Origin of the sequence: Phytoactinopolyspora halophila, from assembly GCF_003287285.1 — a bacterium.
GTDB classification, from domain to species: Bacteria; Actinomycetota; Actinomycetes; order Jiangellales; family Jiangellaceae; genus Phytoactinopolyspora_A; species Phytoactinopolyspora_A halophila.
Genome location: NZ_QMIG01000014.1, coordinates 1 through 115,343 on the forward strand (window position 1 = coordinate 1; position 115,343 = coordinate 115,343).

97 protein-coding genes and 1 pseudogene (1 of these 98 running past the window's edge) are annotated in these 115,343 nt (G+C 66.5%); 39 read left to right on the plus strand and 59 right to left on the minus strand.

All coding sequences use genetic code 11. The features are described 5' to 3' along the window. Positions 1–303: 303 nt before the first annotated feature. The 7 genes from DPM12_RS13255 (at position 304) to DPM12_RS13285 (ending at position 7,344) form a co-directional block, all read left to right on the plus strand. A complete protein-coding gene (locus tag DPM12_RS13255) occupies positions 304–1,467 on the plus strand; it encodes an inositol-3-phosphate synthase (RefSeq protein WP_112258814.1) in 1,164 nt (387 codons plus the stop codon). Continuing rightward, on the plus strand, positions 1,464–2,324 hold the full coding sequence (locus DPM12_RS13260; protein ID WP_112258815.1) for an SCO3242 family prenyltransferase: 861 nt from the start codon (positions 1,464–1,466) through the stop codon (positions 2,322–2,324). The genes DPM12_RS13255 and DPM12_RS13260 overlap by 4 nt, the downstream gene beginning before the upstream one ends. Then, a complete protein-coding gene (locus DPM12_RS13265; protein WP_112258816.1) occupies positions 2,321–3,193 on the plus strand; it encodes a sugar phosphate isomerase/epimerase family protein in 873 nt (290 codons plus the stop codon). The genes DPM12_RS13260 and DPM12_RS13265 overlap by 4 nt, the downstream gene beginning before the upstream one ends. After that, positions 3,190–3,846 (plus strand): EboA domain-containing protein, encoded by a 657-nt coding sequence (locus tag DPM12_RS13270; protein ID WP_112258817.1) that lies wholly within the window; start codon positions 3,190–3,192, stop codon positions 3,844–3,846. The genes DPM12_RS13265 and DPM12_RS13270 overlap by 4 nt, the downstream gene beginning before the upstream one ends. Positions 3,847–3,917: 71 nt before the next feature. Further along, positions 3,918–4,790: a TatD family hydrolase gene (locus tag DPM12_RS13275; RefSeq protein WP_112258818.1), complete on the plus strand. Its 873-nt coding sequence runs from the start codon at positions 3,918–3,920 to the stop codon at positions 4,788–4,790. A gap of 2 nt (positions 4,791–4,792) precedes the next feature. Beyond that, positions 4,793–5,968 (plus strand): metabolite traffic protein EboE, encoded by a 1,176-nt coding sequence (gene eboE, locus DPM12_RS13280; RefSeq protein ID WP_112258819.1) that lies wholly within the window; start codon positions 4,793–4,795, stop codon positions 5,966–5,968. Next, complete coding sequence (locus DPM12_RS13285; RefSeq protein ID WP_112258820.1) at positions 5,965–7,344, plus strand: alkaline phosphatase family protein; 1,380 nt, start codon at positions 5,965–5,967, stop codon at positions 7,342–7,344. Before eboE ends, DPM12_RS13285 begins: the two co-directional genes overlap by 4 nt. Before the next feature lie 47 nt (positions 7,345–7,391). Here DPM12_RS13285 and DPM12_RS13290 read toward each other — a convergent pair whose 3' ends face one another. Then, positions 7,392–10,289, minus strand: a complete 2,898-nt coding sequence (locus DPM12_RS13290; protein WP_112258821.1) for an AfsR/SARP family transcriptional regulator — start codon at positions 10,287–10,289, stop codon at positions 7,392–7,394. 156 nt (positions 10,290–10,445) lie between these two features. Between DPM12_RS13290 and DPM12_RS23925 the strand changes: the two genes are divergently transcribed. Next, positions 10,446–12,518, plus strand: coding sequence for a hypothetical protein (locus tag DPM12_RS23925; RefSeq protein ID WP_245951271.1), 2,073 nt, complete (start codon positions 10,446–10,448; stop codon positions 12,516–12,518). Positions 12,519–12,634: 116 nt separating this feature from the next. Here the strand turns inward: DPM12_RS23925 and DPM12_RS13300 are convergent, their stop codons facing one another. The 3 genes from DPM12_RS13300 to DPM12_RS13310 form a co-directional block, all read right to left on the minus strand. Further along, entirely contained in the window at positions 12,635–13,303 is a 669-nt protein-coding gene (locus DPM12_RS13300; RefSeq protein ID WP_158542885.1) for a methyltransferase domain-containing protein, read from the minus strand. Positions 13,304–13,500: 197 nt separating this feature from the next. Then, entirely contained in the window at positions 13,501–14,535 is a 1,035-nt protein-coding gene (locus DPM12_RS13305; RefSeq protein ID WP_112258823.1) for a methyltransferase, read from the minus strand. A 230-nt stretch (positions 14,536–14,765) separates the two neighbouring features. Then, positions 14,766–18,497 (minus strand): hydantoinase B/oxoprolinase family protein, encoded by a 3,732-nt coding sequence (locus DPM12_RS13310; protein WP_170313702.1) that lies wholly within the window; start codon positions 18,495–18,497, stop codon positions 14,766–14,768. A 111-nt stretch (positions 18,498–18,608) separates the two neighbouring features. Here DPM12_RS13310 and rarD point away from each other — a divergent pair, with 111 nt between their 5' ends. Next, a complete protein-coding gene (gene rarD / locus DPM12_RS13315; protein ID WP_112258824.1) occupies positions 18,609–19,523 on the plus strand; it encodes an EamA family transporter RarD in 915 nt (304 codons plus the stop codon). 11 nt (positions 19,524–19,534) lie between these two features. Here rarD and DPM12_RS13320 read toward each other — a convergent pair whose 3' ends face one another. The 16 genes from DPM12_RS13320 to DPM12_RS13395 all read right to left on the minus strand — a co-directional run bounded on the left by DPM12_RS13320 (position 19,535) and on the right by DPM12_RS13395 (position 37,896). Further along, the gene (locus DPM12_RS13320) at positions 19,535–20,533 is read right to left on the minus strand and encodes a polyprenyl synthetase family protein (protein ID WP_425467595.1); all 999 of its coding nucleotides are present in this window, start codon (positions 20,531–20,533) and stop codon (positions 19,535–19,537) included. A 128-nt stretch (positions 20,534–20,661) separates the two neighbouring features. Continuing rightward, entirely contained in the window at positions 20,662–22,149 is a 1,488-nt protein-coding gene (gene nuoN / locus DPM12_RS13325) for an NADH-quinone oxidoreductase subunit NuoN (RefSeq protein WP_112258912.1), read from the minus strand. Between the two features lie 35 nt (positions 22,150–22,184). After that, positions 22,185–23,726, minus strand: coding sequence for an NADH-quinone oxidoreductase subunit M (locus DPM12_RS13330; RefSeq protein ID WP_112258825.1), 1,542 nt, complete (start codon positions 23,724–23,726; stop codon positions 22,185–22,187). Further along, complete coding sequence (nuoL, locus tag DPM12_RS13335; protein WP_112258913.1) at positions 23,723–25,594, minus strand: NADH-quinone oxidoreductase subunit L; 1,872 nt, start codon at positions 25,592–25,594, stop codon at positions 23,723–23,725. The genes DPM12_RS13330 and nuoL overlap by 4 nt, the downstream gene beginning before the upstream one ends. A gap of 91 nt (positions 25,595–25,685) precedes the next feature. Then, positions 25,686–25,985: an NADH-quinone oxidoreductase subunit NuoK gene (gene nuoK, locus DPM12_RS13340; protein WP_112258826.1), complete on the minus strand. Its 300-nt coding sequence runs from the start codon at positions 25,983–25,985 to the stop codon at positions 25,686–25,688. After that, on the minus strand, positions 25,982–26,911 hold the full coding sequence (locus tag DPM12_RS13345) for an NADH-quinone oxidoreductase subunit J (RefSeq protein ID WP_112258914.1): 930 nt from the start codon (positions 26,909–26,911) through the stop codon (positions 25,982–25,984). Before DPM12_RS13345 ends, nuoK begins: the two co-directional genes overlap by 4 nt. Positions 26,912–26,916: 5 nt before the next feature. Continuing rightward, positions 26,917–27,513 (minus strand): NADH-quinone oxidoreductase subunit NuoI, encoded by a 597-nt coding sequence (gene nuoI / locus DPM12_RS13350; RefSeq protein WP_112258915.1) that lies wholly within the window; start codon positions 27,511–27,513, stop codon positions 26,917–26,919. Continuing rightward, positions 27,470–28,843, minus strand: a complete 1,374-nt coding sequence (gene nuoH, locus DPM12_RS13355; protein ID WP_112258827.1) for an NADH-quinone oxidoreductase subunit NuoH — start codon at positions 28,841–28,843, stop codon at positions 27,470–27,472. Before nuoH ends, nuoI begins: the two co-directional genes overlap by 44 nt. Further along, on the minus strand, positions 28,840–31,356 hold the full coding sequence (locus DPM12_RS13360; RefSeq protein ID WP_112258828.1) for an NADH-quinone oxidoreductase subunit G: 2,517 nt from the start codon (positions 31,354–31,356) through the stop codon (positions 28,840–28,842). Before DPM12_RS13360 ends, nuoH begins: the two co-directional genes overlap by 4 nt. After that, positions 31,353–32,720 carry an NADH-quinone oxidoreductase subunit NuoF gene (gene nuoF, locus DPM12_RS13365; RefSeq protein ID WP_112258829.1) on the minus strand — a complete coding sequence of 456 codons (1,368 nt, stop codon included), beginning with the start codon at positions 32,718–32,720 and terminating at the stop codon, positions 31,353–31,355. Before nuoF ends, DPM12_RS13360 begins: the two co-directional genes overlap by 4 nt. Beyond that, a complete protein-coding gene (nuoE, locus tag DPM12_RS13370) occupies positions 32,717–33,463 on the minus strand; it encodes an NADH-quinone oxidoreductase subunit NuoE (protein WP_112258916.1) in 747 nt (248 codons plus the stop codon). Before nuoE ends, nuoF begins: the two co-directional genes overlap by 4 nt. A 20-nt stretch (positions 33,464–33,483) precedes the next feature. Continuing rightward, the gene (locus DPM12_RS13375) at positions 33,484–34,839 is read right to left on the minus strand and encodes an NADH-quinone oxidoreductase subunit D (RefSeq protein WP_112258830.1); all 1,356 of its coding nucleotides are present in this window, start codon (positions 34,837–34,839) and stop codon (positions 33,484–33,486) included. Positions 34,840–34,855: 16 nt separating this feature from the next. Further along, positions 34,856–35,551: an NADH-quinone oxidoreductase subunit C gene (locus DPM12_RS13380; protein ID WP_342778792.1), complete on the minus strand. Its 696-nt coding sequence runs from the start codon at positions 35,549–35,551 to the stop codon at positions 34,856–34,858. Between the two features lie 41 nt (positions 35,552–35,592). Next, the gene (locus DPM12_RS13385) at positions 35,593–36,147 is read right to left on the minus strand and encodes a NuoB/complex I 20 kDa subunit family protein (protein ID WP_112258831.1); all 555 of its coding nucleotides are present in this window, start codon (positions 36,145–36,147) and stop codon (positions 35,593–35,595) included. Between the two features lie 16 nt (positions 36,148–36,163). After that, on the minus strand, positions 36,164–36,523 hold the full coding sequence (locus DPM12_RS13390) for an NADH-quinone oxidoreductase subunit A (protein WP_112258832.1): 360 nt from the start codon (positions 36,521–36,523) through the stop codon (positions 36,164–36,166). An 80-nt stretch (positions 36,524–36,603) separates the two neighbouring features. Further along, positions 36,604–37,896 carry a geranylgeranyl reductase family protein gene (locus tag DPM12_RS13395; protein WP_112258833.1) on the minus strand — a complete coding sequence of 431 codons (1,293 nt, stop codon included), beginning with the start codon at positions 37,894–37,896 and terminating at the stop codon, positions 36,604–36,606. Between the two features lie 528 nt (positions 37,897–38,424). Here DPM12_RS13395 and DPM12_RS13400 point away from each other — a divergent pair. Continuing rightward, the gene (locus tag DPM12_RS13400; protein WP_112258834.1) at positions 38,425–39,402 is read left to right on the plus strand and encodes a sugar phosphate isomerase/epimerase family protein; all 978 of its coding nucleotides are present in this window, start codon (positions 38,425–38,427) and stop codon (positions 39,400–39,402) included. A gap of 12 nt (positions 39,403–39,414) precedes the next feature. Here DPM12_RS13400 and DPM12_RS13405 read toward each other — a convergent pair whose 3' ends face one another. Together DPM12_RS13405 and DPM12_RS13410 are read right to left on the minus strand one after the other, a co-directional pair. Then, positions 39,415–40,245, minus strand: coding sequence for a phosphosulfolactate synthase (locus tag DPM12_RS13405; RefSeq protein WP_112258835.1), 831 nt, complete (start codon positions 40,243–40,245; stop codon positions 39,415–39,417). Between the two features lie 67 nt (positions 40,246–40,312). Continuing rightward, positions 40,313–41,014 (minus strand): demethylmenaquinone methyltransferase, encoded by a 702-nt coding sequence (locus DPM12_RS13410; RefSeq protein ID WP_112258918.1) that lies wholly within the window; start codon positions 41,012–41,014, stop codon positions 40,313–40,315. 74 nt (positions 41,015–41,088) lie between these two features. Here DPM12_RS13410 and DPM12_RS13415 point away from each other — a divergent pair, with 74 nt between their 5' ends. Then, positions 41,089–42,399 carry an isochorismate synthase gene (locus tag DPM12_RS13415; protein ID WP_112258836.1) on the plus strand — a complete coding sequence of 437 codons (1,311 nt, stop codon included), beginning with the start codon at positions 41,089–41,091 and terminating at the stop codon, positions 42,397–42,399. A 42-nt stretch (positions 42,400–42,441) separates the two neighbouring features. Here DPM12_RS13415 and menD read toward each other — a convergent pair whose 3' ends face one another. The 4 genes from menD to DPM12_RS13430 all read right to left on the minus strand — a co-directional run bounded on the left by menD (position 42,442) and on the right by DPM12_RS13430 (position 47,352). Next, complete coding sequence (gene menD, locus DPM12_RS13420) at positions 42,442–44,205, minus strand: 2-succinyl-5-enolpyruvyl-6-hydroxy-3-cyclohexene-1-carboxylic-acid synthase (RefSeq protein WP_211658954.1); 1,764 nt, start codon at positions 44,203–44,205, stop codon at positions 42,442–42,444. Between the two features lie 34 nt (positions 44,206–44,239). Next, the gene (locus DPM12_RS23625) at positions 44,240–45,382 is read right to left on the minus strand and encodes a hypothetical protein (protein ID WP_211658955.1); all 1,143 of its coding nucleotides are present in this window, start codon (positions 45,380–45,382) and stop codon (positions 44,240–44,242) included. Positions 45,383–45,548: 166 nt separating this feature from the next. Then, positions 45,549–46,505, minus strand: a complete 957-nt coding sequence (locus DPM12_RS13425) for an o-succinylbenzoate synthase (RefSeq protein ID WP_112258838.1) — start codon at positions 46,503–46,505, stop codon at positions 45,549–45,551. A gap of 124 nt (positions 46,506–46,629) precedes the next feature. Next, the gene (locus DPM12_RS13430) at positions 46,630–47,352 is read right to left on the minus strand and encodes a hypothetical protein (RefSeq protein WP_112258839.1); all 723 of its coding nucleotides are present in this window, start codon (positions 47,350–47,352) and stop codon (positions 46,630–46,632) included. Between the two features lie 105 nt (positions 47,353–47,457). On the opposite strand from DPM12_RS13430, the gene DPM12_RS13435 reads away from it, so the two are divergent. From DPM12_RS13435 to DPM12_RS13445, 3 genes are read left to right on the plus strand one after another with little or no spacing between them, the layout of a single operon-like run. Next, positions 47,458–48,423, plus strand: a complete 966-nt coding sequence (locus DPM12_RS13435) for a 1,4-dihydroxy-2-naphthoyl-CoA synthase (protein ID WP_112258840.1) — start codon at positions 47,458–47,460, stop codon at positions 48,421–48,423. Between the two features lie 21 nt (positions 48,424–48,444). Further along, positions 48,445–49,686: an o-succinylbenzoate--CoA ligase gene (gene menE / locus DPM12_RS13440; protein ID WP_112258841.1), complete on the plus strand. Its 1,242-nt coding sequence runs from the start codon at positions 48,445–48,447 to the stop codon at positions 49,684–49,686. A gap of 40 nt (positions 49,687–49,726) precedes the next feature. Further along, positions 49,727–50,602 (plus strand): 1,4-dihydroxy-2-naphthoate polyprenyltransferase, encoded by an 876-nt coding sequence (locus DPM12_RS13445; protein WP_112258842.1) that lies wholly within the window; start codon positions 49,727–49,729, stop codon positions 50,600–50,602. A gap of 111 nt (positions 50,603–50,713) precedes the next feature. On the opposite strand, the pseudogene DPM12_RS23930 reads toward DPM12_RS13445, so the two are convergent. Next, positions 50,714–50,887, minus strand: a pseudogene (locus DPM12_RS23930) (DUF4229 domain-containing protein); the annotation flags it as partial. An 89-nt stretch (positions 50,888–50,976) separates the two neighbouring features. Here DPM12_RS23930 and DPM12_RS13455 point away from each other — a divergent pair. Both DPM12_RS13455 and DPM12_RS13460 read left to right on the plus strand, forming a co-directional pair. Beyond that, positions 50,977–52,002, plus strand: coding sequence for a TIGR03560 family F420-dependent LLM class oxidoreductase (locus DPM12_RS13455; RefSeq protein WP_112258844.1), 1,026 nt, complete (start codon positions 50,977–50,979; stop codon positions 52,000–52,002). Between the two features lie 213 nt (positions 52,003–52,215). Next, a complete protein-coding gene (locus DPM12_RS13460) occupies positions 52,216–52,659 on the plus strand; it encodes a PLD nuclease N-terminal domain-containing protein (RefSeq protein WP_112258845.1) in 444 nt (147 codons plus the stop codon). Positions 52,660–52,850: 191 nt separating this feature from the next. On the opposite strand, the gene ccsB is transcribed toward DPM12_RS13460, so the two are convergent. From ccsB to hemL, 6 genes are read right to left on the minus strand one after another with little or no spacing between them, the layout of a single operon-like run. Beyond that, on the minus strand, positions 52,851–53,867 hold the full coding sequence (ccsB, locus tag DPM12_RS13465; protein WP_112258846.1) for a c-type cytochrome biogenesis protein CcsB: 1,017 nt from the start codon (positions 53,865–53,867) through the stop codon (positions 52,851–52,853). After that, positions 53,867–55,537, minus strand: a complete 1,671-nt coding sequence (gene resB, locus DPM12_RS13470; RefSeq protein ID WP_112258847.1) for a cytochrome c biogenesis protein ResB — start codon at positions 55,535–55,537, stop codon at positions 53,867–53,869. Before resB ends, ccsB begins: the two co-directional genes overlap by 1 nt. Positions 55,538–55,545: 8 nt before the next feature. After that, positions 55,546–56,292, minus strand: coding sequence for a cytochrome c biogenesis CcdA family protein (locus DPM12_RS13475; protein ID WP_112258848.1), 747 nt, complete (start codon positions 56,290–56,292; stop codon positions 55,546–55,548). Between the two features lie 3 nt (positions 56,293–56,295). Continuing rightward, on the minus strand, positions 56,296–56,916 hold the full coding sequence (locus tag DPM12_RS13480; protein ID WP_112258849.1) for a TlpA family protein disulfide reductase: 621 nt from the start codon (positions 56,914–56,916) through the stop codon (positions 56,296–56,298). Continuing rightward, positions 56,916–57,614, minus strand: coding sequence for a histidine phosphatase family protein (locus DPM12_RS13485; RefSeq protein ID WP_245951276.1), 699 nt, complete (start codon positions 57,612–57,614; stop codon positions 56,916–56,918). The genes DPM12_RS13480 and DPM12_RS13485 overlap by 1 nt, the downstream gene beginning before the upstream one ends. Before the next feature lie 40 nt (positions 57,615–57,654). Next, complete coding sequence (gene hemL, locus DPM12_RS13490; protein WP_211658958.1) at positions 57,655–58,977, minus strand: glutamate-1-semialdehyde 2,1-aminomutase; 1,323 nt, start codon at positions 58,975–58,977, stop codon at positions 57,655–57,657. A 164-nt stretch (positions 58,978–59,141) separates the two neighbouring features. On the opposite strand from hemL, the gene DPM12_RS13495 reads away from it, so the two are divergent. Then, entirely contained in the window at positions 59,142–61,481 is a 2,340-nt protein-coding gene (locus DPM12_RS13495; protein ID WP_112258852.1) for a lipase family protein, read from the plus strand. An 82-nt stretch (positions 61,482–61,563) separates the two neighbouring features. Here DPM12_RS13495 and hemB read toward each other — a convergent pair whose 3' ends face one another. The 14 genes from hemB to DPM12_RS13565 all read right to left on the minus strand — a co-directional run bounded on the left by hemB (position 61,564) and on the right by DPM12_RS13565 (position 74,279). After that, positions 61,564–62,544, minus strand: a complete 981-nt coding sequence (gene hemB / locus DPM12_RS13500) for a porphobilinogen synthase (RefSeq protein ID WP_112258919.1) — start codon at positions 62,542–62,544, stop codon at positions 61,564–61,566. Positions 62,545–62,639: 95 nt separating this feature from the next. Continuing rightward, positions 62,640–64,250, minus strand: a complete 1,611-nt coding sequence (locus DPM12_RS13505) for a bifunctional uroporphyrinogen-III C-methyltransferase/uroporphyrinogen-III synthase (protein ID WP_112258853.1) — start codon at positions 64,248–64,250, stop codon at positions 62,640–62,642. After that, positions 64,247–65,206 carry a hydroxymethylbilane synthase gene (gene hemC / locus DPM12_RS13510; protein WP_211658960.1) on the minus strand — a complete coding sequence of 320 codons (960 nt, stop codon included), beginning with the start codon at positions 65,204–65,206 and terminating at the stop codon, positions 64,247–64,249. The genes DPM12_RS13505 and hemC overlap by 4 nt, the downstream gene beginning before the upstream one ends. Further along, positions 65,203–66,579 carry a glutamyl-tRNA reductase gene (locus DPM12_RS13515; protein ID WP_112258854.1) on the minus strand — a complete coding sequence of 459 codons (1,377 nt, stop codon included), beginning with the start codon at positions 66,577–66,579 and terminating at the stop codon, positions 65,203–65,205. The genes hemC and DPM12_RS13515 overlap by 4 nt, the downstream gene beginning before the upstream one ends. Further along, on the minus strand, positions 66,576–67,283 hold the full coding sequence (locus tag DPM12_RS13520) for a redox-sensing transcriptional repressor Rex (protein WP_112258921.1): 708 nt from the start codon (positions 67,281–67,283) through the stop codon (positions 66,576–66,578). Before DPM12_RS13520 ends, DPM12_RS13515 begins: the two co-directional genes overlap by 4 nt. Positions 67,284–67,444: 161 nt before the next feature. Further along, a complete protein-coding gene (locus tag DPM12_RS13525) occupies positions 67,445–67,690 on the minus strand; it encodes a glutaredoxin family protein (protein WP_112258855.1) in 246 nt (81 codons plus the stop codon). Between the two features lie 107 nt (positions 67,691–67,797). Next, on the minus strand, positions 67,798–68,865 hold the full coding sequence (locus DPM12_RS13530) for a lysophospholipid acyltransferase family protein (protein ID WP_112258856.1): 1,068 nt from the start codon (positions 68,863–68,865) through the stop codon (positions 67,798–67,800). Then, complete coding sequence (locus tag DPM12_RS13535; RefSeq protein ID WP_112258857.1) at positions 68,772–69,827, minus strand: NAD-dependent epimerase/dehydratase family protein; 1,056 nt, start codon at positions 69,825–69,827, stop codon at positions 68,772–68,774. The genes DPM12_RS13530 and DPM12_RS13535 overlap by 94 nt, the downstream gene beginning before the upstream one ends. Positions 69,828–69,896: 69 nt before the next feature. Beyond that, positions 69,897–69,998: a 30S ribosomal protein bS22 gene (locus DPM12_RS13540; RefSeq protein WP_112258858.1), complete on the minus strand. Its 102-nt coding sequence runs from the start codon at positions 69,996–69,998 to the stop codon at positions 69,897–69,899. Between the two features lie 182 nt (positions 69,999–70,180). Continuing rightward, positions 70,181–70,411 (minus strand): helix-turn-helix domain-containing protein, encoded by a 231-nt coding sequence (locus DPM12_RS13545; RefSeq protein WP_112258859.1) that lies wholly within the window; start codon positions 70,409–70,411, stop codon positions 70,181–70,183. A gap of 168 nt (positions 70,412–70,579) precedes the next feature. Next, complete coding sequence (locus DPM12_RS13550; protein ID WP_170313703.1) at positions 70,580–71,776, minus strand: acetoin utilization protein AcuC; 1,197 nt, start codon at positions 71,774–71,776, stop codon at positions 70,580–70,582. Between the two features lie 91 nt (positions 71,777–71,867). Beyond that, on the minus strand, positions 71,868–72,671 hold the full coding sequence (gene proC, locus DPM12_RS13555; RefSeq protein WP_112258861.1) for a pyrroline-5-carboxylate reductase: 804 nt from the start codon (positions 72,669–72,671) through the stop codon (positions 71,868–71,870). Further along, a complete protein-coding gene (locus DPM12_RS13560) occupies positions 72,668–73,597 on the minus strand; it encodes a proline dehydrogenase family protein (RefSeq protein WP_112258862.1) in 930 nt (309 codons plus the stop codon). Before DPM12_RS13560 ends, proC begins: the two co-directional genes overlap by 4 nt. A gap of 112 nt (positions 73,598–73,709) precedes the next feature. Then, the gene (locus DPM12_RS13565; RefSeq protein ID WP_112258863.1) at positions 73,710–74,279 is read right to left on the minus strand and encodes a TetR/AcrR family transcriptional regulator; all 570 of its coding nucleotides are present in this window, start codon (positions 74,277–74,279) and stop codon (positions 73,710–73,712) included. 141 nt (positions 74,280–74,420) lie between these two features. Between DPM12_RS13565 and DPM12_RS13570 the strand changes: the two genes are divergently transcribed. The 8 genes from DPM12_RS13570 to disA all read left to right on the plus strand — a co-directional run bounded on the left by DPM12_RS13570 (position 74,421) and on the right by disA (position 82,679). Further along, on the plus strand, positions 74,421–75,323 hold the full coding sequence (locus DPM12_RS13570) for a phosphatase PAP2 family protein (RefSeq protein ID WP_112258864.1): 903 nt from the start codon (positions 74,421–74,423) through the stop codon (positions 75,321–75,323). 91 nt (positions 75,324–75,414) lie between these two features. Further along, positions 75,415–76,365, plus strand: coding sequence for a Ppx/GppA family phosphatase (locus DPM12_RS13575; RefSeq protein ID WP_112258922.1), 951 nt, complete (start codon positions 75,415–75,417; stop codon positions 76,363–76,365). Positions 76,366–76,641: 276 nt separating this feature from the next. Beyond that, positions 76,642–77,421, plus strand: a complete 780-nt coding sequence (locus tag DPM12_RS13580) for a M15 family metallopeptidase (RefSeq protein ID WP_158542886.1) — start codon at positions 76,642–76,644, stop codon at positions 77,419–77,421. A gap of 76 nt (positions 77,422–77,497) precedes the next feature. Continuing rightward, positions 77,498–78,358: a sugar phosphate isomerase/epimerase family protein gene (locus DPM12_RS13585; RefSeq protein ID WP_112258923.1), complete on the plus strand. Its 861-nt coding sequence runs from the start codon at positions 77,498–77,500 to the stop codon at positions 78,356–78,358. A 79-nt stretch (positions 78,359–78,437) separates the two neighbouring features. Beyond that, positions 78,438–79,202 carry a DUF3109 family protein gene (locus DPM12_RS13590; RefSeq protein WP_112258866.1) on the plus strand — a complete coding sequence of 255 codons (765 nt, stop codon included), beginning with the start codon at positions 78,438–78,440 and terminating at the stop codon, positions 79,200–79,202. 4 nt (positions 79,203–79,206) lie between these two features. After that, the gene (locus DPM12_RS13595; protein WP_211658965.1) at positions 79,207–79,914 is read left to right on the plus strand and encodes a class I SAM-dependent methyltransferase; all 708 of its coding nucleotides are present in this window, start codon (positions 79,207–79,209) and stop codon (positions 79,912–79,914) included. Between the two features lie 93 nt (positions 79,915–80,007). Next, positions 80,008–81,390, plus strand: a complete 1,383-nt coding sequence (radA, locus tag DPM12_RS13600; RefSeq protein WP_112258867.1) for a DNA repair protein RadA — start codon at positions 80,008–80,010, stop codon at positions 81,388–81,390. Between the two features lie 197 nt (positions 81,391–81,587). Further along, a complete protein-coding gene (gene disA, locus DPM12_RS13605) occupies positions 81,588–82,679 on the plus strand; it encodes a DNA integrity scanning diadenylate cyclase DisA (protein ID WP_112258868.1) in 1,092 nt (363 codons plus the stop codon). A 265-nt stretch (positions 82,680–82,944) separates the two neighbouring features. Here the strand turns inward: disA and DPM12_RS13610 are convergent, their stop codons facing one another. Further along, positions 82,945–84,096: a hypothetical protein gene (locus DPM12_RS13610; protein WP_123788591.1), complete on the minus strand. Its 1,152-nt coding sequence runs from the start codon at positions 84,094–84,096 to the stop codon at positions 82,945–82,947. 665 nt (positions 84,097–84,761) lie between these two features. On the opposite strand from DPM12_RS13610, the gene DPM12_RS13615 reads away from it, so the two are divergent. Next, positions 84,762–86,432 (plus strand): beta-N-acetylhexosaminidase, encoded by a 1,671-nt coding sequence (locus tag DPM12_RS13615; protein WP_112258870.1) that lies wholly within the window; start codon positions 84,762–84,764, stop codon positions 86,430–86,432. On the opposite strand, the gene rsmI is transcribed toward DPM12_RS13615, so the two are convergent. After that, on the minus strand, positions 86,433–87,308 hold the full coding sequence (gene rsmI / locus DPM12_RS13620) for a 16S rRNA (cytidine(1402)-2'-O)-methyltransferase (RefSeq protein ID WP_211658966.1): 876 nt from the start codon (positions 87,306–87,308) through the stop codon (positions 86,433–86,435). A gap of 73 nt (positions 87,309–87,381) precedes the next feature. On the opposite strand from rsmI, the gene DPM12_RS13625 reads away from it, so the two are divergent. Then, on the plus strand, positions 87,382–88,971 hold the full coding sequence (locus tag DPM12_RS13625) for a dolichyl-phosphate-mannose--protein mannosyltransferase (protein ID WP_211658967.1): 1,590 nt from the start codon (positions 87,382–87,384) through the stop codon (positions 88,969–88,971). 21 nt (positions 88,972–88,992) lie between these two features. Here the strand turns inward: DPM12_RS13625 and DPM12_RS13630 are convergent, their stop codons facing one another. The 5 genes from DPM12_RS13630 to DPM12_RS13650 all read right to left on the minus strand — a co-directional run bounded on the left by DPM12_RS13630 (position 88,993) and on the right by DPM12_RS13650 (position 94,355). Further along, positions 88,993–89,589 carry a TMEM165/GDT1 family protein gene (locus tag DPM12_RS13630; RefSeq protein WP_112258873.1) on the minus strand — a complete coding sequence of 199 codons (597 nt, stop codon included), beginning with the start codon at positions 89,587–89,589 and terminating at the stop codon, positions 88,993–88,995. Positions 89,590–89,854: 265 nt separating this feature from the next. Next, positions 89,855–90,988: an ABC transporter permease gene (locus tag DPM12_RS13635; protein WP_112258874.1), complete on the minus strand. Its 1,134-nt coding sequence runs from the start codon at positions 90,986–90,988 to the stop codon at positions 89,855–89,857. Continuing rightward, complete coding sequence (locus DPM12_RS13640; RefSeq protein ID WP_112258875.1) at positions 90,985–91,911, minus strand: ABC transporter ATP-binding protein; 927 nt, start codon at positions 91,909–91,911, stop codon at positions 90,985–90,987. The genes DPM12_RS13635 and DPM12_RS13640 overlap by 4 nt, the downstream gene beginning before the upstream one ends. 174 nt (positions 91,912–92,085) lie before the next feature. Continuing rightward, the gene (locus DPM12_RS13645; RefSeq protein ID WP_112258876.1) at positions 92,086–92,847 is read right to left on the minus strand and encodes a response regulator; all 762 of its coding nucleotides are present in this window, start codon (positions 92,845–92,847) and stop codon (positions 92,086–92,088) included. Continuing rightward, complete coding sequence (locus tag DPM12_RS13650) at positions 92,847–94,355, minus strand: sensor histidine kinase (protein WP_112258877.1); 1,509 nt, start codon at positions 94,353–94,355, stop codon at positions 92,847–92,849. Before DPM12_RS13650 ends, DPM12_RS13645 begins: the two co-directional genes overlap by 1 nt. 80 nt (positions 94,356–94,435) lie before the next feature. On the opposite strand from DPM12_RS13650, the gene DPM12_RS13655 reads away from it, so the two are divergent. Both DPM12_RS13655 and DPM12_RS13660 read left to right on the plus strand, forming a co-directional pair. Next, positions 94,436–95,488 (plus strand): glutathione S-transferase family protein, encoded by a 1,053-nt coding sequence (locus tag DPM12_RS13655; protein WP_112258878.1) that lies wholly within the window; start codon positions 94,436–94,438, stop codon positions 95,486–95,488. Between the two features lie 98 nt (positions 95,489–95,586). Further along, positions 95,587–96,876: a TrpB-like pyridoxal phosphate-dependent enzyme gene (locus tag DPM12_RS13660; RefSeq protein ID WP_112258879.1), complete on the plus strand. Its 1,290-nt coding sequence runs from the start codon at positions 95,587–95,589 to the stop codon at positions 96,874–96,876. A 53-nt stretch (positions 96,877–96,929) separates the two neighbouring features. On the opposite strand, the gene DPM12_RS13665 is transcribed toward DPM12_RS13660, so the two are convergent. Beyond that, positions 96,930–98,270 carry a hypothetical protein gene (locus DPM12_RS13665; RefSeq protein ID WP_123788592.1) on the minus strand — a complete coding sequence of 447 codons (1,341 nt, stop codon included), beginning with the start codon at positions 98,268–98,270 and terminating at the stop codon, positions 96,930–96,932. 382 nt (positions 98,271–98,652) lie between these two features. Here DPM12_RS13665 and DPM12_RS13670 point away from each other — a divergent pair, with 382 nt between their 5' ends. From DPM12_RS13670 to DPM12_RS13680, 3 genes are all read left to right on the plus strand, one after another. Continuing rightward, the gene (locus tag DPM12_RS13670; protein ID WP_112258881.1) at positions 98,653–99,699 is read left to right on the plus strand and encodes a radical SAM protein; all 1,047 of its coding nucleotides are present in this window, start codon (positions 98,653–98,655) and stop codon (positions 99,697–99,699) included. 94 nt (positions 99,700–99,793) lie between these two features. Beyond that, a complete protein-coding gene (locus DPM12_RS13675; protein WP_112258882.1) occupies positions 99,794–100,762 on the plus strand; it encodes a quinone oxidoreductase family protein in 969 nt (322 codons plus the stop codon). A gap of 121 nt (positions 100,763–100,883) precedes the next feature. Further along, positions 100,884–101,690 (plus strand): isocitrate lyase/PEP mutase family protein, encoded by an 807-nt coding sequence (locus tag DPM12_RS13680; RefSeq protein ID WP_112258883.1) that lies wholly within the window; start codon positions 100,884–100,886, stop codon positions 101,688–101,690. A gap of 15 nt (positions 101,691–101,705) precedes the next feature. Here DPM12_RS13680 and DPM12_RS13685 read toward each other — a convergent pair whose 3' ends face one another. After that, on the minus strand, positions 101,706–102,746 hold the full coding sequence (locus DPM12_RS13685; protein ID WP_112258884.1) for an alpha/beta fold hydrolase: 1,041 nt from the start codon (positions 102,744–102,746) through the stop codon (positions 101,706–101,708). Between the two features lie 340 nt (positions 102,747–103,086). On the opposite strand from DPM12_RS13685, the gene DPM12_RS13690 reads away from it, so the two are divergent. The 4 genes from DPM12_RS13690 to DPM12_RS13705 are packed head-to-tail and all read left to right on the plus strand — an operon-like array spanning position 103,087 to position 107,348. Beyond that, positions 103,087–104,475 (plus strand): ABC transporter substrate-binding protein, encoded by a 1,389-nt coding sequence (locus DPM12_RS13690; protein WP_112258885.1) that lies wholly within the window; start codon positions 103,087–103,089, stop codon positions 104,473–104,475. An 11-nt stretch (positions 104,476–104,486) separates the two neighbouring features. After that, the gene (locus DPM12_RS13695) at positions 104,487–105,476 is read left to right on the plus strand and encodes a carbohydrate ABC transporter permease (protein ID WP_112258886.1); all 990 of its coding nucleotides are present in this window, start codon (positions 104,487–104,489) and stop codon (positions 105,474–105,476) included. A 10-nt stretch (positions 105,477–105,486) separates the two neighbouring features. After that, on the plus strand, positions 105,487–106,305 hold the full coding sequence (locus tag DPM12_RS13700; RefSeq protein WP_123788593.1) for a carbohydrate ABC transporter permease: 819 nt from the start codon (positions 105,487–105,489) through the stop codon (positions 106,303–106,305). 2 nt (positions 106,306–106,307) lie between these two features. Beyond that, positions 106,308–107,348, plus strand: a complete 1,041-nt coding sequence (locus DPM12_RS13705) for a glycerophosphodiester phosphodiesterase (RefSeq protein ID WP_112258888.1) — start codon at positions 106,308–106,310, stop codon at positions 107,346–107,348. Between the two features lie 66 nt (positions 107,349–107,414). Here DPM12_RS13705 and DPM12_RS13710 read toward each other — a convergent pair whose 3' ends face one another. After that, positions 107,415–108,248, minus strand: a complete 834-nt coding sequence (locus DPM12_RS13710; RefSeq protein WP_112258925.1) for an alpha/beta fold hydrolase — start codon at positions 108,246–108,248, stop codon at positions 107,415–107,417. Positions 108,249–108,360: 112 nt separating this feature from the next. Here DPM12_RS13710 and DPM12_RS13715 point away from each other — a divergent pair, with 112 nt between their 5' ends. The 3 genes from DPM12_RS13715 to DPM12_RS13725 all read left to right on the plus strand — a co-directional run bounded on the left by DPM12_RS13715 (position 108,361) and on the right by DPM12_RS13725 (position 111,311). Further along, on the plus strand, positions 108,361–109,377 hold the full coding sequence (locus DPM12_RS13715; protein WP_112258926.1) for a sigma-70 family RNA polymerase sigma factor: 1,017 nt from the start codon (positions 108,361–108,363) through the stop codon (positions 109,375–109,377). Between the two features lie 186 nt (positions 109,378–109,563). Continuing rightward, positions 109,564–110,526, plus strand: a complete 963-nt coding sequence (locus DPM12_RS13720; protein WP_112258889.1) for an ATP-binding cassette domain-containing protein — start codon at positions 109,564–109,566, stop codon at positions 110,524–110,526. Continuing rightward, entirely contained in the window at positions 110,523–111,311 is a 789-nt protein-coding gene (locus DPM12_RS13725; protein ID WP_112258890.1) for an ABC transporter permease, read from the plus strand. Before DPM12_RS13720 ends, DPM12_RS13725 begins: the two co-directional genes overlap by 4 nt. Here the strand turns inward: DPM12_RS13725 and DPM12_RS13730 are convergent, their stop codons facing one another. Both DPM12_RS13730 and DPM12_RS13735 read right to left on the minus strand, forming a co-directional pair. Next, positions 111,312–114,488 carry an ATP-binding protein gene (locus DPM12_RS13730; protein WP_112258891.1) on the minus strand — a complete coding sequence of 1,059 codons (3,177 nt, stop codon included), beginning with the start codon at positions 114,486–114,488 and terminating at the stop codon, positions 111,312–111,314. Positions 114,489–114,497: 9 nt separating this feature from the next. Beyond that, a protein-coding gene (locus DPM12_RS13735; protein WP_112258892.1) for a YndJ family protein crosses the window boundary here: on the minus strand, positions 114,498–115,343 show its 3' portion. 3 nt of this gene lie beyond the right edge of the window; 846 of the gene's 849 nt are visible here — the last part of the coding sequence; its start codon lies beyond the right edge, outside the window — the gene reads right to left on this strand; it ends in the stop codon at positions 114,498–114,500.

Sequence of the window (115,343 nt, forward strand, 5' to 3'; positions counted from 1 at the left end):
GAAACCTCGACATCTGATCAGTCTCGCAGGACGAGCGCTCCATATTTGTCAGACATGCCCTAGCGGGTTCCGTGACGGTTCGAGGTGACCGTTGCGGGTGATCATTGACGATCACCTCCACGGACATGTGCACTATCGTCAACGATCATCAAGCTGTCTCTTGTGTTAACGCTAACAATCTATCGGTGGGACAAAAGTCTGGACACTTCTGCCTCTGACACTACAAATGGCTGAAGTTGCCATGCGACTATTGACTTCGCTTGCTACATACCGCGAACATGAGCGGCAACCCAGGAGGCATGTGTGAGCGAACGTATCGGCGTCTGGTTCGTTGGAGCGCGTGGTTCTGTGGCGACCACCACGACGGTCGGCGCGCTGGCCCTTCGAGCCGGCCTGGCTCCACCCGTCGGCTGCGTCTCCGAGCTCGCGCCTGTCGCGCGTGCGGGCTTGCCGGGCCTGGACCAGCTGGTCATCGGTGGACACGACATCGTCGGTGGATCCCTCATCAAACGGGCAGAGGAACTGGCCACGGGCGGTGTAATGCCGTCGGCGCTCCTATCAGCGCTGACCGAGGAACTCGGTGTGGTCGATGGACGTATCCGGGCAGGCATCCGGAGTGCCGACGGGGATCAGCGCGCGGCGGCACAGCGGATCGAAGCCGACCTTCGCGCCTTCCGTGACGATCACGACCTCTCACGAGTGGTCGTCGTAGACGTCTCCAGCACCGAGGCACCAGCCACCGAGTCGCCCGAACTCCACGACCTGAACCGCTTGGAATCGGCCCTGGACACTGGCCAGTCCCCCTTGCCAGCCAGCTCGCTCTACGCCTACGCGGCCTTTCGCGCCGGCTGCCCCGTCATCGCCTTCACAGCCAGCCCGGGACCGCGGCTGCCCGCACTCGAGACGGTCGCCGGCCAGGCCGGCGTGCCATGGGCGGGCTCGGACGGCAAGACCGGTGAGACGCTGATGAAGACGGTGCTGGCGCCGATGTTCGCGATGCGCGCGCTGAAGGTCCGCTCGTGGGCGTCGTACAACCTGCTCGGCGGCGGCGACGGGCGCACGCTCGCGGATCCGACCCACGCCGCCAGCAAAACGGCCACGAAGGCACAGGGCCTGGAGGCGATTCTCGGTCATCCGGTCGATGGGCCCCTGCACATCGACTACGTGCCGGACCACGGAGACTGGAAGACGGCGTGGGACATGGTGTCCTTCGAAGGCTTCCTCGGGACCCGGATGTCGTTGCAATTCACCTGGTCCGGTTGCGATTCCGCGCTGGCCGCTCCGCTCGTCCTCGACCTGGTCCGGCTCATCAGCCGCGCGCACGAGCTCGGCGAGAGCGGCCCGCAGCCAGCCCTGGGATTCTTCTTCAAGAATCCCGTAGGCACCGACGCGCACAGCCTGTCAGAGCAATGGAACGCGCTGGTGCAGTGGTGTGATCGGCTGTCCGCGGCGGGGCAGCACCCATGAAACCGCGCGATCTGGCCGAGCTGATCCGGCTGCCTGCCGCGCTGACCGTTCCCGGAGATTCGCTCGCCGGTGCGGCCGCAGCGGACTGGCCACTCGGCCGCCGCACGTGGGCCCTTCCGCTCGCATCGGCCTGCCTCTACTGGGCGGGCATGGCACTGAACGACTACGCCGATCGCGACCTCGACCGGCACGAGCGGCCCGAACGGCCCATTCCGTCGGGGCGGGTGCGTCCCGACGAGGCGTTGGCCATCGCTACCGGGCTCACGGGAGCCGGCCTGGCCATCGCCGGGGCCGCCGGAGGGAAACGCGCGTTACGCGTCGCAGCACCGCTCGCGGCCACAGTGTGGGCATACGATCTGCTGGCCAAACCGACCGCCGCGGGACCACCCTGCATGGCGGCCGCACGCGGGCTCGACGTGTTGCTCGGCGCCGGTGAGCGCTGGCGCGACGCAGCCGGCCCAGCTGCCGCCGTCGCCACGCACACCGTCGCCGTCACGGGGCTGAGCCGGGGCGAGGTACACGGCAGCTCCCCCGCTGTGGGCAAGCTGGCCGTGGCCGGGACCGCAGCGGCTGCGACGGCCGCGGCGGCATCGAGGAGCGGCCGCAAGCCCCTCTCCAGAGTGGCCGCGGGCATCCTGTCCGCGACATACGCCACCGTCGTGGGCCGCCACCAGCTCGACGCGAGCCGCACGCCGGATGCGCCCACGGTGCGTCGCGCCACGGGCACGGGCGTGCGCGGCGTGATTCTCTTGCAGTCCGCCCTGGCAGCTCGATCCGGCGCGCTGGGGACCGCAGCCGCGATTCTGGCGGCCGGTCCGGCCGCCCGGATCGCCGCGAAGGTGGTGTCGCCAACGTGAGCGTGCGGTTCGGCTATGGCACCAACGGCTTCGGCAATCACCGGTTGCCCGACGCCCTCGGCGTCATCGCGGGTCTCGGCTACGACGGCGTGGCCTTGACCCTCGATCACCCCCATCTCGACCCGTTCGCCACCGACGTCGCCACTCAGGTCAAAGCCGTGAACCGGCGGCTCGACGAAGACGGACTCGCCGTGGTGATCGAGACGGGTGCACGCTACGTTCTGGACGCCTGGCACAAGCACGAACCGACACTGGTGTCAGCAAGCGGCCGCGAGCGCAGGGTCGATCTTCTGTGCCGGGCGATACGCATCGGTGCGGAACTGGGCGCGGAAGCGGTCTCGTTCTGGTCAGGCACCCTTCCGGCGGGAACCAGCGCCGACGAGGGATGGCGCCGGCTGCTCACCTCCATCGAGCCGGTGCTCGAGGAGGCGGCACGGCTCGGTGTGGTATGCGCGTTCGAGCCCGAGCCAGGAATGTTCGTCGACACCGTGGACGGCGTGCTCGAATTGCGCCACAGGCTCGGATCGCCAGACCAGCTACGTGTCACCGTCGACATCGGACATTGCGTCTGCAACGAAAGTCGCTCGCTGGCGGCATGTCTTCACGCGGCCGGTTCCTTACTCGCCAATGTGCAGCTCGACGACATGCTGCCGGGCGTGCACGAGCACCTCGAGTTCGGCGCGGGACACGTCGATCTGACCGAAGCTCTCCGGGCCCTGCTCGATCTCAGTTACGGCGGCCTGGCGGCGGTCGAGTTGCCCCGGCACGGTCACGCCGCACCGGCGGTGGCGGAGCGGTCATTGAACGCCTTGCGTGCGGCCCTGCGATCGGTCAACCAGGAGAAGGAGACCGAGGAGGCAAGAGCATGAGCACAGTGACCGAGCGGTTCGCGCCCGACCTCGACGCGGCGGCCCGGGAGCGACTCGACGAACTGGTGCGCGAGGTGCGTGCCGCCCCGTCGATCATCTCGACGCGGTTTCCCGCTGCGGCACGTCAGGTGGCGCGTGGAGTCGCGGATCCCGCCGACCCCGACGGCGTGTGCGGGCCGCGGCTCGAAGACCAGGTCCGGATCGTGTTGCTGGCCGCCGCCGCGGAGGCGTCGACCGATCCCGATCTCCTCCGTCAGGAAATCGGTGCGCTGTACCGGTTCGGTGACGCCGACGAGAAGCGAGCGGTATTGCGTGCGCTCTCCGTCCTCGACACCGGGCCCGAGCTGTTGCCGCTCGTGGACGATGCCTTGCGGACGAACGACATACGGCTGATCGCGGCCGCACTAGACGGCTATGGAGCGCGGCATCTGCCCGCCGACGCGTGGCGACAGGGCGTGCTCAAGTGTCTGTTCGTCGGGGTCCCGCTCGCAGCCGTGTCCATGCTCGACGAGCGCGCCGATGCCGAGCTCGCCCGCATGGTCGCCGACTTTTGCCATGAACGCTCCGTCGCCGGACGGACACCACCACCAGACGCCTGGAAGGTTCTCGACCGGTTCCCCGACATCGCGGCGGCCACGCCGTCGCGTGGATGACCCGATACGCGACAGCGAACGGTGAGGCAGCCGATCACCTGCCAAGCTCGTCCAGCCGTCTAGGAGGCACGATGCGTATCTTCGACCCGCACATCCACATGACGTCGCGCACCACGGACGACTACGAGGCCATGTACGCGGCCGGCGTCCGCGCTCTCACCGAACCGGCCTTCTGGCTCGGCCAACCCCGCACCAGCGTTGGCTCGTTCTGCGACTACTTCGACGGCCTGCTCGGATGGGAACGGTTCCGGGCCGGCCAGTTCGGCATCCGCCATCACTGCACCATCGCGCTCAACCCCAAAGAGGCGAACGATCCCCGCTGTGTCGAGGTGCTGGACATCCTTCCGCGTTACCTCGCCAAGGACGGCGTGGTCGCCGTCGGGGAGGTCGGATTCGACGCGATGACGGCGGATGAGGAGAAGGTGTTCATCCGCCAGCTCGAACTCGCCGGCGAACACGATCTGCCCGTCCTCGTGCACACACCACATCGGGACAAGGTGGCCGGCACCCGCCGTACCCTCGAACTGGTGAAGTCGTCGGGCCTGCCACCCGAACGCGTGCTCGTCGACCACCTCAACGAACCGACCGTCGCGATGGTAGCCGATTCCGGCTGCTGGATGGGCTTCTCGATCTATCCGGACACCAAGATGGACGAGCACCGGATGGTGACGATCCTGACCGAGTACGGGCTCGATCGTATGATCGTCAACTCTGCGGCCGATTGGGGACGCAGCGATCCGCTGAAGACCGCCAAGACGGGCCGGGCCATGCTCGAACGCGGGTTCACCGACGCCGACGTCGATCGCGTGCTGTGGCAGAATCCCGTGGCCTTCTACGGGCAGAGTGGGCGCCTTCTCCTCGACGAGATCCGTCCCGACGAAAGCGCCACGTTCCAGGGCAACTCCGTCCTTCGTGGCCAGCGCCCCGCCGCAACGGAGGAGTGAGCATGCGCTTTCGCCACCGCGACGGCACCGTCGTCCATCTGGCGTACTGCACCAACGTTCATCCCACCGAGAACCTGGACGGCCTCGTCGACCAGGTCCAGCGTTTCGGAGGTGGGGTACGCCGGCACCTGGGCGTGGAGCGCCTCGGGCTCGGCTTGTGGCTACCCGCTCCCGTCGCATCGCGGCTGGCACACCACGGCGATCTCGACCGCCTGCGGACCACCCTCGCCCGCAACGGCCTTGAAGTGGTCACTCTCAATGCCTTTCCCTACGCCGGTTTCCACGACGCCGAGGTGAAGAAGGCTGTCTACCGGCCGGACTGGAGCGAACCGCAACGGCTCGCGTACACGCTCGATTGCGCGTCCGTCCTCGCCCGGCTGATGCCCGACGACGCGGCTCGCGGCAGTATCTCCACGCTCCCGCTCGGCTGGCGAGCGTGGTGGTCCGACGATCACCAGCGGCGCGCGAGCGAACACCTTGACCGCCTGGCTGACGGGCTGGCGAAGGTCGAGGCCGATACCGGCCGCGAGATTCGGGTGGGTCTCGAACCCGAACCCGGCTGCGCGATCGAGACGGCATCCGACGCCGTCGATCACCTGGACGGGCTCGGCGCCGACCGGCTCGAACGGATCGGGATCTGCCTGGACGCCTGCCACCTCGCGTCCGAGTTCGACGATCCTTGCGACGCCGTGGCGCGGCTCGCCGGTGCCGGGCTGCCCGTCGTCAAGACCCAGGCCTCGGCCGCGCTCCATGCCGGCGAGCCGGGCGACACGCGGACTCGCGAGGCGCTGCTCGCATACGCCGAGGACCGATTCTTGCACCAGACGCGCGAGATCGTGGACGGCCATGTGACCAGGCGCGACGATCTTCCGGAGGCATTGGACGGCGACCGGCGGCTACCCGGCCGGGGACCATGGCGGGTCCACTTCCACGTTCCCCTGCACGAACACCCGGCAGCTCCCCTGGAAGGCACGCAGGATGAGCTGCACGAAACGCTGGTAACGCTACTTGGCGGCGCATCCGCGATCACCGATCACGTCGAGGTGGAAACCTATACGTGGTCCGTCCTTCCCCCGGGCCGGCGGCCGGACGGCGAGGCCGGCCTGATCACGGGCCTGGCGGGCGAGCTGCGCTGGGTAGCGGATCGGTTGGAGCAACTCGGGATGGAGGCACTGTGAACAAGCTGCTGGTTCTCAACGTCGTCGGCCTCACTCCCCGGCTGTTGGAGCACGCACCGTCGTTACGACGCGTGGCCGGGCACGGATGGCAGGCCGAACTCGAGACCGTCCTGCCCGCCGTCACTTGCCCGGTGCAATCGACGTTTCTCACGGGCCAGTTGCCTCGTGAACACGGCATCGTCGGCAACGGGTGGTACTTCCGTGATCTCGGCGAGGTCTACCTCTGGCGGCAGCACAACCGGCTGGTCCAGGGGGAGAAGGTGTGGGAGACCGCGCGCCGCCACCAGCCGGGGTTCTCCGTGGCAAACGTGTGCTGGTGGTACGCGATGGGCGCCAGCACAGACTGGACGGTGACCCCGCGCCCGGTGTATCACGCCGACGGCCGCAAGTCGCCCGACTGCTACACGCGTCCACCCGAGCTGCACGAGGAGCTCACCGAGCAGCTGGGAGCCTTTCCCCTCTTCAACTACTGGGGCCCCACCGCGTCGATACGGTCGACCGAATGGATCGTGGCGGCAACCCGGCGGTTGTTGCCCCGCGCCGACATGACCGTGGCCTACGTGCCACATCTGGACTACGATCTGCAACGCTTCGGGCCCGACAGCCCGGAAGCGACCGTCGCCGCCCGCGACGTTGACCGGGCCGTGGCGCCGCTGCTGGAGGACGCGATGTCGCACGACGTCCAGGTGATGGTGGTCAGCGAGTACGGCATCACCGGCGCCAACCAGCCAATCAGCATCAACCGGAGCCTGCGCGAGGCCGGCCTGCTCGAGGTGTACACCCAGCACGGCATGGAATACCTGGATCCCTGGACGTCACGGGCGTTCGCCGTCGCCGATCACCAAGCCGCCCACGTCTACGTCACCGACCCGGCCGACATCCCGCATGTCGCCAAACTGTGCGCCGACGTTCCAGGAGTCGACCTCGTCCTGGATCGCGAAGCGCAGGCCGAGTACGGGATTGACCACGAGCGCGCGGGTGAGCTGGTACTCGTCGCCACGCCCGGAGCGTGGTTCACGTACTACTACTGGCTGAACGACGAGCGCGCGCCGGACTTCGCCCGGGGTGTGGACATCCACCGCAAGCCGGGCTTCGACCCCGCCGAGCTCTTCTTCGACCCGGCCGATCGGTTCGCACGAGCCCGGGCGGGACTCAACCTGGCTCGCAAGAAAGCAGGGCTGCGCTACACCATGAACATCGTCCCGCTCGACGGGCGGTGGGTGGCTGGCACGCACGGGCGGCTCCCCGACGATCCGGCCGACGGTCCAGTGCTGCTGTGCAGCGATCCGTCGACGGCGCGAGACCGGGTGCACGCCACTGACGTCCGCGATCTCATGCTGGAGCTCGCCGGCATTCCGGCCGACGCCACCGCGTAGCTCGCAGATGGCTGACATGGCTTCGCGCGGGCAGTGGACGTCGCGGATCACGCGTCCGCCAAGAGCTTGCGCACGTCGGTGACATTGGCGGCACCCAACGAGTCGAAGATCCGCAGCGCCTCACGCCAGTACGAGGCAGCGATGGCCCGGTTGCCGAGCAGGGCCGCGGCATGTCCCAGCTCCACGAGGGCCTCCGCCTCCACGTGCGGATGGTGACTCGTCCGTGCGATCTGCACGGCCCGAGCCGCCGGGTCACTGCCGTCGTCAGCGAAGTGGTTGAGCGTCGCAGCCTTGCTGACCAGTGCATATGCGTGCATGTAAGGAGAGTCCAGGGCCGCCCCGACGTCAGCGGCGCGCTCGTATGCCGCGAGCGCCGCCTCCCGATTGCCGGCTGCCCGATGCAGCTGGCCCCACCTGAGCGCCAGGTAATGGGCAAGGCGGGACGTCGAATCGAGCGGAGCAAGCGAGTGCGCCCGTGTCAGGCACCGCTCGGCGTCATCGAGGCGTCCCAGATTGACGTACACGCTGGCCAGATTCTGCAAACATGCTGTCCGGCTACGGGCCGACAGCGCATCCGCGGACTCGATGCACGTCGTGAGCAACTGCGCGGCCGTGTCGTAGCGCCCGGACAGCAGGTGCCAGATCGCCATGTTGTTGAGCACGGCCATCTCGCGTCCACGATCGCCGAGCTCGCGCCAGATCGCACGGGCCCGCTCGGCAGCATCGAATGCTTCCTCGAACCGGTTCTGCTTGCCCAGCGAACCGGCGAGGTTCTGCCATGCGACACCAACAGCGGGAAGGCCGGACGGCAGCGGCACGTCAGCCGCCAGGACGGCACGCGGGGCCTCCCCGAACGTGCCGTTCAGACAGCACTCTTCGGCCACGATGTCAGCCAGCATCATGACGGCGGCCGCCTCGTCGACCGGCATCTCGTGACGTCCGGCCAGACCGTGTGCGGCCAGCAGGGTGATCGTCTCGAATCGCGGGTGCAGCCATTCGTGCACGGCCCGTTGATCCGTGAACTCCCGGATCGTCACTGATTCACCGGAATCGACGATCGCTTCCAGCACGTCCCGCTCCGAACGCAAGCATCTCTTGGCGCTCAGCAGGTTCGCACCGACGTGCCGCAGCAGCCGCGTCGCCGGAGGAACCAGCTCACCGGGCCCGGCATTGTCGTGCATGTACTGACCAACGAGATCGTGCCACCGATACGTCTCCGGATCGATGGATTCCAGCAGCCGGAGGTCACACAGCCGTTCGAGGCTATCTCGCGCCGCCGGAGCCGGAACGTTCCACACGGCTGCCGCCATGTCCGCATCCAGCGTGGTCCCGGGAACGGCGGCCAGGAGGCGAAACCGCCCAGCGATCTCGGGCTCCATGCTGCGGTACGTGACGTCGAGCACGCCCCGCACGCTCATGTCGTCAAGGGTGAGCACGTCCAAGACGTTGCGAGTATCGAGCTGGCGGGCAAGCTCGGCAACCGGCCATCTCGGCCGGCTGACGAGCCGGCCGCCGGCAATACGCAGGGCAAGGGGCGAACCGCCACACGCTCGGAGCACGGTCTCCGTTGCCCCTGGCTCCGGCTCCAGCCGGCTCTCACCCACGATCGCATCCAGCAGCTCGCGCGCTTCGGGATCCGGAAGCTCGGCGAGGTCCACTCGCAGACTCGCCGCGGTACCCAGGAGTCGTGGCCTGCTGGTCACGATGACGCCACAGCCCGCACCAGCCGGGAACAGGGGCGCCACCTGTGCCGAAGATTGGGCGTTGTCTAGCACGAGCAGCAGACGGCGGGTGGCACACATCGACCGGAACAGGTTTGAGCGTTCGTCTTGGGAGGAGGGGATAGCCGGGTCGCTGAGCCCGAGCGCCCGCAGAAAGCCCGCCAGCACGTCATGCGGGGTGGCCGGGTCGCTGACGCCACGCAGATCCGCGAACAGCTGACCGTCCGGATAGCTTTCCCGCACGCGGTGCGCCGCCCGCAGCGCCAGGGCGGTCTTCCCGGTACCACCGGCTCCCGAAACGATCACGCGGTGGCACGCGACGTCGGTTCCGGCCAGCAGTGCCGTCATCTCTTCCAACACGGCCGTCCGGTCGACGAAATCCGGCGTGTCGGGAGGAAGCTGCGCCGGACGTGGAACGCCGGGTCCCGATCCCTCGCCAGAAGCGGCGGTTGGGTGCAGACTCGGGTCCGCGGTCAACATTCGCTGGTGTAGCTCGGTCAACTCCGCGCCGGGATCGATCCCCAGGTCCGTACGTAACACGCCGACGAGTTCGTGGAACGTGGCCAGCGCCTCGCCTTGCCGCCCCTGGGCGTAAAGGGCACGCATCAGCTGCCCCCAGAGCCGCTCGCGCCACGGATGGTCGGCGATCAGGCGCTTCACCGAGCTCACGAACTCCTCGTCCGCCCGATCCAGCTCCAGACACAGCTCGTTGGCACGTTCGGATGCACCGAGCAGCTCTTCCAGCAACGCTGGACCGTGGTCCTCTGACAAGGCGTCAGGGGACAGTCCACTCAGGGGAGGACCGTGCCAGAGAAGGAGGGCCGAGCGAAGCCGCTCGAGCCGCTGATCCGGTTCGACGGCTTCCCCGGATGCCGAATCCACGATCGAACGGAACCGGCACAGATCTATCGCCTCCGGCGACAGATCCAGAATCAGACCGTCACCCGACGTGTGGACCACATCGCTGCCCAAGGCCGACCGTAACCGTGCCGCATACGTCTGGATGGTTCGGCGCGGACTCGCGGGCGGCGCCACCGGCCACAAGTAGCGCCGCAAGCCGGACTGGGTGACGACAACCCCTGGATTCAGCGCCAGAGTCGCCAGCAGGACGAGAGGGCGCCCGGTGGGCACCGCGACCCGTTCACCGTGACGCCACACCCCGACCGGGCCCAGGAGCCGGATCTCCGGCCCGGAGTTGCCGTCACCGCTGCTTGCTGAACACATCTATCGCAGGATAACCGGTGCCGGAGACCGCTGACGTGCCGCCGTGTCCTCGTGAAGCACATGTGAAACACCCCCGCTGATAGCGTCGCGGTGGCCATACAAGCTCACGTCGATCAGCGATACGCTGCTCGACCTCCTGTCCCGAGGAAACTCGCCGTGACATATACCCGTACATTGACCAAGCTCGGCCTGGTGGCGGCGATGTCCGCCGGCGGCACGCTGCTCGCCGTGCCCGCGCAAGCCGAGGACACGACCTATTACATCGACAATCGACCCGAATCGAACTGCTCGAACGACGGCCCCGGCACTTCGCAAGACGAACCGTGGTGTGATTTCACGCTGGCGAACGATCACGACTTCGAGCCGGGCGATTCCATCCTGCTCGCCCGCGGAGCCGAATGGGACCAGGAACTCTATCTCAACGAGGCGGGAGAGCCGGGCGCGCCGATCACGATCAGCGCGTACGGTGACGGGGCCCGCCCCAAGATCATACGGAACGGGGAACCTGCGGAACGTGGCGTGGTGCTGCGCAATCCGTCGCACGTTCGCGTCTCGCACCTGGAAATCGGTGACGCTGTCGTTGGTGTCCTGAACTACTTCGACAGCCTCGATCACGAAGGGCTGGTCTTCGACAACCTCTACATTCACGGCATCACGGGAGTGAAGTGGCCTGGCAGTGACGAGGAGCCCGACGTCGGGGCATTCTGCGAGGCGAACTACGGCATGAGCGCCTCTGCGGCGATCTCCTTCACCGCCCCACCCACGCATTTCACCGCCGACGACACGATGGCAAGGGACATCGTGCTACGTAACCTCGACCTGCACGAGAGTGAGGACGGCGTCAGCTTCGACTTCTGTAACGGTCAGGCCGGCGAAGGGACCGACGGGAACAACCTCGTCAAGGGCGTCACCATCCAGGACGTCAACGCCGTCGACATCTTCGACGAGGCGTTCCGGCTGGTCAATCTTCGGCATGCCACCGTCATGAACAGCCACGTCGTGCGAGCGGGCAACGAGCCCGTGGCCACCGGCAAGGCAGCCGTGTTCGTCGGCCGCACGCGCGACGTGACCATTGTCAACTCGATCGTCCGCGACGTCCCGGACACCAACTCGCCCGACCAGACAGCGATCGACTACGAGGTCGCGAACGACCAGGTAGACGTCAAGAATTCGTTCCTTACCGGCAACGCCGGCCCCGGAATCGAGCTGCTGGCCCTGGCGGGGAGGTCCTGGGATCACAGTGAGGACCACGAGATCAGCGGAAACATGTTCCTGAACAACTCCGTGGCCCGCAAGGACCCGTACCTCGGAGGCATCAACCAGCACGGCAACGGCGGCCCTGACTACGAAGTCGTGCCCTCGGGTGTCATCCGTGACAACCTCCACCTCGAGCCCACCGGGTTCCTCAGGACCGCAGAAGGCGGCTCGTTCGACAGGTTCACGGTGGAGAACAACCGGGAGTTCGACAGCTCCGATCACGCCTTTTATGCCAGCGCGGACTTCGGCGCCGAGCCGGCGCGCGGTTGGTCCTACGAGGCCAGCTCGAACGGCGACGACTGGGCCGCGCTGGAGTGGCAGGAGAGCACTCGGCGCTACACCGACGGGGAGAACGAGGTCGACAAGTTCTGGCAGAGTCCGGCTGGCGCCGCCACGGTCGCTCGCACGTGGACGGTGCCGGAGACCTCGTTCGTGACGATTCGCAGCCGGGCGCTCCCGCAATCGACCGGAAACGGGGACGCGACCATCCGGATCACCCGGAATGGTCATACCGTCTGGGGCCCGGAGACCGTTCCGACGGACGGTTTCGAGGGCGTCGTGGCCAACCTGGACGACCTTCACGTCGGTGAAGGCGACCAGTTGCGGTTCGAGGTGGACGGTGCCGGCGACGAGGGTGCAGCCACGAGCTGGACCCCGGCGATCACGTACACGCCGACCGACCAACCACCGCCTCCGGTGCCGACCGAGACTCCGGAACCCACCGAGACTCCAGAGCCCACGGAAACCCCGGAACCCACGGAAACCCCGGAACCCACCGAGACGCCCGAGCCGACCGAGACGCCGGACCCGACTGACGAACCAGACGAGGACGACGAGGGCAGCGGCGAGGATGACGACGAGGACCTGCCCGACACCGGTGTGCCCGCAGCACTCCTGGCCGCTGGTGCGATCGCGGCCCTGGGCGGCGGCGGCGTTGTCAGCGCGATCTCCCGGCGACGCACCGAGGGCTGACCCGCCCGCACGGTGAGTGACCACGAGAGACCGACGGTGCCGAGGGATCCCTCGGCACCGTCGGTCTTTTCTGACTCAACGCCGCACGGTCTATCGGCAGCTCTCGGCGGCATTGGCTACGGGCCGGTGCCAGCCTCGCCGGGCTCCGATGGTTTGCGGCCCCAAGCTTGCATCAGCAGCGGGTGAATGACGAACGTATCCGGATGGTCGAGGTGCTCTGCCAGCTCTTCCGTCAACCGATCCAGCCGCTCGGCGGTGATCATACCGAGTGACATGAGGTGCTCCCGGACGATGCCCACCAAGTCGATCAGCAGGGTCTGATAGGGATGCGTGTGGTCCCACACATAGGCGTGCGCGTCGCACCCCACCTCCTCCAAGCCCGCCTGGCGCAGCAGGGCCGGCAGCTTGCGGCCGACCAGGAGGTCGATGCTGGTGATCCGGGACAGCAACGACACCAGCTCGGACCAGGCCGGATGCTCGGGTTCGCACAGCCACGACATGCAGTCGACGTCCTGTACGCACACCGATCCTCCAGGACGGGCCAGGCGCACCATCTCCGCCACGATGTCGGCCGGTTGCGAGGTATGCACAAGCACCAGGCGCCCGTGCACCACGTCGAAATTGCTGGACGGTAGCCCAGTGGCCTGACCCGTGCCTTCCACCAACCGCACGTGCGCGAGGCCACGGGCGTTCAAGCTCGCTCGCGCCCATTCCAGCATCGTCGGCTCGCGGTCGAGGCCGACGACCGTACCGGACGGCCCGACCCGCTGATCGAGGATGTCCAATACGCCAACGGTCCGCAACCGATGTCGATCGCCTCGAAACCGGGCTTGATGCCCACCCGGTCCAGCAGCGCCTCCGCGGCGTCTCGGTGCAGCTCGGACTGCTTCAGCAGACGCCGGTGTTCCTGATCGCTGGCACCGAGCAGATATTCCTCCATATCAGTTCCTCCTCCCCTCCCATGGAGAGTCCGACCCCGACATCAGCGCCGCACCGTCTGGATCAGTCGGAGCTCGAGCGGTAACGTTCGCTGGCCGACGATCGTGAAGCCGGCCGATGCCAGCAGTTCGCGATACTGTTCCCACGTGCGCTCCCGCGCCCCCGGATTGCAGAGCAGCATGTGAAGGTCCCAGTACGAGGCCATGGTCAAGGACCCGTCTGACGGCAGCAGGCGCTCGATCACGAGCAGTGTCTGGCCTCGTTCCATGACCGCAGCGCAGTTGCCAAGGAGGCGCGCGCAGGCAGCATCGTTCCAGTCGTGCAGGACGCGGCACAGCACGTACGTGTCACCGGCGGAGGGGATCTGCTCGAACATGTCACCTCCGGCCAGCTCGCACCGATGCTCCTGCCCGGCCGCGACAAGCCGGCGCGCGGCCGCGGGCAAGACGGCCGGACGCTCGTACAGGATCCCGTAGGCGTGCGGAACGGAACGCAGAATCCGTTCGAGCAGCACACCGGAACCACCGCCGATGTCGACAACGATGCTGGAGGACGTGAAGTCATACATCCGGGGAACGGCATCGAGGAAATGGCTTCCAGCTTCCATGGCACGCTCGAAAGTCCGGCTCAGTTCCGGGTGTTCGTCGAGGTACTCGAAGAACGGGCTTCCGAAGATCGCGGTGAACTGTTCGTCACCGGTGCGTACCGCGTCGGACAAGCGACCCCAAACGTCGTAGAAAGCTCCCCCGTAGATCAACGCCAGATCTCGCATCGAGCCCGGGACGTCGCTCCGGAGGAGCTCGCTCAGCGCGGTGTTCCGATAGCCCGACTCCTCGTCTCCGGCGAGGATCCCGACACCGACCAGGAACCGGAGCAGCCGATGCAGCGCCGCAGGGTCGGCACCGATATCCGTGGCCAGGACGCGGCTGTCCGCCGGTCCCGTCGACAGCCGATCGGGCAGGGCGAACTCCACGCATGTCGAGATCGCTTGGGTGACCCACGCACCGGTGAGGAAATCCAGCATGGTCCGCGCCGCGTGATCGTCGGGTCCGGGCGACGGCGGCCCTACGGATGCCATGACCCACTCTTCCTTTCGCCATCGGCGCGCACTCCTTCCGCAAGAGCACACGCCCGCGAGTAGCTCCGCCCCACATTCATGATCAAACAACACGTCAGCAGTGCTGTAAAGATCATTTGGCTATCTAATGTGACCTGTGGCTACGAAGAGTCACGACACCCCATGGTGCAGCTCGAGCAGGTCCTCGGCTAGGGTCTCACTTTCGTCGGACGGCCAGGCCGTCTCAAGGATCACGCCCGTGGCGGTGGCGTTCCATAGCCACCTCCTCCAGGAGTCTCGACGACGAGGACGTCTCCGGGACCGACGTCGGCCGAATCACTACCGGCCAGGGCCGTCACCGTGCCGTCGGCGTGCTCGACGTGGTTGCGACCGAGGGCTCCCGGCTCGCCTCCCGCCATCGCGTAAGGGGGCACGCGGCGGTGACCGCTCAGGGTACTCACGGTCATCGCTTCCCGGAATCGCAGCCGCCGCACGGCGCCGTCCCCACCTCGCCATCTACCGTCACCGCCGCTGCCGTCCCGGATGGCGAAGCTGTCAACGAAGACCGGAAAGCGCGACTCGAGCACCTCGGGATCGGTCAGCCGGGAGTTGGTCATGTGGGTCTGCACCACTGGCACGCCATCGAAGCCCTCTCCGGCGCCCGACCCGGAGCCGACGGTCTCGTAGTACTGGTAGCGGTCATTGCCGAAGGTGACGTTGTTCATGGTGCCCGCCCCTTCGGCTTGCACGCCGAGGGCCGCATACAGCGCTCCGGTCACCGCCTGCGACGTCTCCACGTTGCCCGCCACGACGGCGGCCGGGTAGACGGGTGCGAGCATCGATCGTTCCGGTACGACGATTCGCAGCGGGCGCAGGCACCCATCGTTGAGCGGAATGTCGTCGGCGACGAGCGTGCGGAACACGTAGAGCACCGCCGCGGTGGCCACCGATGTGGGTGCGTTGAAGTTCGAGTCCAGCTGCGCCGACGTGCCGGTGAAGTCGATCGTCGCCGATCGACGATCGCGATCCACGGTGACCGAGACGTCGATACGAGCTCCGTTGTCCATCTCGTAGACGTACGCGCCGTCGGTGAGGGCGTCGATCACCCGGCGCACCGCCTCTTCGGCGTTGTCCTGGACGTGACGCATGTACGCCTGCACCACGTCCAGGCCGAAATGCTCGATCATGCGTCGCACTTCGGCCACGCCCTTCTCGTTGGCGGCGATCTGCGCCCGCAGGTCCGCCAGATTCGTCGCCGGGCTGCGGGAAGGATACGCGGCCTCGGTCAGCAACCGTATCGTCTCTGGTTCGCGGAACTGTCCAGCCTCGACGAGCAACCAGTTGTCGAACAGTACACCCTCCTCGTGAATGTCGCGGCTGAAGGCCGGCATGGATCCGGGAGTGAGACCACCGATCTCCGCGTGGTGTCCCCGCGAGGCGACGTAGAACAGGACGTGCTGACCGGCGTCGTCGAAGACCGGAGTGATCACCGTGACATCGGGAAGGTGCGTGCCGCCGTGGTAGGGGTCGTTGACCGCATAGACGTCACCGGCCTTCATCGCCTCCGGCGTCCCGGGCGCGCGGCGCCGGATCACCTCCTGCACGCTCGAACCCATCGAACCCAGGTGGACCGGCATGTGGGGCGCATTCGCGATGAGATTGCCGTCGGGATCGAACAGGGCGCACGAGAAGTCGAGCCGCTCCTTGATGTTCACCGATTGTGCCGTGGATTCCAAACGCGCGCCCATCTGCTCGGCGATGGACATGAAGAGGTTGTTGAATATTTCCAGCATGACCGGCTCGGCGCCCGTGCCGACGCGCGCGGTGCCGAGCCGGTCATGCACCCGCTCCACCAGAAGATGGCCGTGCGTGGTGGCACGCGCCCGCCAGCCGTCGTCGACGACGGTGGTGGCGTTGGCTTCGGCGACGATGGCCGGCCCATCGACGACATGGCCCGGCGCGAGCCGCTCGCGCCGGTACAGCGGCACTTCCTGCCATTCGCCGGCGGTGTACAGCCGCACCACCTCGTCACGCGGTTCCGGCGATCCGGCACCGGCTGCGGGGCGTGGCGACTCCGGGGCGCGAGCAGCCGGCGCTTCCCCATCGTCCGGGCCGTCGCGCCCGTCCACGACCGCGAGCTCGGTGCTAAGGCCGACGGCCTCGACCGACAGTGCCTCGACGACGAGGGGCCGGTCCAGCACGAACGAGTACGTGCGACGGTAGCTCGTCTCGAACTCGGCGATCATGTCGTCGAGTTCACCGAGAGCGACAACGACGGCGGTGTCGGTGCCGTCGTAGCGCAGGTGTACCCGCCGGTGGATGCGGATTCGCCCGGCCGGCACCTCCTCGGCGAGCAGCTCGTCCCGGGCCGAGTTCGCCAGCGAGTCCGCGAGCGTGCCGAGACGTGGCACGAGATCGGGCTCCAGGTGGCGTTCCACCGACTGCTCGCGCATCGCCGTCGTGTCAGCAAGGCCGATACCCAGCGCGGAGAGCACGCCGGCCAGCGGCGGCACGAGGACCGTCCGGATGCCGAGTGAATCAGCGACCGCGCACGCGTGCTGGCCGCCGGCGCCACCGAAAGTCGTCAGGACGTATTCGGTGACGTCATGTCCTTTCTGCACCGAAATCTTCTTCACGGCATTGGCCATGTTCGCCACGGCGATCGCCAGGAAACCCGTAGCCAGGTCTTCCGGCGTGCGCTGAACACCGCTGTGCCGGCTGACCTCCCCGGCCAGCTCGGCAAAACGCTCGCGTACCGTAACCGCGTCCAGGGGCTGGTCATTCCCGGGGCCGAACACCGCGGGAAAGTGGTCCGGCTGGATCCGGCCGAGCATCACATTCGCGTCGGTGACGGTCAACGGGCCACCGTTGCGGTACGACGCCGGCCCGGGATGCGCACCGGCCGAGTCGGGACCGACCCGCAACCGGGACCCGTCGAAATGCAGGATCGATCCGCCACCGGCCGCCACGGTGTTGATATCCAGCATCGGCGCGCGCAGCCGCACCCCGGCGACGTTGGTGTCGAACACGCGCTCGTACTCGCCCGCGTAATGGGACACGTCAGTGGAGGTGCCACCCATGTCGAAGCCGATGGCCTTGTCGAAGCCGGCGAGCTGCGACACGCGAGCCATGCCGACGATGCCGCCTGCCGGCCCGGAAAGGATCGCATCTTTGCCCCGGAACCGGCCGGCTTCGGTCAGGCCGCCGTTGGACTGCATGAACATCAGCCGGACGCCGGGAAGTTCGTCGGCCACCTGCCGCACGTAACGCCCGAGGATGGGCGAAAGGTAAGCATCGATCACGGCGGTATCGCCCCGCGAGACGAGCTTCATCAATGGACTGGCCTCGCTGGACAGTGACACCTGCGAGAACCCGATCTGCTCGGCCAACTGGCCGATGGCCTGTTCGTGTTCCGGATACAGATGGCTGTGCAGGCATACGATGGCAACGGCCCGGATGCCGTCGGCATGGGCCTTACGCAACTCCGGCGCCAGGGTGTCGAGGTCGGGCGCCTGAACGACGCTCCCGTCCGCGGCACGGCGCTCATCGACCTCGACGACGCGCTCGTGAAGCAGCTCCGGCAGCACGATCTGCCGGTCGAAGATCCGCGGGCGGCTCTGATAGCCGATCCGCAGCGCATCGGCGAAGCCGCGAGTGACGACGAGAACGGTGCGTTCGCCCGCGCGCTCGAGCAAGGCGTTGGTCGCCACGGTCGTGCCCATCCGGACGACCTGGATCGCGCCTGCGTCGAGCGGGCCGCCAGGCGTGCGCGCCCGCGCGTCGTCGCCGGCCTGAGCGTGACGGTACACCTCGGGATTCTCGCTGTGGAGCAGGTAACGAATGCCGGCGACAGCCGCATCTCGATATTCGCCCGGGTTCTCTGACAGCAGCTTGTGCGTGACGAGTGAGCCATCCGGGCGGCGGGCAACGATGTCGGTGAACGTGCCGCCACGGTCGATCCAGAACTGCCAACGCCCAGACATGTCTCGAGCCTATCCGCGTAGCGCCGCCACGCTGGCGGCCCCGCGGAACGAAGGGCGACCACATCATGAGCGTCCTGCCTCGTCACTCCTGATGGGCGTTAGTATGCGCAGGTGAACGCATCTCGACGCGGCATCGTCTTCGGCCTCGGCGCGTACGGCCTGTGGGGGCTGTTGCCGCTGTTCTGGGCCCTGCTCGACGACGTCGACGCTTTCGAGGTTCTCGCCCACCGGTTCGTCTGGTCGCTGGTCGTCGTCCTGGCCGTGCTGGCTCTCACCGGGCGCTTGTGGCGGCTCCGTGGATCGGGTGTGCGCACCCTGGGCCTGAGCGCCCTCGCCGGCACGATCATCGCGGTGAACTGGGGAACGTTCATCTGGGGAGTCAACAACGGTCACGTCATTGAGGTATCGCTCGGGTACTTCATCAATCCACTCGTCACCGTGCTGGTCGGCGTGATCGTTCTCCGCGAACGGCTCCGCCCCCTCCAGTGGCTGGCCGTCGCGATCGCCGCGATCGCCGTCGTCGTCCTGACGGTGGACTACGGCCGGCCGCCCTGGATCGGGCTGACCCTCGCCTTCACCTTCAGCTCCTACAGCTTGATCAAGAAGAAGTCCCGCGTCAGCGCCCTGGAGAGCGTCGGCACCGAGACCGCCGCACTGCTCATCCCAGCCCTGGTATTCCTCGGCGTGCTGCACGCCCGGGCCGAAGCGACGTTCACCAACGTCGACCTCACGACGGATCTCCTGCTCGTCGCGACCGGACTGGCGACGGCAACGCCCTTGCTGCTGTTCGCCGGGGCCGCGAGCCGCGCCCCCCTGACGACGCTGGGCTTGCTGCAGTACCTCGCGCCGTCACTCACGTTCATTCTCGGTGTCACCGTCTTCGACGAGGCGGTGCCAGCGGTACGGCTTGCCGGTTTCATCCTGGTGTGGACCGCGTTACTGATCTTCACGGTCGAGGCGATCCAATATCGCCGCCGTGCCGTCCGCCACGTGGAGATCACTGACGGGCTGAAACATGAGGACTGACGTCGATATCGCTATGACGTGCGCGTCACCACGGTGTCACACAACGCTTCGAGAGTACGGCGAGCGGGTACGTCGGGAACCGATATCAAGCTCTCCCGCGCGTCGTCGGCCCATCGGCGCACGTCCCTGCGGGCCGCCTCGACCGCCGGATGCGCCCGAAGCAGTTCCAGCGCCTCGGCGTGCGCGGCGTCGTCGCTGATCGGCCCGGAGATCAGCTGGAGCAACCGCTCGTCTCCCGGCCGGGCAAGCCGCCTGGCGTACAGGACGGGAAGCGTCGCCACCCCCTCACGCAAGTCCGTACCGGGCGTCTTGCCGGAGATCGACGACTCGCCGACGATGTCCAGGAGATCGTCGGCCATCTGAAACGCCATGCCGATCCGTTCGCCGAATCGGCCCAGAACGTCCACCACCTCTGCGGACACGCCGGCATGCATCGCTCCCAGCCGCGCCGAGGCCGCGATGAGCGATCCCGTCTTGTCGGCGAGCACGGACAGGTAATGCTCCACCGGGTCGTCGCCCCCGGCCGGCCCGATCGTCTCCCGCAACTGGCCCTGGACCAGCCGCTGAAACGTCCGGGCTTGCAGCCGAACCGATTCCGGTCCGAGATCCGCGAGGATGTCCGACGCGCACGCGAACAGGAAGTCTCCGGTGAGGATCGCCACCGTGTTGTCCCAACGCGCGTTCGCGCTGGGACTGCCGCGCCGCAGCTGCGCCTCGTCCATCACGTCGTCGTGATAGAGGGTCCCCACGTGCGTGAGCTCCACCACGACCGCCGCGGGCACCACTCCCGGTGCGTCCATGTCACCGAAACTCGCGGCAAGCAGCGTCAACAGGGGGCGGAAACGCTTGCCACCGGCTTCGACCAGATGCTTCGAGGCGGCGGCCAGGACCGCATCATCCGACTTCACGGCTTCGTGAAGCCGTTGCTCCACCTGATCGAGGGCATCACTCACCGACGCCTCGAGCGCAGGGTCCATCGACGGAATGCCCAGACCGTGCACGCTCACCAGTCCTCCCAAACCCGAAATGTCCGGCCGCTACGCCGTGTGAGACAGCTTGACACGACGACCGACATGCTGGCGATGCATCGTCCCAGTGTCTCGCATAGCACACCCGGTGACGGACATCGGGCACGCCCTCAGCGGATGAAGAGTGCCGCTTGCTCCGCGAGATCGAGCAAGGGGCCGGGAAGGACGCCGAGGACGATGGTGGCAACGGCGCCAACGGCGATACCCGCCGTGGTCCACACACTGGGCACCGCCACCGTCGGACCCTCCGGGGCCGGATCGGAGAAGAACATCAAGACGATGACCCGGACGTAGAAGAATGCCGCAACCGCACTCACCAGGACTCCGACGATCACCAGCGGCATCGCACCGCCCTGGAACGCCGCCGTGAAGACGGTCAGCTTGCCGACGAAGCCACTGGTCAATGGGATACCGGCAAGGGCGAGGAGGAACAAGCCGAAGGTCGCGGCAAGAAGCGGCGAACGCCTGCCGAGACCGGCCCACTTGGACAGGTGAGTGGCCTCCCCACCGGCATCGCGAACCAGCGTGACGACGGCGAACGCACCGAGAGTGACGAACCCGTACGCGGCCAGATAGAAGAGGATCGCCGCGATTGCCAGCTCGTCCACCGCAACGAACGCCGTCAGGATGAACCCGCCATGCGCGATCGACGAATACGCCAGCATGCGCTTGATGTCCGTCTGGGAGAGCGCGACGACGATGCCCACGACCATCGTGGCGATGGCAACCGCCCACAGCATGGGCTGCCAGTCGGTGCGGATTCCACCGAGGCCGACGTAGAACAGCCGCATCATCGCGCCGAAGGCCGCCAGCTTGGTGCATGCCGCCATGAACGCCGTGACCTGGGTCGGTGCACCTTGGTAGACGTCCGGGGTCCACGCGTGGAACGGCACCGCGCCGATCTTGAACAGCAAACCGACAGCCATCATGCCCACGCCTGCCAGGAGGAGGCCCTCCTGGCCCACACGTGCGCCGAGGGCGGCGTCGATCTCGGCGAACTCGAGTGAACCCGCGAACCCGTAGACGAAGGACGCACCAAAGATGAAGAAGCCCGAGGCGAACGCACCGAGCAGGAAGTACTTCATCGCTGCTTCCTGCGACAGCAGGCGGCGCCGACGCGCCATCCCGCACAGGATGTACAGCGGAAGCGAGAGCACCTCGAGCGCGACGAACATGGCAAGAAGATCATTCGCCGCGGGAAAGAGCATCATGCCACCGACGGCCAACATGCTCAACGGGTAGATCTCGGTCTGCAGCGCGCGCTGCTGTACGAGCACGCGCTCTTCCTCGCTTCCCGGCAGCGAGGAGGCGGCGGGTGCAAAGGCGTTACCGCCGGCTTCGATTCGCCTCTCGGCGAAGAAGAACATGCTGATGAACGCCAAGACCAGAACCGTGCCTTGCAAGAAGAGTGCCGGCCCGTCAATGGCCACCGAACCGACCGCTCCGATGATCTCGGTGCCGCCGAGCCGCACCACCTGGACGAAGGCGGCCGCGAGCGCGGCGAGAGCGAGGATCACCTGCACGGCATGCCGGAACCGCCGGGGCACGAACGCCTCGACCAACACCCCGACCACGCCCGCGCCGAAGACGATGATCATCGGCAGCAGGGCGGAGTACTCGATGGACGGCGCGATCAATGGTCGTTCCCTTCAACAACTAGATCGGTCACGGACACCACGGGTGGCGGTGACTCCACGTCGACCTCGGCCAGCGTGGGAGCGACGCCGTCGTCGATGACGTCAACGACGGTGCGCGGAAAGACTCCGATAGCAAGAATCAGCGCGAGCAGCGGCGCCACGACCATGGTCTCGCGCCGGCCCAGGTCCCGGGTCCCGGCATTCTCTTCGGGAACCGGCCCGGTCATCGTCCGTTGATACAACCACAGCACGTAGAGCGCCGCGAGCACGATGCCGACCGTCGCGATCACCCCCGCGGCGCGGTACTGCTCGAACGTCGCCGCGATGACCAGGAATTCCGAGAGGAACGTCGCGAGCGGAGGCAACGCCAGCCCGGAAAGCCCCGCGATGAGGAAGGCCCCGGCCAGCTTCGGCGCGGGCTTCTGGATCCCGCCGTAGTCCGCGATCATCCGGGACTGCCGCCGCGCGATCATGAATCCGGCGATGACGAACAGTGCGATGGTCGCCAAGCCGTGGTTGACCATGTAGAACGTGGCTCCGGTGGCGCCCCGGCCGGTGAGCACGAAGATACCGAGCACGATGAACCCGAAGTGGGAAATCGACACGTATCCGATGAGGCGCTTGATGTCCGTCTGCCCGATCGCCAGCAGCGCGCCGTAGACGATACTCACCACGGCCAGTACGACGATCACGGGAGCGAAGTCCTGCGCGGCCACGGGGAAGAGCGGCACGGCCAGCGCGATCATTCCGAAGGTACCGACCTTGTCCGCGACTCCGGACAGGAACGCGGCATTCGACGGCGTCGCCTCGGCGGCGGCATCCGGCAACCAGGTGTGGAACGGCCAGAGCGGTGCCTTGATGGCGAAGGCCAGCATGAAACCGAGGAACAGCCATCGCTGCGCGTTCGCCGAGATATCGAGCGCCATGAGATCCATCAGGAGGAACGACGGCGCGCCGGCGTCGATCGACTGCACGTACACCCCGATGACGGCCGCGAGCATGACGAGCCCACCGAAGATGTTGTACAGCAAGAACTTCAACGCCGCGTACCTGCGCTGCGGCCCGCCGTACATGCCGATCATGAAGTACAGCGGGATCAGCATCGCCTCGAAGACGACGTAGAAGAGCAGCAGATCCTTGGCGAGGAACGCGGTCAGGATCAGCGCTTCGGAGGCGAGAAGGAGCGCGAAGAACGGCTTCGGATCCCGCCGCTCGGCATCGGCCTCGGGCCACATCGCGAGTGCCACGATCGGCGTGGCGACGGCTGCCAACCCCACGAGGGCCGCGCCGATGCCGTCGATCCCGAGGGCCCAGTGGATGCCGAGCGCGTCGATCCACGTGTACTGCTCACCCAGCTGGTACCGGTCACCGCCGATCTCGAACTGGGCGATCACGGCAACCGCCACACCCAAGGTCAGCAACGCGAAGGCGAGCGCGGATTGCTTCGCCAGCCGGCCACGTCCCGCCGGCACCAGGGCCGTCAGCACGGCGCCCAGCGCCGGTACCGCGATCAGGGTGGTCAACCAGGGAAAGGTCACGGCAGCCTCACCAACAACATGGCTATGACGACCAGGCCGGCGCCAGCCAGCATGGTCAGGGCGTACGAGCGGACGAACCCGGTCTGCCAACGCCGCCAGCGAGTGGACAGGCCACCGACGGCCTTCGCCGCGCCGACGATGGTACCGTCCACGCCACGGCTCTCGGCGTAGACGAGGGACCGGGTGAGGTACTGGCCGGGCCGCATGAAGAGGCCCTCATTGACGGCATCCCCATATAGATCCCGGCGTGCGGCCACAGTGAGCGGGTTACCGCGCGGCGCTACCTCGGGAACCGGGCGGCGCCCGTAAAGCAGCCATGCGACCGCCGCTCCGGCGAGCACGGTGATCAGCGTGCTCGTCATGAGCACCGCGAGCGGCACCGGAAGATCGTGGTGTTCCTCCCCGGTCACGGGCTCCAGCCAGTCAACGATACCGCCACCGAGGTATAGCAGCCCGGCGCCGCCGACAACCGAGAGCGCGCCGAGAGCGATGAGCGGCCACGTCATCACCCGCGGGGACTCGTGAGGGTGCGCTTCTTCGGCCCAGCGCTTGCTGCCCAGGAATGTCATCAGCATCACCCGGGTCATGTAGAAGGCAGTGATACCGGCACCGAGAAGGGCACACAGGCCCACCACCAGGCCCTCGGCGAACGCCGCCTCGATGATCTGGTCCTTGGAGAAGAAGCCAGCGAACGGCGGGATACCGATGATCGCCAGGTAGCCGATCGCGAACGTGGCGAACGTCACCGGCATCGCCGCCCGCAGCGCTCCAAACCGGCGCATGTCGACCTCGTCGTTCATGCCGTGCATGACCGAGCCTGCACCGAGGAACAGATTCGCCTTGAAGAAACCGTGCGTGATCAGGTGGAAGATGGCGAACGCGTACCCGGCCGGTCCAAGCCCTGCCGCCAGCATCATGTAGCCGATCTGGCTCATCGTCGAACCGGCCAGTGCCTTCTTGATGTCGTCTTTGGCGCAACCGATGATCGCACCCATCAGCAACGTGACCGCGCCGACGACGACCACGGCGGTGCGCGCCTCGGGAGCAAGATCGAAGATGGCGGCCGACCGGACGATCAGGTAGACACCGGCCGTCACCATCGTCGCAGCGTGAATCAACGCCGAGACGGGTGTGGGGCCCTCCATCGCGTCGAGCAACCACGACTGCAACGGGAACTGCGCCGACTTGCCGCAGGCGGCCAGCAAGAGGAAGAGCCCGATGGCGTTGAGCCAACCCACCGGCGCGTTCTCGGTGCCAGCGAACACGACCGCGTACGACGACGAGCCGAAGACGACGAGCATCGAGGCGACCGCGAGGACCATGCCCATGTCGCCGACCCGGTTCACGACAAACGCCTTCTTCGCCGCCACGGCCGCGGAGGGCTTGTGCTGCCAGAAACCGATCAACAGGTACGAGGCGAGACCGACACCTTCCCAGCCGATGAACAGCACCAGGAAGTCCGAAGCCAGTACGAGCAGCAACATGGCCGCAACGAACAGGTTCAGATAGCCGAAGAACCGGCGCCGGCGTTCGTCGTGCTCCATGTATCCGATGGAATAGACATGGATCAGCGAGCCCACACCGGTGATCAGCAAGACGAATGCCATGGACAGCTGGTCCAGCAGGAGGCTGATCTCGACCTCGTAGCCGCCGGCGTTGAACCACTCCCATAGCGGGATGAGGAACGCGCGCTCACCGCTGCCTTCTCCCAGCATCGCGACGAACAGGACTGCCGCCACCACGAACGAGGCGATCACCGTCGCGCAGCCGACAAGATGACCCGTGCGGTCGAGCCGTCGGCCCCCAAGCAGCAGCAGCGCCGCACCGAGAAGGGGCAACGCGATGAGCAACCACGTCCCCGAGAACAGCCCGCTCGCCTCGCGGACCGCCTGGTGAGTCTCGGTCTGGGCCGCGACGCTCTGGGTCAACAGAGTTGTGTTCACGTCTCCCCCACGCCCGTCACAGCTTCAGCAGGCTGGCGTCATCGACCGACGCGGACCTGCGGGTTCGGAAAATCATCACGATGATGGCCAACCCGATGACGACCTCGGCCGCCGCGATGATCATGACGAAAAACGCCACGATCTGACCATCGAGAGCGCCGTGCATCCGCGCGAACGCCACGAACGCGAGATTGGCCGCGTTGAGCATCAACTCGACGCTCATGAACGCCACCAACGCGTTGCGCCGTAGCAACACGCCACCGCTTCCGAGGGTGAACAGTATGGTGGCCAGCACCAGATACGACGTCGGGTTCATCGGGCCTCACCTCCGTCGGTGGTACCGGCCTCACCGTCGTTCCCTTCGGCGGCACCCGGCGTGGCCTCACCGCTCATGCCACTGGTCGAGTCGTCGCTCGGCTCGGTCGGGGCAGCGTCAGAGCCCTCCTCGTCGCCGAGCTGCCGGAGATCGATCGTGAACTCGTCCGCCGAACGAGCGGCGCCGCGTGCGATGAGCACCGGCGAGATCGATGTCTCCGCCGGAGTTCCGTCCGGTAGCAACGCTGGCGTGTCGACCGCATTGTGCCGCGCGTAGACCCCGGGAGGTGGCTGGCCGGCCGCCTGTTGCGGGTCGGCATCACGGAAACGCTTCTCCGACATCTCGCGCTGGGTGAGCCGGCGACTCGTGCGTTCCCGGTGGGTGAGGACCATGGCGCCGACGGCCGCCGTGATCAACACGGCCGCCACGACCTCGAACACCCAGACATAGCGGCCGAATAGCAAATCTGCGATGGCGTAGACATTGCCATCCGGTGCCGCCTGCGCGGTACCCACCGGATCTGGAAGTGCGGCGCGTCCAGCAACGGTCATGAGCAAGATGATCACGCCGAGCAGTGCGAGTCCCGCCCCGACGCGTTGTCCCCGGATCGTTTCCACCCGCGAGTCCGAAGCGTCGACTCCCACCAGCATGATCACGAAGAGGAACAGCATCATGACCGCGCCGGTGTAGACGACCATCTGCACCACTCCGAGGAACGGAGCCTCGAGCGCGATGTACAGGAACGCCAAGCTGACCATCGTGACCGCGAGGAAAAGCGCACCGTGCACGGCCTTGCGAGCGAACACCAACCCCGCCGCGCCGAGCACGGCCAGCGGAGCGAGGATCCAGAAGAGGATCTCTTCACCCGTAGTAGAGCCAGTCGAGCCAGCTGGCGAGTCACCGGCTTGCGTGGCGACAGCGGCCAGGAGATTCACTGCGTTCCCTCCCCGTGGCCATTCGTGGTGGCTTCGGACGCGCCGGTCCCGCTCTGCAAGCCAGCACCCAGGTAATAGTCGCGCTCGTCATTCCCGAGGCGCATCGGGTGCGGGGGCTCTTCCATGCCCGGCAGCAAGGGAGCGAGCAGATCCTTCTTCTCGTAGATCAGACTCTCCCGCGTGTGGTCGGCGAGCTCGTCTTCGTTCGTCATCGTCAACGCCCGGGTCGGACATGCCTCGATACACAGCCCGCACAGGATACAGCGCAGATAATTGATCTGATACACGCGCCCGTAACGCTCGCCCGGGGAGTAGCGCTCCTCCTCGGTGTTCTGGGCGCCCTCCACGTAGATGGCATCGGCCGGGCACGCCCACGCGCACAGTTCACAGCCGATGCACTTCTCGAGACCGTCCGGATGCCGGTTGAGCTGGTGACGACCGTGGAACCGAGGCGCGACCGGGTGCCGCTCCTCCGGGTACTGTTCTGTGATCTTCTTGCGGAACATGGTCCGGAACGTGACTCCGAACCCCGCGATCGAATCGAGGAAGCTAGGCACGGGTGCCCTCCTCTGAGCTGTCGCTCTCGTCGGTATGGTCTGAGCCCGCCGGTGGTCCGACGGTGGCGGCGACCGGCGTACTGCCCTGCTGGCCGGGTAGGGGCGGCACGGGATGCCCACCGGCGAACGGATCGAACGGCTTCTCCGCCGCGTCCTCGGACTCCTCCTCGTCGTCCCGGACTCGCTCGCCGATCCACGAACTGATGAACGAGATGACCATGAATACGGCCAGCGCGATGCCCACCACGAGGAAGATCTGCTGGCGCGTCACGCCTTCGTTCATGGCAAGCCGCAGCCCGCCCACGAGCACGATCCAGGCCAGCGAGAACGGGATGAGAACCTTCCAGCCGAGCTTCATGAACTGGTCATAGCGGAAGCGCGGCAGGGTGCCACGCAGCCAGATGAAGACGAACAGCAGCACGAGGACCTTGGCGAGGAACCACAGCAGCGGCCACCAGCCCTCGTTGAACATGCCGTCGCCGATCGCGGACAGCGGCCACGGCGCCCTCCAGCCACCGAGGAAGAGCGTCGTGGCCAGCGCCGAGACGTTGATCATATTGATGTACTCGGCGAGGAAGAACATGGCGTACTTGATCGACGAGTACTCGGTGCCGAACCCGGCCACCAGCTCGCCCTCGGCCTCGGGAAGATCGAATGGTGCCCGGTTGGTCTCGCCCACCATCGAGACCATGTACACGACGAACGAGGGCGCCAGGATCAGCGCGTACCAGATCCGTTCCTGGCTCTCGACGATGCCCGACGTGGACATCGTGCCGGCGAATAGGAAGACGGCGACGAACGACAGGCTCATCGCCAGCTCGTACGAGATGACCTGTGCCGACGAGCGTAGACCGCCGAGCAGCGGATAGGGCGAACCGCTGGACCATCCGGCCAGCATCAGTCCGTAGACACCGCTCGACGCGATCGCCAGGATCAACAGCACGGCAACGGGCGTATCCGTGAGCTGTAGCCGTGTCGTCTCGCCGAAGATGGAGACCTCGGGTCCGAGCGGGATGAGACCGAAGACCAGAAACGCCGGAACCGCGGAGATGATCGGCGCCAAGATGTACACGACGCGGTCTGCCGCCTTGGGGACGATGTCCTCCTTGAGCATCAGCTTCACGCCGTCCGCGAGGCTTTGCAGCCATCCCTTCGGCCCGACGCGATTCGGACCGATCCGATGCTGCATCCGCGCGACGACCTTGCGCTCGAACACGATGACGAACAGCGTCATCAGGAGGAGGAGCACGAAGATGCCGAGGCACTTCAGAGCGATGATCCACCAGGGGTCCGCACCGAAACCCTCGACCTGCTCGACGGCCTGGATCTCGGCACGCCCCAGCTGATCCGCCAGCCGGGTGGTCATGCGTCACCTCCCGCGAGGTCATCCGAACTCTCGTCACCTGTTTCGCCGGCGGCTGCGAGCGTCACCACCGCTCCGGCTCCGACACCGAGATCGGCGTGTACGCGCGAGCCCGGGGAATTCTGCGGCACCCACACCACCCGGTCCGGCATCTCGGTGATCGCCAGCGGCAGGGTGACGGCACCGGAGACCGTGCTGACCGTCAGCGGCTCGCCGTCGGCGATGCCGAGCTCGGCCGCCGTCGCAGCCGACAGCCGGGCCCGCGGCGCCGGCGCCGTCTGGGCGAGGTGGGGTTCCCCGTCCTGACCCCGCGCGGCATCGAGCATGGTCCGCCACGTTGCGAGCACGGCCTCGTTGGCGCCCGGTTCGGGGGGCACGTCGCTCCTGATGTCGAGCGGCGTCGGCGCCGCTCGCCACGTTCCGATCTCGTCGAGCTCGGCGCGGATCCCGGCGACGTCCCGGGTTCCGAGATCGATGTCGAGTTCGGACGCCACGGCGTCGAGCGCGCGCGCATCCGACCACGCGGCGCTCTCCTGCATGACCTTGGGGAATGGACGGTGCCGCCCCTCCCAGTTGACGAACGTGCCGGCCTTCTCCACCGGCGGCGCCACGGGGAGAACGATGTCAGCCAGGTCGGTCACGTCGCTCCGGCGCACCTCCAGGCTGAGAACGAAACCGGCCCGCTCCAGCGCCGAGCGGGCGGCCGCCGGATCGGGAAGATCCGTTAGCTCCACGCCCCCGACGACGGCACCGCTCAGCGAGCCTTCCGCGAGCGCCGATACGATCCCGTCCGTATCGCGGCCAGGGAGGGGTGGCAGGCTCGGCACGCCCCAGGCCGCTGTCATGTCGACGCGCGCTTCGGCATCGTCGATCGGACGGCCACCCGGGAGAAGGTGCGGCATCGCGCCGGCTTCTATCGCTCCGCGATCTCCCGCTCGGCGAGGAATCCACGCCAGCCGGGCGCCGGTCGCCTCGGCGAGCCGGGTCGCTGCTGTCAGCCCTCCCGGCACGCTGGCCAGACGCTCACCGACGAGCAGTACCGAGCCTGGCGCGGACAGTTCCCCGTGCACCCCGGACATCGCGCCCGAACCGGCGGCCACCGCGTCCAATGCCTGCGTTTCGGCTCCGGGAACGGTCGGGAGCAGCTGGCCGGAGAGTTTCTGCAATCCCCGGGTGGCGAACGGCGCGATCGAGAAGACTTTCGTCCCGCGGCGCATGGCCTTGCGCAGACGGAGGAAGACCGTTCCCGCTTCTTCCTCGGGTTCGAATCCGGCCAGCATCACGGCCGGGGCGGATTCCAGGCCAGAGAACGTCACCGCATCGTCGTCGCCGGGCCGAGTGGTGGCGATGCGCTGCAGGAACGCGGCCTCCTCGGCCGAGTGCGCCCGTGCCCGGAAGTCAATGTCGTTGGTGCCGAGACCGATCCGGGCGAACTTGGCGTAGGCGTAGGCGTCTTCGAGTGTCACCCGGCCGCCAGTCAGGACACCCACCCCTTTGGCGTCGCGGGCGGCGGCAAGTCCACGCGCGGCCAGGGTCAGCGCCTCACGCCACGAGGCAGCTTCCAACTCGCCGGTTTCTTCGTCCCGCACGAGCGGATGCGTCAGCCGATCATCCAGGGTGAACGAACGGAACGCGAAGCGGTCCTTGTCAGTGATCCACTCTTCGTTCACCTCGGGATCGTCGCCGGACAGCCGGCGCATGACGGTACCCCGCCGGTGATCGACCCGGATCGCGCTGCCACAAGCGTCGTGCTCGGCAACGCTGGGGACGGAGACGAGATCGAACGGCCGGGAGCGGAATCGGTACGCAGCCGACGTGAGCGCACCTACCGGGCAGATCTGGATGGTGTTCCCGGAGAAGTAGCTCTCGAACGGCTCTTTCTCGTAGATACCCACCTGCTGCAGTGCACCCCTTTCGAGCATCTCGATGAAGGGGTCACCGGCGATCTCCTGCGAAAACCGGGTGCACCGCGCGCAGAGCACGCAACGCTCCCGGTCAAGCAGGATCTGCGCGGAGATGTTGATCGGCTTGGGGAACGTCCGCTTCTTACCCTCATAGCGGGAATCGCCACGGCCGTTGCTCATCGCCTGGTTCTGCAGCGGACACTCGCCACCCTTGTCACAGACCGGGCAGTCGAGCGGATGGTTCATCAGCAGGAACTCCATGATGCCCTGCTGCGCCTTGTCCGCCACGCGTGACGTCAACTGGGTCTTGACGACCATGCCGGGCATCACGGTGAGCGTGCACGACGCCTGCGGCTTGGGCATTGCCCGGCCGTTTCCCATGTCGGGAACCTCGACCAGGCACTGCCGACACGCCCCGGCCGGTTCCAGCAGTGGATGGTCACAGAACCGGGGAATCTGGATACCGATCATCTCCGCCGCGCGGATGACCAGAGTCCCCTCCGGGACGCTCACCTCGAAACCATCGATGGTGAGCGTGACCAGGTTCTCCTTCTGCTCGACCGCGCCATCCGATGTGGAGTCGGTCGTGGTGGTCTTGCCAGTGACGGTCATGGAGCGTTGACCCCCGCTTCTTCCTGACGTTCGACGGCGAACAACGCCGATGCCGCTGGATCGAATGGGCAACCACCGTGCTCGAAGTGCGCGATGTACTCGTCGCGGAAGTACTGGATCGACGAATCGATCGGCCCGACCCCGCCATCAGCGAGAGCACAGAACGAGCGCCCCGCGATGTTGTCGGTCAAATCGAGCGTCTTGTCGAGGTCGGCCTCGGTACCCTCGCCTTTTTCCAGCCGCTCAAGGATCTGGACCAGCCACCAGAATCCTTCCCGGCACGGTGTGCACTTGCCACACGACTCGTGCTTGTAGAACTCCGTCCAGCGCAGTGTCGCCCGGACGACGCAGGTGGAGTCGTCGAAGATCTGCAGCGCCCGGGTACCGAGCATGGTTCCCGCGCTGACCATCTCTTCGAAGTCGAGCGGCAGGTCCGCGTGCGCGGCCGTGAGCATGGGTGTGGACGAGCCGCCCGGTGTCCAGAACTTCAGCTCCCTGCCACCCCGGATACCTCCGGCCATGTCGATGAGCTCGTTGAGGGTGATGCCCAGCGGCGCCTCGTACTGGCCGGGACGGCTGACGTGGCCGGACAGGGAAAAGATCCCGTACCCCGGTGACTTCTCGCTTCCCATCAGCCGAAACCAGCTGGAGCCGTTGGCGACGATCGATGGCACGGAGGCGATGGTCTCGACGTTGTTCACGATGGTGGGCGAGGCGTACAGCCCTGCGACAGCGGGGAACGGCGGCTTGAGCCGGGGCTGGCCACGACGCCCTTCGAGGGAATCGAGCAGCGCCGTCTCCTCGCCACAGATGTACGCACCCGCGCCCACGTGCACGACGACATCGATGTCATACCCCGAGCCCAGGATGTCGCGCCCCAGGTATCCGGCCTCGTACGCCTCGGTCACCGCCTGCTGCAACCGGCGGACGACATGCAGCACCTCGCCACGGACGTAGATGAACGCGAAATTGGACCCGATGGCATAGGCGGAGATGATGGTCCCCTCCACCAGGAGGTGCGGGTCGGCCATCATCAGCGGGATGTCCTTGCACGTCCCCGGTTCGGACTCGTCGGCGTTGACCACGAGATACGTCGGTTTCGGGCTGTCCTTGGGAACGAAGCTCCACTTCATACCGGCCGGGAAGCCCGCACCGCCCCGTCCACGCAGGCCGGAATCCTTCACCGCTTCGACGATGGACTCCGGGCTACGCTGCAGTGCCTGGCGCAGCGCCCGGTACCCGCCATCCCGCTCGTAACCACGGAGGGTAAAGGAGTCCTCCTGGTCCCAGCGCGCCGTGAGCACCGGTGTCAGCGTGGCCGAGGCGTGCTCTTGTGTCGAGGAAGCCTCGGATGCAGTGGTCACTTCTTCTCTCCTCCAGTGGTCTCGTCGCCGCCGTCCGTGGCGGCGTTGAGGGCCGTCTGGCCACCTTCGGGCGCGGTCCAGCCTTCCTCGCGAGCCAACCGCAAGCCGGCGAGCGACGCCGATCCGGCCGCAGGGCCCTCGTTCGCCAAACCGTCGGGAAATCCCGCGAGCACGCGCTCGGCCTGTTTCCACGAGCACACCCGTGGCCCTCGCGTCGAGGTGACCTCGCCTCCCGAGCGCAACGTGTCGACGAGCTCGCGCGCCGACTCGGGCGTCTGGTTGTCGACGAATTCCCAGTTCACCATCACCACGGGGGCGTAGTCACAGGCAGCGTTGCACTCGACGCGCTCCAGCGAGATCCGGCCATCCTCGGTGGTCTCGTCGTGGCTGATGCCGAGGTGATCGGCCAGCTCATCCCAGATGATGTCGCCGCCCATGATCGCGCAAAGGGTGTTGGTACAAACACCGACGTGATACTCACCGACCGGGCGGCGCTTGTACATCGTGTAGAAGGTCGCGACCGCCGCTACCTCGGCTTCGGTCAGCCCGAGCACGTCCGCGCACATCTCGATCCCGGCCGGCGTCACGTAGCCCTCGTATGACTGAACCAAATGCAGCATCGGCAGCAACGCCGAGCGCGACTCCGGATAGCGAGCGACGATCTCGAGCATCTCGGCCCGCACGCTCGCGTCGAGCCGGGTGCCAGCGTCCTCGGTCACGTCGGATCCGTCCCTCTCGGTCATCTCACCGCCACCTTCACTGGTCATCGGTCGCACCCGCCCATGACCGGATCGATACTTGCCAGCGCAACGATGACGTCCGCGACCATACCGCCCTCGCACATGGCGGCGACGGCCTGGAGGTTGTTGAACGACGGGTCGCGGAAGTGCACCCGGTACGGACGGGTGCCGCCTTCGGAGACCACGTGCGCGCCCAGCTCACCACGTGGGCTCTCGACCGGCACGTAGACCTCTCCCGGCGGTACCCGGAACCCCTCGGTCACCAGCTTGAAATGATGGATCAACGCCTCCATCGACTCGCCCATGATGTGCCGGATGTGGTCAAGCGAATTGCCCATACCGTCGGACCCGATGGCCAGCTGGGCGGGCCAGGCGATCTTCTTGTCCTCGACCATCACCGGACCCGGTTCCAGACGGTCCAGACACTGTTCGATGATCTTCAGCGATTCCTTGATCTCGTCGACGCGGATCCGGAACCGCCCGTAGGAATCGCACGTATCGCGGGTGGGCACGTCGAACTCATACGTCTCGTAGCCGCAATACGGTTGGGTCTTGCGCAAATCCCACGGCAGGCCCGTCGCTCGCAGGATCGGACCGGTGATCCCCAGGGCCATGCACCCGGCCAGGTCGAGATAGCCGTTCTCCTGGGTACGTCCCTTGAAGATCGGATTCTCGTTACAGAACGCTTCGATCTCGCCGATGTGATCCCACATCCAGCGCAGGTACTCGCGCACGCTCTCCACGGCGCCCGGCGGAAGGTCCTGAGCGACACCCCCGGGCCGGATGTAGGCGCTGTTCATCCGCAAGCCGGTGATGAGCTCGAACAGGTCGAGGGTGCGCTCGCGTTCCCGGAACCCCACGGTCATCACGGTCAGGGCGCCCATCTCCATACCACCGGTGGCGATCGCCACCAGATGCGAAGAGATCCGGTTGAGCTCCATCATCATGACCCGGATGACGTTGGCACGCTCGGGGATATCGTCCGAGATCCCGAGGAGTTTCTCGACCCCGAAGACGTATGCCGCTTCGTTGAAGAACGGCGCCAGGTAGTCCATCCGCGTCACGAACGTGACGCCCTGCGTCCAGTTCCGATACTCCAGGTTCTTCTCGATCCCGGTGTGCAGGTAGCCGAGCCCGACGCGGGCCTCCCGCACGATCTCGCCGTCGAGTTCGAGGATCAGCCGCAGCACCCCGTGGGTCGAGGGATGCTGTGGCCCCATGTTGACCACGATCCGTTCTTCACCGGCCGCGGCTGCCCCGACGACGTCGTCCCAGTCTTGACCCGTGACGGTGTAGACCGGACCCTCCGTCGTCTCACGGACGCCCGCGTATGGATCGTCATCGCGATCGGTCGTCGAGAAGGTGGCATCAGCATTCATAGGTCACACCCGCACATCAGTGATAAGCCCTCCGCTCGTCCGGCGGCGGGATCGTCGCACCCTTGTACTCGACGGGGATCCCGCCGAGCGGATAATCCTTGCGCTGTGGATGGCCGGGCCAATCGTCCGGCATCTCGATCCGGGTCAACGCCGGGTGCCCGTCGAAAATGATGCCGAAGAAGTCGTAGGTCTCCCGCTCGTGCCAGTTGGCCGACGGGTATGTCTCCGTGACCGTCGGCAAGTGCGGGTCCTCGTCCGGACACACCGATTCGAGGGTGACCCGGCGGTTGTGCGTGATCGACAAGAGCTGATAGCACGCGTGCAGTTCGCGCCCTTCCTCGTGGGGGTAGTGGATACCGTTGACCCCGAGACACATCTCGAAGCGCAGTGCGGGATCGTCGCGGAACACGCGCACGGCCTCAGCCAACCGCTCACGCTTGATGAAGAACGTCATCTGCCCGCGGTCGACGATGACTTTCTCGATCACGTCGTCGCCCAGGCCGGCCTGTTCGAGAGCCGTGCCGACCTCGTCACCGAGCTGTTCGAACTCGTCGTCCCACGGGCGGGGCGTCGAGCTCCCCCGGATCGGACTCGTATCGCGTACGACGAGGCGGCCGTATCCGGACGTGTCCCCCGAGTCCTCCGCTCCGAACATGCCACGACGTGTGGGGTGCGGAGGAGGCAGCTCCGGGCCGGTAGGTTCGGCCGGCAGGCTCTCCTCGTCCGTGCCTGGTCTTTCCTCTCGTTCGTCCGTCACTGCAGCAGACCCTTCATCTCGTGGGTCGGTGTCGCGCCGAGGGCGTCCTGCTCGGCTTGAGCTTCCTCCGCCTCCCGGTGAGCGCCGAGCTTGCCGTGCTGGATCTGTTCGTGCAGCTTGATGATCGCGTCCATCAGCATCTCCGGACGCGGCGGGCAGCCCGGCAGGTAGATGTCCACCGGCACCACGTGATCCACGCCCTGAACGATCGCGTAGTTGTTGAACATTCCGCCGGTACTCGCGCAGACGCCCATCGACAGCACCCACTTCGGGTTGGCCATCTGGTCATAGATCTGGCGCAGCACCGGCGCCATCTTCTGGCTCACCCGGCCGGCAACGATCATCAGGTCCGCTTGCCGCGGTGAGGCGCGAAAGACCTCCATACCGAAGCGCGACGAATCGTGCCGCGGCGTGCCGTAGGACATCATCTCGATGGCGCAGCACGCCAGGCCGAACGTGGCTGGCCACATCGAGCCCTTCCGCATCCAACCGGCCAGGTTCTCGACCGTGCTGAGCAGGACTCCCGATGGAAGTTTCTCCTCGATACCCATGGTCACACTCCCTTCGTCAGTCCCATTCCAGCCCGCCACGGCGCCATTCGTAGACGAACGGCACGGTGATGAGGAACAAGAACGTCACCATCGCGACGAAACCGAAGACCCCGAGGTGGTCGAAGCGAACCGCCCATGGATAGAGGAAGATGATCTCGATGTCGAAGATGATGAACGTCATCGCCGTGAGGTAGTACTTGATCGGGATGCGCCCACCGCCCACCGGCTGGGGCGTCGGCTCGATACCGCACTCGTAGGAGTCGAGCCGCGCACGGTTGTACCGCTTCGGCCCGATCACGGTCGAGACCACCACTGAGAACACCGCGAACACGGCGCCCAGGATGATCAATCCGATCATCGGCGCGTACAGATCCACGCGCGCTCAGCTCCCTTCGGTCATCTCTGTCATGCACGCCTTCATTTCCCGGTGATGCGAGTCCACATTCTGCCCGTGCCTCATGCCGCCGGAGCCACTCGGGTCAGGGTGTTGATGACGCGGTCGTGGACGTCACCGTCACGGTGATCGGTGAGGTTGGCGAGCAACTTCAGCGTGAACTGCATCAACCATGGACGTGGTAGTCCGTGATTCGTCGCGATCTTCATGATTCGTGGATCTCCGATCAGGCGGAGAAAGGTACGTCCCAACGTGAAGTAGCCACCGTGCTCGCGCTTGAGCTCGGCCGCATACTGCTGGAGGACGCGCTCACGGATGGCAGGGGTGTCGCGGGCGAGCGCGTCGGCGATCATCGTCGCCGCGAGGCTTGCCGCCTCCATCGCGTAGTCGATGCCCTCGCCATTGAACGGATTGACCATGCCTCCGGAATCGCCCACGAGCAGGACGCCGTGACTGTAGTGCGGCTGCCGGTTGAACCCCATCGGAAGCGCCGCGCTGCGGATTCCACCGACCTGGTTCTCTTCGGTGAACCCCCACTCTCGTGGCGTCTGTGCGACCCACCGGCGGAGCAAATCTCGGTAGTCGACGCGGCCGAATGCCCGGGACGTGTTGGGGATGCCCAGCCCGACGTTGCTCGTGCCGTTGCCGGTGCCGAAGATCCACCCATAGCCCGGCAACAGGTCGCTGCCACCACGCTCGTTCGGTACCGACAGTTGCAGCCACGATTCCATCCACTCGTCGTCGTGGCGGGGGCTCTTGTAATACGTGCGCACGGCGACCCCGAGCGGGCGATCATCGCGCCGGTGAATACCGAGTGCCGTCGCCAGCCGCGACGACGTGCCGTCGGCCGCCACTACTAGCCGGGCGCGGTAGCTCTGCGGTGCACCACTCGCGCGGCCCCGGCTGTCCACCGGCTTGGCGCGCACGCCCACCACGGTTCCGCTGCGCTCGTCGATCAGTGGCGCGGTCACGTTGGTACTTTCGAGCAGCCGCGCCCCGGCCGCTTCGGCGTGCCGGGCAAGCAGGTGATCGAAATCGAGCCGGGTCCGCACCAGCCCGTAGTTCGGGTAGCTGGTGAGCTCGGGCCACGGAAGGTGCAAACGCATCCCACCGCCGATGATCCGCAGACCCTTGTTCCGGATCCACCCCGGACCCGAGGTATCCACGCCCATCCGCACGAGCTGCCGCACCGCGCGTGGCGTCAGCCCGTCGCCACACACCTTGTCGCGCGGGAACGACGCCTTGTCCAGCATCAGAACGTCGAGACCCGAACGAGCCAGGTAATACGCTGCCGTCGATCCGGCCGGGCCGGCACCGACCACGATGACGTCAGCGTCGCCGGCCTGTACGTTCATCGGTCCCTCAGCACCCGTCGCTATCGGTCCATTCTGATCGGAAGTACGGAGCACCGGCGCTCACAGTTCGTGAATATGTTCACGAACTCACTTCCTGACCAAGTGTAGGACCTCCCTTCCGCCGCTTTCGACCGGGGCCGACCCATCTGACCTGCGGACTTTACGCATGATCGACGTTGCGAAATTCCGGCTGGCTCCCACGAGCTCGCCTGCCGGTGCACGCCAGGCTCGATTTCCGGGCTGGCAACCGAAAGCTGTCGACCTCCGACAATCCCGCCGACATGGTCGTCGGCTCGTTCGCGGGCACACCTTCTTCCTACTTCTGTCGATAGTTGATCGAAACATATTGACCTGTCGACAGGTTACTTCTATGTTTCGGGTCTATAACTAACAAAAGTAGTCGCCCCAATGGACGGAGGTGACGGCGCCGCGACTGCTTTCCGAGCACGGCTGTCCTCGATTCCCTTGTCCCATTTCCTTGTCCGGTCCCTGATTCCCGATTCCGGTTCGAGTCACGAGGAGACCCCCATGGCACACACGAAGATCGATCGACGTCGGTTCCTCAGCGCCCTCGCCGGCACCACCGCCGCAGCCGGTACCGCCGCATTCGCCGGGGCCACTACCGCCGGAGCCACCACCGCCGCGCGTCCCTCCGGCTCGCTTCGCCGCCGCCTCATACCCCCGGGGCGGATCGGCATCCAGCTGTGGAGCGTGCGCGATGCCATCGCCGAGCTCGGCTTCCGGGTCGTACTCGAAGAGCTCGCCCGGATGGGATTCGTGCACATCGAGTTCGCCGGCTACTCATCGCCGGCCGAGCCAGACATCACGCCGGCCCAGATCCGCCAGTTGCTCGACGACAACGGGTTGAACGGAATCGGAGGACACCGCGGCATCGCCGACTTCCGCAACAACATGGAGGCCGAGCTCGACATCGCCGAAACGATGGGATTTCCCTACATCGGCACCGCCAACGAGCCGGTGTCCCCCGGCAACCGGACCGTCGACGGATACAAGGCGGCCGCCGACGAATTCAACAGCTTCGGGGAGGCCGCCAGGGCACGCGGCCTCAAGTGGTACCACCACAACCACCACAACGAGTTCCGATTCGCCGCCGACAACCCGGAGGTGCGGCTCTATGACCTGCTGCTATCCGAAACCGATCCGCATTTGGTCTATCTCGAACTAGACATCTACTGGGCCTACGTGGGCCAGCACATCGCACCGGGCTTCGATCCCGTCGACTACGTCAAGGCACATTCCCATCGCTACCCGCTGTTCCACACCAAGGACGGAGCGCGCCGTCCCGACCTGCCACACGGGTACGAGATGACCGAATTCGGCGAGGGCGACATCGACTACGAGAGCTTCTACCGTGCGCTGCCACGACGTGGCTCGTACGTATCGCTGTGGGAGCAGGACAACGCTCCCGCCACCCCGGCGGACGGCGGGGGAAGCCTCGGCGCGGCCGAACGAAGCTGCGCCGCCATGAAAGGTCTGCGCGGCTGAACTCCGGCGCGTTCACGGCGCGTAGCGGACGATGCGGCCCCACGTCCCGGCGGTGCCCCAGATGCCCTGGCGCAAGCATTCCAGCTGGACGATCTGGGAGTGGTCGACGAACAGGTTGACTTCCGGCCCGTAGTTCTGGACGTACCAGGTGAAGACCTGGGGATCGGCCGCTTCGAACATGACCGGTTCGAGGCCGAGTTCGCGCACGATGGCGGTCACCACGTCGGTCCGCCAGGCCGTGACTTCCTCGGTGATTCCCTCCGACTCGATCATGATCGACTCGGCTCCCGCATCACGACAGCGCCGGGCCAGCGAGATCGCCGAATCCACGTCGCGCACGCCTGCCGCCTCGAGCTCCTCGGGCCGCGTCGCACCGCCCGCGCCGAACTGGATACCGACCTCTGGTTTGGCCTTCAGACCGGCGCGCTGGACCCGCTCCACGAGCCGGAGCACGTCGTCAGTGGGAATGGTCACGAAGCCGGTGGAGATCTCGACGACGTCGAACCCGAGCTGCCGGCACGTGTCGATATATCGGTCGACCGCGTCGGGACCCTGGGTGAGCACGTACTCGACGAATCCGCCCGTGGACACGTAGACGCCGCGTTCATGGGCGGTGTCGAGCACGGACCGTAGCGCCGGCTCGGGCACGAGGGTGAACGAGCCGCCGGCGAACTTCAGGCCGTCGACGTATTCGCCCATGGTGTCGAGGACGTCGCGCAAGTACCGCGGGCCCAGGACGGTGTAATACGCGGCCCGGATCTCGGTCACGCCGCGCGTACGGGGCTTCGCCGGGCGAGCATTGGCCCGGATGAAATCGAAGGGGCGCTCCGCTGCTTCTGGCATCCGATACCTCCCGGGGTGACGTGCATTCCATCACCTGCGCGTACCCCGCGAGGCCGGAATTCACGCCTCAGCGGCCACCCGGGCGCACCGCGTGATGCAGGGCGACGATCCCTCCGGTCAGGTTGCGCCATCGGATGCCGGACCAGCCCGCCTGCTGCAGCCGTGCAGCCATACCGGCCTGATCCGGCCAGGCACGGATCGATTCGGCCAGGTACACGTACGCCTCCGGGTTACTCGACACCCGCCTCGCGACGCCCGGCAACGCCCGCATGAGGTACTCGACGTAGACCACACGCAGCGGTTGCCAGACGGGATGGCTGAACTCGCACAGCACGAATCGGCCGCCGGGGCGAGTCACCCGGAGCATCTCCCGCAGCGCCAGGTCAGGATCATGCACGTTACGCAAGCCGAAAGAGATCGTCACGGCGTCGAACGACGCGTCGGCGAAAGGCAAGTTCGTGGCGTCACCGACGACGAACGGGAGATGCGGGCGACGGCGCTTGCCCGCTTGCACCATGCCGAGCGAGAAGTCGCAGGGAACCACGCTCGCGCCGGCCGCACGGAACGGCTCGCTCGACGTTCCGGTACCGGCCGCGAGGTCGAGCACCCGCTCTCCTGGCCGGGCGGCCACGGCGTGCCGGACAGCGCGGCGCCAGTAGCGATCCTGGCCGAGTGAGAGCACATCGTTGGTGAGGTCATAGCGTTCGGCGACGTCGTCGAACATCGCCGCGACCTCGTGCGGCTGCTTGTCGAGGGAAGCCCGGTTCACGGCGCCAGCATAGGCGACACCGCTCCACACCTCGATGCCGAGATGCGCACCACTGTGTTCTCGGGCACATCGGCATGCCCAGCGGCCCCACCGGACATGCTGGCGAACTACGCTTGACGCTCGTGACGAGTGCTCCAGTGACCGCGCCGGTTCCACAACTGGTAGCGCGCTCCGTGGAGATACCTGATCCCGGACCGCTGCTCTCGCTGTTGCCCGACACGTCCCCGTACGCCTGGGTACGGGGAGGTCAGGGCCTCGTCGGCTGGGGCGAGGCCGCCAGGGTCGAGACCTCCGGGGCACACCGGTTCGCCGAGCTCGAAGCGTGGTGGCGGACGCTGATAAACACGGCCGTCGTCCGCGACGAGGTGCAGCTTCCCGGCTCCGGTCCCGTCGCCTTCGGTTCGTTCACCTTCGACGACGAGCCCGGCACCTCCACACTCGTCCTGCCGGAGACCATCGTGGGGCACCGCGACGGCCGCTGGTGGGTCACCACCGTCAGCGTCGCGGGTAACTTGCCACCTCTGCCCACGCTGCCGTCGGCCACGTCCGTGCGCCGGCCAGGAGCGATCTCGTTCGCTGACGGTCAGCTCACCGGCGCCGACTGGGAGATCGTCGTCGCCAGCGCCGTGGACCGCATCAATGCCGGAGAGCTCGAAAAGGTGGTCCTGGCCCGCGACCTGGTCGCCGAATCGCCCCACCCGATCGACACCCGCTGGCCACTGCGCCGGCTCGGCGAGCACTACTCGCGATGCTGGACCTTCAGCGTCGACGGCCTTCTCGGGGCGACACCTGAACTGCTGGTCCGTCGCGAGCGCGGGCTGGTCACCTCACGCGTACTCGCCGGAACCATTCGCCGCACCCACGACGACGTCCACGACCTGGCACTAGCTGCCTCCCTCGCCCGCTCCAGCAAGGACCTGGAAGAGCACGAGTTCGCGGTACGCTCCGTCGCCGACGCTCTCGCGCCGTACTGCTCCAGCATGAACGTGCCCGAGACGCCGTTCGTTCTTCACCTGTCCAACGTCATGCACCTGGCCACCGACGTGACCGGTGTGGCGTCCGGGCAGGCGTCGTCGCTGGCCATGGCCGCGGCCCTGCATCCCTCGGCGGCAGTGGGCGGCACGCCCACGGACCGCGCGATCGAGCTGATCCGCGAGCTCGAAGGGCTCGATCGGGGACGCTACGCTGCCCCGATCGGCTGGATCGACAGTGCCGGCGACGGCGAATGGGGAATCGCGCTGCGCTGCGCCCAGCTCGATCCATCCGACCCCACCCGCATGCGGCTCTTCGCCGGATGCGGGATTGTCGCCGGTTCGAATCCTGCGGAGGAACTCGCCGAGAGCGCCGCCAAGCTCATCCCGATGCGCGACGCGCTCGTTCGCTGACCCCCCGCCGTTGTCGCGCGCTACGCGCGCCCAACCGGAGATTCACCTGGATCCGACGTCGTTTCCCTTCAGCGCGGAGCCGACCGCCGAGCGGATGTCGGCGTGCAGAGCGCGATGCGCGGACCGCTCGACGCGCACCTCGACCATCGAGCGCCCGGGAGGAGGATCGGCCAGCTCGCGGCGGAGTGCCGCGCGATCCGCAACACGGGTGTGCCGCACGCCGTATGCCGCGCACAGTGCCGCCAGGTCGACACCGTGCGGGGTCCCGAAGAGCCGCTCGAAAGCATCGGCATGCTGCGGTTCGCCGGGTTCGAGGAGCGTGAAGATTCCACCACCGTCGTCGTTGACGACGACGATCTGTAGCCGGGGCCGTTCCTCGCCCGGACCGAGCAGAAGACCCCCGGTGTCGTGCAGAAAGGTGAGATCCCCGACGAGAACCCGCGTGTGCCGGCCCGACGCCAACGAGACACCGGCCGCCGTGGACAGCGTGCCGTCGATTCCGGCGAGACCGCGGTTGGCCAGCACCAGCGCATCCTCCCGCGGCTCTGCCACGAGATCGAGGTCGCGGATCGGGTTCGACGAGCCGACGACCAGCGCATCCTCGGTCCGCAACGAATCCCACACGGCACGGGCGATGGCCGGGCCACTCACCGGGCTCGACTCCAGCACGCCGGCGATCGCCTCACGCGCCAGGTTCCCGGCCGCCACCCACTCCTCGAGCCAGCCAGCGTCGCCGTCGGACCGGGCTGGCTCGGCGCCAGCGACGACGTGGGCGGCATTGCGGGCAGCGTCCGGCCAGTCGCCGCCCGGTGCCACCACCACGACCTCGACGTCTCGGCGGCCCAGCAGGGTGTGGACCGGGCGGGAGAGGGTCGGATGCCCGAAGACGACCACGCGCTCGATCCGCTCGGCGAGTTCCGCGCGTTCCAGCAGCAGGCGGTATCCGGTAATCGCGTTCCGCCCGGCCCGCGCTCCCGAGGATGGCTCGGCCAGCAACGGATAGCTGCCCCTCTCCGCGAGGTTCCGTGCGGCCGGGCCGGCACCGTCTCCAGCCACGACGACGGTCCGCGGACCGTCCGACAGCTGGAACGCGGCGTTCGCGGCGGCGTTTCCGGCGGCATTCAGGGCACGTGGATGCACCGGATGTACCCGGGCACCGGCGTGGGCACGATCACCCGCGCCGTCGTTTGCCGGCATGCCGGCATCCCCGGCTTCGGCATCTCCGGCTCCGGCATCTCCGACTCCGGCGTCGCCGGTTTCGGGAACCAGCGGCTCCCGGAACGCCACGTTCAGATGGATCGGCCCGGGCCGGCCGCTACGCACGCCCGCTGACTCGGCGAACGCCCGGCTGACGAGGTGGCGAATGTCGAGCTCTTCGCCCTGGCGGCCGTACGGCGCGGGGATATCGGCGAAGAAGCGCACCGCAGAGCCGAATACGTGCACTTGATCGGTGGTCTGGTTGGCGCCGGTACCGCGCAGTTCATGCGGGCGATCTGCGGTTAGCACGAGCAGCGAGACGCCGGCATGGGCGGCCTCCAGCACCGCCGGGTGCAGGTTCGCCACCGCCGTTCCCGACGTGGTAACCACGGCCGTCGGACCGGCCACGCGGGCAAGTCCCACGGCGGTGAAGGCGGCCGAACGCTCGTCGACCCTCACGTGCAGCTGCAACTCGTTCCGGTTCGCCGCCGCGTCCAGCGCGAACGCCAGCGGCGCGCTGCGCGAACCGGGCGCCAGGACGGCGTGGCGCATGCCGTTTGTCACCAGCTCGGCCACCGCGGCGGTGGCAGCGGCGGTGGAGGGATTCACCACGGCGATGTCGTTCCGCGCGCCGGCACGCGTGTCAATCGAGCTCGCGCAGCCAGGTGAAACCGGTGTTGCTGCCCTGGCAAGTTTGCAAGATGACGTCGCACTCGGCGCCGCACGTCCAGTTCGACGCGGGGCCCAGCGCCGAACCGCGCCCGGGTGCGAACTCCCGTTCCACGACCTCGTACAGGCCGGCATGTTCGCCTTCGAGCTCAACGACGGTACCCATCGGCATCGCGTTCCACCACGCGTTGCCCAGGTAATCGTGCGCCACAACGAACGTCCCGCTGCTCACCGGCGTGAAGTGACACGCCTCGCCGTTTGGCAGGTTGTCTATCTCCGTGCTGGTGCTACAGGTACTGACGGGAATGGTGCGCACCTCTTCGTCCGCGACGACCGCCGCGTCACTCCGGACGGCTTCGAACCGGCTCCCACCGTCGTAGACGAACCGGAACCGCGCTCCCCTATCGGCCTCGACGTCGACCGTCGCCGTACTGTCCGCGTCCGTGGTCACGGTGGTGACGTCGTCCCACTCACCATCCCGGCGCTCTTGTAGCTGCAACTCACCGACGATGGCGACGCCGGCCTCCGTCGTCCAGGTAGCGGTGATCTCAGCGGTGCCGTCGTCGCCCGGCGTGGCGGTAGCGGTGATGCGAGACGGCAGGAGCTCGTCGTCGACGACGACGGTGACGGCGTCCGACACCGTTTCCTCCATGTCGTCCGAGCCGCCGTAGCCGAGGCGGTAGATGCCGGTTTCGGAGACATCGACCTCGACCGAGCCGCCGTCGTCGTCCATCTGGACCTCGTCCACCTGCGTCCACTCGTCGCCGTCGACCTGTTGGAGATCGACGACACCGTGAACCGGCGTACCGTCAGGTCCCGACCACTCCGCGGTGAAGGTCGCCGACTCCCAGTCGCTCACCTCGTCCGGCGGGTGGAGCTGCAACCCAGCCGACGCGTCCTCTCCGGACTCGTCGCTCCCTCCGGGATCGGCATCGAGCGCTTCGACCGGTTCGCTCTCCCGTGATGACGCCGGCACGACGAGCGGCACGCCGCCCGCCTGGGCGCTCACCTTGGCGCGGACGAGCCCATCGTCACTCGAACCACCACCAGCCACCATCATCGCTGCCCCGGCAGCGACCACAACGGCACCCGCACCAGCCAAGAGACGGACCCTCATACGCCTATCTTCCATGATCACCCACGCGTTCGCCACTCGCCCGGTCCCGCGCCGAAATACCGCGGCGTTCAGTAATGAGACGACTCGCGGGCCCGCGCGGTTCCCGGCGAGACCTGACAAGATCGACAGTTCTGGACACCACCGCCCGCCATCGTTCATGCCGTCATCACCCTCGCCCGCGGAGGCGATCGACTCGGCGGTGCCACCAGGCCGACGTCGCGTCGTCCGCTTCCACCGCCGCGAGTAGCTCGACCTGCGGCTCGGGTCGCCGCACCGGAAGCGCTCCGTCGTGCGCAACGAGCGGGTCAGCTACCACGTCGCGCTCCAGCAGGCCCACCGTGGCGAGCCCGCAAGCGTGCTCCAGTCGCGGCAACGCCGCCGCGAGCGCGACCCCGGCCGCAATACCGATCGACGTCTCCAGCGCGCTCGACACCACGACCGGACGGCCGATCTCTTCGGCGATACGCAGGCACGCCCGCACGCCGCCCATCGGCTGCACCTTGAGCACGACGATGTCGGCCGCCTCGTGCCGGGCCACCCGTGCCGGATCCTCCGCCCGACGAATCGATTCGTCCGCCGCGATCGGCACCGACACCCGTCGCCGCACGGACGCGAGCTCCTCGACCGACGCACACGGTTGCTCCGCGTACTCGAGCCCGCCAGCGGCGCGATCGTACTCGGGAAGCAACCGGATCGCCGTGTCGGCTTCCCAGCTTCCGTTCGCGTCGATCCGTATCTTGCCTTCCGGTCCGAGGGCCGCCCGTACCGCCGCCAGCCGGTCCAGATCCTCCGCAGGCGGGTGACCGGGCGCAGCGATCTTCACCTTCGCGGTGGTGCACCCGGAAAACCGGGACAGGATCCCGCCGACTCGTTCAGGCGGGACGGCCGGGATGGTGGCATTGACCGGGATCCGGTCCCGGATCGGCGCTGGCCAGCCGATCTCGGCGGCCTCCTGCGCGGCACTCCACCACGCCCTGGCCTCCGCATCGTCGTACTCCCGGAAGGGTGAGAACTCGGCCCACCCGGCCGAGCCGCGCAACAGGACGCCCTCGCGCACGTCGATGTCGCGGAATCGAGCGCGCATCGGAATCGCGTAGACACGCATGCCCGCGAGCTTACGCATCCGGGCTCGCCCCGCCCGTGCGGCCCGCCAGCCGGTGACGTGTCTCGATGCCTGATCATGCAGCGGGCCGGGCCGGAACTGTCCTGGCCAGTCCCGGCCCGGCCCGCCGTCAGGTCCGTCGCGATCAGCCGACGTCGATCGAGTCGGTGAGTTCGTCGAAGAACTCCTCGCCCTGCTCGCGGTTGCCGGAGTCCGTCGCCACCAGTGGCTGGAGCACGAAGTCGTCGACGACGATCAACTGCAGGAGCGCGAAACCACCCTCAATGGCGATCTCTGCCTCGACACCCTCGTGCCCGTCGACCGTAATGTCCTCCGAGCCGTCAAGTTCGCCGCCGACGGCTTCCACGACACCGTCCAGGCCCGCCTCGAGATCGTACGAGCGACCGTCGAGGCCGAGCACGTTGAAGCCGACTTCGGCCCCGGACTCGACGACGAAGTAGGAGTAGCCGCTCATCGTGCCACCGTCAGCCGTCGGAGACTCGATCTCCTCGGGCTCAGCATCTCGCGGCATGTCGAGACTGATACCGCTGTCCTCGTCGGTGACGGTCATCCATTCCGACGAGTCCGAGGAGTCCGACGACTCGTCCTGCTCGTCCTCGCCGGATGCATCGTCCCCGGTCTCGTCGCCCTCATCGGTACCGCCGCCCTCATCGGTACCGCCGTCATCAGCGGCATCCTCGTTATCGGCGGCGTCCTCGTCGTCAGCGGCGTCGCCTTCGTCGACTTCGGCTTCGTTCGCCTGATCGGTGTCCTCGGATGATTCCGAGTCATCGTCTCCACCGCAGCCCGCGAGGACGAACCCTGCGAGCAGCGCAGCCACGGAGGCCGACAGCGCGTTGAGTCGCATTCGTGAATTACCTTTCCAGAATAATCGGTGAGTCTCGGAGGTGACCTTATCCGATGCGCAACCTACCTGGGTGGGGGACTACGGGATCCACGTAAAGTAATTCCCGTGACCCCCACACCATTCGACCCGGCCACGTGGCGTCCGGTAGAAGGCTTCGACTTCACCGACATCACCTACCACCGGCATGTCACCGACGGGAGAGATCGTGGCACCGTCCGTATCGCCTTCGACCGGCCAGAGGTCCGCAATGCGTTCCGGCCACACACCGTCGACGAGCTCTATCGGGCACTCGACCACGCGCGGATGACTCCCGACGTCGGCTGCGTACTACTGACCGGCAACGGACCCTCTCCAAAGGACGGGGGCTGGGCGTTCTGTTCTGGCGGAGATCAGCGGGTCCGGGCGCGGGACGGCTATCGATACGCGGATGGCGACACGTCGCACCAGAACGCGGATCACTCGGCTGAGCCGGGAGATGGAGAACGAGACGAAAGCGAACGAGGTGACGCCGCTCGTGCCGGTCGGCTGCACATCCTGGAAGTACAACGCCTCATCCGGATCATGCCGAAAGTCGTCGTCGCCGTGGTGCCCGGCTGGGCCGCGGGCGGAGGCCACAGCTTGCACGTGGTGTGTGATCTCACCCTGGCCAGTGCCGAACACGCACGGTTCAAGCAGACCGATGCCGACGTCGGCTCGTTCGACGCCGGTTACGGTTCGGCATACCTGGCTCGTCAGGTCGGGCAGAAGGTCGCCCGCGAGATCTTCTTCCTCGGCATGGAGTACACGGCCGAGGATGCGCATCGCATGGGTATGGTCAATGCCGTCATACCCCACGCCGAACTCGAAGAGACCGCTCTGGTCTGGGCGGAGCGCATCAACAGCAAGAGCCCGACGGCGCAGCGGATGCTGAAGTTCGCCTTCAACGCCGTCGACGACGGCCTGGTCGGTCAGCAGGTGTTTGCCGGTGAAGCCACCCGCCTTGCCTACATGACCGACGAGGCGGTCGAAGGCCGAAACGCATTCCTCGAACGCCGAGAACCGGACTGGTCGAGCTTCCCCTGGTACTTCTGAGAGCTTAAGCTAGAAGACGCGATGCAAAGATCAACTTCGACGACGACGACGTCGGCGAACCGCTCGATCCAGGCGATCGACGTTCCCTTGGCGCCCAGCGTCCTCCCCCGGATCTATCCGGCGGTTGCCAGCGCCCTGCACGACGGGCCAGCCCTGCTCCCTCTCCCGAGCCATCCCGAGCCGGTGCGCTCCAACCTGCTCGCCGCGCTCAAGCCCGAGGAGCCCTTGGAAGACCCGGACGTCTCGCTGGTGGTGCCGACATCGGGCTCGACCGGAGAACCCAAGGGCGTCATGTTGAGTGCATCCGCCATCCGCGCGTCGGCGACGGCCACCCTGAATCGCCTGGGCGGACCCGGCCGGTGGCTGCTGGCGCTCCCAGCCACCCATGTCGCGGGGTTGATGGTTCTGGCTCGCTCCGTCGTATCCGGAACCGAGCCGGTGGCGCTCGACATGTCCGACGGGTTCGACCCGGAGCTGTTCGCCGCCGCGAGCGTCCGGCTGTTCGGTTCGAGCCCGCAGCGGCGCTACACCGCGCTGGTTCCCAGGCAACTGGCAGTACTGCTGGATGGCGGCGAGGCCGCCGTGGCCGCGCTTGCGGGATACGACGCCGTCCTCGTCGGTGGATCTGCGATCGACGACGATCTGCTCGAACGTGCCCGGTCAGCCGGCGTGCACGTCGTCACCACCTACGGGGCGACGGAAACGTGCGGCGGATGTGTCTACGATGGCATCCCCCTGGAGGGAGTCGACGTCGACATCCTCGACGACGGGCGCATCCGGCTGGGCGGCCCCATGCTGGCCAGCGGGTACCGTCTGCTGCCACAACTCTCCCGGGACACGTTCGCCGAGGGGTGGTTCACCACGGCCGACATCGGCCATTTCCAGCCAGACGGCCGGCTGGAAGTCGTCGGGCGCATCGACGACGTCGCGGTATCCGGCGGCGTCAACGTGCCACTCGCTGCCGTCGACCAGCTGATCACCGCACACCCCGCCGTGTACGACGCGCTGGCCGTCGCCCTTCCCGACCCCGAGTGGGGTCAGCGCGTCGTCGCCGCCGTGATTCCCCAGGATCCCGGCAACCCGCCCCGCCTGGAGTCCGTCCGCACCCACGTGACCCGCCAGGCGCCGGCCGCCTACGCACCGCGAGAACTGGCGGTGGTCGATTCGTTGCCGCACCTGTCGAGCGGCAAACCGGACCGCCGCGCGCTCACCGAACTGTTGCGCTCGGAGGGCACTGACGCGGGGGTCGCGGGCGAGGCATAGCCTCTCGACAGATCCCCAGACGAAGGAGTGCCCACCTCGCATGACGACCCTCGGTCAATGGTCGCAAGGGGCACGGCTTCGTACCCTTCCCGCGGCCATCTCGCCCGTGCTCGTCGGGACCGGAGCGGCGGCTGCCACCGACTCCGCACACCCCGGCCGCGCCCTCTTGGCGCTGCTCGTCGCCATCGCCCTGCAGGTCGGAGTCAACTACGCCAACGACTACTCCGACGGTGTCCGGGGTACGGATGACGATCGTGTCGGACCGTTCCGTCTCGTCGGCTCGGGCGCGGCGACCGCGCCTGCGGTCCGCCTCGCCGCATGGGCGAGTTTCGCCACCGGTGCCATCGCCGGGCTGATCCTCGTCGCTCTCACCGGAGACTGGTGGCTCCTGGCCGTCGGTGCGGCCGCGATCGTGGCGGCCTGGTACTACACCGGTGGCTCGCGGCCCTATGGCTACCGTGCTTTGGGCGAGGCGTCGGTGTTCGTGTTCTTCGGCCTCGTCGCGGTACTGGGAACGATGTATGTCCAGGCCGGGCGGATCACGGTGACCGCCGCCCTCGCGGCCGTGGGAGTCGGCAGCCTGGCCTGCGCGTTGTTATTGGTCAACAACGTGCGTGACGCCCCGAAGGACGCCGCAGCCGGAAAGCGCACACTCGCGGTCGCAGTCGGCGAGTCGCACGCTCGGCTCTTCTACGCGGGAACGATGACGCTACCGTTCGTCCTCGTCCTGTTCCTGATCGGACTAGACGGGCCGTGGACGGCTCTCGCCCTGCTGGCCGTCCCGGCTGCTGCCGCCAGCACGCTTCCGGTCGTGCGCGGCGCCAGCGGTGTCGGCCTCATCCCCGCCCTGCGAGCTACCAGCATGACCGGGCTGCTCTTCGCCGCCCTGCTCGCCCTCGGATTCGCGCTCAGCTAGCTGCACCTCGTCGCGCTCGGCTTCGGGCGACTGCCGCGTGGCCTCGTCCCACGCGTCCTCCGCCGCGGCGTGCTCGTCGAGACGTTGTTTGATGGTCGAGACCCGCCGGTCGAGTGCTGCCGACACGGCATCGCGGCTGGATCGCAAGACGAAAATGCTGATCACACCGGAGAAGAAGATGGCCGTCAGCACCAGCCAGAATCCGCGCAGGCCGACGAGCCACAGCAGTGCGCCCACGACCACGAGAATGCCCGCACGCAGCGCGGTGTATCGCAGCACAGCCATAATGCCCAAGCCTACGACGCATGTCACGGCCACTGAGCACGGGCGGGGCTATCGAGTACCCCACGGACCGCTAGGTTGGTGACATGACTATGCGCTTTGGAATGTTCGTTCCGCAAGGATGGCGGCTGGACCTGGTCGACATTCCTCCCTCCGAGCAGTGGTCTGTGATGCGCCGCGTGGCACAGCATGCGGATCAGGGATCGCAGTTCGAATCGATCTGGGTCTACGACCACTTCCACACCACGCCCGTCCCCACCGAGGAGGCCACCCACGAGGCCTGGACGCTCATGGCCGCGCTGGGCGCCGAGACCCAGCGTGTCCGGCTCGGCCAGATGTGTACGTGCATGGCCTATCGGAATCCGGCCTACCTGGGAAAGGTCGCGGCCACGGTCGACATCGTGTCGGGCGGCCGCACCGAGATGGGTATCGGCGGCGGCTGGTACGAGCACGAGTGGCGTGCGTACGGCTACGGTTTCCCCTCCGCCGGAGATCGGCTCGGCATGCTCGACGAGGGCATCCAGATCATGCGGCAGCTGTGGACGCACGGCGCGGCCACCCTCGACGGCAAGCACTACAGCATCGACGGAGCCATCTGCCGTCCGCTTCCACTCCAAGATGGCGGCATTCCGCTGTGGGTCGCCGGCGGTGGTGAAAAGGTCACCCTGCGTATCGCCGCCAAGCACGCGCGTGGCGGCGAGATGGATGCCGAGAGCTACACCGGCTACACCAACTTCGGCGGCAGCAATGTCGACGTCTTCACGCACAAGTCGAAGGTCCTCGCGCAGCACTGTCGCGAGCTCGGCACCGATTTCGACTCCATCACCCGCTCCGCGAACCACAACATCGTGATCGGCGAGACGGAGGCCGAGGTCAAGGACAAGCTCGCACAACTGGAGAGCGTGCTGCGCCGGCACGTGCCGGAGGAGCGCGTTCAGCAGATCATCCAGTCTTTCCGGGACAGCCCGATGACCGGCACCCCCGAACAGCTCGTCGAGCAACTACGGAAGCTCTACGACGCCGGTATGACCTACGCGATCTGCTACTTCCACGACGCCGCGTATGATCTCGGCAGTGTCGAGCTCTTCGAACGCGAGGTCATCCCCGCGCTTCGGTAGCGACACCGGGGTGCGAGAAGGCCGGCCGGCCGCGAGCTCCTCGTGGCCGACCGGGATCTCGGCGTATCGAAAATCGTTCCACGCTCGTGACCAGCATGTCAGAGTCGATGCGCACCATCTGCGCGTCATCGGCATGTTCCCCGTGTGGGCGCCAGGGCTCATCTGGCTTACGCTGGGGGTTAACGAGATTCGTGTTTTGCGAGGAGGTCGGCAGTGACCCGCGTATTGCCGGTAGTGATCGCGCTAGCTCTAGCAGTCTATGCGCTGATCGATTGCCTGCAGACCGACTCGAGCAGCATACGTGTGCTGAACAAGATCGCTTGGGCAGCCATCATCCTCCTGATCCCGGTGATCGGGCCGATACTGTGGCTTGCCACCGCCAAGCGCCCGGCGAACCCGAGACCGCCGCAACCGCAGCCGCGGCCGGTCGCTCCGGATGACGATCCCGAATTCTTGCGCGAGCTCAAGAATCTCGACGAGGAGCACGAGAAGCTTCTCAACGATTGGGAAGACAGCCTCCGGCGCCGCGAAGAGAATCTACGCAAGCGCGAGGACGGCGACGCCGGGACCGAGGGCGATCAGAAGCCGGGAAACGACGACAACTCCGGAGAAGAACTTCGCAAGCGAGGCGACTCGGGGGACGAAGACAACCGCTGACGCCGCGAGCCGTCAAGCTCCGGGTGACTTCGAGCCGTCGAGCTCCGGGTGGTGACTTCTTGGGTCTGCGGAACGTCCAGAGGCCCAGATCCCGCTCTGGACGTTCCGCAGGCCCAACAAGAAGTCGCCATAGCGCGCCCCGGCACCGAGCAGCGGTGCGGGGTGTCGACCGGTGACGACGCGCCGAATCGTCAGAGCCCACCATACGAGTGTTCACTGGTGAAGAAGATGTTCACCCCGAAGTAGCTGAACAGCGCCGTGGCGAAGCCGATCAGCGCGACTACCGACGCCTTGGACCCCTTCCATCCGGCGGTCGCGTGCGCGTGCAAGTAGGCAGCGTAGACCAACCACGTGATCAGGGCCCAGACCTCCTTGGGATCCCAGTTCCAGTAACGACCCCAGGACACCTCGGCCCAGACGGCACCGAGAATCAACGGGCCCGCCGTCCAGATCGGGAACGCCACGGCCGTGAGCCGATATGCCAGCCGGTCCAACAGGGACGAGCGCGGCAACGACGACACGAAGCCACCCTTCCCGGTGCTTCCCCGGCGCTCCGCGCGCTCGGCGATAATCTGCAGCGTGTTCGTCACCGCCGCAACCGCGAACAAACCGAAGGCGGTGACAGCGAGACCCACGTGGATCACCAGCCAGTACGACTGCAACGACGGCACGAGCGGACCCGGCGGCACGTACACGAATGTGACGGCGAGACCAAGCGTGACGAACGCGATCACGGCGACCCACGGCCCCACCACGCGCGCCGTGGCACGCGCGGAATTCGTTCGGGATACGGCGATGTACACGATGGACATCACCAGCGCCGCGGTGATGGAGAACTCGTGCATGTTCGACCACGGCGTGCGGCTGACACCCACACCACGCATCACGACCCCGACGGCCAGTATGGCCGTTGCCACGATAAACGCCGCGTTTCCCAGCCGGTGCCTGGACTCGGCCCGCTCACCGAGATCGCCGAGCAGCTGACGGGAGTCGTCGCCGTCACCGGTTGTCGAGACGCCGGCCCGATCCGGCTCCGCGTCCCCGACGAGCGCGGGTTCGGCCTCCTGTACCTCCAACGCGGTGCGTTCCCGCTGGATGCGGGTACGGATCCCCATCTCCGAGTTGAACGCCAGCCACGACGCCAGGTAGCCGAAGAGCGCGAGGCCGACGACGTATCGGCTCCATTCCGCCAGGCTCACCAGATCCATCAATGCTCCTCGTCCGATCGATGCTCGCCGAGCCTGAAGCGCAGACCGTCGACGACGGACTCCACCTCGTCGTCCAGATTCGCTCCACCTTCCGAACGGTTCAGGCCAGCGACTTCTACCACGGTACGCCCGCCGTCCGTGGCCCGTGCACGCACCCACAGCCGGCGCCGCCGAACGTACAGGGAGCCGAGCAGCCCAGCTACGGCCACGACCGCTCCAGCCAGCGCGATCTCTCTGCCAGAGTCCCGGCTGATCTGCAAGTTCACCCACGTGACGTAGCCGTCGAACGTCACCGTGCTCCCGTCACCGGGCAGCTCCACCGTCTCGTCCACACCCAAGACCTCGGCGAACGGTTCCCCGTCGACGTCGAACTGCTCCAGCTGGTCCTGTTCCAGCCGGTAGATGGACTGCGGTGTCCCGTCGTCCAGGCCGAGATCGCCGTGAAACGCCGTCAGGTACAGCTGGGGCATCCGTGGCTCGGGAAAGATCGACCGGGGCCCCGCGTCGTCGAGATAGCCGGTCGGCAGGAACACCCCTTCGATGCCGAGATCCGGCCCGTCCTCATCCGGCCTCGGCACCTTCACCACGCCCGTCGACGTGAAGCTTTCGTCCTGAGGGAGAAACGGCACCGGCCCTTCGGCCAGGACCTCGCCCTCCGCAGATCGAACGGTGATCTTCGGCGCATATCCCGGGTTGAGGATGTGGATCAGCGTCCCGTCCAGGTTCAGCGGCTCGTTGACCCGGATGTTGTGCCGCTCGGGCTCGGCGCCTGGTTCGGGCACGAACGAGACGGTGGCGTCGTAGTTCGACGGCTGTCCGATGTGCTGGCCGCTGTCGACGAACTCCATCGCGAATTCCTCGACCTCCACGGTGAACGGCGGGAGATCCGCAGGATCGAACAGCGCACCCGAGGTGAGGTTGTCGTACTGCACGACGGTGTTCGCGAAACCCGACCCCTCAGGGACGATCACCGTACCCCGATAGCCGAACAGGCCTCCCACGGCGACGGCGAGGAGCACCACGACCAGCGACAGGTGAAAGACGAGGTTGCCGGTTTCATGCAGGTGCCCGGCCTCGCCGCCAACGGCGTCGTCCTCGGCGGTACCGTTCGTGCGCTCGGCCATCCGAAACCTGCGCGAGCGCAGCTCGTCGTGGGCGGCCTCCGTCACGACGTCGGGATCGGCGTCCACCTCGAACGTGCGGTAGGCAGGCATGCGAGACAATCGCCTCGGTGCCCGGGGCGGGCGCATCCGCATCGCCTTCCAGTGTTGCCGGGAGCGCGGAAGGATGCAGCCCACCAGCGAGACGAGAAGCGCGAGGTAGATCGCGGCGAACCACGGCGCCGAGAAGACGTCGAAGAGCCCGAGCCGGTCGTACCACTCGGACAGTTCCGGATTGCGTTCCCGGAAATCACGCACCGCCACGGGGTCCACATCGGCCTGCGGCACGACCGAGCCCGGTATGGCCGCAACGGCCAGCAGGAACAGCAGGATGAGCGCGACACGCATGGACGTGAACTGGCGCCATGCCCACCGGAGGAACTCTCCGGGACGTAACGCGGGTGGCGGCCCCGGAACCGATGTTTCGGGCCGCTCCTGTCCAGCATCGTCAGCGCGTCCTTCGGGGACCGCCGACGACTCGTCGCGCCCGCTCGTACGATCATCGCTCATACGACGTCTCATACGATGACCTCGAATCCGGTAATCCAGCCCTGCATCTGTCGCATGAGCTCATCCCACAGGCCACTTGCCAGCAAGACACCGAGGACGATCAGCATCACGCCGCCGAACCGGGTGATCGCCAGCTGATGCCGGCGTAGCCAGCTGAACATCCGCATCGACCGCTGATACGCCAGAGCCGCCAGGAGCAGCGGCAGGCCGAGCCCGACGGTGTACATGAACGACAACAGCGCACCACGGCCCGCGTGAGCCTCGTCGAAGGCGAGAAACTGCACCGCCGCGAGCGTCGGCCCCATGCACGGGGTCCACCCAAGCCCGAACACCACCCCCAAGGCGGGCGCACCCGCGAGGCCGACGGCAGGAGTCGCCTGCGGTTTCCACTGACGTGACACGCCGGGCAGCCACCCGGCGAAAGCCATTCCCAGCAGGATGGTGAACACGCCCATGACCCGGACGATGATGTCCGCGTGTTCACGTAACACGATGCCGATGCCGCCGAAGAAGACGCCATACGAGACGAAGACCGCCCCGAAACCGAGGACGAACAGGCTCACGCCGAGTGCCAACCGGGCCCGGCCCGCCTGATCCAACTCGGGACCGGAAAGCCCGGTGACATAGCCCAGATATGCCGGCACCAGCGGGAGAACGCACGGCGAGAGAAAGGACACCAGTCCCGCGATCACCGCCACCGGGATCGCCACGACCAGCGATCCCGACAGGACTGCCTCACCGAACGTACTACCCATGGTTCATGTATCGGCCGCGTCGTCGCCGGAACCCTCGCGCGGCGTCTCACTCGCGATGTCGGCGACCATGTCCTGAAGCGAGTTCTGCCCGATGGGGCCAAGGACCCGTGCGGCTATCCGGCCCTCGCGATCGATGACGAGCGTGCTCGGTATGGCGGCAGGTGGCAACGTGTCCCGGAACGCCAGCAGCCGCTCACCGTGCGGGTCGACGATGCTCGGGTACGTGATGCCGAACTCCTCCTCGAACGCCAGGGCAGCGGTCTCGGATTGCCCGTCCCTCGTGTTGACGCCGAGGAACTGCACCCCCTCGTCGGCCATCTCCTCGTGTACGGCCTGAAGGTCCGGGGCCTCCTTGCGGCACGGCGGGCACCACGACCCCCAGACGTTCACGACGATGACGTCGCCTTCGGCATCGGAGAGGTAGAACTCGTCGTCCTCGCCCAGGATCGGGCCACCGAACTCGGGCGCGGGGTCACGATCTTCCGGCGCGATCATGCTGACCGTGCCGTCACCCTCGATATAGCCAATCTCCTGCCCTTCCGACGCCTCCCGAGTGACCTGACCGTCGGAGCACCCGGCGACGAGCACCACGAGCATTCCGGCCACGATGCCCAGGCGTCGCATCACGCACCTGCCGGGAAGGTCTGCTGTCCCGCATCCGGCGCGAGATCTGCCGCGGGCTCGCTGTAGGCCAGCGATACGACGGCATCGTCGCGGTAGGTGAATGTCGTCAGGCTCGCCAGCGCACATTCCCGCTTGCGCGGATCATGCCAGAGCCGGCGGCCCTCGATCGCCGAACGCAACGTCCAGATCGGTAGCTGGTGCGAGACGAGTAACGCCTCGTGCCCCGCCGCTGCTTGCCGCGCCCGGTCCATCGCCGAGCGCATCCGCGCGGCGATCTCGACATAGGGTTCCCCCCAGGACGGGCGGAAGGGATTGCGCAGGTAGCGCCAATGCCGCGGACGCCGCAGCGATCCGTCACCGACGCCGAAGGGCAGCCCTTCGAAGACGTTCGCTGCCTCGATGAGCTCGTCGTCGACATCGGGCTGCAGGTCCAATGCCTTGGCAATCGGCGCGCCGGTTTCCACGGCACGCTCCAGCGGCGACGTGACCAGGACCGTGATGTCCCGATCTGCCAGGACCTGCGCGAGGCGTTCTGCCATCGCCTGGCCCCGTTCGGACAGGTGGTAGTTCGGTAGACGGCCATACAGGACGCCCCGCGGATTGTCGACCTCGCCGTGCCGCAGCAGGTGAACCTTCGTCGTCGTGCTCCCGGCGGCACTCGTGATGGCCAGCTCCTGGTTCTCTCGGCTCATACTCATCATTGATCATCGCCCCGAACGCGCGGACGAGCGGGACAGATCACCGTGCGCTCCGTTCCGTCGTAGCTTCCGCAGCTGCCCTGGCAGCGGCCGGCAGCGCAGCGGCAATGCGCTCCATCGCGCGGTCGTCGTGCGCGGCACTCACGAACCACGACTCGAAGGCCGACGCAGGCAGGTGAACGCCGCCGTCCAGCATTGCGTGGAAGAACGCCGCGAATTGCCGGGCATCGGACCGGCGGGCGGCCTCGAAGTCCGTGACGGCCACATCTGGATCGACGAAGAAGACAGTGAACAAGTTCCCGGCGTACTGCACGACGTGCGGAACCCCGGCTGCGTCCAGGGCCTCCCCGGCGAGGCGCCCCACCGTCTGGATCGTGGTGTCGAGGTGGCTGTACACGGCATCGTCCAGCAACCTCAGCGTCGTCACTCCTGCCGTGGCCGCCACCGGGTTGCCTGCCAGCGTGCCCGACTGATACACGGATCCGGCCGGTGCGAGATGTTTCATGATCTCTGCACGTCCACCGAACGCCGCAGCCGGAAAGCCGCCACCCATGACCTTGCCGAACGTCGTGAGATCGGGAACGACGCCATCGATTCCGTACCATCCGGAGCGCGACACCCGGAATCCGGTCATCACCTCGTCAAAAACGAGCAAGGCTCCATGAGCGTGCGCCGTGTCCCGGATGAAGGCGTTGAAGCCGTCGAGCGGCGCTATCGCGCCCATGTTTCCCGCAGCGGCTTCCGCGATGATGCAGGCGATCTCCGCACCATGCTGATCGAAGACCGCCTTCACCGCCTCGGTGTCGTTGTACGGCACGACGATGGTCTCGGCCGTCGTGGCGTCGGTGACCCCTGGAGAGCCGGGCAGGCCAAACGTCGCGACGCCGCTGCCAGCAGCGGCGAGTAGCGCGTCGACGTGCCCATGATAGTGACCCGCGAACTTTACGATCTTGCTCCGGCCCGTGTACCCGCGTGCCAGCCGTACCGCGCTCATCGTCGCCTCGGTTCCGCTGGTGACCAGGCGGACCTGCTCGACGCTGGTGCGAGCCACGATCTCTTCGGCGAGCTCGACCTCCGGTTCGGTGGGGGTACCGTAGGACACCCCCCGCGCCGCCTGCGACTGCACGGCGTCGACAACACGCGGATCCGCATGACCCAGAATCACCGGCCCCCACGAACACACCAGGTCGACGTACTCGCGTCCCTCGGCGTCGTAGACATATGGTCCGCGTGCATGCTGGATGAACCGCGGCGTCCCACCCACGGCCTTGAAGGCACGTACCGGTGAGTTCACTCCGCCCGGGATGACGGCCTCGGCACGATCGAAGAGTTCCGCACTGCGTGGGGCGTCGTCGTTACTCACTACGCCATTCTCGCAACCGCCGGGAGGATCTCCCATCCACCCCTCCCCTGGGCTTCGTCGAGGCACGCGGGAATATCGAAACGGCCGGCAGCATAATCGTGCCCTGATTTCCATCCCACATGCCAGCGAGCCCGGAGGGGCAGACCACAGGGGAGGGCAGGCCGATGGCCGACGACGATCGGCTCGACACTCGAACCGACGGCCAGACGGAGCTACGCATTCACGGGGTCAGCGGGACGCGCCCGGAAACCGTTCTGGACCATCCCATCCTGGAGCGCGTTGCCGGAGATCAGAAGGCCGGCTTCTACCGCCGCTCCTATCCCGGTGGCCGGTCCGCAGATCTCGACGCTCCACGCCGCCTGGAAGCCTACAGCTGGGGGCACCTCACCTCCGGCCCGGCAGCCCGCGCCGGATGGCTGATGTTGCTGCCGTTCATGCTGACGAATCTCGCGCACTGGATGCTCCCCGCCGTGCGTGCCGACGCCGGGCGCCTGCGCGCGGCCAGCGGCCGGGCCTCCACGGTGCTCCTACGCCTGTTCGGCCTCACGCTCACTCTCACGCTCGTCCTCACCACCGCACACATCACCATGGATCTGGCAGGCTGGCAATGCGCCAGCAACTGGCGTTGCGGAACGTCGTCGGCACTCACGACACCGTTCGCCAACGGATTGCTCGCCCAGCCCGGTATGCGCACCGTCGCCTTCGCCCTGATACCTCTGGCCGTCGTGCCCGCCATCGGCCTCCTCGGCCGCAAGCCGCTCCGCCGCGGCACGCCGGAGCCGGACGCGCCGATCGTGACCGAAGGGGAACGTCCCATGACGCGGCCACGGTTCTGGCGCGGCAACCCCGGAATGCCAGCGCTGCGTTCCGCACACGTCACCGCGGCGACGGCGCTGCTCGCAGCGATCGTGACCTGGCCATCCACCATCCTGGCCGCATCCGGCCCGGCACGCGCGTTCGGCATCACCCTGTGTGTCCTCGCCCTGGCCGTCCTGGCGAGCTCGATCGGCTTCGTCGCCGCCGAGGGAATCACCGGACGGGCCGGGCACGTACCCCGCGTCCTGCGAACTGCCCGCTATCTTGCCGCTGCCACACTCATCTGCGGCGCGTTCTTCACCATGTGGGACCACGGCACATGGGACGACGCGAGCCAGCTGCCCGGCCTCCGCGCCGCCATCCTGGTGACCTTCGGGCTGGCGGTCGTCCTCCTCATCGCGCTCACCGTCGCCGTTCTCGCACAACGACCGTGGGCGTTCGGCACCGACGGATTCCGGCCAGCTGTGCTCGGACTAGGCGCCCCGGTTGCGGCCGCTCTCGCCTTTCTCGTCGCCGGCGGATTCTCGGCCGGCCTCGCCTACCGTGTCGCCGACCTTCTCGGCCATCCCGTGCTCAGCGACGTCACCGCGGAGAACGAACGAGCCGGTATCGAGCAGATCATCAACGACGATTCGCTGCCGTTCGCGACCCGCCAGGCAGCCTGGGCAACAGATGTCCCCCTGGTACTCCCGCCGACGTTTGCATGGGCAGGCGTCGCCGCCGTCGTGCTCCTCGCGGCGACACTCGTCGCGCTGGGAGCCGTCGCCTTGTCCGTGCTCCGGCGAATCGGCCCGCTCACCAGGCGGATCGCCAACGAGTACGCGAGCGCGTCAGACCAGGACGCGAACAGGTCAGACCAACCCGACCCCGCCAGTGCCGAGGTGCGCAGGGTCGCGTTCTCGACGGCCCTGGCCTCCGGCACGGAAGGTCTCGGGCGGGTCCTCGGGGGTGTCGCGTTCACTGCCGGAGCGCTCCTGGTAACGGGTCTCGGCGTATACGCGGCCGGGACCGCCAACTGGGAACTCATCGAAACACCGCCACTGTCCACCGTTGCCGCGCTCGGCACCTGGCTCATGGGAGCCTTCGCCATCGGTCTCGTCGGCCTGGCATGGCGCGCGGCGCGGCATCCGGGCATGCGCCGAAACGTGAGCATACTCTGGGACGTCGGAAGCTTCTGGCCACGCACGGCGCATCCACTCGCGCCACCGTCCTACGGCGAGCGCGCAGTGCCCGACCTCGTGAAGCGGGTCCAGGAGCTCGCTGCCACACCCGGATCCGAGGTCGTGCTCTCTGGACATTCCCAGGGCTCCGTACTCGCCGCGGCTACGGTGCGCCAGCTACCACCTGATGTCGCGGCCCGGATCCGTCTCGTCACGCTCGGCTCGCCCCTGCGCCGGCTCTACGCTCGCTACTTCCCCGCCTACCTGGACCGGCCGGCAATCGCATCGCTGGCGGAGGCCGCCGAGGGCCACTGGCGCAATCTCTACCGGCACACCGACCCCATCGGCTCGTGGGTGCTCCAACCCGACCCGGCGTTCGCGCAGCCAGCGGCTCCTGCCGATTCCATGGTCGACCGGAGACTTCTCGACCCTCCCACGCTCAACGACGACATCGCTGGCCACAACGGATACTGGGACGACGCGAACTACGCGCCTCACGTGGAAGAACTCGTACAGCGAGACCGATGACGCGCGTTTCCCCTCCGGGCACGGGCGGTGCCGAGCGGACGTCGGCCCCGGGGGCTGCGTCGCGGCTCGGCCGACTGCCGTACTAGGAATTTCGCAGGTACCGAGCAGCTTCGACGGCCCAGTACGTGAGAATGATCTCGGCGCCCGCTCGGCGGATCGCCCCCAGCGATTCCAGCACCGCACGGTCACGATCGATCCAGCCGTTCGCAGCGGCAGCCTCGACCATGGCGTACTCGCCGGATACCTGATAAGCCGCAACGGGAACGTCGACGGCCGACCGGACCCGGGCGACGACGTCGAGATACGACATCGCCGGTTTGACCATCACGATATCCGCGCCCTCCTCCACGTCCAGCCGGACCTCGCGCAGCGCCTCGACAACGTTGGCGGGATCTTGCTGGTAGGTACGGCGATCGCCGCTCAACGTGGATTCGACGGCGTCGCGGAAGGGGCCGTAGAACGCAGACGCGTACTTCGCGGCATAGGCCAAGATCGCGACATCCGAGTGGCCCGCTCCGTCGAGCGCTTCTCGTACGGCAGCAACCTGGCCGTCCATCATCCCGCTCGGGCCCACCACGTGCACACCGGCCTCGGCCTGGGCACGGGCCATCTCCTGATAGGCGTCCAGCGTCGCGTCATTGTCCACCGTGCCGTCAGCCGTCAGGAGGCCACAGTGGCCGTGATCGGTGAACTCGTCGAGGCAGAGATCGGCCATGACCACCGTGGCGTCACCGACCTCGGCGACCACTTCGCGAATGGCCGAGTTCAACGCACCCTCGGGATGGTACGCGCCGGATCCCCGAGCATCTTTGTGCTCGGGAATGGCGAAGAGCATCAACCCGCCGACGCCAGCCTCCACCGCCTCCACCACGGCCTTGCGAAGGCTCTCCATCGAGTGCTGTACGACCCCCGGCATCGAGGGCACCGTCCGGGGCTCGGCGGCGTTCTCCCGGACGAACATCGGCAGCACCAGCTGACGTGGCGCCAGCGAGGTCTCGCTCACCAGCCGGCGCATCGCCGGTGTACGACGTAGCCGCCTCGGACGTTGCGTTGGGTAGGACACCGTGTCACTCCGATCGAGTACCAGGCGAGACATCTCACGTGCGCATCGGCTGACGCGCAGGGGAACACCTCCCGATGTTACTGCGCGCGCTTGTGCTACTGCGCGCTCTTGCGCCGGGACGCGGAGCGACGCCGTTGCGACGGCTTGAGCACCGGCTCGCCCGCCTCCAGCAACGACATCCGGCGGGAGTCTCCGAACTCGGCCAACGTGTCCGCCAGCAATTCGACGGAGGGTTCCGGCGCCATCACATCGACACGCAGGCCGTGCTCCTCGGCCGTCTTCGCCGTTGCGGGCCCGATACACGCGATGACGGTGTTCGCGTGCGGCTTGCCTGCGATGCCGACGAGGTTTCGCACCGTGGAGGACGAGGTGAACACGACCGCGTCGAACTTCCCCGTCTTGATCGCTTCCCGGGTCTTGGCCGGCGGCGGGGCGGCCCGCACGGTGCGGTACGCCGTGACGTCGTCGACCTCCCAGCCCATCTCCATCAGGCCGGCCGCGAGCGTCTCCGTCGCGATGTCCGCACGGGGCAGGAACACCCGATTGATCGGGTCGAGGACCTCGTCATACGGCGGCCAGTCGGCCAGCAAGCCGGCCGCAGACTGCTCGCCCGACGGCACGAGATCGGGTTCGATCCCCCATTCCCGCAGCGCCTGTGCCGTCTTCTCGCCTACCGCGGCCACCTTGAGCCCGGACAGCGCGCGAGCGTCGAGCCCGTAGCCGATGAGCTTCTCCTTGACCGCGCGCAGTGCGTTGAACGATGTGAACGCGATCCACTCGTATCGCCCTTCGACCATGCCCCGCACTGCCTTGTCGATCTGTTGCGGGTTACGTGGGGGCTCCACCGAGATGGTCGGTACGCCCTCGGGTACCGCGCCGTAGCCACGCAGCGAGTCGGTCAACGACCCGGCCTGTTCCTTGGTGCGCGGCACCAGGACACGCCACCCGAACAACGGCTTGGTCTCGAACCACGACAGCGTGTCGCGGTGTTCGACCGCATCACCAACGATCACGACGTACGGGCCGTCGATCTTCGCTGCCTTCACCGCCGACCCGATGTCTGCGAGTGTGCCGAGCACGGATTGCTGCGACACCGTGCTGCCCGCGGTGATCACTGCCACCGGGGTGCTGGGCACCCGACCGGCATCGACGACACTCTGGACGAGCTCGCCGAGTTGCTCCGTGACGCCGGTGAACACGAGAGTGTCCGCGGCGCACGAATGCAGATCGAGCTTCCCGCCGACATCGAACAACTGGGTACTGCGCCGACGCCCGGCCACCAGGGGAACACCCGCGTGCGTGGGCACCGCCGTGCCCGTCGCCACACCGGCAACCGCCTCGAACGGTACGCCTGCCTTCGCACAGGCCAGCGCCTCGTCAGCGCCGGTCGGATGGCTGAACGGGTCGCCTTCGAGAAGCCGCACCACGCGGCGTCCATTCTTCGCCGACTGGACCAGCCGCCGGCCTCGCGCCGCGGCAGTCAGCGCCACGCCAGCGTCGTCGACGCCGACGTCCACCACTTCGACGAGATCCGAGGCATGCTCGAGCATCTGGTGGTGTGCCGGCTCATCGAGCACGACAACATGGGCATCACGCAGAGCTTCGACGGCTCGTACGGTCAGCAGCCCCGGGTCTCCGGGGCCGGCACCGACAAAGACGACGTCACCTTGATCAGTGCGCTTGGGCGCGTTTCGCGGAGTGGTCACGAGACGTTCTCCTTCTTCGGCACCAGCTTCTCGGCACCGACAACTGCCCCAGCTCCGTCTTCGAGCATCTCTCGGGCGAGCTCTCGCCCGAGCCGTTCGGCTTCGGTGACTGAGCCGGTGGCGGACTTGCGGATACTCATCGAGCCATCGCCGGAGATGACGACGCCTCTGATGTAGAGCTCATCTTCTTCTGGAGTTTCTCCCTCTGCTGTCACAGCGTATGCCCCGACGGGAGCGCTGCAGCCCGCTTCGAGCTCGGCCAGCAGCGCGCGTTCGGCCACTACCGCGGGACGCGTCCCGGGATCATCCAGGACAGACATCACGCTGGTGAGCTCACCGTCGGCGGCGCGGCATTCCACCGCCAGAGCACCCTGCCCGGGTGCCGGTACGAGCTGGAGCGGATCGAGGATCTCGGTCACGGCCTCGGTCCGGCCGAGGCGGCCGAGACCCGCGTAGGCGAGCACGACCGCGTCGAGCTGACCATCGGTCACCTTACGCAGCCGGGTGTCGACGTTGCCACGGATCTCCACCACCTCGAGGTCGAGACCGAGAGCGCGCAACTGCGCTGCCCGTCGTGGCGAACCGGTACCAACCGTCGAGCCGGGCGGAAGCTGGGCGAGGCCCAGACCATCACGCGCACACAGCGCATCGCGCGGATCGGCACGCTCGGGCACCGCTGCCAGAACGAGCCCATCGGGCGACGCGGTGGGCAGGTCCTTCAACGAGTGCACGGCGACATCCACCCGTCCGTCCAGCACCGCTTCACGCAGGGCACTCACGAAGACACCGGTACCGCCCATGGTGGCCAGGGGCTCGCTCGACACGTCACCCTTCGTGGTGATCTCCACGAGTTCGACATCTCGACCGGTGGCGGCCGTGAAGGCGTCGGCGACGCTCGTCGCCTGAGCCATGGCAAGCGCGCTGGCGCGCGTACCGAGGCGCAGCGAAGAACTCACGAGTTCTCACCTCGCTTCGCCGATTCGGTTGTGGTATCAGGTTTCGCCACGGCCTCCACCGATCGCGGGTCGAGTGCGAACAGTTCGCGCAGCGCCGACTCGTACGAAGCACCGTCTGGCTGGGACGCGAGTTCCTTGACCCGCACCGTCGGCGAGTGCAAGAGCTTGTCGACCACCCGCCGGACGGTGGCCCGGACCTCGTTTCGCGCGTGATCGTCGAGATCGGGCAGCCGGCCCTCGATCCGGGCGAGCTCGGCCTCCACGACCTCGTCGGCCATCTCCCGCAGCGCCACGACGGTGGGCGCGACCCGGGCCGCACGGCGGGCCGTCGTGAAACCCGACACTTCCTCAACGACGATCGCCCGGACGGCTTCGACGTCGTCGGCCACCGCACCACCGTCGGCATCCTGCTTCTGCGCCAACCGGGAGAGATCCGTGAGTACGACGCCTGGCACGTCCGACACGGAGGCATCGACATCATGCGGCAGTGCGAGATCGAGAATTCCCAGCGGACGGCCCCGGCGATACTCCATGGCGGCCTCGACGAGATCATACGGAATGATCACACCTGCGGCTCCGGTGCACGAGACAAGCAGGTCGACCTCACCGACGTGGTCGGCGACCTCACTCATCGGCACGGCGTGCCCTCCGACCGAGGACGCGATCCGGCTTCCGTGATCGAGCGTTCGGTTCGCGATCACGACCTCGGCGCCAGCCTCGGCCAGGGTGGTGGCAGCCAGCGCTGACATCGAGCCGGCCCCCACTACCAAGGCCCTTAAGCCGCTCACCAGCTCACGCCACGACGTTCCGCTGGACGCCACGGGCTGTGATTCGGACCGCGCGATCGACGGCACGATCGATGCCAGGCCCACCGTCACCAGCGAGCGCCCGGCCGTACCGATATCCGTTTCGGCATGCGCCCGCTTGCCGACGCGCAGTGCCGTCTGGAACAGCTCGGTGAGAACCCGGCCGGTCACGCCGGACGTCTGCGCCAGCCGGAAGGCTTCGCGGACCTGACCCAAGATTTGCGTTTCACCGACCACCATGGAATCGAGCCCACTCGCGACATGGAACAGGTGCGAGACGGCACGTTCCTCGTAATGGACATAGAAATATGGGGTCAACCGTTCCAACGGCACGCCGGTATGCCTCGACAACAGCGCGCCCGCCTCGTCGATACCGCCGTGGAACGTCGCAGCATCGGCATACAGCTCCAGCCGGTTGCACGTGGCGACGATCACGGCTTCCGAGAGGTGGGCGGCACCGTGCACGTCGTCAAGGATCTTGGTTACTGCCTCGCCGTCAAGCGCGACGTCCTCCAAGGCATCGACGGGCGCGCTCCGGTGCGACAAGCCCACTACCAAGACACTCATCCACGCACCGCCTTGGCCAACTCGACTGCCTGCTCGGCGGTCAGTGCCAACGCCGAACCGTTCCTACGTTGCTCGTGGTAAGCGAGAATCTGCAGCTCCGTCGAAAGATCGACCTTGCGAAGCACCACGCCTTCGGGAACCTGCACCACCGCGGGGGCGAAGTTCAGGATGCTGGTGATGCCGACTTCGACCAGCCGATCGCACACCGCCTGAGCAGCATGGGCCGGCGTCGCCACGATCGCGATGGCTATGTTGTGCTCGGTCACGATCCGTTCGAGCTCGTCGACCGGGCGCACGTGCAATCCCGCGACCTCGGTGCCGACACGCTCCGGCTCGGCGTCCAAGAGCGCTGCGATGCGAAAGCCACGAGACGCGAAACCACCGTAGTTGGCCAGCGCGTGACCGAGATTACCGATACCCACGATGGCGACCGACCAATCCTGGGTCAGGCCGATCTCGCGGGAGATCTGATGCTGCAGGAACTCCACTTCGTAGCCGACGCCTCGGGTACCGTACGAGCCCAGATACGAAAGATCCTTGCGCAGCTTCGCCGAATTCACTCCCGAGGTCTCGGCGAGTTCGTCAGACGAAACCGTAGCTACACCGCGTTCGGCCAGCGCCGTCAGCGCCCGCAGGTACAACGGCAGCCGCGCCACCGTTGCCTCGGGCACACCGCGCGGCACAGGCGGTGAGACCAACTTCATCAACGAGCTCTCGGATCCGCTCACGGTACTCCCCGATCGGCCGGATCAGTCACGAGACACCCGGGGTGATGTCGTAACTGAAACCGGCGGAACGTATTATGTCCCCCACCCTAGGGCACTTGTGAACCGCTGCACAAAGTTGCGATCTTGGATGTTCTCGACTATGGAGCGCTCAGCGCGTGTCTCAGACGTGTCTCGTCGACCCACCAGAAGTCATGTTGCTCGCCATCGACGAACGTCACCGGGATCTGCTCGCCATAGCGCTGCGCGAGCTGTGCATCGTCGTCGATGCTGCGCTCCTCCCAATCCACGCCGATCTCGGAGCACACCCGGCTGATGACGACCCGGGCATCATCACAGAGGTGACAGCCCGGCCGGCCGAGCATGACGACCCTGGGCGCAGCCATCTCACAACCTCCACCCGCCATTACAGAATGATCATGTTTGGTACGTTTCCTCGGGCCGTAACACGTCTACAGACATGGTATGGCCCGAGAAAACGTACCAAACATGATCATTCGGAGCGGGAGAATTGGGGGAAGGCGCTGCCGCGTTTCTCGAGAAGGCCGTGCAGTGTCTGCTGAATCACGTCACGGACGTTGTCCGTGAGTTCGAACACCACCATCGGGTCTTCTGCCGCACCCACCTCGTACTGATCCGTTGCCAACGGCTCGCCGAACTCGATCATCCATTTCGACGGCAGCGGCACCAGGCCCAGTGGCCCCAGCCAGGGAAAGGTCGGCGTAATCGGCGCGTACGGCAGCCGTAGCAGGCGCGCGAGAAAGCCGAGATTGCCGACCATCGGATAGGTCTCCTCCGCTCCGACGATCGAACAAGGCACGATCGGCGCTCCGGAACGGATCGCGGCCGACACGAAACCGCCACGCCCGAAGCGCTGCAACTGGTACCGCTCCGCGAATGGCTTGCCGATCCCCTTGAACCCTTCGGGCCAGACACCGACCAACTCGTCTCTGGACAGCAGTTCGGCGACGTCCTCATTGCATGCCAGTGTCGAGCCATTCTTGCGTGCGACATCGGAGACGACCGGTAGTTGGAAGACGAGTGTCGCCGCCAAGGTCCGCAGGTGACGCGCCGCCGGATGCTCGTCGTGGACCGCCACCTGCAGCATGAGCGAATCGAGCGGGAACGTCCCGGCATGATTGGCGACGATCAGGGCCCCGCCGTCGGAGGGCACGTTCTCCATCCCCCGCACCTCGACCCGAAACCAGTGCCGGTACAGCATACGCAGGGCCGGCAACAGGACGCTCTCGGTCAAGTCTTCGTCGAACCCGAACGGATCCACCGTGAAGTCTCCGGACAACCGCCGCGCGAGGAAGGACAGCGCCTGATCCAACCGGGCCTCGTCGAACCCGGTTTCATCCGACCGGGTCTCGCTCAACTGGGCCTCGTCGAACCGGTCGCTCGCCACGTCGGCCATTCCCGCGACGTCTCGTGTGTCCGGATGGCCTTCTCCGGGTTCACCATCGGTCATCCGCCATCTCCCCGGAAGGTACGTACCATGCAACGCGCCGCTCGCTCGGCCGTGGCGAGCCGTCCCCGATCCAGCAGAGCCCGGCCACATTGAGCGGCGGCAAACGAGTCGAACGTCTCCACGGTGCTAAACCGTGGTGTGAATCGCAGCTCGTCACGCATGCGCGTCGTGTCCACGCCACGGCCGTACGTCAAGAAACGCACCTGCACCGCGTCCAGATCCGCGACCCCGGCACGCCGCATGATGCCGCGCACGAACGGCGAGCCCAGGCTGGGCAGCGCCACCGGCATCCGGCCAGCACGCAACAAGGCCTGGCTCAGGCCGAGGAATTCGTCGCCGGCAACGTTAAAGATGCCCGGACGGTCCTCGCCCGTAGCCAGATGGATGGCATCGACGGCGTCGTCTTCATGGACGAGCTGAAACCGCGGGTCCCGGCCGAACACGACCGGCACCGCCGGCAGCGTGAAGTAGTCCGACAACGACGTCCGGATGATCGGGCCGAGGACATTGGCCAGGCGAAGGATGGTCACCGCGACGTCGGGGCGACGACGTGAGAAGCCGCGGATGTATGCTTCGACCTCGCTCGCATCCTTCTCGTAGCCGCGACGGGTCATCGCACCCTGCGCCATGTCTTCGGAGAACAACGCCGGCGATCCGGGGCCCGCACCGTACACGGCGGTCGACGACTTGACGACGAGTTTGCGTACGGTCTCTGACCGCTGACATGCCGCCAGAAGTTGCATGGTGCCGATGACATTGATTTCCTTCTGCGGCGCCCGGCCGCCGGCATCGGATCTGGTGGCCAGAATGTTCATGTGCACCACGACGTCCGGGCCGACCTGGGTGATGACCTCGTGAATCGCCGATGTCGTGATGTCCGCCTCGACGAACTCGACTGCGCTGAGGTCCTCCCCTGGTGGGCCGACGTCTCGCGCTGGCGGGACGACGTCGACGCCGACTACCCGTTCTACCTTCGGGTCCCGGGAGAGCGAGCTGGCGATCCTGGCTCCCAGGTAGCGCGCGACGCCGACGACCATCACCGTGCCGGGCACCGACGCTCACCTCCCTACCGAGGCCACCTGATGAATCGATACGGTCCATGCCTCGCTGTGGTACCTGGCCTACTTACCTCGACGGCGACGCTGGATTCGTGTGCGCCGCAGGAGCTTGCGGTGTTTCTTCTTCGCCATGCGCTTACGCCGCTTCTTGACCACAGACCCCACTGGGCAACCTCACTCGAGTCAGACGGACACCGGACAATCGCGGATCAGAATCCATGCCACCCAACCGAGATTCCGGGATGGTCTTCTGCGCACGATTGAGATGTCAGCCTATCTAGAGCACCTAGAGTGAAGTCCAATCAGGTCGAACGGCTCTGCTCGACAGCCGCGCTCGCCTCCGATGTTCAGCCGGCTTCCATTCCCTGGACGTACGAGTTGTCCAGATACTCATGGACAGCGCTCTCCGGTATACGAAACGAGCGACCCACCTGCACGGCCGGTAACGTGCCCGCATGCACCAGGCGGTACACCGTCATCTTGGAAACCCGCATTGCGGTCGCGACCTCGGCAACCGTCAGGAAGCGCACCTCTCCCAACGGTTGTTCTGGGGGCACACCCGGTCCGCTCGTCGTCATCGTTCCTCCACCACGGCGCCGGTGGCACGTCTCTCGCGCTTCGACATCGGCAGCGTGTATCTCGATGGTAGTGGCTGATGTGACGGATGGGAAAGGGGAGCAGCCCGACTGAATTCGATCAAGATACGGTTTCAACGCAGTTGATACCGTTTCGTGATCTAGAATCGATCACAGGCCCGGATCCAGGCCATGCAACGGGAACACTGCGGAACGCGTGGCCCGGATGGCCTGGTCGACGGCATCGGCCGGATCGAAACCTTGCTCCCACGCGGTGTACGTTCCCTTTGCGCCATCAGTCATCCGCGAAGGGGCCACCACGCCCCCGGCGGCACGTACATATTCCCGCCAGGCGGCCGGCACCGGCGTCTGCGGATCGATCGGCGAGCCCGCCGCGATAGCTAGCAGATGCGTCCACGCCCGTGGTACGACGTCGACCAGGGCGTACCCGCCGCCTCCCGTGGCCAGCCATCGGCCTTCACACAGCTCGTGTGCCAATGCATGCAGCGAGGCATACGAAGCCCGCTGCCCGTCAACGGTCAGCGCCAGATGTGCTAGCGGATCTTCGAGGTGGCTGTCGCACCCGTGCTGCGTCACCAGCATCTGCGGCTGCCACGCCCGGAGAAGCGGCGGGACGACCGCGTGGAATGCACGCAACCAGCCCGCATCGCCAGTACCCGGTGGGATCGCGACGTTGACTGCCGCGCCCTCCGCCGCACGGGAACCGACCTCCGACGGGTGACCCGTACCGGGAAAGAGCGTCTGCGGCGACTCGTGCAGACTGATGGTCAAGACGCGGGGGTCGTCGTAGAAGACGGCCTGCACGCCATCGCCGTGATGTACGTCGACGTCCACATATGCGATCCGCTGGGCACCGGCGTCGAGCAGGGTCTGGATACCCACCGCGACATCGTTGTAGACGCAGAACCCGGAAGCCAAGCCAGGCATCGCGTGATGAAGCCCGCCCGCGATGTTGGCGGCATGGGTGGTCGATCGCTCCCACACGGCCCGGGCCGCCGCAACGGTTCCGCCGACGATTTTCGCACTGACGTCGTGCATACCCTCGAAGCACGGCACGTCACCCGTGCCGAGACCATAGGAGAGATCGAGCCGGCTCGTATCCGCGCTGGCCGCACGGACGGCCGCGACGAAGTCGGGGGTGTGTACCGACGTGAGGACATCGTCCGGCGCCGCTTCCGGAGGCACGACGTGCACGCCGGGAAGGTCGAGGATACCGAGGTCACGTGCGAGCCGGATGGTCAAGGCCAGCCGCACCGGATCCATTGGATGCCCGGGCCCGAAGTTGTAGCTCGTCAGCTCGTCATCCCAGGAAACGTGCACGGTGGTGTCCGGCTCAACCATAGTCATCGACCTTAGAACACCTTCCGGATACCCACACGTGCCCGCGGCGAGCACTCAGACGGCGCATCACGCATGGGCCGACGCTCTGCTCCGGCCGCTAGATCTGGCCGGAGGACAACGCCCGGGAGCGGTCCCGCGCCGCCTCCATGGCCGCGAGAAAGTCCGCGCGTACCTTTCCTTCTTCGAGCAGCCGGATCGCCGCCGCAGTGGTTCCTCCCGGTGATGTCACGCCTTCCCGCAACACCGTCGGATGATCACCCGTTTCACGCAACAGCTTGGCCGAGCCGACCAACGTCTGGACGACGAACTCGGTAGCCGTGGCACGCGGCAGCCCCATGTGCACGCCCGCTTCGATCATCGCTTCGACGACGTAGAACACGTAGGCCGGACCCGAACCGGAAATCGCGGTGACGGCGTCGAGCTGCTTCTCGGGAACCCTGCTCACCCGGCCCGTGGAACTCAACAGCTCCTGGACTTCACGGATGTGCGCGTCGTCGCAATGCGATCCGGGCGCTATCGCGGCCATTCCCTCGTCGACCAGGGCAGGTGTGTTCGGCATGACGCGCACCACGGGGGTCCCCTCCGGCAGCCGCGACTCGATGAACGCCGTGGTGATTCCGGCCGCCAGGCTCACCACGAGGTGCCCGGGCCGCATCGAGCTGGCGATCTCGTCCAGCAGACTGCTCATATCCTGGGGTTTGACAACGATGACCACGGTGTCGGCACGCTTGACGGCCGTCGCGTTCTCCATCGCTTCGACCCCGTACCTCTCGGTGAGCTCCTTAGCCCGATCCGGGCGACGTTCGGTCACCAAGATCTCGTCTACCCGCTTTCCAGCTCGCACCAGTCCAGAGAGCAGGGCCTCGCCCATGGCTCCGACCCCGAGAATCGCTACCGTCATCGTTTACTCGCCACCGATCGCAGGAAGAGAGACAGATTGGCCGGGCGCTCCGCAAGACGCCTGACCAAGTATCCATACCAATCCTCACCGTACGGCACGTATACGCGTACGCGCTCCCCGGCTCGCACCAGCCGCCGCTGCTCTTCCGGACGGACGCCGTAAAGCATCTGATACTCGTAGCTGCCCTGCTCGCGCCGGTACTTCGCCGCAAGTGAACCCACGATCTCCACAAGCCGCGGATCGTGCGTGGCGAGCATGGGGTAACCGTTTCCTGCCAGCAGAATCTTGGCACAGCGCACGTAGGCACGGTCGACTTCGCGGTGGCTGACATACGCCACGCTTCGCGGCTCGTCGTAGGCACCTTTGCACAGCCGAACCCGCGAGCCCGCGTAGGCGAGGTTGCGGCAGTCGTCCTCGGTCCGGCGCAGATAGGCTTGGAGCACCGCGCCCGTCTCCGGAAAGTCCGTACGCAGGCGCCCGAGGATGTCGAGGGTCGAATCGGTCGTGCTGTGATCTTCCATGTCGAGCGTGACCGTGGTTCCGGCCTCGCGCGCAGCCGCGCAGATGCGCCGGGCGTGATCGAGCGCGATCGCCTCGCCACCGGCCGGCAGCGCCTGGCCAACCGCGGACAACTTCACCGACACCTCGACGGAAGCAGCGAGGCCAGCCACATCCAACGCCTCGAGCAACGCCACGTAGGCATCGGCCACTCGCTTTGCTTGTAACTTGTCGTTCGTATCTTCTCCGAGGTGATCGATCGTGACGGTCAGCCCTTGATCGACCAGGTCACTGGCAACCCGGACGGCGTCATGGGTCTCTTCGCCCGCGACATACCGCGCCACCAGTCGACGGGTCGGACCGACTCGTTCGACCGCATCTCGCAAACGTGTACTCCGGGCCGCACGTAACAGCAACGACCGAGACAACGATCCTGGCAATGTGGCTGCCCCTTTCCCTCGACTCCGCACCCTCGCACAACGACGAGGCCAGGGTATGGCACGTCAGCGACGAACCGCCCGCCACCACTGTCCGTTGTTTCTACGACACGACGTCCGGGACGCGCAGGGCATCCCGGGCCGTCTGAAGAACCAGTGGGCGTAGCTCCTCGCTCGGTACTTCTGCAAGGGTCAGCACGGCCATGACCGCGCCGAACGCGGAGAGAGCCCGCACCTGTTCTGCCCGGGGCACGCCTTCCGGCGAGAGCATCTCGATGAGCTGACGATCATATCGCTGCAGGCGCGGCACCATCCGCGAGTTGCTCGCACCTACGATGTCGGTCATCACGTACGTGGCCAGCTCCCGGTGTTCGAGCAAGAGGTCGATGAACCGCACGATGATCTGGTAGCGACCTTCCGGTTTTTCCACCGAGACGTAGTGTGCCGCGTCGATGATCTCTTCCTCGCCGTCCGCCAGCGGCCGGAGTAGGTCGTCGAGGATGCTCACCTTCGTTCGATAGTGGTAATAGACCGCTGCCTTCGAGACACCGAGCCGCTCCGCGATCTGGCGAAGTGACGTCTTCTCGTAGCCCTGCTTGGTGAACAATTCCAGTGCCACGCTTCTAATGCGGGCGCCCATGTCGGACTCGAGTTCTCTCGCGTTGTCATCCATCGGTGCCAACTCCTCAGGACTTTGTGGCCGGAATCACGTGAACTCTCCACACCAATAGGCGGCACTTACCTGCCGGCAAGTATTAGCATCAAATCGTGCTTGCCGGTTGGCAAGCCCACGCACGTTGGAGGTCCGGACGTCATGGAAGACGGGGTACTGACTACGGAACGCGACATATCTGGCCGCAGCCGCGCATGGCGCGGCATACGTGAGGGATTGCTCGTCGCCACGGCTACTCTGCTGTATTCCCTGGTGCGAGGCCTCACGGACGATCGCGTAGATCTCGCCTTCGAGAACGCCGAGAGGGTGATCTCGTTCCAGTCAACGCTCGGCTTCTTCGTCGAGTCCGATATGCAGGCATGGATCGCCGACAACGACGTGGCCATCAATATCGTCAACGCCATCTACATAGGTGGATACTGGCCGGTCCTGATCGGGACGCTCGCCTGGCTGCTGGTCCGTCATCCCGATCATTACACGCTCTACCGGAACGCATTGCTCGCCTCCGGGGCCATCACGCTGGTCATCTTCGCACTGTACCCCCTCGCTCCACCGCGCTTCCTTCCCGAGCAAGGGTTCATCGACACGGTAGCGGAGAACTCCGAGACGTACCGCAACTTCACGGCGTCGCCGTTCGTGAACGAATACGCCGCCATGCCAAGCCTGCACTTCGGGTGGATCCTCCTGCTGAGCATTGCCTGGATCGCCGTCAGCAAGCGCCGTATCGCCACCGCCTTCGGCGTGATCATGCCGATCTCGATGTTCGCCGCGATCGTACTTTCCGGCAACCATTTCATCATCGACGGCATCGTCGGTGGGATCGTCGTTCTCGCCGGACTCGGCATCGCGTACGGGATAGAACGGTGGAAGGAAGCTCGTCGACCAGCCCAGCCGATGTTCGCCGCTGCCCGCGCTCCGAGCCCGCACAGCCAGGGGCGAAGCGGCATCGAGCTATCCGACCCGGCACGCGGCACCACACCGGCACCCACCGCGGGAGTGAATGCCGGACCCAGCCACCGGGAGCGCGCCACGCTGCGCCAGTGATCCCGATGCGCTGGGCCCCAGCGCGCCCTCGTGGAGGCAATGGCCCGTCTTCAAACAGCCGCTCGGTGTCCGGGCCGGTAGCCTCGGAACTATGCGCATCGCGGTCCTTGACGTCGGGTCAAACACCGTACACCTGCTTCTCGTGGACGCCCATCGAGGCGCCAAGCCGTTGCCCGCACACAAGGAGAAGGCCGACCTGCGCCTCGTCGACGTGGTGAGCGGCTCCGACGCCGCGACGAGCGCTGGCGCCGACCGGCTGGTCGAATACTGCCGGTACGCTGCCGGCGTCGCCGAAGACAAAGGGGCGACATCCATGCTGGCCTTCGCAACATCCGCCCTGCGGGAGTCGGCGATCGGTGAGCAGATCATCGAACGAGTCCGGCACGAAGCGGGTGTAGATCTCACCACCCTCTCCGGCGAGGACGAGGCCCGGCTGACCTTTCTTGCCGTCCGGAGGTGGTACGGCTGGTCTGCCGGACGGCTTCTGTCTTTCGACATCGGCGGCGGTTCCCTCGAACTCGCCATGGGAATCGACGAGGACCCCGACGTCGCGCTCTCCCTTCCCCTCGGAGCCGCACGGCTCACCCAGGAGTGGTTCACGACGGATCCGCCATCCGAAGACGAACTGCGGGAGCTGCGACGACACGTTCGCGCCGAGATCGCGGACGTCGTCGGCAAAGTCCACCGGTTCGGACTTCCCGATCATGCAGTGGCTTCCAGCAAGACGTTCCGCTCCCTCGCGCGAATCGCCGGCGCGGCGCCCTCGGCGGACGGGCCGTACGTGCGCCGGACTCTCCGCCACGCCGACGCGCAGGAGATCGTGAGCAGGCTCGCCGAGATGCCGGCGGCGGAGCGCGCGAAGCTGGCCGGTGTACCGCGGGGTCGTTCCGAACAGCTGCTGGCCGGCGCCGTGGTCGCCGACGCCGCGATGGATCTCTTCGACGTGGAGTCCGTCGACATCTGCCCGTGGGCACTGCGCGAGGGCATGATCTTGCGGCGCCTCGATCACCTCGACAGCGTGGAGAACCCGCCAGCGCGCTGACTGCCGGAAACAGGAGCGCAGCACACGAGCCTGCCGCCATGAGTGCCGCACGGTTCGAGATACCGGAACGACAAAGGCGACAACACGAACATGTTACGCTTCCCGAGCGTTACTATTTCGTGATCTTCAAAGGGAGTCCGAGGGAGCATGCCTGTGCGATCCGGTCGCCATGCGCGCACGCGACACCGCAGAACCGCCAGACATCCCGTCAGCCGGCACAGACGGCCCGGAAACCTCCGGTGGGCCCTCTCCATCCTGGTGCTCACCGGCGCCGCTGTGGCATCTCTCCAATCTGCCGAGGTCTCGGGACCTCCCACGGCCGGAGAGCAACATGGACGCGAGGCATCCCAAGACCTCCAGGCGCTCTCGGAACTGCGGGACGAAGCGGCCGGCGACACGTCCCGCAACTCGCAGCGCTCGCCCGATCCGCCCGACGGGCGGCGGGCAGCGGACTCGGAGGAACCCGGCCAAGCCGAAGCCACGGTCACACCTCCCACGCCCACTCCGAGCGGCGAGGACGACGGCAGTGACGAGGAGGCCGACAACCCGGAGGATGCGGCAGGACCAGCCGCAACGGGCGCGGAGAGTGACCTCTCGGGCGGATTCCCGCCACCATCAGACTGCGACGCCACCGTCCCCGCCGAAGGTGACGTGGCGAACGGGCGCCTGACCTCCGAGCACCTGTGTGACGTCGGGGAAGGCCACGAACTTCGTCCCGACGCCGCTGCCGCGTTCGCCGCTCTGGCCGAGGCCTATGCCGACGCCACGGGCGAATCCTTGCTCGCCTGCGTCGGCAACGCCTACCGCTCGTATGACCAGCAGGTCGACCTGTATGCGGAGAAACCGAATCTTGCCGCACGTCCGGGCACCAGCCAGCATGGCTGGGGACTGGCCGTGGACTTCGAATGCGGAGCAAATTCGTATTCCAGCGCCTTCTACGACTGGCTGGCCACGGCGGGAGGCGAATACGGATGGCACAACCCCTCCTGGGCGCAACCGGAAGGGTCCAGGCCCGAACCGTGGCATTGGGAGTTCGATCCCTCGTTGATCGGTTGATGCCCACGTCCGGACGTCGCGGCCCGTCCGGTCTAATCTTGGAGACGTGTCGGAGCTGCGCCAGAGCGCGTTGGGAATGTTGCGGGTGCCCGATGCACCCGTAGGCCTCTCGACGACATCGGTCTATCCACAAGGCACCGCCACCGCGTTCCGCATGGCTGCGGCGCTGGGCTACGACGGCGTCGAGCTCATGGTCTGGACCGATCCGGTCAGCCAGGACATCGACGAGGTGGAGCGCCTCTCCGCACGCTACGACGTTCCCGTCCTCTCGGTGCATGCCCCATGCTTGTTGATCACGCAGCGCGTATGGTCGCCTGATCCGTGGATACGCCTGACTCGTTCGGTCGAAGCGGCGCAACGCCTCGGGGCCAGAACCGTCGTCGTCCATCCACCCTTTCGCTGGCAGCGCGACTACGCGAAGGAATTTCCGGAGCGCATCGCCGAGCTCGAAACCGACACCGGGATCGTGGTCGCCGTGGAGAACATGTACCCGTGGCGCGCGGCTGGCCGCGAGATCGCCGCCTACACGCCGCACTGGGATCCAGCTCCCGGCCCGTACGAGCACCTCACGCTCGACGTCTCGCATGCCGCCGTGGCCGGCGACGACGCCCTCGACATGGCCGAGACGATCGGCGACCGGCTCACCCACCTCCACCTCACCGACGGCACCAACTCGGCCCGCGACGAGCACCTGGTTCCCGGGCGCGGCAGCCAGCCCTGCGCAGCACTGCTCGAGCGGCTTGCCCAGCGCGAATGGTCCGGAGCGGTCATCTTGGAAGTGACGACCAGACGTGCGCGCAGCACGGCCGAACGAGAAGCCGATCTCGACGAGGCACTGGCATTCACGCGGCTGCATCTTGCCGCAGCCGTCGACACCGCGTTCGCGGTGACGGCCGATGGCACGGCAGAGCAAGTGGCCCGGAGGAGCGAACCGTGACCACTAAGGAAGCCGGCCGACGTACGAACTGACCGGCACCCGGGACGAATCCGTGGTGGGCGGTCTACGCTGGTCCCACATGGGGACCGATGAGCACCGGACACCACCGGACACGGCCCGGGCCTGGATCGAGTTCGTGGACCCGGACGATTCAGACCAGATCCTGCGCTGCGACCTGACGTGGCTCACTTCGACGTGGACGTGCATCTTCGGTCAGGGCTGTCCCGGCATCTACGCGTCCCGGCCCAACGACGGCTGCTGCACTCATGGCGCGCACTTCTCCGATGACGACGACGAACAACGGGTGCGCGAATACGCCGGCGAACTCGGTCCCGACGTGTGGCAACTTCGCGACGAAGGATTACGCAACGGCGTGGTCGAGACGGACGACGACGGCGAGCGCAAGACGCGCGTCGTCGACGGTGCGTGTATTTTCCACAACCGGCCCGGATTCCACGGCGGCACCGGCTGTGCGCTACACATGTACGCATTGCACAACGAGCTGCACCCGCTGCAGACCAAGCCGGACGTGTGCTGGCAGCTGCCGCTGCGACGAACCTATCGCGACGTCACGCGGCCGGACGGCAGCACCTATCTGGAGATCACCATCGCTGAATATCGGCAACGCGACTGGGGCGCGGGTGGCCATGACATGGACTGGTATTGCACCAACGCCCCCTCGGCACACGTGGGCAAGGAGCCGCTGTTCCGCTCGAACGAACCCGAACTCCGGGAACTCATTGGAGACGCCGCATACGAGGAGCTGGCCCGGCACTGCGAGCAGTTCCTCGCGGCCCGGCTTCCGCTGCTGACCCATCCGGCGAGTGCGCGAGATCGCGGGTGAACCGGTGTCGAGCGACGTCATACCCAGTCCGAACATCTGGCACAACCCGAGAACCTACGAAGCGGAGAACCGCGGCGTCGACCCGGATCGTGTGATCGAGACCGCGATGCGGCGTATCCACGACTGGAGCAAGCAAACCGTCGTCGACATCGGGTGCGGCTCGGGCTATCACCTCCCGCTGTTCGCGCACGACGCTCATCGGGTTATCGGTGTCGAGCCACATCCGCCGTTGGTCCGGTTGGCCCGGCGACGTATCGCACACCTCGACTCCCCTCTCGACTCCCGTCGGGCCGTCGCCATCGGAGGTACTGCCCAGGCGCTGCCGCTGCCGCCGTCGTCGGTGGACGTGGCGCACGCTCGATGGGCCTACTTCTTCGGCCCGGGTTGCGAACGCGGACTCCGGGAGCTGGCCCGCGTGATGCGCCGTGGGGGAACGGCCTTCGTCATCGACAACGACGCGCGCCGGTCGACGTTCGGCCACTGGTTCCGTCGCGCCTTCCCCACCTACGATCCGATCGCAGTTGAACGATTCTGGGCTCGTGCCGGGTGGCACCGCGAGCCACTGGACATCCGATGGCAGCATCCCGACCGTTCATCGTTCGAAGCGGTCGTGCGGATCGAACTCCCGCGCGACGTCGCCGATGCCGTACTCCGGGAACATCCGGGCACCGGTGTCGACTACGCGGTCAACCTGTACTGGCGCCAGTACTAGCTTCGCTGGGTAGCGCCGACTTCGACTTTCTGGCGAAGGCGACGACCGTCGACTCAACGCCGGTGTCGGTGGCGGCGGTTACCGTGTGGAGCCATGGCCAAGGCAGCACAGATCTACCGTTGCAGCGAATGTGGATGGACGAGCCCGAAGTGGGTCGGCCGGTGCGGCGAGTGCCAGGCGTGGGGAACCGTCGATGACGCCGCGGCTCAACGTCCGGGCAACACCGCAGCGGGCCCAGTCACCCAGGCTGCACGGCCGATCAACGCCGTCGGCCTGGAATCGGCCCGGTCCAGACCGACCGGGGTCGAAGAATTCGATCGCGCCCTGGGCGGCGGTCTGGTCCAAGGTGCCGTGACGCTCCTCGCCGGAGAACCGGGTGTGGGCAAGTCGACGCTCTTGCTCGATGTCACGGCCAAATGGGCCCTCGACGCCGGCCGCGCCCTCTACGTCACCGGAGAGGAATCGGCCGCGCAGGTACGCCTGCGAGCGGAACGCACCGGGGCGATAGCCGATCACCTGTTCCTCGCCGCCGAAACCGACCTGTCCGCAGTCTTGACACACATCGACGAGGTCAAGCCTTCCCTCGTCATCCTCGACTCGGTCCAGACCGTCGCGAGCCCGACACTCGACAACCCGGTGGGTGGCGTCAACCAGGTCCGCGAGGTCGCGTCGACCCTCATTCGGATCGCCAAGGAACGGGGCATCGCCACGGTTCTCGTCGGCCATGTCACGAAAGACGGTTCGATCGCGGGTCCCCGGGTCCTCGAACACCTCGTGGATGTCGTGCTGCAGTTCGAGGGTGACCGGCATTCCAGGCTGCGCATGGTACGCACGGTGAAGAACCGCTACGGTCCCGCCGACGAGGTGGGGTGCTTCGACCTGTCCGACGCCGGAATCACCTCACTGGCCGATCCCACCGGCCTCTTTCTGTCCCGGCACGCTGCACCCGTTCCGGGCACCTGCATCAGCGTCACCGTGGAAGGGCGACGACCACTGCTCGGCGAGGTCCAGGCATTGGTGGCACCGTCCGCGTTGAACACACCTCGCCGCGCCAACAGCGGTCTCGATTCCGCCCGCGTGTCCATGGTCCTGGCCGTCCTCGAACGCCGGGGCCGAATCCAGCTGAGCACCAAGGACGTCTTCACCTCCACCGTCGGAGGGGCGCGGCTCGCCGAGCCCGCTACCGACCTCGCGGTACTCATCGCCGTCGCCAGCGCATCCGCGCAGCAAGCGACGCCGATGGGCATGATCGCCCTGGGTGAGGTCGGGCTGGCTGGCGAGATCCGGAGGGTCACCGGAATGCAACGACGGCTTGCCGAAGCTGAGCGCATGGGGTTCAGCACGGCACTCGTACCACCCGATCCCGGCCCGATTCCCGCGGGAATCCGCGCCGTCGAGGTCGAGCACATCGGCTCGGCCCTGGCCATCGTCGCCGATCCGGCCACCGCGTTTCCGGTGGACGAGTCGCACCGGTGACCACATGAATGGAACGATGCGCGGGAGAGGACGGTGCGGGTGGGCCATGTCACGGTGGTTGCTCCGGGCTGTCTGAGCGCTTGACATGACATGCCCTTAGACTGTTGCCCGGAAGTGTCAGTGTCGACCTCGCGCTTTACACTTCTCAGCTCTAGACTGGCAGCCAACCATCACCAACGAGTCATGACGGGGGTCATGTGCCCGGCAGCGACAGGAGCGGCGCAGAGGCGAAGCTGCGTCAGGCGCTTGCAGCGGTCGCGCCCGGAACCGAACTGCGGGAGGGGCTGGAGCGAATCCTGCGGGGACGTACCGGCGCCGTCGTAGTCCTCGGCTACGACACGACGGTCGAGTCCCTCAGCAGTGGCGGCTTCACGCTCGACGTCGAGTTCAACGCCACCGGTCTTCGCGAGCTGGCCAAGATGGACGGCGCCATCGTCGTCGACCGGGATTGCACCCGCATCTTGCGGGCGGCCACGCAGCTCGTTCCCGATCCTTCGATCGAGACCACCGAATCCGGTACCCGGCATCGCACGGCGGAACGCGTGGCCAAGCAGACCGGCTTTCCCGTCATCTCGGTGAGCCAGTCCATGCGCATCGTCGCGATCTACGTCGACAACATCCGGCACGTCCTTGAGGACGCCGGGCAGATCCTTTCACGCGCCAACCAGGCGCTGGCCACGCTCGAGCGGTACAAGCTGCGGCTCGACGAGGTTTCCGGGACGCTGTCCGCACTGGAGATCGAAGACCTCGTCACCGTTCGTGACGTCGTCACCGTGGCGCAGCGTCTCGAGATGGTGCGCCGGATCTCCACCGAAATCGACGGCTACGTCGTCGAGCTCGGCACCGACGGCCGATTGCTCAGCCTCCAGCTCGACGAACTCGTTGCCGGTGTGGACGTCGACCGCGAACTCATCGTCCGCGACTACCTGCCCAAGTCCGCCAGTCATGCAGGCAACACGGTCGAGGACGCGATGTCACGCCTCGGTGAGCTCTCCGCTACCGAACTGCTCGATCTGGGCGAGGTGGCGAGCGCCTTGGGCTTCAGCGGAGGCGACCAACTAGAGACATCCGTCAGCCCGCGCGGGTATCGGCTGCTCGCCCGGGTGCCACGGTTGCCCTCGCCGGTGGTGGAACGGCTGGTCGACCACTTTGGCGGGCTTCAGAAACTCCTGGCTGCCAGCGTCGATGATCTTCAGGCGGTCGAGGGAGTCGGTGAACACCGGGCGCGTAACGTCCGCGAGGGACTCTCCCGGCTGGCCGAGTCCAGCATCCTCGAACGCTACGTCTAGGCGCGCGGCGCCCGCCAGAGCGTCCAGTGCAGGCGCCCCCGTACGCTCCATTCGCCCCGAGCCACGGCATTTCGCGAGCTGCATCGTGGATACGAGAAGGCCCGTGGGTCGCACACCAACCTGTGGACCCACGGGCCTTCTCAGCCGGCGCCCGGAGTCATGGACCCCGTAGCACCCCCCGCTGACCGGGAGATTGAACGACGAACGATGTGGCGTCGCCGTGGGGAGACAACTCCCTGTCGCGGGTGCCCCCGTGATACGAGCCTCAGTTCGTCACACCGAGAACCTCGTGATCGTCATCGTCCTCATCGTCACCGCCGTCGGCGTACAGCCCGCCCTGCGGAACCTCGACGCTCGCCTCCGGGAAGCTCAGGATGCCCATTTCGGCATGGCCAAGCTCGATGTCGCCCGCAACAGGAACGGGAAGCGAGAAGATGAGACGAGCCGACAGTCCGCCACCGGAGGCGGCGACATACGTTCCGTCGTCAGCCACCTCGATGTCGTCGTCACGGTAGTCGGCAAAGTTGATGTTCACACTCACGCCCGGAAGCACCTCGAACGTTTCGTCGAAACCGGGCTCGATCTCCACGCCCTCTTGGCCACCGACCTGTAGCTCCAGGGCCGGCAGCTCGTAGTCAAAGCTGGCGCCACCGGGCTCACCGGTCGCCTCCAGGCGTCCCCAGGCGTTGGGCTCCTCCGTGTCGGACGCTGCGGCAAGACCGACCGTGATGCCCCCGTTCTCGGCGCCACCCAGCAGGTTCAGGTCCGAGAACCGGCCGCTCACCTCGAGGTACGCGCCCTGGCTGCCGTCCTCCTTGCCGAAGACGCCGCTCTCCTGCAGCAGCTGACCTTCACCCATGCTGAACAGGGGGCCGTCACCCACCGGCAGGTCGACGGGAGCCATGCTGCTCAGGATTCCGCTCAGCTGACCGACCTCTCCGGCGTCGACGAGGTCGAGCTGGCCGACACCGGAGTAGAGCTCGGTGAGCACACCACCCTGCGAGCCGTGGCCGAGGACATCGTCGTTCCAGTTGGCCTTGACCTCGGACGAGATTCCGCGCAGGTTGCCGATGCCGGGTACCCCGAGATCGTGCACACCCACGGTGTCCGGGTCCGCTTTCTCTGGCAGCGCCACCTGTTCCGCCGCGTAGAAGTGTGTCGGAATCTCGGTGTCCATGGCGCTCGCGTCGATGAGGCTACCGATGGAGCGGGAGTAGACGTCCCCGTCTTGGCCCTCGATCCCTTCCGAGTTGACCTCATTCTGCACCATGCCGACGGTCGCGTTGCCCTCGAGGTCGGGAACACTTCCGGCGATGGGCACATCGCCGCCGAAGTCGAACCGGAAGGTGCCGTAGTATCCATCGGCCTTGATCTCGAAGTTGCCCGGATTCTCGGGCGCGGCAGCGTGGGCCGGCACTCCAAACGCGCTAACCGCCAGAGTCGCGGCGGCTCCGCACGCGACGGTCGCGACGGCGGACCGACGAATCCGCCGTGCACCAGTCATGGAATGAGTCATGAGTTTTTCCCCTTTGGGAGGTTGCTTGAGGCCCGGCATAGTGTCCAGGACCAGCCGAGCGCCTTGCAATGATGCGTTCCTGGACGAACCTGACCGGACGTTATCCATCGATAAAGTTACATGTCAAGTATCCTCAGTGCGCGCCTTCCAGGCATGAAGTGGAAATAGTAATCTGATTGTGTCTTTGGCCAAAAGGTCCATGCACACCCCGCCAATCGGTCCATGCCCAGGGCATACGCGAAGAATTCGGACAAAAGAGCGTCTAGAGTTTTCTTGACGAGAATCCGAGAAAGCAGCGTAGCGGAAATACCTCATGCGTACGTGAGCGGATCGTGGCCATTGCCGCAATATGGACAAACTGTCCAACATGTCGTATCGCCGAATTTCTGGCAAGAATGCCTTTACTTTATGACTGACTATGATCGACATGTGCGTGGCCTCGTCAGGAGAGTGCTCGACGCACCCGGAATCACATCGATATACACGTTTCTGACATCCTGGGCACCCGGATTCTCCCGTGGCATGGCCTATGCCAAAGGTCCAGGGAGGGTTGATACGGTCAGGTCGTGCCTGTCGATCTGGTTCCCCACCCGTTGTCCGTGACCGAGCTCCCCGGCACGTTCCTGCTCTCCGACGATGTTGTGATCGTCGCCCGCGGATCGGCCACCGACCCTGCCTGGCTCCTTCACGACGCGCTGCGCGCCGGCACCGGCTTGAACATCCCGGTCACCGCCAAGCATCGAAACGACTCGTCACCGAGCATCACGTTCACGCAGACCGGTGAGGAACCCCCCGACGCGTTCCCCTCCACGGCCATCGAACGCTATCGCCTCGACATCCGCACCGACGGCGTCACGATCGAGTCCTCCCACCCCGCAGGATTCGTCCGGGCGGTACAAACACTGCGGCAGCTCCTGCCGCCGAGCACGCTCCGCACCGCGCCCGTGGCCCCGGGACCTGTCGAGGTGCCCTGTGTCTCGATCGACGACGAACCACGGTTCGGCTGGCGCGGTGTCATGCTCGATGTTGCCCGGCATTTCCAGCCCAAGGAGTTCGTCCTCCGCCTGATCGACCTTGCGGCACTTCACCAGCTCAACGTCATCCACCTGCATCTCACCGACGATCAAGGCTGGCGGTTGGAGGTGCCGGGCTGGCCGAAGCTCACCGAGATCGGCTCGTGGCGATCCGAAACCGTGCGCGGGCACGGGCGGGCTGCCAACGGATTCGACGGCACTCCCCACGGCGGCTACTACAGCACGGACGACCTTCGCGAGATCGTTGCCTATGCGGCCCGGCGACACATCACCGTCGTACCCGAGATCGACATGCCCGGGCACGTGCGTGCGGTACTGGCCGCGCATCCGGAACTCGGCAACACCGGACAGCAGAAGCCGGTAGCGACCACGTTCGGCATTTTCTCCGAAGTGCTGGCGCCGACCGATGAAGCGCTCGCCTTCGCCCGGGACGTGCTGGACACCGTCGTTGATATCTTCGACTCTCCATTCATCCACATCGGCGGTGACGAGTGCCCGCGGACGGAGTGGGAGGAAAGCGACGCGGCCAGGGCACGTGCCCGCGAGCTCGGGCTCTCCGATGTCAGCGAGCTACAGTCGTGGTTCACCGCACAGCTGGCGGACCACGCGCGACTCCACGGTCGTCGAGTGATCGGCTGGGACGAGATCCTGGAAGACGGTGGCGCGCCGCGCGATGCCGTCGTGTCGGTGTGGCGGGAGTTCGCTACGGCGGCCAAGGCCGTCGCCGCCGGACACGACGTCATCGTCGCGCCACAAAGGGCCGTATATCTCGACTGGTATCCCTCGGCCGATCCCGACGAGCCGCTGCACATCCACGGGCATACGCCCCTGGAAACAGTGGCGGACTTCGATCCCGCCCCGGCCGATGTCTCCGAGGCCGCTCCACAGGGCGACGGCGATCACGCGCCAGCTGGTGACCCAGGGACTGGTTTCGGGCGCATATTCGGGGTGCAGGCGCAGCTGTGGACCGAGTACATGCCCACTCCACGCAGCGTGGAATACGCCGCGTTCCCGCGGCTGAGTGCCGTCGCGGACATGGCGTGGGCGAGCATGGACAACCGCCAGCATCACCCCGTCACCACACGAATGCCTGCTCATCTCCAGCGCCTCGATGCCGTGGGCGTGAATTACCGCCCGCTCGACGGGCCCCGTCCCTGGCAGCGTGGCGGGACCGGCGACCGGGCGCGGTTCGACACGCGATGATCAGGCCGAGCGCTGGTTGACGACGGCGTCGTAGAGCTCCCGCTTGCGCAAGCCGAACTCGCGAGCCACGCCAGCGATCGCGTCCTTGCGGCTGGATCCGGTTGCTACCCGCTCCGCAACGGTCTCGACGGCCGCCTCCAGCGAGACACTCGGATCACGTCCGGCCGATGCCGGTGCACCCGTGACCACAATGGTGATCTCGCCCAGCGGATTCTCCGTCTCCGCCCACGTCGCGAGGCGATCCAGGACGTCCCGGCGGATCTCCTCGTGCCGCTTGGTGAGCTCCCGGCACACCACCGCCTGACGATCAGCACCGAACGAATCGGCCATCATGCGCAGTGTGGACGCCAGCCGGTGGCGCGACTCGAAGAACACGAGGGTACGTTCCTCTCCGGCCAAGGCGGCGAACCACCGGGCGCGCTCTCCCGCCCGGCGCGGCGGGAAACCTTCGAACGCAAACCGGGCAACGGGCAGCCCGCTCACCGCAAGAGCCGTCAGGACCGCCGATGGCCCGGGCACCGCCGTCACCCGGGCACCGGCTCCGAGCGCTGCCTCCACCAGCCGGTATCCCGGGTCCGACACCGACGGCATACCTGCGTCAGTGACCAGCATCACCCGCGCCCCGTCACGGAGCGCGCTCACGAGTTCAGGTGTCCGCGACTCCTCGTTGCCCTCGAAATACGACACCACCCGCCCCGGTAACCGGACGTCGAGGTTCGAGGCCAACCTCCGAAGCCGCCGGGTGTCTTCGGCAGCCACGACGTCAGCCGTGGTCAACTCGCGCACCAGCCGGTACGTCGCGTCGTCGGGACGGCCGATGGGTGTCCCGGCAAGGACGAGAACGCCCGCACCCGTGTCCTCCTGCTCACGCGCCACGGGCCCATCTTCCCTTACCAGGGCCGCGCCGTGCCTCGACGTCACAATTGCCCGCCATACGTAAGATGGCCCGGTGACCCAGACAACCGTCGGTGCACCGCAAGGCGCGCGGGCGAAGCCTATCCAGTCCGGGCCACGGACACGTCTGTATTCGCCGATGCCCGGGGACCGCGTCTGGGGGTGGCTTGGCCCGCTCCTGGTCGGCGCCGTCGCAGCCGTTCTCCGGCTGGTCGATCTTGGCCGCCCCAATCGGATCATCTTCGACGAGACGTACTACGCGAAAGACGCGTTCGCTCAACTCCAGTTCGGCTACGCTCGCTCCACCGTCGACGACGCCGACGAAATGATTATCGACGGCAACCTCGACGTCTTCACCGACGAACCTTCGTTCGTCGTCCATCCTCCCGTCGGCAAGTTCCTCATCGCCCAGGGAATCCGGCTTCTGGGGATGGAGCCCGCCGGATGGCGGCTGGCCACGGCCCTGGCGGGCGTCGTCGCCGCCATCGTGCTCGCCCGAGCGGGCCGCCGGCTCTTCCGCTCGACCGTGCTGGGCTGCACCGCGGGGCTCTTCGTCGCCGTCGACGGCCTGGCGATCGCGGTGAATCGCACGGCCATCCTCGACGGAATCTTCGCGATGTTCGTCGTCGCCGCGTTCGCCTGCTTGCTCGCCGATCGGGACCACAGCCGCACGATGCTCGCGGCTTGGGTGAACCAGCGTCTCCCCGCCGGCCTGCCGCTGGGCGACGGCCCAGTCATGAGCTGGCGTCCGTGGCGGCTCGCCGGGGGCATCATGCTCGGCCTGGCGTGCGGGACGAAATGGAGCGGCGTGTATGTCGTCGCCGTCTTCGGGCTGATGACGGTCTTCTGGGAGATCAGTGCGCGCAGGGCTGCCGGGATCCGGAGCCCAGCGCTGAATTCGCTGCTGCGCGACGGACCCGTCGCGTTCGTCACGATCGTCGGTTCAGCGCTGCTCACGTACGTGGTCTCGTGGTGGGGTTGGATCTTCTCGGGCAACGCGTGGGGCCGGACCTGGGCGGCCGAGAATCCCCCGTCGGGCCTCGGTGGCCTGGCGCCCAACTGGCTGCGCAGCCTCTGGCATTATCACAGCCAGATCTGGGACTTCCATACGAATCTGACCAGCGAGCACAACTACGAATCGAGCGCATGGACGTGGCTGTACCTCGGCCGACCAGTCTCGTTCGACTACCAGAGTCTGGACCGTGGCGAGGCGGGATGCACTGCCGAGCAATGCAGCCAGGAAGTGTTGGCTCTCGGCAACCCGGTTCTCTGGTGGGCTGCCTGCGCCGCGCTCATCGTCTGCCTCGCGATGTGGTTCCTGCGCCGTGACTGGCGCCCCGGTGCCATCCTGGCCGGTGTCGTGGCGACGTGGGCACCGTGGCTCCTCTACACCGACCGCACGACGTTCGCTTTCTACGCCGTCGCGATCGTTCCCTTCCTCGCGCTCGCCGTCGCGTACGTGCTCGGGTTCGTCATCGGCCGACCGTCCGATTCGGCGTCGCGGCGCGCGATCGGCGCCGCAATCGCCGGCGCCTTCGTACTCGTCGTCGTCATCGTCGCGGCCTGGTTCTATCCCCTCCACGTGGACACGGTGCTCCCATACGACGAGTGGCGAAGCCGCATGTGGTTCGACAGCTGGATCTAACCCCTTCTCACCTCCCGCTGATCAGCGGGAGGTGAGAAGGGTGTGGGCGCCCTCGCCGAGCAGGACGAGTCCGACCAGCACGAACAGCGCCGCGGCACCATACCGCACGATGTGCTCGGGCAACCGCTGGCCCAGCATCCGGCCGACGACGATCGCAAGTGCGCTGACCGTGACGAGGCCGACGGTCGAACCGATCCAGACCCCCACCCAGTGGTATTGAGCAGCGAGAGTGATCGTCGCGAGCATCGTCTTGTCACCGAGCTCGGCGAGAAGGAACGCGCCAGCCACAGTGATGATCGCGGACCCCGCCGCACGCCTCGTCACGCCTTGCTCGTCGTCATCTGCCGAGCCACCCCGAAGCGTCCACCCGGCGAATCCCAGGAAGGCCACCCCGGCCACGACGTTGATCCATCCGGTAGGCAACGCCGCACCTATGCCCGCGCCTACAGCAGCAGACGCGAGATGCACGGTCACCGCCACGCCGATCAATGCCGCAAGCACATGCCACGTCTTGTACCGGGCCGCGAACGTCATCGCCAGAAGCTGGGACTTGTCACCGAGCTCGGCGACGAAGACGACACCGAAACTGATGAGCATGCCGGCCCAGAACTCGGCCATCCGGTGATCCCTTCGGTCCGTGCCGGACCGAAGGACTACGAGACCTCGGCCCGGCATGTCTGCCTTGGCCGAAGGTCTCGCCCGCCTCGTCACGAGGCCGCGCGGCCGGACGTCTACATCGACGTCAGTGTGTCGAACCGCGGCATTGGGGGCTACTCCCCTTCGCGGAAGCCAACTATACCCGCCATCTCGATGCCGAACCCAGCCGACGTGGGCAGAGTCACACGCAGGTCACATCAGGTCAGGCCGCATTACTCGGGTCACATCACTCAGCCTGTGACCACGCTTGCGTCAGCTTGACCCGGGTGCCCGTCTGCAGGAGTGATCCGGAGTACAGCCGGCTGGCTACCAGAACGCACACCACGACCGCCACTGCCAAGAGCGCCATCGCGGCGAACGGCTCCCATGTTCGTGCATCCTCGCTGAACAACCGCACCGGCATCGCCACCGCCGCGGAGAACGGCACGTACGACAGGATCGTCATGGCCAGGTCGTTGTCCTGCAGGAAGGTCACACCGAAGTACGGCAACATCACCAGCATCATCACCAGCGTGGTACTCGAACCGAGATCCTCTTGCCGGCTGACGATCGATCCGGCGACCGACCACATCGTCGCCAGCAATATGAAGCCGAGAATGAAGAAGGGCACGAACCAGCCCAGGGCCGGTGCGAGCATCGCCAGCAATGCACCCTGATCACCCATGCGCAGGGCGAGCGGCGCGATCATCGCGAGAATCGCGACCTGCGCGAAGACCAGCAGCGAATGCCCCGCGATCTTGCCCGCCAGAAGTGACCGGATGGGCACGGTCGAGACGAGAATCTCGACGATGCGGGTCTGTTTCTCGGTCACCACGCTTTGTGCCAGCGGCATGCCGTACATCGCGAAGACGAAGAAGAACAGGGCGAAAACGAACGTCACGAGGTATTGCGCACCCGAGCTCACGTCGGAGGGCTCAAGCAGATCGACCGGCGGAGCCACGCTGAGAGCGGCGACCACGTCTTCCGGCGTGTCTTCCAAGCCGATTACCCGAACGTCGAGTGGCGACTCCCCGTCCGTATCCGGCACGACGGCGGCGTCAACATCGCCCTCCCGGACGAGCGCCTCTGCCTCTTGTGCGTCCGCGACCGGCTGCGCTTCCAGCTCGGTCTCTGCCACGACACGTTCAGACTCCGCCCCGACGGTGGCAACCGACGGTGCTCCCCCGCCGAACAGACTCGGCAAGATCCCCATTGCAAGAATGCCGAGGATGAACATGCCGAAGGTGATCCAGTAACCCTTGGACCGAATCTGACTGCTGATCTCGCGTTCGGCCACCAGACGGCTCGCCGTCCAGAACGACGCGCTTCCCGTCTCTGTCGCCTCCGTCGCCTCCGGTGGGGACACGGTCTGCGTACTCATGAGATGACCTCCCGGAAGATCTCCGCCAGCGAGGGGACGACCGGACCGAATCGGTGGACGGCTCCGCGCTGCACGGCAGCATTTAACACGGTCTGTTCGAGGTGACCACCATCGCCGTTACCGCTCGGAGCCGAAGAGACGCCCAGGCCGTCGGAAAGATCGAAGACGGCGCGTTCGCCATCCAGCTCGACCAACTGGATCCCGGGCATGTCGCGGACCCATCCGGCGTCGGAATCCACCACCAGCTCGAACCGGGGTGGCCCGAACCTGGAACGCAGCTCCTCGCGCGGCCCACTAGCCGCGATCGCACCTGCCGAGATGATGACCAGGTCGTCGCACAGCCGCTCGACCACCTCCAGCTGGTGGCTGGAGAACAGGACCGGGACGCCGCGTCGGGCACGCTCGCGAAGCACCCCGAGCACGGTCTCGATCGCGATCGGGTCCAGGCCGGAGAACGGCTCGTCGAGGATGAGGAGCTCGGGATCGTGCACGAGTGCGGCCGCCACCTGCACGCGTTGCTGATTGCCGAGTGAGAGCTGCTCGACCGGATCGCTGGCCCGCTCGGCCAGAGCGAGCTGTTCGAGCAGCTCGTCCGTGTTTCGTCGCGCCGCAGCAGCGTGCATGCCATGGAGCCGACCCAGGTAGATGATCTGATCCGCGACCTTCATCTTGGGATAGAGGCCACGCTCTTCGGGCATGTAGCCGAAACGCTGCCGGACCGCCTGCGTCACCGGACGTCCACGCCACGAGACCGTTCCCGCGTCAGCTGCGAGCACGCCCAGGATGATCCGCATGGCGGTCGTCTTGCCGGAGCCGTTGGCGCCGACGAACCCGGTCATGCGTGCCGGAGCGACGTCGAACGAGACATCGTCCAGCGCCCGGTGGGTACCGAACGAACGGCTGACCGACCTGACTTGCAGCATGACTCTCCTCCACGAGCTGGGGCCATTCTCAGGCTAGGAGCCGTGGCAGCCTCTCGGCGTCCGGCGCGCGAGCGATTTCGCGGGTCATTCGCGCGAACCATCACCCAGCCCGGCGCACCGGAGCCGGAATCGGAATCGGCCGGAGCCTGCCGGCCACCACGAGTCACCGAGGCATCAGGACACGCTTCCCCCCGGAGCGACAACACCGCTCTCGTAGGCAAAAACCACTGCCTGCGTGCGATCGCGTAGATCGAGCTTCATCAGGACGCGTGACACGTGCGTCTTGACGGTCGTCTCACCCAAGTAGAGCTGCTCGGCGATCTCGGTGTTCGTGGCCCCACGCGCCAGCAGAACCAGCACCTCGTACTCTCGATCCGTCAACTCCGGGGGACGATGGGTGCCGGCAACGGCAGGAGGCGCGCTGAACCGCTCGATCACGCGCCGCGTGACCTCCGGTGACAGCAGCGCATCGCCCCTCGCGACCACGCGCACCGACTCGACCAGGTCGTCCGGGCTGGCGTTCTTCAACAGGAAACCGCTCGCCCCGGAACGTAGCGCTTCGAACAGGTAGTCTTCACGATCGAACGTCGTCAAGATGATGACCTTGACCGGCGAGCCAGTACCACCCTGATTGGTGAACCCGTTATCGATCGCCCGGGGCGCATCCCGCTCGCTCGGGCTCCCCGTTCCCGGTGGACGCGTCCCCAGAATCTGTTTGGTCGCCTCGAGGCCATCCATGTGCGGCATCTGCACGTCCATCAGCACGATGTCCGGCTCCACCCGGAGACAGAGCTCCACCGCTTCGGTGCCGTTGCGGGCTTCACCGGCGACCTCGATGTCCTGTTCGGCTCCGAGGATGACCCGGAAACCGGCACGTACCAGGTCCTGATCGTCAACGAGGGCGACCCGGATCGGCCGCGTATCGCCAGCGTTCATCACTCCACCACCGAATCTGGCCGGTGCCCCGAGGTATCCGGCACCGGTGTCGTCGCACTGGCAGCGCCCGATCCCGCGCTCTCGTCCTCGGTCCGGAACTCGAGTGGTAACCGTGCCCGAACCCGGAAGCCACCACCCCGGCGGGCGCCTACCTCGAGCTCGCCCTCGTGGACGGCCACGCGTTCTCGCATCCCGACCAGCCCCAGACCGCCGGCATCGCTGCGCTCACGATGTCCAGCAGGCTCGGGTTCCACGGCAGCGCCCCGCCCGTCGTCGCTGACCTCGACCTCCAGCAGACGGTCGAGGTATCGCACCCGCACATCGACCTCCGAGGCGCCCGCATGCCGCACCGTGTTCGTGAGCGCTTCTTGCACGATCCGATATGCCGTGAGGGCGACGGCTTCCGGCACCGGTCGCGGCTCACCGAACGTACTGTACTCGACACGCAGTCCGGTCCCCCGAGTCTCCTGGAGGAGATCCTCGATCTCCTCCAACCCGGGCGCCGAGACGTGCGGACCGTCACCTTCCCCTGCCCGCTCGCCTGCGCCGTCATCGTGTGCCTCGGCACGAAGCACACCCAGCAGTCCGCGTAGCTCTCCTATTGCCGTTCGTGCCGTGCTCTCCACCGCATCCAGCGATTTACGCGCCAGGTTGTGATCGGAATCAAAGACCCGCCGCGCGGCTGCGGCCTGAACGCCCATCACCGAGACATGGTGAGCCACGACGTCATGCAGATCCCGGGCGATACGCAACCGCTCGGCCGTAACGGCCTGACGAGCGTTCTCCATCTGGGAACGACGCAACTGGTCGCCCTGCACCCGGAGCTCGTGCTGGCGACGCGCCGACTCCCAGGCGATGTTGCCGAAAAAGTAGGCACCCAGGAAGAACAGCAGGTTGAAACCGATCGTGTGCACGGTCATCGCCAGTAGCGGGTCAAGCGGGCCGGCAGCTCCGTCGAAGTCGGGCGCCGGGCTCATGAGGGTCTCGGTCATGCCGAAACCAAGCCAGCCGAACATGGCGACGATGATGCCGACGCGCACCCAGCGCGCCACCACCCGATCCGCACCCCACGCCCCCAAGCTGTAGATCGCGAGGAAGAGGGCCAGGGACGGGACGAAGTTGTCTCCGACATGGCGGGCTTGCGCTGCGATGAACAGGCCCGCGACGATCAAGGCCACGAGCACCGGAAACCGCCGCCGAACCGCCAGTGGCGCGGTCAGCGCCACTCCCCATGCCAGCTGTTCGGCCAACGCCGGAGCATCCCCGAATGCCAGCGCGCCCATGCTGTTGACCAGAACGGTCGCGACCAGAGCTCCTGCCATGACAAGGGCGGCCACCCACACGTCCTTGCGCAGTTCCTCTGGGCTGGGGCGGGGGCGTTGCCAGCGCTGCCAGGCGTCGTCGTTCGCCGAGCCGCCCGCGCCGCCGGGGGCATGTGCCGATTCCCGGCCAAAACGGTTGTGGTCCCGCCGGATGTCCTGTTCGGCCGGCGCCGAGGTCCCGCTCATAATCGACAAGGTAACGCACCGGCAATACGGATATGTTGAACACGAGAACACCTCGACACCTCGCCGACGCAAGGAATGAGATGACCACGGACGCGAACGACGAACACGGCACCGCAGGGACATACGTCGCAGAGGGCCAGGAGTTCACCCGGGACACGAACTACATCCCCACCCGCATCACCGCTGATGGCCGCGACGGGTATCCCGTCGAGCCGAACCGGTACCGACTGATCATCGCGCGCGCCTGTCCGTGGGCCAACCGGACGGCGATCGTCCGGCGGCTCCTGGGACTGGAGCCCGTCCTGTCGATGGGAATCTGCGGACCCGTTCACGACTGGCGCAGCTGGACTTTCGACCTCGATCCGGGTGGTGTCGATCCCGTTCTGCGCATTCCCAGACTGCGGGACGCGTACTTCGCGCGGTTCCCGGACTATCCGCGGGGCATCACCGTACCGGCAATCGTCGACGTTCCGACCGGCCAGGTCGTGACGAACGACTACGCGCAGATCACCCTCGACTTCTCGACCGAATGGCAGGACCACCATCGAGACGGTGCGCCCGACCTGTATCCGGAGCGGTTGCGCCCGGAAATCGACGAGGTCGCAGAGTTGATCTTCAACGACGTGAACAACGGCGTCTACCGCTGCGGCTTCGCCGGATCGCAACGCGCATACGAACGCGCGTACGAGCAACTTTTCAGCCGCTTGGACTGGCTCGAAGAACGGCTGTCCAAGCAGCGCTACCTGGTGGGCGACACGATCACGGAAGCTGACATCCGACTGTTCACCACACTGGTTCGTTTCGACGCCGCCTATCACGGCCACTTCAAGTGCAACCGGAACAAGCTGAGCGAGATGCCCGTCCTCTGGGCATACGTGCGCGATCTGTTCCAGACACCCGGCTTCGGCGACACCATCGATTTCGTTCAGATCAAAGAGCACTACTACGTGGTGCACACCGACATCAATCCCACCCAGATCGTTCCGGCAGGCCCTCGCCTCGACGGCTGGCTAGCGCCGCATCACCGGGACGAACTCGGAGGGCGGCCCTTCGGCGACGGGACACCTCCGGGACCACCACCCGCAGACGAGCGCGTACCCGCGGAGAACACCGTCCCAGGACTCGGCGTATAGCCGCGGCCCGGCTGCACCGCAAACACGCACGGACGCGTCCGCGACATACCCCGAACGCGTACTTGTGCGGAGGCGGTCGGGGCCACGAGAATCACCGCATGTCCACGTCGTCGCCGGCGGTCGCCGTTCCCACGCACTGGTACAACATCACAGCGGACCTCCCGAAGCCTCCCCCGCCGCCGCTTCATCCGGGCACCGGAGAGCCCATCCAGCCCGCGGATCTCGCCGCGCTGTTCCCGAAGGCATTGATCGCCCAGGAAGCGGCCAGCGAATCCTATATCGAGATCCCGGAACCGATTCGCGACATCTACGCGACGTGGCGCCCGTCACCGCTGTTCCGTGCGACCCGCCTCGAACAGGAGCTGGGCACGGCCGCGCGCATCTACGTCAAGTACGAAGGAGCCAGCCCGGTCGGCAGCCACAAGGTGAACTCGGCCGTTGCCCAGGCATATTTCAACGCCGACGACGGCGTGACCACATTGACCACCGAGACCGGTGCAGGGCAATGGGGCAGCGCCCTGGCTTTCGCGTGCGCCATGTTCGGCATCGATCTCGAAGTGTGGCAGGTCAAGGCGTCATACGCGACGAAGCCGTACCGCAGGCACCTCATCGAAACCTACGGCGGCACGGTCCACCCGAGCCCGTCGGAGCTGACCGAGTCCGGCCGCGCGGTACTCGCTGACGACCCGGATTCACCCGGAAGTCTCGGCGTCGCTGTCAGCGAGGCAGTCGAGGTCGCCGCGAGCAATCCGGCTGCGCGATACGCGCTGGGGAGCGTGCTCAATCACGTCCTTCTCCACCAGACGGTCATCGGGCAAGAGACTATCGCACAGCTTCGGGCAGCGGGCGAGGATTCCGTAGACGTCATCTACGGGTGTGCGGGCGGAGGCTCCAACCTTGCCGGCCTGGCCTTTCCGTTCCTCCGAGAGGTCTTGCACGAACGCGCCGCGACCCGCGTGGTGGCCGCCGAGCCGTCCGCATGTCCGTCCCTCACAGCAGGTGAGTATCGCTACGATCATGGCGATCTGGCCGGGCTCACACCGCTGCTGAAGATGCACACCCTCGGGCAAGACTTCGTGCCCAGCCCTATCCATGCAGGTGGGCTGCGCTATCACGGCATGGCGCCCCTGCTCAGTCACGCCGTCGAACTCGGCTATGTCGAGGGGCAGGCGATCAGCCAGCAAGACGCGTTCGCGGCAGGTATCCTGTTCTCGCGCACGCAAGGCATCGTTCCGGCGCCCGAGGCATGTCATGGGCTCGCCGCAGCCGTTGCCGACCTGCGCGGATCATCCACGCCAACAGCCGTCGTGCTCGGATTGTCCGGTCACGGACAGCTCGACCTTCCCGCTTACGCGGCCTATCTTGCGGGCGAGCTCACCGATACCTGACCCGGCTTGCCACGTCGCGACCGAGTCGCGACGGGATCGATCACGAAGGGACGCTAGGGCGTGTTCGTCGTCTCAGGGTCGCCCGGGGTCTCGGCCGAGCCGTTCGCTCGCTGCTCGCGGAGCCGATTCCGCAGTGTTTTCATCTCGTCGTTCAACGTGCTCACGGCGGAAAGGATCGCCCTCTCACAGCGCTGGTAGTTTCCGAGCATCTCGGAAAGAACTTGGATGTGCTCGCGGAGCGCGGCATTCTCGTGCTGGAGCTCGGCCGGTGACCGGGCGTCCTGAAACTCCGTCCCATGGTGCCCGCCCGCCCGGGCAACGGGCTGCGGCGAGTCGCCATTGCTCGCGTGGCCCTCGAGCTGGCTGGGTGGCTGCGTACGCTGCTGCGTTTGCTGCGCGGGTGGCGCCGGTGAGTGCCGTCCGTTCGGCGTGGCGCTACTCAGCGTCTTGGCGCTCGTCCCGTTGCGCTGGACCGACGGTAGCGGTACGACCTCTGCGTGATTCCCGTCCGGCCGCATCTCCTTCTCCTTGTTCACCAGTTCGAGGTCGACGTCTCGGGCTTCCTCCGGCACGGGGATCCGGGACGTGCGATCGCGCTGAGCCATACCCAGGAGGTAGCAAACCCGGCTCGCCGGGTTGTATCTGATCCGCTGGTTTCCCAGCGTCCGGTGCCGCTTCGGATCGTGCGAGTCGTCGAGACACACCTGCGGCGCATATGTCCGGACGGTGCCCGGCGCGACAGCATGCGATCGCCCGACCATCTCGTTGAATTCCTTTTCGATCTCCTTATCGAGGAGGAACATCGTACCGAGCCCGGCGAGCTGCCACGAGACGCGGACTGACCATCGCTCCAGCTCATCGGGCTCTCGCCCGTGATGGCTAGCAACGAGGACCGGACCCCGGCGAGTGCCGTCGGCCAGATGATCCATGAGGTCGGGCAGATACTCCTCACTGACCCACTGCGGCGTGGCTAGCACCGGTGTTTGCCCGTCCCGGCAGGACAACTCGCCCAGAATCTCCCGGACGAATCCGGGCGCCGACATGAACGTGGAGGACATGGCCCCGTCCGGGGGCGGGGTGAGAGGCAGTTCGACCTCGGTCCACCAGAAGCCGGCCGCATGTGGCCGCTCCACGGCCGTGACGGTGGTACGCCACATGTCCCCGTCACCCTGCGCGTACGGATGTTCGCGACGCCAGCGGTAGGTGCGACAGTCGGTCTCCTCGTCGTCCACGACCGTGATCACGTCGTTCTTGCCCCTGACGTAGTGCCCCGGCTTCCCGGCAGGGGTGCCGATCCCCTTGTTACTCAACCAGCGGTCCAGATGGGCAATGAGGGTGTCGACCACGGGCTGATCCGGGTCGACGTACAGGAAGGATCGATATCCAAGAGCCATGACGCGAACCACCTTGTTTTGTGGATCAATACTTGAATTTCATAGTACGGTCGCCCCGTCTTCAACAAAAGGGGGGAGGGCCAGGTTTTTACCGCAGCACCCGCCCTCCACCCGTATCGAGGACTCCAGTGTCTCGTTAGATGAAACATCGACGATTCGAAGGCCAGGCCCAACCCGGGGACGAACCCGGATCCGCCACCGAGCTCGGGCAGGACGTGCCGCCATGCGCCGCCCGCTGACGCGACGAAAAAGTAGTTGTGCCACCAGCTATCGGATCGGCACAATCATCACTATGTGATCGGCATCCAGCTCCTCACCCTGTAGCGACACCGCCACAGGGCTGTCTTCGCATCTTTCGATCGCATCGTTATTGGAGCTGGATATGCTCGTTCATCACCTGCCGAACCCGCCTCCGCGCTACCGCACCCTGGCCGACTTCGTCGAGCAGCAAGGCCACCCTCCCTATCGATTCCGCCAGATCATGCACGCCGTGACGCGTGGCGTCCTTGAGTTCGCCTCCATGTCCGAGCTGCCACGGCAGCTCCGGGACAACCTCACCGCCGAATTCGGATCGCACGTCACGACCCTGCAGCCGCTCACCAGCCAACGTTCCGCCCACGTCACCAAGACTCTCCTGGCGTCACCGAAGGGCGGGCGCGTCGAATCGGTCCGTCTCGAATACGCAGCCGGGTGGACATCCCTGTGCCTGTCGTCCCAGGTGGGGTGCGGCCTCGGATGTACGTTCTGCGCGACCGGAACCATGGGGCTCGTCCGCAACCTGGGAGCCGACGAGATCATCGATCAGGTGTTGCTGGCCGACGGCCGTCCGGACAGCGTGGCTTTCATGGGCATGGGCGAGCCCCTGGCCAATCCGCATACTCTGGCGGCCATCGATCTGCTCACCGATGCCTCGTTCCTCGGTTTCTCACCGCGCCGCGTGACGGTCTCGACGGTTGGCTTCCTGCCCGGAATGCAGCAACTCGTCGAGCGCCACCCCGGTGTCGTGCTCACCCTGTCCGTGCACTCTCCTTTCGACGAACAGCGCAGTGAGCTCATTCCCTTGCACCACCGGTATCCGTTGGCGGAATGCCTCGACGTTCTTGAGGAGCACGTCACGGTGACAAACCGCCGCACCTACCTCGCCTACCTGCTAATCGGCGGACTCAACGACTCCCGTGAGCACGCCGACGCGCTGGCCGCGCGGATCCTCGCGCGAGAACGTCCAGATCTGTTCATGGTCAGCCTCATCCCGTTCAACCAGGCGCCCGGGCTACCAGCCGAGTTCACGCCGCCGGAGCAACACACCGTCCGCGAGTTCGCCCAGCACCTGCACGCCCGTGGTGTCCGGGCGACGCGCCGTACCCAGTTCGGCACGGATATCGACGCCGCATGCGGCCAGCTCGCCGCCCGGCACGATGCGGAGATATGAAACCGTCGTGAGCCGTGACCGGAAATCGGGATGGTCCGGCTCACGGGATAGAGTCCAAAAGGTCCTGACCTCGAAACCGACGACGAGGTGGTAAATGATGCGCGCGATACGGATACGTGACGTCGGCGGCCCCGACGTCCTCGAACCGACCGACATCGACCCGCCGAAACCTGGAGACAACGACGTGCTCGTCGAGGTTTCGGCGGCCGGAGTGAACTACATCGACACGTATCAACGCTCGGGCCTGTATCCCGTTGCCACACCGTTCGTCCCCGGCATCGAGGGTGCCGGTACGGTTCGCGCGGTGGGCTCCGGCGTCGACGGCCTCGCCGCCGGTGACCGTGTGGTCTGGAAGAATGCCCTGGGTTCCTATGCCGAACACGTGGTGGTTCCGGCACACGAGGCGATCCCCATTCCCGAAAACGTCTCCGATGAGCTCGCGGCTGCCCTTCTGCTCCAGGGAATGACCGCACACTACCTTGCCGTGTCGACGTACCCGGTCCAGCCGGGAGACTGGGTGATCGTGCATGCGGCCGCGGGCGGCGTCGGGCTGCTGCTGACGCAGATCGCCAAACTGCGTGGCGGTCACGTGCTGGCGACCGTGTCCACGGCCGAGAAGGCCGAACTGGCCACTGCCGCCGGAGCAGACGCGATTGCCTCGTACGAGGATTTCGCCGCACGGGCTACCGAGCTCACCGGCGGCGCAGGCGTGGCGTGTGTGTACGACGGCGTGGGTCAGGCGACCTTCCAAGACAGTCTCGAGGCCCTGCGCATACGCGGTACGCTCGCACTCTTCGGAGCGGCGAGTGGACCGGTACCGCCCGTGGATCCTCAGACACTCAACGCCAAGGGATCGCTCTTCCTGACCCGTCCGACGCTGGCGCACTACACACGTGACGACGACGAACTTCGCTGGCGCGCACATGATCTGTTGCGCTGGGCTGGCGACGGCACCCTCGACGTTCGCATTGGAGGCCGTTATCCGCTTGCCGAAGCGCGACGTGCACACGAAGATCTTGAAGGACGGAAGACGACCGGAAAGCTGCTACTGCTACCTGCCTGACCGTTGCCCGTGATCATCGAGATCGCGTGCCAGGACACCGGTCGCGTCCTCGCTGATCATGACAGGTGGGCGTGGCGGTAGCTGAGTGCAGCCCTGCGGACTTCAACGATGGGACAGTGACATGAGCACGACAGACGCCTTCCGGGCCTTGCATGACGACGGACTGTTCGTACTGCCGAACGCGTGGGACATCGGATCCGCGCGGCTCCTCGAGCACCTGGGATTCTCCGCCGTGGCGACGACGAGTTCGGGATACGCCGGTTCGCTGGGACGGCTGGACCAGAACGTGGGCCGACACGAACTGCTGACCCACGTCGAGTCCCTGACCGCCGCCATCTCAATCCCCGTCAGCGTCGATACCGAGCTTTGCTATCCAGACGAGCCCGGCGGTATCACCGGAACGGTCGAGCTGCTCGCCGAAGCCGGGGCAGCGGGCTGCTCGATCGAAGACTACGACCCGGCTACGGGAATCCTGCCGCTGGAGGTGGCCACCGAACGCGTGACAGAGGCCGCCGACGTCGCGGCTCGGCGCGGTCTGGTGCTGACCGCACGGGCGGAGAACCACCTCTACGGTGTCGACGACCTCGACGACACCATCGAGCGTCTCACCACCTATCGCGATGCGGGAGCCGAGGTCGTGTACGCGCCGGGCCTGGTGAAGACCGACGATATTCAACGGGTGGTCCGGGACGTCGGTGGAGCCGTGAACGTTCTCACGCTACCGGGCGTGCCGTCGACGGCCGAGCTGGCTTCGCTCGGCGTACGCCGGGTCTCCACGGGAAGTTCGCTGGCGTGGACCGCCTATGGCGCGCTCGTCTCCGCCGGTCGCGAGCTGCTGAACGAGGGCACAATGTCGTACCTGGACACCATGCTGGCCTCGCAGGAGCGCGATGCCGCGTTCGTCGATCGCCAGCCGGCCAGCGAATAACGATGATGCGCTTCGTCAGCCGAGCGGGGCGCCTTCGGCGGCGAGGAGCTCGGCGATGCCCTCGTCGATGAACCGGGTATCGTCCGGGTTCGCGCCGCCTCCCGCGAAGTGACCCCAGACGCCAGGGATGACGCGGACCTCAGCGTCTGGGATGTGGTTCGCCGCCCAACGCTCATCCTCCGGCGGGAAGTACAGGTCCTTTTCGGCCGGCATGATCAACGCCTTCGCGCGGATCGATGCGAGTGCCCGGGTGACATCGCCGGCAAAGCCCGGCGTGGCGCCGACGTCACCCTGCTGCCACGTGTCTGCCATGCACAGCAGGTTGTTCACATCACGTCCATCCAGGAAGAATCCTTCCCAGAAGCCGACGAGGAAGTCTTCGAGCGACGTGAACCCCAGCTGCCGGTAGACCTCGTTCCAGTAGAAGGCCTGCGAGAAGCCCCACCCCGCGTAGACCCGGGCCGCCGCCCGTAGCCCGCCTACGGGCTGTTCGGTGTACCAGCCGCCTTGATACGCGCCGTCCGCCTTCAGCGCGGCCTTGACTCCCTCGAGGAAGACGATGTTGTGCAGGCTGGTCTTGCTCGATCCGCAGAACGGCGCGATTCTCCGCACCATATCCGGATGGCTCACTGCCCATTGGTAGGTCTGCCCCGCTCCCATCGACCATCCCGTGACCAGGGCAAGGTGCTCGATGCCGAACTGCTCGGTCACCAGCCTGTACTGCGCCTCGACGTTGTCCCGCACGTTGATACGCGGGAATCGGGCTCGATCCTGCGGTGGTGGCGTGTTCGACGGTGACGAGGACAGGCCGTTGCCGAACATGTTCGGCACGATGATGAACCAGCGCTCCGGATCAAGTGCCATGCCGGGGCCGATGAGCCACTCGTTCTCCCAGAACCTGCCCGAATACCACGTCGGGTAGACGATGGCGTTCGACCTGTCCGCGTCGAGCGTCCCGTATGTCTTGTAAGCCAGCCGCGCCGGTCGCAACGTCGTGCCGCACTCCAGCGTGAACTCCGGGATTTCGAAGATCTCGTAGTCGGTTCGCTCGGCCATCCGTCCGTCCCTCCATCGCCAATCTATTACCGAATCGAAAATATTTCACTTTGAATTCATAGTCGAGAGGCCCGGGCCGCGAATCTCGACGAACCGAACGGCCCGATCCGCGTCACCGCACGGCCTGGACCATGCCGGACGGCGACCGCAACCCGGCCGACACCGCGCGGTTGCCCGACGTGCTCCGACGGTTCACGGACGCGGGTGACACTAGACCCCCGGAGGAAACGGCACCAGCAAAAGGGAGCAACGAGCGCTCTGGACACCGCACAGCGGGCATGCGAGAGTACCTACTCGTACAACGATTTAGCCGTCCGGTGCCAGGCAAGGAGGGTGGTAAATGCGCACGACGAAGGTGTTGACAGCCGGCGCCGCGGCGGCATTGCTGCTGGCCGCATGTGGAGACTCGGCGACCGACCAGTCGGGGACGGCGGATGACGCCAACGCCGAGGATCTGGGCGCCGAAGAGGACGACATCGTCCTGACGTTCTGGCACGGCCTCGGTGGCGACAACGAAGAATTCATCAACGACGAGCTCGCCGCCAAGTACAGCGAAGAGACCGACGGCGTCGTCGTCAACGCACAGATGCGGGGGACCTACAACGAGGTTCTCGATCAGTCCATCGTCGCGGCCGGCACGGACGAGGCGCCCCACATCGTGCAGCTCTACGAGATCGGCGTACAGCTAGCGCGCGACTCCGGGATCTTCGCCCCGATTCACGAACTCGACACCGAGGGAATCATCGACCCCGACGATTACGTGCCAGCGGTGTCGAGCTACTACACCGACGAAACCGGAGATCTGTACAGCGCGCCGTGGAACTCGTCGAACCCGATCGTCTACATCAACCGGGACCTCTTCGAAGAGGCCGGCCTCGACCCGGATGATCCTCCGGAGCGGTTCAGCGAGGTTCTCGACGCGTGCGAACAGATCATGGACGCCGGTGTGAGCGACGCGTGCTTCGGCATGCCGATCCATTCGTGGTTCTTCGAGCAGACCGTCGCCCAACAGGGTGGCCTGCTGGCGAACAATGACAACGGCCGCAGCGGCCGGGCGACCGAGGTGTTGCTGGACTCTCCGGAAGCGGTCAACGTGCTCGAATTCTGGCAGGAGATGGACGAGCGCGGTTACTGGCTGACCTCCGGGGCGCGCGAGGACTGGGATGACCCGCGAACGCTGATGGCCAACGGCCAGATCGCCATGGCGATGGACTCCACCGCCGCTGTGGGCACGTACGAAGCCTCGCTCGAGGAGCTCGGGAACGAGCTCGGCACGGCATTCATGCCCATTCCCGATGACGCGGAGCGGCACGGAACGGTCATCGGTGGCGCGTCGCTGTACATCCTGGACGGTCACTCCGAGGAAGAGACCCAGGCGGCCCTGGAATTCGTGAACTGGCTGTCCGAAGAGCAGCAAGACATCGCCTGGCACCAGTTCACGGGATACTTCCCGGTTCGCTCGGACACAAACGAGGCCCTGGATGCCGAAGGCTGGTGGGACGAGAATCCGAACTTCGCCACTGCCGTGCAGCAGCTCGAAGAGACGACCGTGACGCCCGCCACGCAGGGGGCGGTGATGGGCCCGTTCCCGGAGATCCGTGAGATCGTGCTCGACGCGGTCGAGGAAACCCTCTTCGAAGGCACGGATCCAGCTGACGCGCTCTCGGCCAACAAGGAACGGGCAGACGCTGCGCTGGAGGAGTATAACGCCGACGTCGAGGGATCCTGAACGGGCTGTCGATGGCTCATGTCGAGGACAACTCGGGGGCGCCGGCCACGCCGGCGCCCCCGACGTCGGATGCGGGGCGGCCGCGGCCGCGAAAGGCGCGCCGGGTCAGCGCCTTCGCCCAGCCGCATACGGCGACGTTCTCCCCCGGGAGAACTGCCTTCTGGTTCCTCTTGCCCACCGCGGTCGTCCTGGCACTGTTCCTGTACTACCCGATGCTGCGGACCGTGGCGCTATCGCTGTTCAGCGTTCGCTTCTACGGACAGCAGCAACGTTTCAGCGGGCTGGAGAACTACGTCCGGCTCGTCACGGATCCAGCGAGCTACGGCTCGATCGTGCGAACCGTCGTCATCTCCGGGATCGTGATCGTTGGCAGTATCGGCATCGCGTTGTTCCTCGCGGCGCTGCTCAATCAGCGGATCCGCGGAGCGCGCATGTACCGCCTCATGCTGATCTGGCCGCTGGCCATGTCGACGGCCATCAGCGGCATCGTGTTCCTGGTGATCTTCAACCCGAACTTCGGGCTGGTCAATTCCGCACTCGAACCGTTCGGAATCCAACCCGAATGGTTCCGCGATCGCACGCTGGCGCAGATCGTGATGATCATCGCGCTGATCTGGAACCGTGTCGGGTACAACCTCGTCTTCTACACCGCCGCCTACCAGACACTGCCAACGGACACGCTCGAAGCTGCGCTGGTGGACGGCGCGTCACCGTGGCAGCGATTCCGGCACGTCACGTTTCCCTTGTTGTCGCCGATGACACTGTTCCTGCTCGTCACGAGCACGGTGTTCGCCTTCTTCGACGCGTACGCGATCGCGGAGGTGTTCGGGGGTGGGCCACTCGATGCGACCAGCATCCTGATCTTCGAGCTGACAGAGAACGCGTTCCGAAACGATCGGATCGGGCTGGCGGCTGCCCAGTCGGTGCTGCTGTTCGCCGCGGTCGCCTACATCACCACTGTCCAGCTTCGCCAGGGCCGGCGACGGGTCACGTACCAGTGAGGAGCGAGGTGTGCGACCACGTAAGAGCACGGTGATCGCGACCCATGCGATCCTCGCCACGGCAACGTTCCTGTTCATGGTTCCCATCCTGTATGCCATGATCAAAGCCACGCAGAACCTCGGAGCGTCGGTTTCCACCAGCCTCGTACCCGGCACCGATCTGATCGCGAACGCCACCACCGTCTGGGAGCGGTATGGAATCGGGCGGATGATGACGAACACGCTGTTCGTCACCGCCATGGTGACACTGGGCAAGACCATACTCGCCCTGTGTTCGGCCGCCGCGTTCGTCTTCTTCCGGTTCCGGCTGCAAGGCCTGTGGTTCGCTCTCGTGCTGTTCACCTTGATGATGCCCACCGAGGTGCTGATCCGGGCGCTCTACGATCTCGCCGGGTCCATGCAGATGCTCAACACCTACCAGGGACTGATCTTGCCGTTCATCGCCTCGGCCACCGGAACGCTGCTGTTTCGGCAGCACTTCCTGCGGATCCCGCGGGAGCTCGTCGAAGCCGCCCAGGTCGACGGGGTACGCCCGTTTCGTTTCCTGGTCTCGTTCCTCGTGCCCCTGTCCTGGAACATCATCGGCGCTCTGGCCGTCATCGACGTGATCTACGTCTGGAACATGTACCTGTGGCCACGCTGGGCGGTCTCGGAACCGGACCTGATGATGGTGCAGGTCGGGCTGGTACGGCTCCTTGACGTCGTCGACGGCAACCACTGGGGCGTGATCATGGCCGGTGCAGTGATCACGATGATCCCCCCGCTGATCATCTTCATGCTGCTCCAGGAACGGTTCGTGCGGGGCTTCGCCATGAGCGGGACGAAGTAGCCATGGCTCGCTGCATCGCCCACCGGGGAGGGGCCGGCTACGCACCCGAGAACACGCTGGCCGCCATCGAACGAACCCTGACGTCGGGTTCCACCACGTGGATCGAGGTCGACCTCCATCGCACGCGCGACGGCCACCTCGTCGTCGCCCACGATATGAACGTCCTGCGCACGACCGATCACGCCGCTCGCCGCCCGGAGAGCGCCCCGGCCGTGATCGCCGACCTCGAGCTCGCCGAGCTGCGCGAGCTGGACGCCGGCGGCTGGTTCGACCCGGCCTACGCCGGTGAGCGCATACCTACGCTGTCCGAAGTCCTCGAGCTGGATGGCATCGCCTTGATGCTCGAGCTCAAGGATGCGGAGCGGTATCCGGGCATCGAGAAAGATCTCGCACGCCAGCTGCGGGCCTCTCAGTCGGAGATACGACCAGCGGAGATCATGGTGTGGTCGTTCGACGTCGCCCCGTTGCGGCGGATGCACCGCCACGCACCCGAGTACCCCCTGGGGATGCTGGCCCGCAGGATCGAGGCCGCGACCTTCGAACCGCACCTGCCGATCCTGACATTCGGCGGTGTATGGCCCGAGCTGCGCGCCATCGACGTGCAGGAGGCACGCGCGCTCGGCCTTCCGATCGCCGCGGCGACACTGAACTCGGTCGACCGGATGACATCGGCCGTGGACCTCGGTGCCGACATCGTGATCACCGACTATCCCGATGTCTTCTCGTCGTTGACCGACAAGAGCTGGCCCATGCCCGGCGAGAACGCCGCCTGGTTCGATCGCGAGCACCCACCCGTCCGCCAGTCCGCTGCCGACGGCGACGCGCTCCAGATTCGGGTCGCCACACCGGACACGGTCGACGGGTTTCCGTGGTGCCTCCGCGGCCACGACGGAGCACGCCTCGACATCGTCGCAGCCGGTCACGACGACCTCCCGGGTACTTGGGCCGTCGTCGACGCGCCGCGGCGGCCCGCCGCACAAGGACCGACGACACTGGCCCTGCACGACGTCGACGGCACCCTGCTGGACCTGACCGAGTACTGACGGGCCGCCGCTGGTTGTCGCGGCAGCCAGGGCACGAGCTATCCACACGGAAGCTGTCCGTACGGATCACACCTCGTACAACACGGCGCGCAGCCGAGCCGCAAACGCGGCCGGGTCGTCGGCGAAGCCGAGGTGACCGCCCGGGAACATCGCCGGCTCGACGCCGAGCGCTGAGGCCAGCGCCGTCGAGGTGCGATCGCAGATCTCTCCTGCCGACTCCTCACCGATGCCCACGACGATGCGCGAGCGCACGGACCGCAGCGTCGACATGTCGGGACGCCAGTACGTGGTTGGCCGCAGCATGTGCCGGTTCTGGAAATCCGTGTCCGCACGAGTCTGCGGATCGGGCTCCTGCGCGAACATGGCCTGGAACACGTCCTCGGGAAGGACGATGTTCGCGTTGTCGAGGAACGCCCTCCACGATCCGACGTGATCGCCCGCGATCCACCGGGCGATGACCTCGTCATTCCCGGCGTGCCGCTCGGCCCGGTCGGGGAGCAGCTCGATCAGCGGAGGTTCGTGCGCGATCACGGTGTGGGCCAGATCGGGACGGGATTGCGCGAGCGCCAGGGCCGAGACGGCGCCACCGCTGGAACCCAGGAGCGCGGCCGGCCCGGCGTCGAGGTGCTCCACGAGCCGCGCGAGATCATCGGCTCGCATCTCGGGGGTCGAATCCTGCTCCGGGTCGTCGACCGGGCTGCGGTTGATACCCCGAGGATCGGTGGTGAGTACGGTGTGGTCGACGGCGAGCAGCTCGGCCAGTGGCTCGAAAGATGTGGCGTCCATCGGAGCGCCGACGAGCACGACGAGCGGGCCCGCACCGCGCACCTCGTGGTACAGCCGCGCGCCGGGCACGTCGAGAGTTCTGGCATGTGCTGGAACGGTCGTATCGTGGCTCATCATGGTCCTTCTGACGTGGATGGATACTCGGTCATAGAACAGGACCCCCCATAATGCGGCAGAATCATCGGTTGTGAGCGAGATATTTTCCGCCTCCACGCCGGAGCCCGACATGCAGGGTTCGGGCGACTTCGACCTGACCCAGGCGCGAGCCGGGGACGATGCCGCGTTCTCCCGGCTCGTTCAGCCACTACGCCGGGAACTGCACGCCCATTGCTACCGCATGCTCGGCTCCGCGCACGATGCCGACGACGCCCTGCAAGAAGCCCTGGTGCGGGCGTGGCGCGGACTCGCGCGTTTCGAGGGTCGGGGCTCAATGCGCTCGTGGCTGTACACCGTCGCCACCCGGACGTGTCTGGACGCGTCCGAGGCTCGTGACAGGCGGGCACTACCGATCGACGTCGGCCCGGCCAGCGAACGCGCCGTCGTCGGAGATACGCCACGAAACGACGTCGCCTGGCTCGGGCCCTACCCCGACGCCGCCCTCCCGAGCGCTCCGAGCAGCCCGGATGCACGCTACGAGCAACGCGAAGCCGTCGAACTCGCCTTCGTCGCCGCTCTCCAGCACCTGCCCGGCAATCAGCGCGCAGCGCTACTGCTCTTCGAGGTCCTCGACTTCTCCGCTGCCGAGATCGCCACCATCATGAACACCTCGACCGCCTCGGTCAACAGCGCACTCCAGCGTGCTCGGGCGACCATCGCCGACAAGGTCCCGTCGGCTACCCAGCAGCAGACACTGCACGAAACGGGCGACGTCCGCCTACGAGAGATCGTCTCCAGATTCGCCAGCGCGCTCGAACACGGCAACGCCGCCGCTCTCGTCGCCCTGCTCACCGAAGATGTCACCTGGTCGATGCCACCACTACCGCACTGGTATCAGGGCATCGACGCGGTCACCGATTTCGCCATCAAGGTACCGCTGACCAGCTGCGGATCCTGGCGTCACCTGCCGACCAGCGCGAACGGGCAGCCCGCCGTGGCCTGCTACCTCTGGAACGACGACGCCGGAGCACATCGGGCGTGGTCGATCAACGTCCTGGCCGTGCGCGGTGGGCACATCGCGGAGATCACCTCGTTCATCGGCACCGAGAACTTCACGCCCTTCGGGCTCCCGCCCAGCCTGCCCTGAGATCAGTCAGGCTCTCCGGCCGTCGGGATGGCCCGGCGAGCCTGACTTCTTGGGTCTGCGGAACGTTCAGGCCTCCTTGGAAAGCTCTGGACGTTCCGCAGACCCAAGAAGTGGCCTTCCGGCCGAGTGAAGGCCCGAAACCGTCGTGAAACCGCGCTGAACCTCGCAACGTGCAGGCTTCCGTGCATGACCAAGAATCCATCTCAGCCCGCGATCACGGCGACCGGACTGCGCAAGTCGTTCGGTGACAAGGTCGTGCTCGACGGCATCGACCTGAACGTCGCCGAGGGAACGATCTTCTCCCTACTCGGGCCCAACGGCGCCGGAAAGACCACCGTCGTCCGAATATTGTCTACCCTGATCCGCCCCGACGCCGGCGAGGTGCGCGTCGCCGGCCACGATCTCACCCGCGAGCCCAATGACGTCCGCGCCGCAATCGGCGTCACCGGCCAGTTCTCAGCCGTCGACAACCTCCTGACCGGCGAAGAGAACCTGATCATGATGGCTGACCTGCACCATTTGGACAAGAGAGCTGGCCGGCGGCGTGCTTCCGAGCTGCTGGACCAGTTCGATCTGGTCGATGCGGGCTCGAAATACGTAGCCACCTACTCCGGTGGCATGCGGCGCCGTCTCGACCTCGCGATGGGGCTGGTTGCCAGCCCCCGGATCATCTTCCTCGACGAACCGACCACGGGCCTCGACCCGCGCAGCCGTCACACCATGTGGCAGATCATCCGGGAGCTTGTAGCCAGTGGCGTCACCGTGTTCCTGACCACGCAGTACCTGGAGGAAGCAGATGAGCTCGCCGACCGGATCGCGGTTCTCGACCAGGGGAGGATAGTCGGCGAGGGAACCGCCGACGAACTCAAGCGCCGGGTCTCTGGCGGGCACATCCGATTGCAATTCACTGACGTACGCGGGCTCGAGTCCGCAGCTAACACGCTCGGTGAGGTCTCGCGCGACGACGACGCGCTCACGCTGCAGGTTCCAAGCGACGGCAGCGTCCGGTCGTTGAAAGCACTACTCGATCGGCTCGATGACGAATCGATCGAGGTCGAGGAGTTGTCCGTGCATACACCCGACCTCGACGACGTTTTCTTCGCCCTCACCGGTCACCCCTCCGAACACGAGAAGGAACCCACCCAATGAGCGTTCGCACCTACGCCCTCAGCGACTCGGCCACGATGTTGCGGCGTCAACTTCGCCGCATCGCGCGTTACCCGTCCATGACCGTGCTACTCGTCGGCATGCCGATCATCTTCCTGCTGCTGTTCGTCTATGTCTTCGGCGGCACCCTTGGTGCCGGGCTAGGCGAGATGTCCGGCGGCCGTGCCGAGTACGTCAATTACGTCACCCCCGGCATCATCCTGATCACCATCGCCAGCACAGCGCAGGGGACGGCGATATCTGTCGCTATGGATATGACCGAAGGCATCGTCGCCCGGTTTCGCACGATGCCCATCGCGCGCGTCTCGGTGCTGACCGGGCACGTCGTCGGCAGCCTGATCCAGACGATACTCAGCATGGCCGTCGTCACCGGCGTCGCGTTGCTCGTCGGCTTCCGGCCCACTGCCGGACCGATCGAATGGCTCGGCGTCCTCGGCCTCCTCGCGCTGACCACGTTCGCGATCATCTGGTTGTCCGTCGCGCTGGGAATGGTCACCAAGACCGTCGAGGCCGCGAGCAACCTCCCGATGCCCCTGGTGCTCTTGCCGTTTCTCAGCAGCGGATTCGTCCCGACCGAGTCCATGCCGACCGGACTGCGCTGGTTCGCCGAGTACCAGCCGTTCACGCCCATCATCGAGACGCTGCGCGGCCTGCTGATGGGCAGCCCGATCGGCGACGACGCGATCATCTCCATCGCCTGGTGCGTCGGCATCGCACTCGTCGGGTATCTCTGGGCGAGGAAGCTGTACAGCCGGGATCCCGCGTAGTCAGCTCGGCCGGCGGCTCCGCAAGACCTTGAGTGCGACCGCTCGCAGCTCGTCCCCAGTGAGGCCGGCGTACGAGGACACCGCGTCCTCGTACGCCGGCCTATCGGCCTGTTCTGCCACGTCACGGGCACGTGCGGAGGACATGGTCGGTTGGAAATTCCGAACGAATCGGAAGCGCTCCGCCAAAGCGACGAGCCGCACCCCTGACCGGGTAGCGTGCTCGTCGCCACTGCGCTGGCCATGGTCGATGTCCACCATGGCCAGCGCCAGCAGGATCGCACCGCAGACCGCGAGCTCCATGAGGTACGCCGGCGGGTTGTTGACCGGATTGGCGAGCATCGTCGACACCTTGGGCGGTAGTTCACCCGCGATATTCTCGACGAGATCGAGCCGGCCGTGGTGGGCGTGCGCGACCACGGCGGCGGCCTGGATCTCCAGGAGCCACGGATCCATGGCGGGATCACCCCCGGTGAACGGGCTCTCCGCGTTCCTCAGCTGGTCGAACGCCTGCCTCCACAACCGCAGGCCCGTATCACGATCACCACGTGCCAGCGCGATCTCCGCTCGCACTCCGACGCCGAACGCGAGATCCGCCACGCTGTCGTTTACCGGATCGCAGGTCACCAGGTTCAGCCAGCGCTCGGCCTCATCGATGTCGCCCAGGCTCAGATTGACCAGCGCCAGCGCTCCCCGAATGCCGATGTGGTCCGATCCCCCGAGTTCCTCCAGTACACGTAAGGCCGACTCCAAATACCAGCGCGCTTCGACGCCCCGTTCGAGATTCACATTCAGTTCGGCAACCCGGGTCTGGGCCATCAACCGCATCCAGGGGACGTCAGAATCGGCGAGCGACTCGGCCATCCCGTCGGCTGCCACCAACGCGCCTTCCAGGTCACCTTCCTGCTCTGCGAGGTAGCTAGCGATACCTCTGGCGATCCCGGCAACCAGCGGCTCGTCACTGTCGCACAGCGCGTGCAACGCGGAGCGATCCGGCCCGCGGAACTCGGGTGCGGCACGCAGCACCGTCGCGACGGCGCGAACAAACGTATTCGGTGGGGCCTGCGGCAACCGGCGGAGTGTCACCAACGAGCGGACCGGACTGGGCCCTTCAAGCATGAACGCGCTCGCGACGCTGAGTGTCGAGGCGGCCCGAACGACGTCGACGAATTCCGGCTCCGGCCGGAAGTGCGACAGCACCCAGGCGCTGTCGCCGACCAGGGTCGTCAGCCGGCTGTGGTTCGTCTCGACAATCCATAGGCTCCCGAGGACGGCCGACGTCGCCGCGACCGTCGCGCCATCCACCCGGGCGATTCCGTACCGGAGCGCTTGCATCAGGTTGTCCTGCTCGGTCCGGATCCGTTCCGTGGCCACGAACGGTTCGGCGCCGAATGGTGACTCGTGGTAGGCCATACCGAAATCGCGTGCCCAGGCCAAGAAGCCGTCGATCACATCCTCGGTCTCCCCTGCCTCCTCCCGCAGCGAGGCGCTGAACTCGCGGACCGTCTCCAACATCGAAAACCGGGTGCCCGACGGCGCGCCGGACACCTTGAGCAACGACTGGTCCACCAGCTGCTCCAGAACGTGGCGGACATCCTCCTCGTCGAGCAGGTATGCCGCGGCAGCGGCGGTGAATCCGCCCGGGAAAATCGACAACGCGCGCATGGACGCCTGACCGGCCGAATCGAGGAGGTTCCAGCTCCACTCGATGACCGCACGCAGCGTGTGATGCCGTTCGGGCGCATCCCGCGGGCCACCACGCAGCAAGCCGAAGCGGTCCTTGAGACCTTCGACGATCTCGGCGACCGACATGACCCTGACCCGGGCCGCCGCCAGTTCCACCGCGAGCGGCAATCCGTCCAGGTGCCGGCACAGTTCCGCTACCGTGCCGGCAGGAAGATCCACATCCGATCGCGCCGCTCTCGCGCGCTGCTCGAACAGCTCGACGGTCGTCGACCGGTCCAGTTCCGGCAACATGTATACCGACTCCGACGAGAGCCCGAGCGGGGCGCGGCTCGTGGTGAGCACCCGCACGTGCTGCGTCATCGACAGCAGGGAACGTACCAGCTCGGCCACACCGCTGATGACGTGCTCGCAATTGTCCAGGACGAGCACCGCTGGTCCGTGACCAAGAGCGTTCGCGATACCACCGAGCAGATCCGACGGGACGGCACGGTGGCCGACTGAAGCACGCCGGGACTCCCCCACGCCGAGGACCGACGCCACCTCGCTGGCGACATCGTCATCGGAGGTCACACCGGCAAGTGCGACGACGTGGACGGACCGCTGCTCGACCTGGCGACTCACCGCGTGCGCGAGCCGGGTCTTGCCCAATCCACCGGCACCGACGATCGACGTGACACGCGATGTGCGCATCAGGTCGGCAACGGCAGCAACGTCGCCGTCGCGGCCGAGCAAGGCGTTCGGCTCTTCCACGACACCGTGCCGGACCGCGGGCTCCGCCTCGTGCAACAGCTGCCGGTGTACGTCCTGGAGATCGGCGCCGGGGTCGACGCCAAGCTCATCGCGCAGGGTGCGGCGATACGTCTCGTACCGGACCAGCGCCGCGGGTGCGCCGACCGTCGCCGCTTCCGAAAACAGCAGCTCGCGCAACAGCTCCTCGTCCCGTGGCCGCTCGCGGATCAGATCGGCGAGCGGCTCGACGGCCTCGGCGTAACGTCCCAGCCGGGACAACGCCAGCGCGCGGGCACGCACCAGCGATCGATACGTCGACGCGCGTTCGGCGCGCAGCGCGGACACCGGATCGTCGGACGCTGTGTCGTCGCTCTCGGCTTCTTCCCACAACGCGAGACCATCCTCGGCATGCGCGAGCGCGGATGCGTAATCACCCGCACGCGAACACCGTGCGCTCGCGGATGCGCTGTGCAGGATGGCCGACGCGTCGACCTCGTCATCACGCAAGGACAAGCGATAACCCGTGGGCGTGGTGATGATGAGGTCGCTCCCCAGCTGCGTCCGGGCACGAGACACCACGATTTGCAGAGCCTTGGCCGGATTCTCCGGCTGCTCGTCCCGCCACAGCCCTTCCACCAGCCGCGCAGTGCTGCAGCCCGTATGCAGGTCACCGGCGAGCATCGCCAGGAGGCTACGCAGCCGGGTGCCGCTGATTTCCTGGCCGCGATAGGCCACCCGGGACAACAGGGTCAGCTGGATGGTCACAGGAGCAGGCTATCCAGGCAGCCGGGCATCAGACAGCTCATCTCGCAGCCGGCGCCATGCCAGCAGCCCGCAGACGGCGAACCCCAGGGCGTTGGCGATGCCGTGCGTCGCCACCATCCACGACAACGACAGATACGGCACCACATTCCACACCTGGCCGGCGGCCCAGCTCAACGCCAGGATCATCGTAGCCGCGAGTACGGCCGCGCTGATCGTGAACAGCAGCCGGGTCGCATGGTGTGTCGATGCGGGGCGGACACGTCGCCACATCGTCCAGCCGAGCATCCACATGCCTGCGGTGAGTACGACGGCTCCCAGTAGCTCTACCTCGTCCGAGGTGAAATACCCCGCGAAGACCAGCGCGGTGCCCACCGGGACCGTCAGAGCAGCGGTCTCCGACATCGGTGAGCACACCGTACTCGCCGCCAGTCCCGCGATCAGCGCAGCGGCAAAACCGGCGAAGTGAAAATGTGCCACCGTGAGCGCGAGGATGGCCACGTCGAAGCCGAACAGTTCGTAACCGGCGCGTTCGGCGATCAGGCTGCTTCCGGCGACCAGGGGAGCGACCATGGCGGTCAATATGGCGATCTCTACCGGCCGCAAGGATCGCCGACGCCACAACCGGAGCACCGCCAGGGCGGCGAGCCACAGAGTAACCAGGGCATAGACGCTCGCCAACGCCACGGCCAGGCCACCGCGTTCCAGTACCAACGACACTGCTCCGGCCAGGGCCGCACCGGGCCAGATCTGAACGATCACATGTAGCGCACCTCGGCCGTCGTCCATGAGACGCAGCCCGAGTGGCACCACGAGCACCATGCCGAGAATGACGACCGATCCGACGAGCACGTCCGA

Excerpts from the sequence above, each read along its gene's own strand:
- DPM12_RS13715 (WP_112258926.1), top strand. The coding sequence starts at position 108,361 with ATGCAGGGTTCGGGCGACTTCGACCTGACCCAGGCGCGAGCCGGGGAC.
- DPM12_RS13375 (WP_112258830.1), bottom strand. The coding sequence starts at position 34,839 with ATGAATGCTGATGCCACCTTCTCGACGACCGATCGCGATGACGATCCA.
- DPM12_RS13485 (WP_245951276.1), bottom strand. The coding sequence starts at position 57,614 with ATGAGTATGAGCCGAGAGAACCAGGAGCTGGCCATCACGAGTGCCGCC.
- DPM12_RS13305 (WP_112258823.1), bottom strand. The coding sequence starts at position 14,535 with ATGGCATCCGTAGGGCCGCCGTCGCCCGGACCCGACGATCACGCGGCG.
- DPM12_RS13565 (WP_112258863.1), bottom strand. The coding sequence starts at position 74,279 with ATGGATGACAACGCGAGAGAACTCGAGTCCGACATGGGCGCCCGCATT.
- DPM12_RS13455 (WP_112258844.1), top strand. The coding sequence starts at position 50,977 with ATGCGCTTTGGAATGTTCGTTCCGCAAGGATGGCGGCTGGACCTGGTC.
- DPM12_RS13415 (WP_112258836.1), top strand. The coding sequence starts at position 41,089 with ATGCCCAGCGGCCCCACCGGACATGCTGGCGAACTACGCTTGACGCTC.
- nuoN (WP_112258912.1), bottom strand. The coding sequence starts at position 22,149 with ATGATCATCGTCTTCGGCGCGGGCGTGGTCGGGGTGTTGGTCGAGGCG.
- DPM12_RS13665 (WP_123788592.1), bottom strand. The coding sequence starts at position 98,270 with ATGGCTCTTGGATATCGATCCTTCCTGTACGTCGACCCGGATCAGCCC.
- DPM12_RS13720 (WP_112258889.1), top strand. The coding sequence starts at position 109,564 with ATGACCAAGAATCCATCTCAGCCCGCGATCACGGCGACCGGACTGCGC.
- DPM12_RS13475 (WP_112258848.1), bottom strand. The coding sequence starts at position 56,292 with ATGGGTAGTACGTTCGGTGAGGCAGTCCTGTCGGGATCGCTGGTCGTG.
- DPM12_RS13590 (WP_112258866.1), top strand. The coding sequence starts at position 78,438 with ATGGGGACCGATGAGCACCGGACACCACCGGACACGGCCCGGGCCTGG.
- DPM12_RS13310 (WP_170313702.1), bottom strand. The coding sequence starts at position 18,497 with ATGTCTGGGCGTTGGCAGTTCTGGATCGACCGTGGCGGCACGTTCACC.
- nuoH (WP_112258827.1), bottom strand. The coding sequence starts at position 28,843 with ATGACCACCCGGCTGGCGGATCAGCTGGGGCGTGCCGAGATCCAGGCC.
- DPM12_RS13515 (WP_112258854.1), bottom strand. The coding sequence starts at position 66,579 with ATGAGTGTCTTGGTAGTGGGCTTGTCGCACCGGAGCGCGCCCGTCGAT.
- DPM12_RS13655 (WP_112258878.1), top strand. The coding sequence starts at position 94,436 with ATGACCACGGACGCGAACGACGAACACGGCACCGCAGGGACATACGTC.
- radA (WP_112258867.1), top strand. The coding sequence starts at position 80,008 with ATGGCCAAGGCAGCACAGATCTACCGTTGCAGCGAATGTGGATGGACG.
- DPM12_RS13645 (WP_112258876.1), bottom strand. The coding sequence starts at position 92,847 with ATGAACGCTGGCGATACGCGGCCGATCCGGGTCGCCCTCGTTGACGAT.
- DPM12_RS13425 (WP_112258838.1), bottom strand. The coding sequence starts at position 46,505 with ATGCGTAAGCTCGCGGGCATGCGTGTCTACGCGATTCCGATGCGCGCT.
- DPM12_RS13575 (WP_112258922.1), top strand. The coding sequence starts at position 75,415 with ATGCGCATCGCGGTCCTTGACGTCGGGTCAAACACCGTACACCTGCTT.
- DPM12_RS13525 (WP_112258855.1), bottom strand. The coding sequence starts at position 67,690 with ATGGCTGCGCCCAGGGTCGTCATGCTCGGCCGGCCGGGCTGTCACCTC.
- resB (WP_112258847.1), bottom strand. The coding sequence starts at position 55,537 with ATGAGCGATGATCGTACGAGCGGGCGCGACGAGTCGTCGGCGGTCCCC.
- DPM12_RS13545 (WP_112258859.1), bottom strand. The coding sequence starts at position 70,411 with ATGACGACGAGCGGACCGGGTGTGCCCCCAGAACAACCGTTGGGAGAG.
- DPM12_RS13290 (WP_112258821.1), bottom strand. The coding sequence starts at position 10,289 with ATGTGTTCAGCAAGCAGCGGTGACGGCAACTCCGGGCCGGAGATCCGG.
- DPM12_RS13395 (WP_112258833.1), bottom strand. The coding sequence starts at position 37,896 with ATGAACGTACAGGCCGGCGACGCTGACGTCATCGTGGTCGGTGCCGGC.
- DPM12_RS13570 (WP_112258864.1), top strand. The coding sequence starts at position 74,421 with ATGGAAGACGGGGTACTGACTACGGAACGCGACATATCTGGCCGCAGC.
- DPM12_RS13675 (WP_112258882.1), top strand. The coding sequence starts at position 99,794 with ATGATGCGCGCGATACGGATACGTGACGTCGGCGGCCCCGACGTCCTC.
- DPM12_RS13360 (WP_112258828.1), bottom strand. The coding sequence starts at position 31,356 with ATGACCGTCACTGGCAAGACCACCACGACCGACTCCACATCGGATGGC.
- DPM12_RS13430 (WP_112258839.1), bottom strand. The coding sequence starts at position 47,352 with ATGCGACTCAACGCGCTGTCGGCCTCCGTGGCTGCGCTGCTCGCAGGG.
- DPM12_RS13685 (WP_112258884.1), bottom strand. The coding sequence starts at position 102,746 with ATGGCCGAGCGAACCGACTACGAGATCTTCGAAATCCCGGAGTTCACG.
- DPM12_RS13705 (WP_112258888.1), top strand. The coding sequence starts at position 106,308 with ATGGCTCGCTGCATCGCCCACCGGGGAGGGGCCGGCTACGCACCCGAG.
- eboE (WP_112258819.1), top strand. The coding sequence starts at position 4,793 with ATGCGCTTTCGCCACCGCGACGGCACCGTCGTCCATCTGGCGTACTGC.
- DPM12_RS13635 (WP_112258874.1), bottom strand. The coding sequence starts at position 90,988 with ATGAGTACGCAGACCGTGTCCCCACCGGAGGCGACGGAGGCGACAGAG.
- ccsB (WP_112258846.1), bottom strand. The coding sequence starts at position 53,867 with ATGGATCTGGTGAGCCTGGCGGAATGGAGCCGATACGTCGTCGGCCTC.
- DPM12_RS13640 (WP_112258875.1), bottom strand. The coding sequence starts at position 91,911 with ATGCTGCAAGTCAGGTCGGTCAGCCGTTCGTTCGGTACCCACCGGGCG.
- DPM12_RS13405 (WP_112258835.1), bottom strand. The coding sequence starts at position 40,245 with ATGCCAGAAGCAGCGGAGCGCCCCTTCGATTTCATCCGGGCCAATGCT.
- menE (WP_112258841.1), top strand. The coding sequence starts at position 48,445 with ATGCAAAGATCAACTTCGACGACGACGACGTCGGCGAACCGCTCGATC.
- nuoE (WP_112258916.1), bottom strand. The coding sequence starts at position 33,463 with ATGACCGAGAGGGACGGATCCGACGTGACCGAGGACGCTGGCACCCGG.
- DPM12_RS13680 (WP_112258883.1), top strand. The coding sequence starts at position 100,884 with ATGAGCACGACAGACGCCTTCCGGGCCTTGCATGACGACGGACTGTTC.
- DPM12_RS13660 (WP_112258879.1), top strand. The coding sequence starts at position 95,587 with ATGTCCACGTCGTCGCCGGCGGTCGCCGTTCCCACGCACTGGTACAAC.
- DPM12_RS13585 (WP_112258923.1), top strand. The coding sequence starts at position 77,498 with ATGTTGCGGGTGCCCGATGCACCCGTAGGCCTCTCGACGACATCGGTC.
- DPM12_RS13710 (WP_112258925.1), bottom strand. The coding sequence starts at position 108,248 with ATGAGCCACGATACGACCGTTCCAGCACATGCCAGAACTCTCGACGTG.
- DPM12_RS13385 (WP_112258831.1), bottom strand. The coding sequence starts at position 36,147 with ATGGGTATCGAGGAGAAACTTCCATCGGGAGTCCTGCTCAGCACGGTC.
- DPM12_RS13495 (WP_112258852.1), top strand. The coding sequence starts at position 59,142 with ATGGCCGACGACGATCGGCTCGACACTCGAACCGACGGCCAGACGGAG.
- DPM12_RS13270 (WP_112258817.1), top strand. The coding sequence starts at position 3,190 with ATGAGCACAGTGACCGAGCGGTTCGCGCCCGACCTCGACGCGGCGGCC.
- DPM12_RS13650 (WP_112258877.1), bottom strand. The coding sequence starts at position 94,355 with ATGAGCGGGACCTCGGCGCCGGCCGAACAGGACATCCGGCGGGACCAC.
- DPM12_RS13530 (WP_112258856.1), bottom strand. The coding sequence starts at position 68,865 with ATGTGGCCGGGCTCTGCTGGATCGGGGACGGCTCGCCACGGCCGAGCG.
- DPM12_RS13275 (WP_112258818.1), top strand. The coding sequence starts at position 3,918 with ATGCGTATCTTCGACCCGCACATCCACATGACGTCGCGCACCACGGAC.
- DPM12_RS13260 (WP_112258815.1), top strand. The coding sequence starts at position 1,464 with ATGAAACCGCGCGATCTGGCCGAGCTGATCCGGCTGCCTGCCGCGCTG.
- DPM12_RS13400 (WP_112258834.1), top strand. The coding sequence starts at position 38,425 with ATGGCACACACGAAGATCGATCGACGTCGGTTCCTCAGCGCCCTCGCC.
- DPM12_RS13690 (WP_112258885.1), top strand. The coding sequence starts at position 103,087 with ATGCGCACGACGAAGGTGTTGACAGCCGGCGCCGCGGCGGCATTGCTG.
- DPM12_RS13520 (WP_112258921.1), bottom strand. The coding sequence starts at position 67,283 with ATGAAGTTGGTCTCACCGCCTGTGCCGCGCGGTGTGCCCGAGGCAACG.
- DPM12_RS13630 (WP_112258873.1), bottom strand. The coding sequence starts at position 89,589 with ATGGCCGAGTTCTGGGCCGGCATGCTCATCAGTTTCGGTGTCGTCTTC.
- proC (WP_112258861.1), bottom strand. The coding sequence starts at position 72,671 with ATGACGGTAGCGATTCTCGGGGTCGGAGCCATGGGCGAGGCCCTGCTC.
- DPM12_RS13725 (WP_112258890.1), top strand. The coding sequence starts at position 110,523 with ATGAGCGTTCGCACCTACGCCCTCAGCGACTCGGCCACGATGTTGCGG.
- DPM12_RS13480 (WP_112258849.1), bottom strand. The coding sequence starts at position 56,916 with ATGCGACGCCTGGGCATCGTGGCCGGAATGCTCGTGGTGCTCGTCGCC.
- DPM12_RS13550 (WP_170313703.1), bottom strand. The coding sequence starts at position 71,776 with ATGACTATGGTTGAGCCGGACACCACCGTGCACGTTTCCTGGGATGAC.
- DPM12_RS13670 (WP_112258881.1), top strand. The coding sequence starts at position 98,653 with ATGCTCGTTCATCACCTGCCGAACCCGCCTCCGCGCTACCGCACCCTG.
- DPM12_RS13445 (WP_112258842.1), top strand. The coding sequence starts at position 49,727 with ATGACGACCCTCGGTCAATGGTCGCAAGGGGCACGGCTTCGTACCCTT.
- DPM12_RS13695 (WP_112258886.1), top strand. The coding sequence starts at position 104,487 with ATGGCTCATGTCGAGGACAACTCGGGGGCGCCGGCCACGCCGGCGCCC.
- DPM12_RS23625 (WP_211658955.1), bottom strand. The coding sequence starts at position 45,382 with ATGAGGGTCCGTCTCTTGGCTGGTGCGGGTGCCGTTGTGGTCGCTGCC.
- nuoK (WP_112258826.1), bottom strand. The coding sequence starts at position 25,985 with ATGAACCCGACGTCGTATCTGGTGCTGGCCACCATACTGTTCACCCTC.